This window comes from Paenibacillus sp. PCH8 (assembly GCF_002968835.1).
In the GTDB taxonomy this organism is placed as follows: Bacteria; Bacillota; Bacilli; order Paenibacillales; family Paenibacillaceae; genus Paenibacillus.
On the sequence record NZ_PKQK01000004.1, the window covers coordinates 1 to 115,343 of the forward strand.

Below are 115,343 nucleotides of genomic sequence, written 5' to 3' on the forward strand. Positions count from 1 at the left end.
CTTTATTCTTACTAACATTCCAAAATATGTGATTAAAATTAAATTACTCAACGTTACAATTTAAGAATTATATATTATATTGATAGAAAAGATACATATTGTCTAGAAAACACAGATTTGTATGCTTCTTTTTTAATTTATGGATGAATTGTCTAAAATACTAGCAAGCGGGTGGGGAAATGCCTAACTATGATTTTCATAATTGCCTATCTCCAAGAGAGTTCGAGGAGTTGGTGCGAGATATTCTTGAGATTAAGGAGGAAGTTGACTTTGAAATTTCCGGTAGAGGGAAAGATGGGGGCGTCGACCTGCGTTATTGGGAAGAAGATACCAAAATTATCGTCCAAGTTAAATGTTATCAAAATAATTACAATCAATTGTTCAATATTTTAAAAAACCAAGAAAAACAGAAGGCAAAGGCTTTAGCACCATCTCGTTATATTCTTGTAACTTCTGTTCAACTCGAATTAAATCAGCGTCAAAAGATACTTGATCTGTTTGAAGGTATGATTGCAAGACATGCTGACATTATAGATAGGGTTGATTTGAACAACTTGCTAGGAAATGAGAAGTACCATAGCGTTGAACGTGCTCATTACAAATTATGGATTAGTAGCACGAATATCATTACATCACTTCTTGATGAAGTTGTTCACCGGGATATCATCGCGGAGTCAAAGGGAGAATTAAAGGAAATAGAGAGAACGGTAAAGGTGTTTGTTCAAAACCCTAGTTTTGGTCGTGCTATAGATATTTTAGAAAAATTTAGGTATGTGTTAATTTCTGGAGAGCCAGGTATCGGTAAGACTACGTTGGGACGTTGTTTGGCTGCTTATTTTTTACAGCGAAAAGGCTATAATGAGTTCGTTTATGCAGATACAGTAAGCACGGCACTGAGAATGTATAAAGAACAGGAGAAGCAGGTTTTCTTTTTTGATGATTTTTGGGGAGATACCTTTAAAGATGAAAAAATTCCTCATAATGAGGAAAAACATTTGTTAAAGTTTATTCATCGAATTTCAAATTCACATAATAAAATTTTGATCTTAACTTCCCGAGAATACGTACTTCAGCAAGGGCAAACCCAATATCAAAATGAACAACTAAAAAGAACCTTTGATATGGGGAAATGCATTCTTCAATTGGAAGATTACTCAAATTTGACTAAGGCGAAAATTTTGTTTAATCACATTTACTTTTCCCGCCTTGAATGGGAATATGTTCAGGTTATAGCTAATGGATACGAGAGAATCGTAGATCATCCTAATTATAATCCAAGGATTATTGAAACTTTTCTTGATCAAGGTTCAATTTTGTTTGAGGATGTTTCTCCCTCGGAATATTATAAAGAATTTCTAAAATACTTGAGAGAGCCTCTAGATTTCTGGAAGAGTATCTTTATGAAGCAAACTTTAGGTTGTCAACTAACAGCCCTTATTTTGTTTTTATCATCTCAACCTATACGATTAACCGATTTAGAGTTTTCATACTATTCTTGCTTAGAATCAAGTAGGAAAAGTAATCTAACCATTCAAGAATTCGATTTTCACAGCGTTATTGCTCAATTAGAAAAAACGATGATCACGACCTATTATGAGGAGGAAACGTCAACAATACTAGTAAAATTCCAGAATCCGTCCATTAAAGACTTTTTACATGATTATTTAACTAAAAATATACATTATTATGGTAAGACTCTAATAGAGGGGAGTCCGTTCATCAATCAAATATTCTTCATGTTTAAGGTCACAAATGTAGTGCGTGGAATCAATGATCTCACAGAAGAAGATTATTTTGATAAGAATAGGATACGTTTACCCGAAAATCTAGAGAAGATATTAATCAATAGAATAATTACTGATTTTGATACTTTAAAATACTCTTACGCAAAAAGTAATGTTATTGAAAATCAAATTTCTGTACTTGTAAAACCTAATGACTGTATTGTAAGTAAACTGACAGATATTATTTTCAGTATATCTATAAACGAAAATCCTATAATGGACGAATTTATAATAAATAAAATTCAGTATTTATGTTCCAAACTTCATGAAGAAAAATATCCTTTATCTTACGATGATATGGTTTCTTTTCCTTACTTAATTAAGTTGGCAAAGCCACTAAAGATTAAATTAGATGGAAACGATTTGATAAATGACTATTATGAACGTTCCAGATTCGCAGAACACCTACTAGTACTCAATGAATTCGAAGACATATATCAAGAAGAGTATAATAATTTCAAGAAAAAAAATCATAAAACAATAAAGAGAAATATTAAAGAGTTATTACTAGATGATATTGATTTCTTTGTTTCAAACCTGGAATACGATCGGATAGATTTTCTAATTGATTATATTTATCCTAAGATTCTAGTAACATATAAACTCCGTTACAGTAAGGCATTCCTTAAGGAATTAAAAGAAACCCCTGGCTTCTTTGACGAGGAGAATGACGAGTTCAATAAGAAACGATCTGAGATGCTTGAAAGTAATAAAATTATAATTAAAAATATCGAAGAGGAACAGCAACGATTTGATGAATTGATCAAGAAAGAAATAGGCTCTCTTATAGGAGAGACAGAGGAAATGAATGATGAAGATGCCATAAAAGAATTTATCCGAAAAAACACTCAAACGCAAATAGAAGCACAAGAGGTATTAGAAATATTTCAGAATGAAGATCCTTGGTATATATATCCTTTTTTTAGTAATTGGAATAGACTAGCCCTTTTGCTTTCTTATTATCATCTTGAGAAGCATTTACCGTTAACGAGTGCTTCATTTTATGAAAAGTTATTAATCCTTTTAATTCATCAAAATAGTAATACTACTGTAACTAAAAATATTAATTCCATCGTAGAGATGTTCTCTGAATTTGCGTTCGATATGATGAGAAAAGGACAGAACATATTTTCTGAACAAACTCTAAAAAATCATCCAGCCTTTAAGGATAGATTGGAAACAAGAGAGATCGATTTATCTGCTATACTGTCTTTTCCTCTTATTGTTCAAAGAGGAAAGTGGTATGAATTTCAAACACTGGCGTTCCAAGTTTACCTGTCTCTCAATAACTTTCTTACTTCCAAAAAAAATGACGAGATAGATTCTTATAACGAATTTCTTAATTTACAGGGTCCTTTTGTTGATAATGAACATGATATTTGGCTATTGTGCTCTGAGTTAGATTTACAAAATTTTAATCTCCCCTTTTTGATACCGATCCTAAAAGAATATTCAGGGGAATTGGAAAAAATCAGTAATAAGATAGTGGCCGCTAACACTTTTAGATTTTTAGAACTTACCTTTTCTTTCAAAATACCTAATGAAACTTTTCTTCCTAAATATAATGGATCTACCTGTAATGGAATTCAAATGTCAGCACTAGAGTTTGTTGGACATGACTTGATAGAATTAGATTCTTTCCTGCACTATGAAAATGACGTGGGAAATAAGGAGCAACATTCAAATTTAATTAGATTGAGTCAATTCATTTTACAGCAGAATTCACAGGGATATGAAGAAAATGAGTATTTACTTGATTTTTCAGAACATGCTAATAACCCAGACCTGCTAGAGATTCTCGAAGATTTGGGAGTGTGTAATTTTTTAATGAGTTCGTACCAGCAGATACTGAAAAAGATAAAGAAGACAGAGGAAGCAGAATATAAGTTTCGTCTTGATACTTATCTAGATGACACTAAAATTCGCAGATTTGTTTCAGTTGATTGATTTAGGAGGACGTATGAAATTCCCCAATTCTACAGGTTTATCGCTTGCTATCTTAGATGGTTTTTCTCAAGGTGATGAGTTTGTGGTTCGATGCATTGATAACTATAATTATCCGTTCCATGATTTTATGTTGAAAGCCCAGACAAATGAGTGGCCCCCTACTGATGCTGTTAGTCATACGAAAAACCCAAGGCTCTTTGTAATATCTGGTCATCGAGACAAGGTGTTTCGAGTAGAGAGATCTTGGAAAAAGAGGATTAAAAATGTTTTTATGCAGCTTTTGCAAAGAAAACAGATGATGGAAAGAATAAATGATAAAGAGTTGAAGGAGACAGAACGATACTGTTTGGAGTCACTGTACTGTCTTTATTTATCAGAATTAGTGACCGATGAAAATATTTATTATCCAGAGGCTAAGATATTTCATAATGAGGGCGATGATTTAGTAATATTAGTTTTCTATATGAGTACTAGTCCAAGTGACCATCAGTTTGAAAAGGTTAAAGATACCGTTAATTTCTGGATTGACCGAGAGAGACCGTTTTTAAAAGGTTATCAGTGTCTTATCCGCTCTTTCATTTTGCGAAATATGGTTGGTCGAAAGGTATTGGCTTCTTTTCCTGATAGCTATGGAAATTGGGGATTACTATTGGAGGGGGGCATGTTTTTACCGTTGAAAGAGGATTTAGAACTTGGACTGAGTAAATTAAAAAGTGAGCATATAGGTGAATGGACAGCAGGAGAAGTTGAAGAAATATTACTTAATCCTATTTATTCCTTTGGATTTTATTATGAACATTCAGATTTAGTATGTGAGTGGTTTTATGTTTTTTTATACGTTTTGGCCACGTTGGAAGAAGATAAGTTAAAAAGGATTGATTTTGAATTGTTGTACCGGAACTTTTATGATTATATAGCAGAAAACATTTGTCCTTATATTCAAATTGAACAAAGAATAATTACAATAAGCGATTATGTAAAAGTACTTAGAATAACACTGGAAAACGTAAGATCGTATTTAAAAGGTAAGGAAGAAAAAGGGGTATCAAAAAATATTTTATTAATGATGCGTAATAGATATGCTTATTTACCTGAACTCCATCAGTTTATAATTAAGAATTCAAGCCTCACTTTGAAGGATATATTTAATTCTGGCTATTCAAATAAAAAAGACTGGAGATATGCTTTAGATCGGTTAGAAGGAGCGTCTAGCTCTTTCGAGAAAGGAACTAGTTTTGAGAATTTGGCACAATCTTTTATTCACATGATACCTGGTTTTAAAATTACGGATGTTAGAGCAAAAAAAGGTAGAGCGGAGGTAGACATTTATTGTTGTAACATTTCATATGATTCTTGTTTATGGAGGCTTGGGGCTTTAGTTTTGATTGAATGCAAGAATAGATTAAATAAGACGGCAGTATCAGATATTCGTAACCTGGTTCCTACTATGGAGGCTAAAGGAATTCATGGAGCAATAATTTTTAGTAGCACAGGATTCACATCGATTGCTTTGAAAGAAATTAAATATCAACTTTCAGGCGGGAAAATGATTATTCCTATCACATTAGAAGAAATACAGCTAATAGATAAGAGTAAAGGAGCTTATGACCTTATAAATGAGAAAATAAAACAATTTGATCGATTAACTGGGGAAAATTCTGACCATCTGTATTTTTAGAAAAATATTAGAGGCAACAATGTGAAATGTTGACCTCACCTTATTTTCGGAATTACGAAAACCGCAATTTTTTTATGAGAAAATATTAAAGCGTGAAAAAAATGAAACAAGAACTGAAATAATAAATAATTAATTAGTTAAATTTTTATGATTAAATAAATTCACCTAACAACGAATAATTATCAATAGTTTCGTGCAAGTAACTACCCCACTTCAAAGTGCGTACTTCCTGAATGGATAGTCAGGGTCTACAATGAATGAGTAGCTATAACAAACACTGCATGCATCTGAACAGAAGAATTGGTGCAGGCTAAATATCTGATTATTATTTTTACAGGAACGACTCATACTTGAACAACAAAGGAGAAATAAATGATGAAATTGCAATTAGCACTCGACTTGGTAAACATCCCTGAAGGTATCGCACTGGTTAAAGAGGTTGAACAATATATTGATATCGTTGAGATTGGTACACCCATCGTTATTAATGAAGGGTTGCACGCGGTTAAAGCGATGAAAGAAGCATTCCCTAATCTGCAAGTTCTTGCAGATCTTAAAATCATGGATGCTGGTGGTTACGAGATCATGAAAGCAGCCGAGGCGGGTGCGGATCTGATCACAGTGCTTGGGGCAACCAATGACAGTACGATCAAAGGTGCAGTAGCAGAAGCGAAGAAACAAAACAAACAAGTTCTTGTGGACATGATCAACGTGTCTAACCTTGAACAACGTGCTCGTGAAGTTGATTTGCTTGGCGTAGATTACATCTGTGTACACACGGGTTATGACCTGCAAGCCGAAGGACAAAGCCCGTTCGAAGATCTGCAAACGATCAAAGCCGCTGTGAAAAATGCTAAAACAGCTGTCGCTGGTGGAATCAAGCTGGAAACATTGCCAGAAGTGATCAAAGCACAACCGGATCTGGTTATTGTAGGCGGCGGTATCACAGGACAAGCAGACAAAGCCGCAGTAGCAGCTGAAATGCAGCGTCTCGTTAAACAAGGGTAAGCGGATGAGCAAAACACAATATGCAGCGGACATCTTGAAGGAGCTGGAACGCACGTTAAGCCAGATCGATGATGCAGAGATGCAAGCGATGGCTGAACAACTTCTGGCTGCAGAACAGATTTTTGTGGCTGGGGCAGGCCGGTCAGGTCTTATGGGAAAGGCTTTTGCCATGAGACTGATGCAGATGGGGCTTCGTGTATATGTGGTGGGTGAGACCGTTACACCCGGGATCAGCTCGAAGGACTTCCTGTTATTGTGCTCAGGCTCAGGAGAGACAGGCAGTCTGGTAGCGATGGCTCAGAAGGCTAGTCAGGCAGGTGCACCTGTCGGTCTGATTACGATTAAGCCAGAGTCCACAATTGGGCAACTAGCGACTACGGTCGTTCGGTTATCGGCATCAGCCAAAGAGGACACAGCGAATGCGGGAGCGGACGTTACGATTCAGCCGATGGGTTCACTGTTTGAACAGGGATTGTTAATCGGCATGGATGCTCTCATCCTTACGATGATGGAAATGAAGGGTATGACCGGAGCGGATATGTTTGGCCGCCACGCCAACCTGGAATAGTCTATCACGAACCGCGTCAGCAAGCTGAAAGAATGAACAGATACAGGACCGGAATCCTTCGAATGTGAAGGGCTCCGGTTTTTGTGTGGTGTACAGGTTCATTATTTATTGTGGAATGCTTGGTCATTGTCCTCTACCTTTGCATCTTGCCCAGGCTGTAGTAGAATTAATAGAAAGCTGTATCGAATGAATGTACTTATTACATCATGCATGGAGCGGAAAGCTTACCTCGTGTGAAGTGTCCCCGTGATATGCGTAATATATGCGATATAAGATGGAAGATGAGGGGGCTCGGAGCCATGGCAGCCGAAGTCAAGGAACGGATTAATCTGAAAGAAATCAATTGTGAGAAGGAACTGACCCTTGCGGTGATCGGGGGCAAATGGAAACTGATTATATTGTGGCATTTGGGTCTCGAAGGCACCAAACGTTTCAGTGAGTTGAAACGCCTAATCCCTCATATTACCCAGAAGATGCTGACTAACCAGCTACGTGAACTGGAGGAAGATAAGCTGGTTGAACGCAAGGTATATGCTGAAGTCCCTCCTCGCGTGGAATATACGTTGACGGATCACGGCCAGAGCCTGATGCCTGTCCTGCACGCAATGTATAACTGGGGCAAAAATTACGGTGAAAACGTAATCTGGAAAGAAAGCTAAATAAGTAAGATCTACAATGAACCGCCGGATAAATGGATTCTTCCATTACCGGCGGTTTTTAAGTTACTTTCAAACCATGGTCACATGAGCAAAAGTTTATACGAAACGTAGAAGGCTATTCTGTCATCGGAGTGATACGGATAAACTAATTTGTCAGCTCGACCATAAATCTATACCATAAGTCTAATTATTCGCAGATGCTATGTATAGATAAGCGTAATATGATACGATGAGAGATATTGGAAAATGCAAGGAGGATGACAACGAAAGATGGAAAAAATACGTACACGCGCTGAGGTAAACCCGGAAACAACCTGGAATCTGAGAGATTTATTTGCAACCGATGTGGAGTGGGAGCAGGAGCTTCAATCACTTCCAGAGGCTGCGGCTTATATCGAGACGTTCAAAGGACATTTGGGTGAAGGCGCTGAGCAGTTACTGGCTTGTCTGGATGCTCGTGAAGCGTTGCAGGAGCGTATCAGCAAAGCGGCTTCTTACGCCCGGCTGAAGCAGTCTGAGGACAGCACCAATCCGGTGAATGTAGAGAATTCAGCCAAAGCAGGAGATATCCTATCGAATCTGTCGTCGTCCTTGTCTTTTGTCCATTCGGAGATCGTTGAACTTCCGAATGGAACTGTAGAGCGTTATATTCAAGAGCTTCCGGGACTGGAACCGTATGCGCGGAGTTTGGAGCGGTTGCTTCGAGAAAAGGCACATCGGCTTACGCCCGAGACCGAGAAGGTGCTCGCTTCACTCGGAGAGGTACTGGATTCGCCATACCGAATCTATCTGCGCGGTAAACTGGCAGACATGACGTTTGACGATGCTCTCGATGGAGAGGACAATACTCGTCCACTGTCCTGGTCCTTTTATGAGAACAATTATGAGATGTCGTCCGATACGAAGCTACGGCGCTCTGCTTATGCTGCGTTTAGCTCCACATTGAATGATTACAAAAATACATTCGCAGAGGGTTACGCGACCGAAGTGAAGAAACAGGTCGTTCTGTTCAGGCTTCGCGGGTACGACGATGTCACAGATATGCTGCTCAGTCCACAGCAGGTGAGCAAAGAGATGTACAACAATGTCCTGGATATTATCCAGCAGGAACTTGCACCTCATATGCGCAGACTTGCGGCCCTGAAGAAACGTGAACTGGGTCTGGATAAGCTGATGTTCTGTGACCTGAAAGCTCCGCTTGATCCTGAATTTAGCCCAACCATTACATATGATGAGGCGTGCATACTCATTCGTGAAGCACTTGATGTGCTTGGACCAGAGTATGGCGAGATTGTGGAGCGCGCATTCAGTGAGCGCTGGGTGGATTATGCGGATAATGCAGGCAAATCCACGGGGGCATTCTGTTCCTCCATCTATGGTTCACACTCCTATATTCTGATCTCATGGGCGAATAACATGCGCGGAGCGTTTACGCTTGCTCATGAAGTGGGACATGCAGGCCATTTCATGCTTGCAGGTCGTTACCAGCGGCTCACGAATACACGGCCGTCTCTCTACTTCATTGAAGCACCATCAACCATGAATGAAATGCTGCTGGCTGATCATTTGTTAAAGCGTTCCGATAATCCGAGAATGCGTCGTTGGGTCATTTTGCAACTGCTAAATACGTATTATCACAACTTCGTTACCCATCTGCTCGAAGGCGAATTGCAGCGCAGGGTGTATGCACGGGCAACGAACGACGAACCCATTACGGCGAACACGTTAAGTCAGCTCAAAGGAGACATCCTCTCTGAATTCTGGGGACCTGAACTGGTGATTGATGAAGGGGCCAAACTTACCTGGATGAGACAACCTCATTATTATATGGGGCTGTATCCATATACCTATGCAGCAGGTTTGACGGCTTCCACAGCAGCTGCGCAGCAGATTCGCGAAGAAGGGCAGCCTGCGGTGGATCGCTGGCTTGATGCACTCAAGTCGGGTGGAAGTCTCACGCCGCAAGAACTGATGAAGCTGGCAGGGGTGGATATGTCGGGACCGGAGCCGATTCGTTCTGCGGTTGCTTATGTCGGTAGTCTGGTCGACGAACTTGAACGTCTGTATTCCTGATCCGGTTCATATAGTATACGGACAAGGTAGAACGGGTTGTCTGCATGCACCGCCCTCCTTGAGTGGGGCGGTGCATCTTATTTTGCAAGGGGAAAGGAACGATGATGAATGGCGTTAACGAGTATGTCCTCAACGATCGGCCAATTAAGCGTGGACGGCTTCGGCGTATTTGACGACATGAATGGAGTACCGGGATTTGAGGGAGTGCAGGGTGGTTTTTTTTCAGGATTGAATGAGTTTGGTGCCATGGGTGCGTTTGTTTCGATTTTTATTGGTGCCGTATTTCTTATCGTTGCGGGTGTGATTGTATATGCCATTATCTCAGGGGTACGGACATGGTCATCGAATAACGCGGCAGCTTTGTTGACCTTGCATTCAACCGTGGTGGCGAAACGTACGAAAGTCACGGGTGGAAGCGGAGATAGCAGTGCGACGACCCGATATTATGCTACCTTTGAACTAGACAATGGAGAGCGCGTTGAACTAATTGTTGGCGGAAACCATTACGGTATGCTGGTGGAGAATGATCGGGGCATGCTGACGTATCAAGGGACACGCTTCAAGCAATTTGAGAGAGATGTACAGCCCCAGTCGAGTGTGCGCAACGGCCAATTTCATATGTGAAAATGAGTGAAACGGCTCCTCCCACGGGGAGAGAGTCGTTTTTGGTATGGACAAAGAGAGCGGAATCAAAGGGTATTCAAACGCTTACATTGATGATATACTCATAAAATAAAGTTAAACAGTATTAAACAAAAATAAACAAACAATAAATACACTATAAAATACAGAGTTACGGACTGACTCAAGAGATACAGTTTGGAAAATAGCATGGGTTCGAAAGGTTGGTGAAATGTGGTGAGTGTACTGGCTTATGATTTGGGCGCGGGGAGCGGGAGAGCACTGCTGGGACATCTGAATGATCGTGGGATCGAAACGTGTGAGATTCATCGATTCAAGAATGAACCGGTGAACGTTGGCGAGCGGATGCACTGGGATATTCTTCGACTGCATCATGAGGTGTTGCAAGGGCTTACGCTTGTGAACCAACGGGGTGAAAAGCCGGAGAGTTTGGGGATCGATTCCTGGGGTGTTGATTTTGGCCTGCTCGGAAGTCATGGTGAATTGCTGGGTAACCCGTATCATTACCGTGATACCCAGTTTAATGGCATGATGGATCAGGTACGCCAAGAGCTGACCTCTCAGCGGATTTTCGAACGTACAGGAATTCAGTTTCTTGGCTTCAATACGCTGTATCAATTGGCAACACTCCAACGCAGCGGTTCCCCGCTACTTCATGAAGCAGAGCGTTTTCTCATGATTCCGGACTTGCTTCGTTATTTCTTGACGGGAGAAGCAGTGAATGAGTTCACCAATGCAACGACAACGCAATTATACAATCCATTGGCGAGTCAGTGGGACAGTGAGTTGCTGGCGCATATTCGCATTTCGGAGAAACTCTTCGGTGAAGCGGTGATGCCAGGTACGCGTGTTGGACAGTTGCGCAGCAGTATCTGTACCGATCTGGGTCTTTCCCCGGTTCCCGTAATCGCCGTTGCGGAGCATGATACGGGTTCAGCGGTTGTAGCCGTTCCTGCAACGGAACGTTCATTTGCTTACCTGAGCTGTGGAACCTGGTCCCTGATGGGTACCGAGATTGATCATCCGGCCATTACCGCCGAGAGTCTGGCCCTGAACTTTACGAATGAAGGCGGAGCGGGCGGAACATTCCGTCTGCTCAAGAACATCATGGGTCTGTGGATTCTGCAGGAAAGCATGAGAGAATGGGAACGCCAAGGGCAGGGGATGAGTTACGCTGAATTATTAGCGAAGGCAGAACAGGCACCTCCATTTGCGAGTCTGTTTGATCCGGATGATGTGCTGTTCATGCCAGCAGGGGACATGACTACACGTATCCGTCAGTATTGTCGTGATACCGGCCAAGTAGTTCCACAGGATCAGGGAGCTATTGCCCGGGCAATTCTGGAGAGTCTTACATTGAAGTATAGAAGAGTTCTGGAATGGACGGAACAATTGTCAGGGCAGACGTTCAACGGCTTGCATATGGTCGGTGGCGGTATCCAGAATCACCTGTTATGTCAGTGGACTGCGAATTCCATTGGCAGACCAGTATGGGCTGGTCCGGCAGAAGGAAGTGCAATTGGAAATATGGCGGTTCAATGGATGGCAAGCGGAGCCTTCAAGGATATCTGGGAAGCCCGCAAGACCATTCGTGATTCGTTTCCGGTTACTGTATATGAGCCGCAGGACAGGACAATCTGGGAAGAGGCTTACGGCAGATTTTTGCGTGTGACGGGCTCATCCAATTCACAAGCGGGGAGTGAGGTCTGATATGCTGGCAGCCGAGCGGTATGACCGGATTGTGGAGATGGTGAATGTAAAAGGCAGTATGCGTGTATCTGAGCTGAGTGAACGCTGCCGTGTGACGGAGGAAACCATACGGCGGGATCTGGATCGGTTGGAAGAGGCAGGACGACTGCGTCGTTCTCACGGCGGGGCAGTGAGTGTGAAGGAAGATCAGCCGGAGATCCCTTACCGGATCAGGGAGACAACCCATGCGGAAGAGAAGAAACGCATTGCACAAGCGGCTCTGACGATGATTAATCCGGGTGATCGCATTCTGTTGGATGCCAGCACAACGGCAGGCTATATGGCAGCGAATATGCCAGATTTTCCGCTGACGGTGTTGACCAATTCCATTCAGGTAGCCACGGAACTTAGCAGTCGTGACAAGGTTGAGGTCATTTCAACAGGGGGCCAGCTAGCACCTCGCTCGTTGTCTTTTGTTGGGCCGCTCGCAGAGCGTTCTCTGGAGACGTATCATGTGGATAAATTATTCTTGTCCTGCAAGGGTGTGCACCTTGAGGGTGGTGGAATCAGTGAATCCAATGAACTTCAGGCCAGGCTGAAACAGAAGATGGTCAGCATAGCCGATCAGGTTTTTTTGCTCGCCGATGCCAGTAAATTTGGTGTTCGTGCTTTTGCCCGGGTAACCGGATTGCATGCAGTTCATACGATTATTACAGACCAACCACTGGACGATGAACAGGCAGGTCGGTTGAGTGGATATGATATAGGAATCATCACGGTTTAAGCTTTTAGAATTTATTTATATAAATTGAACTAAACATTTACACGAAACGGAGAGGACAGAAATAACTTGAAGAAGCGAAGCTAAAGCTTTCTGAAAGAAAACTGCATCGGAAGCATATACTGCGCCTTTATCCCCGGATTTTACCCTTTAAAAAGTACATTGAAAAATCTGGGGATAACAGCGATCGGAAGGTTATTCTGTCATCGGATTGCCCAGTGTAAATATTCTTTAGTCAATTCATCTACTAAACAGTTAATAGGAGCGTGTAATTATGAAGGTCTCCTTATTTATTACCTGCCTCAGCGACGCCATCTATCCACGAGTGGGAGAGGCCATGGTCAGATTGCTCGCCGCTCACGGCGTTCGGCTGGATTTTCCGCCAGTTCAGACCTGCTGCGGTCAGCCCTCCTACAATAGCGGATATTGGGATGAGACCCGGGTAGCGGCCAAGACCATTCTTGAAGCATTTGATGACAGTGATTTTGTCGTCTGTCCTTCCGGATCGTGTACGTATATGATTCATCATTATCCCGAACTGTTTGCCGACGAACCAATATGGTTGGAGAAGGCGAAACGATTGGAAGCCAAAGCCTATGAATTTACTCAATTCCTCGTTCAGGTACTCGGGATAACCGATCTGGGTGCGCATTTTCCGCATAAAGTAACCTATCACCCCTCCTGCCATGGCAGCCGTCTGCTGGGTGTGAAGGATGAGCCAATGGCTCTGCTCTCGGCGGTAAAAGGACTTGAATTAATTCCGCTGCCGTTCGCTGAGGATTGCTGCGGGTTCGGTGGAACGTTTGCCATCAAAATGTCCGATATTTCAGGAGCAATGGTGACAGAGAAGGTCGATCATGTCAAAGAGACGCAAGCCGAAGTGCTGGTGGGGCTGGACATGGCCTGTCTGATGAATATCGCAGGCAATCTGCGATATCGAAATGAACCGGTGCGTGTCATGCATTTGGCAGAGTTACTGTATGAGGGGGTGCGAACAGGATGAGCCAACCGGGAGTCATGGACAAGACGGTCAGAGAACGTGCTGAACTGGCCTTAAACGATGATTTTCTGCGCAAAGCCGTGAAATTTACGACAGAACGATTGCGTAATGGAAAGAAGTCTGCCTCGGAAGAGCATGGAAACTGGGACGAATGGCGGGAACGTGGGCGGCAGATTCGTCTACATACCATTGCGTATCTTGATTATTATCTGAATGAATTCGTCAATAACGCCCGTGCGAATGGGGTTCATATTCATTTTGCAGATACATCGGTGGAAGCAGCGGCGATTGCGCTGGATATTGTGGCTCACAAGCAAGCTTCTACGGTGGTGAAGTCCAAATCGATGGTGTCGGAGGAAGTACATCTGAATCAGGTGCTGGAGTCGGCGGGCATTGAAGCCATCGAGACCGATCTCGGTGAATACATCATTCAATTGGCAGGTGAAGCCCCATCGCATATCGTCATTCCTGCCATCCATAAGAACCGCTACCAGATTGCAGAGCTGTTATCCAAGGAAGCGGGTGAAGTCCTGGAACCGGACACCACTGTACTTGCTGGATTTGTCCGCAAAAAGCTTCGCGAGAAATTCCTGGAAGCCGATATCGGCATGACGGGCTGCAATTTTGCAATTGCCGAGACAGGTTCGATGGTACTGTTCGAAAATGAAGGTAATGCCCGTATGGTCTCCACGGTTCCCAAAACGCAAATTACATTGATGGGCATGGAGCGGATCATCCCGTCATGGGCCGACTTGGAAGTTATGGCAACCCTTTTGCCACGCTCCGCAACAGGCCAGAAATTAACGATGTATATGTCAGGCATTACAGGGCCTCGTCGTACAGCAGATGCAGACGGACCAGACGAAATGCACATTATTATCGTGGACAATGGTCGATCCCTTCAACTAGGTGATCCCGAGTTCCAGGAGTTGCTGAATTGTATTCGCTGCGGCGCGTGTCTGAATGCTTGCCCGGTATATCGTCATATTGGAGGCCATGCCTATGGTGGAACTTATAGTGGTCCGATTGGCGCGGTACTGACACCTGCACTCAATGGCAATATTGATGAATGGAATGATATTGCCGGCGCATCAAGTCTATGCGGAGCCTGTTATGAAGCGTGTCCGGTCAAAATTCCGCTGCATGATATGCTCGTTTATTTACGCAGACGCAAGGTGGAAGATGGACATGGCGACAAAATGGAAAGCTTGGGCATGAAGGGTTTTGCAGCTGTTGTGGCGAATTCCAAGCGTTTCAGCGCAGCTATACGTTTGGGACAGATCGGCCAGAAAGCGATTGTACGTAACAACGGTATTTCACTCAGACTGGGTCCACTCAAAGGCTGGAACAATTATCGGGTTGCTCCAAGTCTGGCCAAGCAATCCTTTCGTCAGCAATGGAAGAAGCTCAATCAGGAACTGAATCAGGACCATCCGGCTATGGATTCTTCCGTTCGCAGCCGCATGGAGCAGATTGTTCGTAAACGAGAGGAAGGGGAGGGTAAGCGTGGTCACTGAACATGAGCAATGGCTCGCACAGTTGGAGAGAAAGTCCCTGGAGAAGCAGGAGCGGTTCATGGATGACATTGCATCCAAATTGAGAAGGCCAAGGCAGCGCCATGCGCCCACCCAACCCTTCCGGGGAGCACCTGATTTCTGGACAGAACTGGAATGGGATGAAGGGCAGCGTATTCAAGCATTTACCGATAACTTTGTGAGTGTAGGCGCCCACATTGCTCGAGTTCAGAACCTGGAAGAAGCATCTCAATTCATAGTTAACAAATCTCATGAACTGAGTGCGAAATATCTCATACGCCAGAATGAACAGGCATTGGACGATCTTGGTTTGGAAGGGCAACTTCCCGAAGTACAGATCTCGGTCTGGAATAGCGAAGCGAGTGAGAACTGGAAAGCTCGGGCAGCCGAAGCTGATATCGGTGTGGTCATGGCGGATTATGCAACAGCATATACAGGCTCGGTCACCGTACTTTCTTCACGGGAAAAGGGTCGTTCGGTCAGTCTGCTGCCTACGGTACTCATCATTATTATTCCATTAGACCGACTACACACCCGACTGGGTGAGACGCTGGATCGGTTTGACGAAGCGGGAAGAGAGAATCTTCCGGCAGGTATCCACTTTATTTCAGGCCCAAGCCGATCTTCTGATATTGAAAATGATTTAACCATTGGGGTACATGGACCAGGTATTGTATATGGTCTGATTATGGGTTAGCTGCGTGTTTAGAGTGATTGCACAACATAATTCTGAGAACTGTCCGAGAAGCAGCTTTTGGCTGCTAAGGGCAGTTTTTTGTTGATCTTTTATAGGTTAAAGCTATTAAATTAATATTTATTATATATTTAACCTATCAATGATAACAGTGTATAATTCATCTCATCAGAGAATTCATATGTGATTACGAATGAAGAATAAGGAGGCGTTACGATGAGTATATTTTCTTATCAGGTTCCATTCATGGATGGGCACAAGGGTGATTTTTCAGCTTTAAAGGGGAAAGTCCTGCTGATTGTGAACACAGCAAGCCAGTGTAGCTACTCTCGTCAATTCAATGAACTTCAGCAGATGTATGAGAAATATGGTGAACAAGGACTGGAGATTCTGGCGTTCCCTTGCAACCAGTTTAACGAGAAAGAACCTGGCAATAGCACTGAGGTTGCAGAGTATTGCAGAAATCAATTTCAGATATCCTTTCCGATCCTGGAGAAGGTTGAGGTCGTTGGGCAGTCATTGCATCCGTTGTTTCGTTATCTGATTAAAAAAGAGCCATTTCAAGGTTATGATCTGGACACGCAAGAAGGACAGTGGATGGACACCTTTGTTAAGGAAAAGTATCCAGAATTGTACCAAGGAGACGGGATCAAATGGAATTTCACCAAATTCCTGATCGACCGTAGTGGAGACGTCCATGGCCGTTATGAAACGACAGTTGCCCCGTTAGAGATGGAGTCAGCTATTCTCAATCTGTTGAAGAATTCCTAGATATGCTGCAATTACTGTCCTGAAGTCCTATGACTTTGGGACTGTTGAAGATTAGAACTGGAAATGTTATGGTAAAAGAAGATAACGAAGTCATCCCTTTTTTTTAGTCTAAAATGACCAATGTACCATTTCGGTCAGTTGGTTCTGTCAGTGATTTTACGGTTATCTGGATGAAATGAGAAAATGTGCAAAAAATAACACTAAATCTGTTGATCTGTAGAGTAATGTATTCGCGTCATTATTTGTAGTTGTAGAACTCTTAACTTGGAGAGAAGGAGTGAGCGTCATGCCACCAATTTCAGTGCCACAACCGAAAACATTTGGCCCACTGGGCAATTTGCCGCAATTGAACTTTGATGAGCCGGTGCAATCCTTGGTGAAACTTGCTGACGAGTATGGACCGATCTTCCGAATGGAGTACCCTGGACGAAGTGAATTGTATATTTCAGGCCATAAGCTCGTAGCCGAGGTCACAGATGAATCCAAGTTCGACAAACGCGTGTGGGCACCGCTTGCGAAGGTTCGTGCGTTCGCAGGAGATGGGCTGTTCACGAGCTGGACCGAAGAGCCGAATTGGAAAAAAGCCCATAACGTGCTGCTACCAAGTTTCAGTCAGCGTGCCATGCAGGGATACCACAACAAAATGATTGACCTAGCTGTGCAGCTGGTCCAGAAATGGTCACGACTGAACCCGGATGAGACGGTTAACGTTCCGGATGATATGACACGTCTTACGCTCGACACGATTGGACTCTGTGGTTTCAACTATCGGTTTAACAGCTTCTACCGGGAAGAACCACATCCATTCATTACAAGTATGGTTCGTGCGCTGGACGAATCCATGAGTTCATTGCAGCGACTGCGTCTGCAAGACAAACTGATGATCACCAAAAAGAAACAGTTTGAACAGGATATCCGTTCGATGTTCTCCTTGGTGGATCACATTATTGCCGAGCGCAAAGAGAAACCGCAGGAAGGCGCAGATGATCTGTTGTCCCATATGCTCAGTGGCAAGGACCCGGAAACGGGAGAAACACTGGATGATGAGAACATTCGCTATCAGATTATTACCTTCCTGATTGCAGGACATGAGACTACGAGTGGTCTGTTATCCTTCGCCGTCTATTATCTGATGAAGAACCCGGATACGCTCGCTAAAGCCAGAGCCGAAGTGGATCAGATTCTGAAAGATCCGGTTCCAACGTACAATCAGGTTCGCAATCTGAAGTATGTGCGTATGGTTCTGAATGAAGCGCTTCGATTGTGGCCTACAGCTCCTGCCTTTTCCCTGTATGCCAAAGATGACACGGTACTTGCGGGTCAATATCCTTTGCAAAAAGGCGACAGCGTCAGTGTACTTATTCCGAAATTGCATCGGGACCGCGAAGCCTGGGGAGATGATGTGGAGGAATTCCGCCCGGAACGGTTCGAAGATCCGAGCAAAGTGCCGCATGATGCGTACAAGCCTTTTGGAAATGGTCAACGGGCCTGTATTGGTCAGCAATTTGCACTTCAGGAAGCGACTTTGGTGCTGGGCATGGTGCTCAAGCATTTTGACTTCATAGATCATTCCGATTATCAGTTAAAGGTCAAAGAAACTTTGACACTCAAACCGGATAACTTCACCATTCGCGTACGTGCTCGTGGGGGCCAACCGGTCATGGCCGTTCCGGGTGTAGCGCTCGAAGAACCGACTCCAGTCGCCAAAAGAACAGAGCCAGATGCGGCAAATGCCCATCACACACCGATGCTGGTTCTGTACGGTTCCAATCTAGGCACGGCGGAAGGCATTGCGCGTGAAATCGCCGATACCGCCAGATATCAGGGATTCCGTAGTGAGGTTGCTACGCTGGATGATCGTGTAGGCAAACTACCGAAGGATGGTGCCGTTATTATTGTCAGTGCATCTTATAATGGTCAGCCGCCAAGTAATGCCAAGATGTTCGTCGAGTGGATTGAACATGCGGACGCCAATGAATTCAAGGGCGTGCGTTTCGCTGTTCTTGGATGTGGTGACCACAACTGGGCGAGCACCTATCAGCGTATTCCACGTTTAATAGATGAACAATTGTCTTCGAGAGGAGCCGAGCGGTTATCGCCCTTGGGTGAGTCCGATGCAAGCGGTGATTTTGAGAAGCAGGTGGGAGATTGGACGGAGCAATTATGGCCGGATCTTGCACGAACGATGGAACTGAAACTGAACACAAGCTCCAATAGCGAACGCAGCTCTCTATCTGTGCAATTCGTCAGTGGACTCGCAGTGACTCCACTTGCAGACACGTATGATGCACATGTGGCGGACGTATTACAGAACAGGGAGCTTCACGACGCGGGCAGTGAACGAAGCACACGTCACCTGGAGATCAAATTGCCAGAAGGCATAACCTACAGGGAAGGGGATCACCTGGGCATTCTGCCGCAGAATCCACCTGAGCTTGTAGAACGTGCATTGCGTCGATATGGATTCACCGGAACGGAACATCTGGTTCTGGATGCATCCGGTCGAAGTGCCGCACATCTGCCGCTTCATCAACCGGTTAACCTGTATGATCTGCTCAGTCATAGCGTTGAACTTCAAGAGGCGGCAACTCGTGCGCAACTGAGAGAAATGGCAGCATATACGGTATGTCCACCGCATAAAAAAGAGCTAGAAGCATTGCTTGATGAGTCCATGTATATGGAAGAAGTACGAAATAAACGTATCTCGATGTTAGACTATCTGGTGAAATACGAGGCATGTGAACTGCCGTTTGAGCGTTTTCTCGAATTGTTGCCTGCGCTGAAAGCCAGATATTATTCGATCTCCAGTTCACCGCGTGTTCAGCCCGATCGAGCGAGTATTACGGTCAGTGTTGTGCGTGCCCCGGCTTGGAGCGGACAGGGCGAGTACAAAGGCATTGCGTCTAATTATCTGGCTAACCTGAAATCCAGTGATGAAGTTGTCATGTTCATCCGGACTCCTGAGTCGGGGTTCCAATTGCCGGGGGACGCTCAGGTTCCTGTTATTATGGTGGGTCCGGGTACAGGTGTGGCCCCATTCCGAGGTTTTCTGCAAGCAAGGCATGTGTTGAAAGAACAAGGACAGGAGGTTGGCGAAGCCCATCTGTACTTTGGATGCCGGAATCCTGAACATGATTATCTGTACAAAAACGAATTGGAAGCAGCCCAGGAAGAAGGGCTTGTCCAGCTTCATACCGCTTTCTCCCGAGTGCACGGGGAAGAGAAATGTTATGTACAGCATCTGATGAGAGACGATGCTCACCAATTAATTTCTTTGCTGAAACAGGGTGGACATCTGTATATTTGCGGTGATGGTAGCAAGATGGCGCCTGATGTGGAGGCGACACTCAAGCAAGCATACGCTGATATTCAAGGCAAATCTGCACAGGAAGCCGAAGAATGGTTCGATCAACTTCAGCAGGAAGGGCGATACGCCAAGGATGTATGGACAGGTATCTGATGTAAGTATGTGAAGTGAATGGTGATTCAGGTCCGTAACTGGTGGAGCGGTGAGATACAGAAGCAGTTCTGTTCTCACCGCTTTTTGCATATGAGCCGATTCTTGAGCAGATATGGGGTCTATGAGTTATAATTCGGAAGGGAAGCCCATCCGCAGACAGGAGAAATCTGTGAAAGAGTTACCATTGGAACCTGCTTTACGATCGAGTGAACGACCGTTTCGAGCACTTTCTTCTGACGGTTGGCCGATAGATCGACTCGACGCTGGAGAGAGGAAAGAGAATACGGGAGGGGACTCTGCCTTTTCCCTGAAGCTCCAGATAATCCAGTCCCACGCCAACTAATCTGATATTGTTAAATGCGTTCCAGGAAGGGAACGTCGTGCGGATTCCCACTCGGATGCCTCGCCGTGTTCGTGGAATATCGAATACCCGAATGGAATTTAGACTAAGTGGGATGAATAACTGATGGTTTACTTTGATAAACTGCCTTGAATATACACGACGAATACGTCCCGGTTCCAACCCGGAGAGTGGAGTATTCAGTTCTGCAAGATGCCCCTGGAGTTCTTCCAGACGCTGCTGAAGTGTTTTTCCAGTATGGAGATGCTGCCAGCTCATAAGTATTCCTCCGTTCGCCATTTGTACGTAGTATATGAAGGGACGGGGTCGGAAGGTGTACATTTGACAGCCCATGTTCGTTGTGGGCAACGGAGTTTTATTTTATATCGTGGGAGTGATTCAAATGATCGTAGAAATGTACAAAGACCTCATTCGGGATGAGCGAGGCAACTATTATATGGCTGTACAGATGGAGGGCAATGAGCTTACGCTCGTTAATGCATTCGTTGAAGCGGCGTTCACACCTGGACTCATCTACAATGAAGAGTTTCGTGCCAAATATAAAGAGATGGAAGGCGGGTTTGTAGGCAAAATAGCGATGGATCTGCTTCGCCATGATGTGGTCATGGGGATGAAACAAATCGACCGAAAGCTGTTGGAGCTGTCGGAAGTGGAGCAACAGTTCGCGGTGAATTATATTGATACGATTGAATTTTATCGTCACCCGGCGTGGAAACGGAAGGTGTAAAAGGAAGCGAGCGTACTTTTTACAGATGGGGAAGAAAGGTTATTTACAAATTAGCAAGATCTGCCTTATACCGTCAACAGAATATAACCGAATGCAGAAAGCGCAAGTTCAGAGCCAGAATGCCTCTATAACTTGCGCTTTTTTCGTATGGGATTAGCGACAGATGTAGTTTCGGGTGGATGCACCTGGGTGCATCCGAGACTCTCAATCCTATTGCGAACTTGTGATTCTTAGAAACGAACCAGATGGTTGACGTTGACAGGTAAGCCCGTGGCGATGGCACGATTGGCCGCAATACCGGTCAGGATGGATCTTGCGCCGTCCACGTGGTTAGCCGCACGGTTGAACGGATCTTCTACAGGTTCTCCGAACAGATCATTCAGAAGAACCGGGTCACCTCCGCCATGGCCGCCGGCTTTCTCTTCCACATCAACCTCATATGGCGCATCAAACATCGGGAGAACGCGCAATGTTTTGCCGATCAATGCACCTTCCTTGCTTTTGTCACCCAATGAATTGACATAGGATTGTTCCACAATGTTCATTTCGATCCGGCCTTTGGTGCCATTAATGGCAATGCGATAACCTTCCCACGGCTGGTAGGCAACGAGAGAATATGTCAAAATGGCTTTGTTCCGGTACTTCACAAGAACGCCCATCGTATCCTCAATATTGATGCCATCTCCAAATACACTCTGATCCCGCTGATAACCATCTTCCGATTCGGCATCCAGATACATGGACTTGAGATGTGCATCCGAATCCAGGTGCAGAGCAAAAGGGTCTTCCTGAGCCATTGGATTGCCGGTTGCCCGATTATAGAATTGTGTTACACCGCGTTCTTCGGCATTCTCTCTGCCATAAAACATCAGATCTCCGAATGCGAATACGGTATCCGGTTGCGAGCCAATCCAGAAATTCACCAAGTCGAAATGATGGGTGGATTTGTGTACAAGCAGTCCACCGCTATTGCGCTTGTCCCGGTGCCAGCGACGGAAGTAGTCTGCACCGTGGCGGGTATTCAGCAGCCATTCGAAATGAACGGAAGTGACTTTCCCAATGGTATCATTGAGAATAAGTTCCCGTATTTTGGTGTGGTGCGGCGCATAACGGTAGTTAAAGGTGACTCTGACATTCTGCCCGGTCCGCTTGACGGCATCCAGAATCTCCTGGCATTTGTCCTCATCTATGGTCATGGGTTTCTCAGTTATAACGTCGCAGCCAAGCTCCATTGCACGAATGATGTACTTGTGATGGGTCCGATCAACGCTGGTAACGATGACATAGTCAGGCTTCTCATTCTCAATCATCTGATCAAACTGATCCGCAGGATAGGCAGGTACCTCTGGATACTTGTACTTTTCCTTCAAGAGTTGATTTGCATAAGTCATTCGGACTTGATTTATATCGCAAAAGCCCACAAGCTCGGATGTATCCCTGTAATTCTGGGTCAAGGCACCGTAAAAAAATTCAGCACGGCCACCGGTTCCAACTAATACATAACGTTTCTTGTTACTCATGTCTATCGCCTCCTTGAATATAGCTCTAGACTATAACAAGGGAGTACTTCTTTCGCCGCATTTTATGCGTAACCGCTTTCAAATGCCGCATATTTTGCTATAATTTATGGAAAGGAGAGAGACCGCGATATGACAGAGCCTTTTCATGCAGACTATCATGATCCCACGGATTTATTGCATATTGAATATGATCGTCGCATGGGATATTTCTCAATGACGGACGATCACTTGCATGATCATTATGAGTTGTACTACTTGTTGTCTGGCGAGCGTATCTACTTCATCAAGGACCGAACCTATCGGGTCAAGGCAGGTGATCTGGTATTTGTCGATCGGAATACGGTTCACAAGACATTGGAGAGCGGCATGCCCGACCATGAACGTATTGTGCTGTATATGAAACCTGAGCTTTTTGCCCTGATGGCTGTTTCAGCTGATCTGGTTGAAGGGTTGAAGGAGCCTTTCTGCTGGGAGATTCCTATTGTAAGGTTTCCTTCACAGATGACTGAGGTTATGGAGCGGATGGTTAGTGAGATGGTCGATGAGATGCTTCGTCCCCAAGCCGGAAGCGACTTGCTGCTGCGTCACCGGGTTGTTGAATTGTTGGTGTACGCCTATCGTAATCGGCACTTGAGCAGATTATCTTCCGATGATCGTGAGCCGGTTCTTCATCCCAAGACGCAGGTAGTTGTGCGTTACCTCAATGATAATTATCACCAAACACTCACGTTGCCTGAGGTGGCGGGTATGTTTCGCATTAGTCCGCATTATCTAAGTCGATTGTTTAAACAAACGACAGGGTTTACCTTCAGTGATTATCTGAACCTGCTGCGGATCAAGGAAGCACAGCGTCTGCTGCGGGAAAGTGAGGAATCCATTACGGATATCGCCTGGCTCGCGGGATTTAGTAATTTTTCTCATTTTGGTAAGATGTTCAAACGTACCGTTCAAGCGTCACCGAGAGACTATAGGCAGGTGTACAAGGAATCAGGTTCGGTGAAACCAATAAAAAAAGGGGAGACATACGATGATTGAAGCGAGATTGAATGAACTGGGGATCATTCTACCCACAGCCAGTGCGCCAGCAGCGAAATATGCGAATGCCGTTATTGTAAATGGAATGATGTACGTATCCGGGAAAGGGCCCGACACCTCCGAACGTGGTAAACTGGGGGCGGAATTCACAACCGGGCAGGGATATGATTTTGCACGTAACGCTGGACTTGAGGTGCTCGCTGTTGTTCGAGACGTGCTGGGTTCACTGGATCATGTGAAGAGAGTGGTTAAAGTGCAGGGCTTCATCAATGCATCCGCTTCGTTTCAGGAGCATCATAAAGTACTGAATGGATTCTCGGATCTGATGATGGAAGTATTCGGGAATCAGGGGGTACACGCCCGTTCCGTATTCGGTGCAGTATCGGTGAGGGACAATTTACCACTAATCATTGATTCCATATTTCAGGTGGAGGAATAGGTACGCATGACAGAGTTCAATCCAAGAACATCCCTTCATTGGAAGAATCTGAAGCGAATGTGCGAAAGGCACGCCTCCAATAGCTGGAGTGTACTGACATGATGCTCCATTTGCGTGACAGGCATACAGATGAGTTCGTAAGTAGCAGCAGCGGGCTGCATCGAATCGACTAAGGAGGGTTGGTGGAAATTGGAGTGAGTCTGGCGATCAATACTGGATCATCGACGAAATGACTGGGATTCGGGAATCTTGCGGGTGATGTAGCTCCAAGCTGGGTAATATTATTGAGCGACATGTCTGGACGTCGGATTAGATATAACAAGATATTACGAGGTGAAGAATTCATGCTGCACTCATTAGAGGCCATACATTCATACAAGTCAGGTAACACACTGGTGGCTGGGCAGCAATGGCTGCAACTGCTGGCAGCAGCGGAGAAGCCCCATATTAATCTCGAACGCATTCATTCCATCGCCGAACTTGAGGGCACCAATCCGGTGCTGGAATATGCCGAGCGTACACTGCAAGTGCTGGAGCAACTTCAGGTTTCTTTTTGGGTACGAGAAATTCTGGAGGAAGTATTAATGTGGTCAGAGACGGCGAAGGCCGGATCACGGGTACAGCGGCGAGTATGGCAAAAGCAGGGCGTTAATCTGTTTGTGCACAATGTGGGGTCTGCCCAGTTATATGATCTATACGCAGGGGCAGACCACCTGAATAACCATATTGGTAAGAGCAAGGAGACGAATATAAGTCAACCCGGATCTCCGAGCGGTGTACTAAGTAAGGGTACAGATATAAGCGAGCCTACTGCGCCGACTTCACACACACCAAGGCATGAGATTATTCGTACTTTAATTGCTACGCATGGACTTATCGGCCAATACATACGAGGAGAGATTCCATTTGCCGAGAATGCTCCGCTTCACGCCTTGATCGTTAAAGGATGGCTGTCTACAGATGAATTGCACACCATACTGATGGCGTTAAATGAGTGCATTATTACAGGCGTTGATTCAGCGCTATGGAAACAGGTTCAGGCTGAGGTGGAGCGAATTGTAGGCTGGATTATCGCCGGACCAGATCATGAAGATTGGAGCGTGAAAGAACGGTTATCCCGTTTGAGAAGCTCATCGATTCGACAAGGAGAAGCCATGGACGAGGCTTACGCCAAACTTCAAACGGAACTGGATGTGGAACCGATTCTGGCTCCGCTGGCTCATCGGACCTTATGGTATGTGGAGTCAGCCATGCAGGATTTCTCGTTGCAGGAGATGGTGAAAGTGTTCCTGTTGACGCTTAGTAGCGAAAGTATGAATCCAACATCTATGGAGAGTCAATCCGATATAGTCCGTCATATCAGCTTCGAACCTTTGATGAATACGATGTATTACGACTATAAAGGTGTCAAGAAGCTGAATATTTACAAAAAACGAATGATTGAAAAATATCTGGAACAGTATTCGTGGGAACAGTTAATTGGAGGAGAGCAGATCGTGTATCCTCATCTAACCCATCGCATTGAGCATCATGCGGATCTGCCGGATACCCTGTTCGTGACCTTTGAATTCTCCCCGGCGGCGGAGAAACTGATTGCATTCTGTATTGAAGCGGAGAAGTCACCGTTATATGACAAGGCTGTATTACTGTTATTCGATCTGTTCGGGCTACGCCGGGATGCCTATGATCGGTTTCACAATGAAGAGACGTATCTGTCCGATATGAATAGTTCCGGTGATTACAAAAAAGTGCTGCTAGACTACATCGTTGGTAAACGAGTACTGGATATTGGTCCGGGCGGAGGGATTCTGCTGGATCTGATTGAGCAGGAAAAACCGGAAGTGGAGCCAATCGGTATCGATATCTCAGCCAATGTCATTGAAGCGCTGGAACGTAAAAAACAGCGTGAGGGAAAACGCTGGCAAGTGAGGAAGGGGGATGCCCTGCAACTGGAGCAATATGTGCAGTCAGGCACAGTGGATACGGTTATTTTTTCATCGATACTACATGAGTTGTATTCCTATATTGAACTTGACGGTCGAAGATTCAATTCCGACACGGTTGTGGCAGCGCTGAGAAGTTCATTTCAGGTATTGTCCTCTGGAGGACGAATTCTAATACGGGATGGAATTATGAGCGAACCGGAAGGGCAGAAGCGGCGGATTCGTTTCCTGGAACCGGATGGAATGCACTGGCTGGAGCGGTATGCAGCGGATTTTCGGGGTCGTGCAATTGAATATGAGCGTATCTCGGACAACGAGGTCGTGATGCCAATTAACGATGCGATGGAATTTCTCTACACCTATACGTGGGGCGAAGAGGCATACGTACATGAGATTCAGGAACAATTCGGTATATTTACACCGACGGCTTATGAGAATTGCATTCGAGAAGCGCTGGGCGAACAAGCCGAGATTATCACTTTCGAACATTTCCTTCAGGAGGGGTATACAGAAGCACTCGGAGAACGAATTATTTTCATGAACGAAGATGGCGAGATTGCTCCTTTGCCAGACAGCACCTGCCTGATTGTCATTGAGAAGAAGAAAGGGTTGGCGGATGGATGATGAGCGAAGCCAGCACGGTATTGTATTTTGTAAGACACGCGGAGTCTCGATATGTTGAAGGACAGGAACGCGAGCGTGGGCTGACAGAGCAAGGTCATCAAGATGCTGGAACGGTTGCCAGTCTGCTCCAAGGGGAGCAGATTCGACTGTTCTATTCCAGCCCTTACAGGCGAGCGGTGATACGATTCAGATTCTGGCAGATCGCTCAGGTGGAAGCGTGGTAACCGAGGAAGATCTGCGTGAACGCCAGCTGTCGAGTACGGATGTGAAGCATGAGAATTTTCGCGGAGCCAAACAACGGTTGTACCGTGATTCTACGTATGCTTACCCTGGTGGAGAGTCTGGTGAACAGGCTTGCTCAAGAGCAATAGCGGTGATCGAGAGAATTCTGGATACACATGCGGGTCACAAGGTAGTTATTGGAACCCATGGAGATGTGATGACGCTCATTTTACAACACTATGATTCTTCCTACGGTTATGACTTCTGGGAGAATACTACGATGCCGGATATTTATAAGTTAGAGTTTGATGGAAGCACAAGTTGGTCCAGGTCACCCGATTGTGGGAGTAACAGAGTTGTATATGAGACAGGCATTAGCCAGGATGAGGAACTGGAGGGAGATCAATGAACAAAAAGGATGTGGAGAAGCTACTGAGGGATCTTAACGAGGGGCGGATACTGACCCAGCAGACATTCAAAGGGTTAGATGTGGAAGTTTACCTGGATGAGAGGGATACCTCTGAATTTGCTGACCAATAGATGCAAGCCTTTGAACGATGGGTTCAAGCTTCCGCTGTGGCTGAAGAAGAGGTGCTGCGCGCAGGCAGGGAACAGGCGTTCAAACAAACCTTAGCTCTCACTGGTGAACCTGAGTTAGCGGGATATGTGAGTGATGATATGGGTTTAATTGGCGCCGCACTGTTACAGGATGTGATGCAAGATTCCTTTGTGAATCAACTATTGGAGAGTTATCGTATAGGTCGGTTGCCCCTGCGATAAGCGAGGGAGGACGAACATGGTTGTTTTCGTTTGTATAAAAAAATAGCATCAAATGTACATTGTGAGTCGGCTGAAGCATGAGTTACAATTCACCTAGGCAATAAATGAGAATGATAATCATTATATGTAGAACATTCTCACGGTTACTCAACAGATCACATAGGGGTGAAGGGTATCATGGTAGGTTTTATTAAAGGTTTCAAAGGATGGGCGATTACATTACTGCTCATGGGTCTAGTGATTTCAGGATGTAGTACAAATACCGCTAAGAATGCGGAACAGACTCCTGCAACTGAAAGTGCAGCTTCTGGAGAAAATACTACTGAAACCGAGACAGAGCCTGCTACACGGGTTGTACAGGATGAATTTGGAGATGTGACGATTCCGGTTCAACCACAGCGGATTGCTGGAATATATGTAGAAGATTATCTGAAGGCGCTCGATATTACACCTGTAGTGCAGTGGTATCATCCTTTGTGGGGTGTACAGGATTATTTAGAACTGGATGTTCCGCAATTTGATACCACAGGCAGCATTGAAGCTTTGTTGGAATATGATCCGGATCTCATCATTGTAGATGGTGGGGTAGATATGGAGAAATATGAGATGTATTCTAAGGTGGCACCGACGTATCGCTTGCCTGAGAGCGTGTTGCAGGATTCGAATCAAATTTTGAAAACCATTGCCGATGTTGTGGGTAAACCGGAAAAGGGTGAAGAAGTTGCTGCGGCATTCGGAGCCAAGGTTGCAGATGCCAAGGCGAAGTTGCAGAAAGCAGTCGGGGAAGAGACAGTCGCAGTTGTCCGGTTGAATGTTAACGATGATACACTGGCGTTGTTCGGTGTGAAGAATCGATTTACCGGATTTATTTATTCGGAGCTTGGTCTAACACCTCATCCTCTGGTTAGCAAGATGGAAGAATATCAGGAAATCTTGTCTGAGGAGGCCATCCCGCAACTTGATGCGGATCATCTTATTATTTTCCCTTCCAATGGAGAATGGTCTTCCCCAGAGAATAAGGAAGCCTTAAAGGTACTTGATAGCAAATTGTGGAACTCCCTTCCGGCGGTTAAGAACAACCAGGTGTACATCATGGAAAGAGCACATTGGCAATCAGGTGCGATTACAGCGAATTCCATGAAAATTGATGATCTCTTGGAAAAAATGACTCCATAAGTATTATCCCATAAGAAAGTTCTTCAGCCAGGGTTGAAGAGCTTTCTTTTTTCGTATACACTGTTTTAAATGATAATAATTCTCAGTTAAGGAAGATGAACATGTGCCCCACGATAATACAACGGATTCCCAAACCCTGGCTATGCTCGCTTCAGCATATGGAATACGTAGATCATCATAAATCTCATATGGATAAACATTTGCTAAACAGAATGTCGACCGTCCACTATCTATTCGTTGTAACGTCTGGGAAGGGTTCAATGGTTTGCTCAGATCGGGAATCTCATCATTTGGAAAAAGGAATGATTATGTTTGTTCCGGCTGGAACATCCATTAAGATAGAAAGGTCCACTTGCACAGAAAATGAATTGCAGTACTATAAGCTTGATCTGATGGTAGCTGAGTTGAAAGAAGAGACTTCGAACGCTTTGCATACCAAAGACACTGCGGGGCAGCGTGAACTTCACAAATGTACAGATGCTTCGACAGTACGACCTCTTATTCAACTGAATTACAGTCCGTGGAGTTCCTGTCTGGAAGCCTTGGAACAAATGTTGCGTCAACAGATCACTAGCGATTGGATGGAGCAATGGGAGGTACAGCTTCGTTTCCAAGAGTGGTTCCGCGACTTGCTCTGCCAGAGTGATCCCGAAACAAAAGCACCAGATGAGCGTGCACGTCTTCAAAGTTCAATTCGTTATATTGGCGACCACTATGATCAGACGATAACCGTGGATGAGCTCGCGGCAGATATTGGTCTTACCAGAGCCAGCTACACTCGGCAGTTCAAAAGGATTACGGGCAAGCTGCCGCTTGATTATGTAAATGCGGTTCGACTGGAGCGCTCGAAACAACTATTGCAGCTGACGGATGATCGCATCCATGAAATTGCACAGCATGTGGGATTCAGCAGCGAGTATTATTTTGGTCGCCGTTTCAAGCAATACGCTGGTATTTCACCTGGATTGTACCGCCGTCATCACCGGCAAGAGGTTCGTGTCTTTGCTCCTTATCTGGAAGACTTTGTGTTGGCTCTTGGCGTAAAACCCGTATTACAATGTTCGCATCATTCCTGGGGCAGACAGCATTATCTGGGATTGGATGATGTGCCCGAATTCGATGTGAGCCAGCAGGATGCTCAATTTAATGTGGGCAATATACCTGACTTTATTATGCTGGACAAGGGATATGATCGATGGAATCTGGACCGCTTTGAACAGGTAGCACCTACGTTTTACGTAGATCATTTAGGAGAAGATTGGCGCTCCATTTTGAGATCGACCGCCGATGTGTTGGGGAAGGTGAATCGGGTTCAGGATGTAATCGGTGCATATGAGGACAAGGCAATAGAAGCCAAAGAACGATTAGCACGATATATACGTGGTCAAACGGTCGCTTTTTTGCGTATATCGGCATCGGATATTACTCTCTATGGGGATCAGCAGGGCTACGTGGGCCCTGTAATTTATCAGGATCTTGGATTGACTCCGCACTCCCGTGTGCAGCAATGGACAAGACACGAGCGGAGGATCTTCATTGGATTGGAGCAGTTAAGTCAGCTTGATGCGGATCACTTGTTGATTACATTTGACACTGGAAATTCAACCAAACCTGGAGATGAGCGCGAGTTGCTCGAAAGGGACGAATGGAAACGTCTGCCTGCGGTGAAGAGCGACAATGTGTATGAAGTGGATTTTATGAGCTGGATGAACTACGGTGTGATCTCTCATGGGAAGAAGATTGAGGATATATTGCGGTTTATGGCTTGAGGGGAAATATTATAATAATCCATTTTAATGTATGATATAGGAAAAATTGAATTGAAGAAAGGAATAACTTATGCGGAAAAAAATTGGGATATCACTTTTAGTAGTAGCTGTTATTGGAATGATTTCTGTTACAGAAATATCAACGACTACGGTTGCTGAATCGCATGAAATTTCGGGCGAGGATCTTCCTGCAAGCTTAAAATATGATTCTAACCATCCAGATGTAATTTATGTGAAGGATTGTGGGGTCTTCGAGAAAGTGGATTCTAGTTTAATAGATTTCGGTGAAGAAGAAGTTGTGGTCTATGATATACAAAAGGTAACATATAAAACGAATGTAATTGTTGCTTATGATGCAACTTACATCAAAAAAAGTGAATGGGAATAGCTAATTTCATTAGAATTACAATATGGGAGCACAAGGAGAGATTTATTCTTATTGGGCTTTTTCAATATCCAATAAAAAAATAAAATTTCAAGAATTTAGCTTAATTTTATAGATGAGCAAGTTTATGTTTAGACAGTTCTAGTAAATCATTATAAATTAGTTAATACGTGAAATTGATGAGGGGGATTCAAATGAACTTAAAATTTTTCAAGAATATTAGTTTAATTATTGGAGCAATTGTTTTGCTGTTTGTATTAATACCCAACCAAACTGTGAAAGCTGCAGTAGATTACAGTGGTGGATTACTTGATGGGAAGAGACTCTATTACAGTGGAGGATTTACTGGAGGGAATTTAATAGGTACAGAAGCTACTGACAATAATGAGGGTACATTTTTTTCTGTTGATAAGAGTACTCCGGGATCTACAGGAACTTTAGATCATCTCTATTATGATTTCGAATCCCCGCAGACTATTATATCTTATCGTTTGAAAGCAGATAGGAATACAAATATCATAATTGAATTGTTAGATAGTAAAGGACAGTACGTTAGAAATTTTACAGTTAGTACGACCGACGGTTCTTTAGTAACACTGCCTGAGATTGCATCGGGTGTAAGTAAAATTAGCCTAGTTAACACAAACGCCAGTGCACCGTTAAAAGTGTTTGAATTTAATGCATATACTTCTGAACCAGAGCAACCAACCACACCAGAACCAGAAGAACCTACAACTCCAGAACAACCTGAGCAACCATCCACCAACCGTGCCATCTTTGTTGTCACCATGACAACGGGCTTGGAGAAAGAATTCGACCTAAGTATGAAAGAAGTGAATGATTTCATCGACTGGTATGAAGCCAAGCAAGCTGGAAGCGGAAAAGCATCGTATGCGATCGATAAACACGACAACAACAAAGGGCCATTTAAGAGTCGGAAGGATTATATCCTGTTTGATCGGGTGCTGACTTTTGAAGTAAGTGAATACTGAAAAATGTGAAGTTCCTTCAGCTTAGCTGAAGGGGCTTTTTTTGTTCATTACGATAAATGAGCCAATACAACTACTCAAAAGGCTTGTTTCATCTCATTTTAGTGTAGCGTTTACACAAAAACAGAACAATGAGCACAAAATGCGAAAGCGGGTGTCCTTGACGGTACGATTGCGACATACCATTAGAGTGAAGGCTGATCTGTAACGCAGGAATTGAGGTCTTCAAGCATAGCCATGAATGGCGGATGGGAGAGCTGTAATGACAAAACGGGTAATTCTGTTGGAAGAAGGTACGGCAGAGATGAAAGGGCTAATGGGCAGTAAAGGGGCTGATCTTGCAGAGCTTATCCATGCAGGGTGGTCTGTCCCGGCCGGATTTGTAGTCACAACGGAATGCTGTCGCGAGTTCTGTACCCGTCTTGGACATCTTTCCGGTGAAGGAGAGGAAGAGATTGTTAACGCGATCCGGCATCTGGAACAGCAAACTGGGAAGTTCTTCGGACATTCGGAGAATCCGCTACTGCTCGCGGTATGTACAGATCAGGATCGAGCATCAGCAACGGCAACACAATCACTGCTAAATGTGGGTCTGAATGATGTTACTGTGGAAGGACTCGCACGTCAAACCGGTGATCGGTTGTATGCACTCCAATGTTACCTGGATTATTTAAAGGAATATGGTCAGCTGGTATATGGAATTCCGTCTGAATTTTTCACAGAAATATCGAGTCACGTCAAGGGTCTAGATGAAGCGGAACTTGAATTAACCATTACGGAATTTAAATATTTAATGGAAGCGAAGGGGCGTACCCCTTTTCCTCAGGATGTTCAACTTCAATTCAAAGAAGCAGTACGTGCGGTATATCTTTCACAGCGTGTTAAACCATCCAGATCTCAGGACGAGATCGTGCGAAAACCATATTACATTTCTTCGGAGCAAGGTGCTCCTGTTCTTATACAGACGATGATACATGGAACATGCGGAGACTCAAGTGGGATCGGAACAATATATACGCACAACCCACTTACAGGAGAAAGGGGAATCACTGGACAATACGTCCCAACCGGGAACACCAGCCAAGCAGATCACGGTCTGGAGCGTTTACGGAATGACGAACCTGAGCTATATGCACGATTGCTGGAGATAGGTAGTCAGTTGGAGACGCATAAGGGGAAGTGCAGGAAATCACCTTTGTGATTGATTCGGGCGCGTTGTATGTTGTGCAGACCCAGCCCGCCCGATTATCCTCAACAGCCACACTGAAGAGTACTGTGGATTTTGTGCATGAAGGACTCATCACCAAGGAAGACGCACTCCTCCGCATCGAGCCTCAGCATATCACGGAAGTGTTGAAGCATAACACAGATTCTAGCAGAGAAGCGAGAACTGGAAATCTTCCGATACAGATCCAGCCAGTAACTAATGATGAATCTCCAGCTTATAAGAACTCAGGTTCACCTTCTCCACCGGAGCTGCAACTACTGCTCGAATGGGCTGATGAATTGAAAGAGCTGACGGTACTTGCCAATGCTGATCGACCACAGGATGCCCTGACAGCAAGGTTGCTGGGGCTGAGGGAGTCGGTTTGTGCAGGACGGAGAACATGCTGTTGTCACCCGTGCGGTTACCCTTTGTACAAAAAATGATCCTAGCAGATAGTGAATCTGAGCGCAGGCGTGGGTTGGAGCGACTGTTGCCGATGCAGCAGTCTGATTTTGAACAGATCTTCGAAGCGATGGATGGGTATCCGGTAACCATTCGCTTGCTCGATTCACCGTTACATGCACTGTTACCGGATCTGGAAGTGCTGGAGAAAAGGCGCCAGTGGTTACAGGCAGAGGAGCAACAGGAACAAGGAGACGGTCAGATTGAACTGGAGGAACTGGAGCGCGTAATGCGCAGAGTCAGTGAATTGCACGAACACAATCCGACACTTTGGCAACAGGTTTGTCGCCTGAGTACAGTATTCCCGGAAATCATTGATATGCAGCTTGAAGCGATTTTCCGCGCAGCGGTGAAAGGCATCCGGCAAGGCTGGTGGGTACGTCCCGAGATTATGATCCCGCAGATCGGTCATGTGCATGAACTACAGGAGATGAGAGATCTGGTGGATCATGTGGCTGACCAAGTGCTGGGTGAGGAGAAGCGGCATTGTCACTATAGAGTGGGGGCGATGATCGAAGCTCCCAGAGCAGCGCTGACAGCCACTCACATTGCTCGTCAGGCAGACTTTTTCTCGTTTGGCGCGGATGAGCTGACAGAGATGACGTTTGGATATAGTCGCCAAGAAGCCGAGAAGCGATTCCTTCAACGCGATACGGACTCTCGTACGGTAACGAATAACCCATTTCAGGTGCTGGACATTGAGGGAGTCGGACAATTGGTGGAGATGGCGGTTATTCAGGGTCGAATTCGAAAACCTCATCTGAAGACAGGGATCTGTGGAGAGAATGTGGTTGATCTGGAGTCCATTGTGTTCTGCCACCGTATTGGTCTGGATTACGTAAGCTGCCTGCCTGAACAGATCCCTTATGCACGAATTGCGGCTGCACAAGCAGCCATTAAGGGCAGAGAGACGGCACGAACATGCAGAATGCAGATATATCCACAATTGCGTAACGTTCACCCTGTCCTACACGGAACTTCCATGGAATAGCAACCTGAAAACTGTTATACTGAAATATACGTTTTGTAAAATGAACGTAAAATTTCAGGGTAAGGGTTGAAAGCGACCATGTATAATTCCAAAAATGAACGAACTTCATCACGGACCTTATTCGCCGTGTTATTCATTCTGATGTTGCTGAAGTTGTCACTGCTGCGATATTTCTTTTTCCAGGGTCTGTCCGGCATCGGTTTCGTTACAGATGCATTGGGTGCTCTGACTCTGGTATGCCTGCTCGATCTGATCGTGCCCAAAAGCTGGAAGCGAGCAGTGTACGGAGGATTCAATGTTCTGTTTTCTCTGGTTCTGTTCGCGGCTACTCTGTATAACGTTCATTTCAGTTCGGTACCCACCTATACTGCGCTCAGTGAGCTGGGGCAAGTTGCCCAAGTGCGGGGCAGCATCGGACCTCTGGTACGACCAGAGCACTTTTTGTTTTTTGTAGACATCGTATTGGCATTGCCAATATGGTTGATGATGCGCAGACGTGCCGGCGGCCGTAACCGTAGCAGCTACCGTGATAGCGGTTTGAGTTTCGGGAGAAGCCAGCGTAGATATTGGGGCAAGTTCGGCGTTGCGCTCACTGCTGCATTCTGCATCGTGCTGTCTGGCAGTTTCATTGTCAAAGGTGAAACGATTGATAACGAATTAGTACGGGCCGAGAATCTCGGTTTCCTGAACTATCAGGTATCGTCCGCCATTCTGACGAGCAAAGAGAATGAGGCCATTGCGAATGGCAACATTAACGAAACGATTGCCAAGATCAATGAGCTGGTTAGCCAGTACCCATATCAGGATAAAACAAGTGACGGAACAGCTGTGAAAGCTAAATATTTTGGTCAGGCTAAAGGCAGCAATCTGATTGTATTGCAACTGGAATCCTTTCAGAATTTCCCGATTAATGCTTCATTAGACGGTCAGGAGTTAACGCCGGTACTGAATGATCTGGCCAAAGAAAGCTATTATTTCTCTCATTTTTTCCAACAGATCGGCCAGGGAAACACATCAGACGCGGAGTTCATGTCGAACACGTCTATCTATCCAACCGGAGTTGTTCCCATGTCAGCAGGGTATAGTGACCGTGAACTGCCGAGTCTGCCTAAGTTATTGGGGAAAGAGGGATATGAGTCTGAGACGTACCACGTCAATGACGTCACCTTCTGGAACCGGAACAAAATGTATCCGGCTCTCGGATTCACTCGTTACTTCGACAAGCCGAGCTTCGAGAATGACAGATTCAATGACTTTGGACCATCAGATGAAGAGTTATATCGTGTAGGTGTGGACAAAATGACAGCGCATCAGGCTGCGAATCAGCCGTTCTATGCTCAGTTCATTACGGCATCGAGTCACTCGCCGTTTACGGTTCCTGCTGATCGTGCACGAATTACGATTCCTGCGACCATCACGAACAAACTGCTTCACGACTATCTGCAAGCAATCAACTATACGGACTATGCCATTGGTCAACTCATTCATGAATTGAAGGCGGACGGATTGTGGGATAACACCACGTTAGTGCTCTATGGAGACCACTTCGGTCTGCCTGCTGACGAAGAGATTACACAGCAGATTCAGGCCAATCTGGGCGTCCCTTATGACGGCAAAGTAAGTCGTTTCAACATCCCGTTCCTGATTCATACGCCGAAACAGACCCAAGGACAAGTGATTGAGCAGCCTGGCGGTCAACTGGATATGTTGCCAACGATCATGAATCTGATGGGCGTTTCGCTTCAGGATGAGAAGTTCACCGCCTTCGGTCATGATCTGCTCAACATGGACCATAATGCCTTCGGTATTCGGTATTACTTACCGACAGGTTCATTTGTCAACAATGACATTATGTTTATTCCGGGTGCGGGCTTTGATGATGGAACAGCCTATTCGCTGAAGACATATGAGCCGGTAACGGATCTGGAACCGTATCGTTCCGATTATGAACATGTACTCAGCCTGATGAAATTGTCTGACGAGTATGTGAAGTTGTTACCGAAACGTGCGCCATAACTTAACATTTTCCAATACAATAAAGTAAAAACGTCACCGGTTTATAAGAACTGGTGGCGTTTTTTGCATGTTTCTTGCACAAGTGTGGTAATAAAGAGGATAACTAAAGTTTGAAACTGTAATAATTAATGTTACAATGTAGAGAGCAAGAAAGAAGTGAGAAGAAGTGAGCAAGAACGCGTAATATTCGCGGAACTCACATTTAAAGAACACATGAACCTAACAGACGAGAGGATTGAATATATATGAAACTGAGTGTACTCGAACATGGACATATCAATGAAGGCCGAAATGTACAGGATACGTTGCAGGAAACAGTGAAACTCGCGCAACATGCGGATCAATTGGGATATTCCCGCTTTTGGATGTCAGAACATCACGGTAGCGGTGCGTTGTCTTTCTCCAGCCCTGAAGTGATGATTGCACATGTAGCTGCACATACGGAACAGATCCGGGTAGGTTCCGGCGGTGTAATGCTGCCTCATTATAGTGCCTACAAGGTGGCAGAGAATTTCCGTCTGCTGGAAGCTCTTCATCCGGGACGGATTGACCTTGGGATTGGCAGAGCGCCAGGTGGTATGCCGATTGCCAGCAGAGCGCTGAACGAAGGCAAATCATCGAATGTACAATTCTTTCCCCAGCAGATTGCGGATCTGGGCGGATATTTCCACGAGCAATTGCCAGAGGATCATCGGTTCGCATCTCTGGTAGCTGGACCATCGGTGCCAACCGTACCGGAAGTGTGGCTGCTGGGTTCCAGTTCCGAAGGTGCGAGAATTGCTGCGGCACAAGGAACATCGTATGCGTTTGCCCAATTCTTCGGAACACCAGGCGGCGAAGAAGCGATGAAGCATTACCGCAGACATTTCAAGCCGTCTATCCTGAATGACAAACCACATTCAATGATTGCTGTCTCGGCATTCTGTGCGGAGACAGAGGAAGAAGCCGCTGACCTTGCGCGCAGCAACGAACTTTTCTTCCTGCGCCTTGGACGAGGTCTTGAACAAAGTTCTTTCCCGTCTCTGGAGACGGTGAACAACTATCCATTCACAGCGATGGAGATGGAACAGATCCGTCAGCGCCGTTCTTTTTCCATTGTGGGTACACCGGATCAGGTAAAAGACAAAATTACCGCAATGGCTGAGCGTCATGAAGCAGACGAAGTGATTATCGCGTCAGCGGTTCATTCGTTTGAAGCACGTCTGCGCTCATTCAGCCTGATTGCGGAAGCCTTTGGACTCAAGCAGGACTAATGGTGATCGAGCGGGAATAACTACTCTGAACAGACTGGAATCTTGCTCTTGCAAGGTTCCGGTTATACTCTTGCGTGATCAGGGAGAGGAGAGATTCACATCCGTAGATGTGTCATTAGTGATATTCATGGCTGTTACGATGAATTCAATGCACTGCTTCAGCATGTAGATTATAATCCAATACAGGATGAATTGATTTTGCTCGGTGATTATGTGGATCGAGGGCCAAGTAGCAAACAGGTCATTGAACAGATTATGGAGCTTCATCAGAAGCACCATATTATCGTACTTAAAGGCAATCACGATGCTATGATGGTCAAGGCACTCAATCATGATGTGGAGGAATATGACCAACACTGGATTCGTAATGGCGGCTTACAGACGATAGCAAGTTATCTGGATCTAACTTATGATGAGCAGCAGATCGACTGGAATGCTTTTACGGAAGCAAAAAAGTGGATACGTACACACTATGAACACCATCTTCGTTTCCTGGAACAACTTCCGCTGGTGTACGAGATTCCGGGTTATATTTTTGTACATGCCGGGATCAACCCGGATATTGAGGATTGGAGAAGCCAGTCCGAGCGGGACTTTATCTGGATTCGTGAATCATTTTATTCCAGACCAACTAGAGTTACAGAGACAGTTGTATTTGGACATACACCCGTGAAGCATTTGCATGATCAGACAGGCATCTGGTTTGATCCGAACAGAGACAAAATTGGTATTGACGGTGGTTGTGCCTATGGTGCGCAACTGAACTTGCTGGAGATTAACGAGGATGGCAGTTTACAGAGCTTTTATGTAAGGCAAGGGCAGAGCCCGGAAGAACTTTAAATTTAATGTTTTCGTTGCGCATCAGGGTTTCATATGCTAATTTATAAGGTTATACCATGGAATATTTAGGATACATATCATATCGACTTGAAGGGGAATGAACCACGTTTGGCTATCTATAATCTGGATCAACTGCAACATCACATCTTACTCTGTAATGGTGGGACATGCATGCGTAATGAGGGAGAAGAAGTAACTCAGGCGGTGCGAGACGAGATTCTCAAGCAGCAGGCAGGAGGATTCATCCATACGACACGAACCAAATGCAATAGTCAGTGTGACGATGCATGCGTAACGATTGTGTATCCACAGGGTGACTGGTATGGTCAAATGACACCAGATTCAGGCAGAGCGCTTGTTCAGGCCTTGTGTGAAGGGGAGAAACTGGAGAAGCACCTGATTGCCAATGTGGCAAAGACCTCTGTGAATTAGAGCTGCACGATCATGACGAACTGTTCTCTAAGTATCAACCTGAGAATGATTTGCAATTAATTCGCTGTAAAGGGATTGGAATTAAGCCCTATTAGCGCTATAATCAGTAGGGTATGATTAAAATATGACATATATTTTCTATATAAGTTCAACTAAACTTTTTACACGAGAATGGAGAGGACAGAAAAAAGCTGGAGAAGCGGAGCGTTCGCCTAAAAGCTTTCTGAAAGAAAGCTGCATCGGAAGCGTATGCTTATCACCGGATTTTTCCTTTAAAAAGGGAATCAAAAAATCTGGGGATAACAGCGATCGGAAGGTTATTCTGTCATCGGAGTGGCAAGTGTAAACATTCTTTGGTTAAACTTATATAAATCAGAATTGACGGAGGGCTATGAATATGGAAAAAGCGTTAATCTTCGGTCACAAAAATCCCGACACGGATACGATCTGTTCGGCAATCGCCTATGCGGATTTGAAAACAAAATTGGGTCAGGACGTTGAAGCTGTTCGTCTTGGCGAAGTTAATGGAGAAACCCAGTTTGCACTGGATCAATTCAAAACTGCAGCACCACGTTTGATCAAAACAGCTGCAAATGAAGTAAACAAGGTTATTCTGGTTGACCACAACGAACGTCAGCAAAGTGTAAGCGATATTGAGGAAGTGACTGTTGTTGAAGTCATCGACCATCACCGTATTGCTAACTTTGAGACAAGCGGACCTCTGTATTTCCGTGCAGAGCCTGTAGGTTGTACAGCAACCATTTTGAATAAAATGTACAAAGAAAATGGTATCGAAGTGAGTGCGCCGATTGCTGGCCTGATGCTGTCTGCCATTATCTCCGATTCCCTGTTGTTCAAATCCCCGACTTGCACAGAGCAGGACGTAGCCGCTGCGCGTGAACTGGCTGCCATTGCTGGTGTAGATGCAGACAGCTATGGTCTGGACATGCTGAAAGCCGGCGCGGATCTGAGCCAAAAAACAATTGCTGAACTGATCTCCCTGGACGCGAAAGAATTCGTCATGGGTCAATCCAAAGTGGAAATTGCACAGGTTAATGCCGTTGACGTGAATGATGTTCTCGTGAAGCAACCTGAGCTTGAAGCAGCCATTGAAGCGATCATTTCCAGCAAAGGTCTCGACCTGTTCGTATTTGTCGTAACAGACATCTTGAACAACGATTCCGTTGCTTTGGCGTATGGCGCATCCACCAAAGCTGTAGAGAAAGCCTATAATGTGACACTGTCTGATAGCAGAGCATTGCTGAAAGGCGTAGTATCACGCAAAGCGCAAATCGTACCTGTACTTACTGAAGCATTCAATACGCTCTAAAGTGCACGGATCGGCGGATCATTCCGTTGGTTGATTGTACTGGACATATTAGCACCACCATCCTAGCCTGCTCTGATCCGAAATGGGTCAGGACAGGCTTTTGATGTAGAGACAGGAGGATGAACCATGATCAAAAATGAAAAGATCAAAGCGGCCGAAGTGCAGCTTACTGGCCTGAATGGTGAAGATCTGGGCGTCATGCCCACGCGGGAAGCACTTCTACTAGCGAAGCAGCACAAAGTAGATCTGGTGTGTCTGTCCTTGATGACCAGCCCACCACCATGCAAGTTGATCGGAGCTGGAGCAGCGAGAGAGGAAGCGCAGCAGGAGAAGAAAAAGGGGAGCAAGTCTCCCGAGAAACGCAAAGTAAAGGAAATTCGATTGAACCTGCACATGGAAGACCATGACCGGGAGACGAAACAATCTCAGGCAGAGCGCATTCTGAAAAAGGGTGATTCGGTGAAACTTGTCATTCAGGTGCACGGAGCCAAAGAGGGTGTTGCTGGCAAGACCTGGGCAGAAGAATTATGCAAAGCTCTGGGTGAACACGGCAGCAAAACAACGGGTGTACAGGTAAGTGGCAAACAGGTTGTTGTGCAACTTGACCCGATTGCCTAAAGCGTTAGATCAATAGAAATGTAGCCCAATGAGGTGGCATGGTACCTCATTGGGCTTTGTAGTTATTCGGGTCTTCATCCGCGGAATATCTATCCATGTCCATGCACGATGTGTAATGACATCTGGTTTCTGTGTTTTAGCTATGTGAGTATTCTGCATAAATTCCGCGAGCATTTGATATTGAATTATGCTAAATCCTGACGTAAATAGCGGCTGCCACCAAGACGTACATATAACTGTCCTGGTAATACAGGTGTAGATCTGGCAGGAATATGGGCTGGACTGTTCTCGGCGAAACGGGATAAATAGTAGAAGTCCGGATAGATCACCATATCCATTAAATAGGCAGAGACCCGGCTACCTGGAAAACGAAATTGATTCAGGGTACGAATGATATCTTCGCCGCGCGCAATACCAATGCCGTGTCCATAATACCAATTCTCCCGTAGCATAATGGTGTTCTCTCCCTGCCATTCGGGGTTTCTGAAGAGACATCCGGGTTTTTGAAATACAGCACATCGCCTGGAAGGGCAGTTTCTTTACCGTTTTTTTCGGTCAATCGCAGGTCGCTATCATAATGCCAGTCAAAGAGCAACAAGTTCCGAAACAAGTCATTAAAGGCATCTTCACGAATGCTTCCCAGCACTCCGCCATATAACACAATGACTGTAGCTGTTGCACATTCAAAGGCATATAAGTGACCATTCCTCCAGATATCCCGGATGCCGTCGGCAGGGGTGACGTTCGCTTTCAATTCGAACCCACCTTCTACATTACGATTCCAATAAACAGGATTACATCGGGATTTATCAAATGAGGCAAAACTCACTCCGCTTCGATCCAGTCCTTCTGCTGCTTCCACGAGCGAGCCCCTTAAATTCCATTCAAAACGAAGATGATCCATGGACTGGTAAACATACCTCGTTGGACGATTCTGGAGTTGTTGTAGCCAATGCCATTCAAAAGCAGACCATTCCGAGGGTATCAGTTCGATGGGTTGATTTCCGACAATAATCATGATCCATAACCTCCGCTTGTATTCAGATTTTAACATTGTATAATCGGGAGCGCACGGGTATTGTGTAGTATATGAAGCCATGTGCGCGAAATGGTATGCCCATCATGAAAGTCGTATGTAGCGACGATTAACTTGTTGATGAATGCCGGAGATTTTGGGGATTTTCGTTTAATTATCATGGCTTTTGGGGTAGTACTCTATAGATGAAGTTATGTTCAGGTCGAACTGTTCATACGGAATACATTCAGATTCTCATAAAGGAGGATATGTGGTGTCGAACTCAATTACAGAGAGCCGGTCTCTGTTTGAACAATTATACACGCATGCACCAATCGGCATTGCAGTCGCTTCTCATGTGAATGGACGTTGGTTGCAGCTTAATCCGGCATTTTGCGAGATGCTCGCATACAGTGAAGATGAACTGATTGATATTTCGGTTGTAGATATGATCTATGAAGAAGATTTGTTAATGGAGGAATTCCGCAGAAAGTTCTGGGAAATGACCCATGATACACGCCCGATGTATGAGACAGAGGTTCGCTTAAAACGAAAAAACGGTTCACTATTATGGGCAACGATCAGAGCCTGCATTGTAAGAGATGAAACGAATGGTGAACCATTATACTTGTTGGTACAGGCTGCAGACATTACAAAACAAAAGGATGCAGAGGAACGCCTCATTGTGCAGCGTAAGCAATTGGAAGAGAGCAGCCGCATTTCTCGTTTGCTGGCGGAGTCTTCACTTGACCTGATCGCTATACATGATGCCGATCCTCAACGTACATTCAAATATGTGTCAGATGCATGCAGAAGCATGCTGGGCTATGAACCGGATGAAGTTGTAGGTCGGTCGGGCATATTCTGTATTTACTCCGAGGATATACCTATCGTTGAAGCCTACGTGAAAGAGCAGATGCAGGGTCTGGCTCCTGAACGGATCAGTTATCGTCTTCAGCATAAGGATGGATCTACGCTATGGGCAGATACCATTACCCATTATGTATATGACAAGGCAGGTAACTTGACGGAGATGGTCGCGGTAACCCGTGATATCACAGCGAGCAAACAACAAGAGTTAAGTTTGCAAGAGTACAAATCCTTGTTTGACTGTAACCCGCTAGGCGTGGCTTCTCTTGATCTGGAAGGGAATTTGCTGAAGGCTAATGTGGGTCAGGAACAAATGACAGGACACACCAAAGAGGAACTTCTGAGTCGTCCCTTTGATCATCTCATTGATCCTGAGGATTTGGATAAGACCCGGTATCATTTTGAGGAGACGGTGAGAGGTACTGCACAGAGCTATGAGATAGGTTTGATACACAAAGATGGCCAGCGAATTGAGACAAGTGTCATCAATGTTCCCATTATACTAGAAGATAAAGTTGTTGGGGTGTATGGGATCACAAGTGACATTACAGAGGCCAAACGTTACGTCGAAGAAATTGAGAATTTAAGTTATGAAAGAGCACTGATTCTGAATGGCATGTCTGAGGGCGTTATTGGACTAGACTTGGAGGGGAACCTGAATTTTGCCAACCCTGCCGCAGCAGAGATGATGAATATCTGTCCAAGTGAAATGAATGGCAAACCGCTTGAACAGATGATGAGCCAAATGCAAAGCGAAGGCATCCCTTATCCATCCAAAGATACACCCGTTTTGCATGCTGTACGTGAGGGACGAAACCTGCCGCGTACGGAATCCATATTCTGGAGGCAGGATGGGTCCAGTTTCCTGGCTGAGTTCCAGTTGAAGACGATTATGGATCAGGGTAGAACGCGCGGAGCGGTACTTGTTTTTCGGGATATGACATCTGTGAAGGAAATCATACGTGCCAAGGAGACAGCAGAGCATGCTGATCGGGCAAAGTCTGAGTTCCTGGCCATCATGAGTCATGAGCTTCGTACCCCATTGAACGGCATAATGGGCATGGCCCATCTGTTAATGGAAACCGAGCTGGATGATGAACAGAAAGGTTTTGCAGAGATCATGATTGACAGCGGCGAGTCTCTGTTGTACATTTTGAACGAAATTCTGGATTTTAGCAAAATCGAAGCTGGGAAAATGGATCTTGAGCGTTCACCTGTAGATATGAAAGCGATGCTGGGTGGGGTGATCGAGCTATTTGCGCTCAAAGCCTCTGAGAAAAATATTGAACTCTACTGTGAGATGTCGGATCAGATTCCAGAACGTATTCGAGGGGATGAGACACGAATACGGCAGATATTGATTAATCTAGTGGGTAACGCGGTTAAGTTCACAGAACAAGGCAGGATTACAGTGAGCGTAGGCGTTAATTTCTCAGAGGAGCATGGCCCGGACCACCTGATGTTAACGTTTATGGTGAAGGATACGGGCATCGGCATTCCAATAGAGAAGCAACATCAATTGTTTCAATCCTTCTCACAGTTAGATCCGGCTATCAATCGCAAGTTTGGTGGAACAGGTCTGGGGCTTGCCATCAGTAAGAAACTGGTGGAGTTAATGGGCGGAGCCATTGGTGTACAGAGTGAGATTGGTGAGGGTGCAGAGTTTCAATTCACCTTGGTGCTTGAGCGTTGGCGAGAGGAAAGCAATGATCCGATCGAGGTAGTCGTGAATGGAGAATTGCCATTGGAACGAGAAAGTCTTGCCCGTGACATCAGAATCTTGATTGCCGAAGATCAAGCGGTCAATAGTCATCTGCTGGAAGAGATGCTGCGTAAATTTGGCGGGGTATGTGATATTGTTGAGAATGGTGCACAGGCTGTCGAGTCATTGAATAAAGTCCAATATGATCTGGTGTTTATGGATATTCAGATGCCGGTTATGGATGGGATTGAAGCGACCTGCACCATTCGGCAGACTCATCCGGAAATACCAGTCATTGCTGCGATTACAGCCTTTGCAGGGGCAGGTGACCGTGAACAATGCCTGGAATGTGGTATGCAGGACTTCATAAGCAAGCCGTTCCATTCGACGGAGATTAGCCGCGTACTAAATACATGGGTTCCGTATATCCGTTCTCAAAGAATAGCTGACACGGCTCATGGCTGAACCTGACACAAACTACAGACGATAACGGAAAAATAACCTGCGCCTTGAGTTCAAGGTGCAGGTTATTCTGTCATTCAATCCATGAAATGGGTTCCTGACAACAATCAGGACCATCCTCCGATTAATCCGGAGAGGGTTACGCATTCGTCATCTTCTAACTCTGCAATCAGAGTGAATTCTTCGTTGTCTTTGGGATCAACGGAGTATAATTCACGGCGTCCGTCTTCGTGTACAATAATGACTAACTTATTTCCACTTTTAGTATCAAACTGGTACTTAACTCCGATACCAGGTAGTGGGCATTCTCGGATATTCAAACCTGTCACCTCTTTAGCTTAGCTGAATTCAAAATTTAACCGTTCACACAGTACGGATGTATTCTACTATCCATAACACCGTTTGGCAAGTCACAAATAATATCGGTGTTACGGAATTATCGTTTTCCGCGATGTGGTCTTGCATTTTCACGCGGTCTGGTCCGTCTACGGCGAACCAAAAACCAGATGATTAGAGTCAGGATCAGCAGAAATCCAAGGACAGCAATAAGGATGATATTGCGGATATTGGGAACCTGTACAGTCAGATCCAGCTTATTCATCTGCAGTGGTGAAACGTGCCAAATAAGCGTTTTCCCCCCATCTTCTACCTGGTCGGCGTTAGAATCGGCTGCCTTGATAGGTAAAGTCAACTTGAAGTCAAAGTTTACATCCTTCAACAAGAGGCTTTTGAGGAAGCCAGGAACCTTGTTTATCTGATTTTTGATCTCTCCATCTGGCATGGATTCCATCACGTCGGCTTCTGCGGTAATGTGAAGCTTGGAGGTGAAGAAGCCTGGTGTAGTTGACTGATCAACTTTGATGCCTTGAGGTAACTTGGAAGTATTGAATCCGGTCGTATTACTTTTTTCATAATGGGTTGCCGCTGTCAGTTGTGTCTGATCTCCCTGATCGGTAACCTCGGCCTCGAAGTTGTTCCGTCTTAACGTATCTGCGAGCAGAGGCAAGAGATTATCTTGTCCAATCTTGCCAAGGGCGGAGTCTGTTACACGAAGATTCAGATCCAGGTCCGATGATCCATCCATATTCACCGTGACATGGGCTTCTCCATCAGCACAAGCGGATAAAATAGATAACATAAGGATTAACATAGCAGTGAGCAATAGCTGACGTAAGGGGCTGTGAGTCGACATGTCTTTCAACCTTTCTGTGTTAAATCCATCCAATTCTTAGATGTATAGTATACACTGGATAGTTAATGGATGCTAACAGGAGAGCGGCAGGGAGGGATGTAGAGTCATCTGATGCGGAATACTGTCTATAAATCGAACGTACCTTTGATTAAAATTAAAGATTTCGTATTTTTGTCAATGTTCGGTCAATTCAAACGGGGGTTCAACGTGTAAACTAGAAGTAGTATGTTGAATATACGGAAGCAGGGGGGTTACATTCATGACATATATCATTATTATGGCTGTTATTATGGTCGTGGGCATGGTCGGAATGGGCTGGTTCTATCAGATTATGGACAAAGATCAAAGCCAGTAATAATTACATTGTAAAACAGAAGACAAGCCTATAAGCTGGCTTCGCTAAGGCGAGGCGGGCTTATTTGTGTTGGAGGAGCATCTTTCGATGCTCGACCTTACATTGTCGTGTAATCTATATAACCAGTGAAGTTGCAAAATTTGACCGATGGACAAATATTTTTCGTATAAATGGGATTTTTAGGCTGCTCTTTTGTATAATAGGGGGTAGCTTCTCGGGTTAGTCCCGAAATTTGCCAAACAGGAAAGGGTGTACATAAATGAAATTTAGTGAGTATACGTATACACGTCCCGATCTGGAACATATCAAGACATCTTTCCATGATCTGCTGAGCGGTTTCGAGGCATCGGTTACGGTTGATGAGCAGAGTGGATATATGGATAAGATTAATGCGCTACGCAGTGATTTTGAGACGCAGGCACAATTGGTCTACATCCGTCATTCCATCGATACCAACGATGAGTTCTACAAGGCAGAAAATGAATTTCTGGATGAGAACGCGCCGATTGTTCAGGAATACATCACGGATTATTACCGCGCACTGGTTAACTCCAAATTCCGCACCGAGTTGGAACAGAAATGGGGTTCACAGCTGTTCCAACTTGCGGATAACTCACTGAAAACATTCAGTCCAGAAATTATTGAAGACCTGCAGAAGGAGAATAAACTCTCCACGGAATACAACCAGTTAATCGCTTCAGCCAAAATTCCGTTTGAAGGTGAAGAGCGCACGCTGCCACAGCTTCATCCATTTGAGCTGTCCACGGATCGCTCCATGCGAGAGCGTGCTTCGGAAGCGAGATACACCTTCATGGCTGAACATGAGGCTGAATTCGACCGCATTTACGATGAACTCGTTCAGGTGCGTACACAGATTGCGAAGAAGCTGGGATACCCAAGCTATGTGGAACTTGCTTATGATCTAATGAACCGCACGGACTACAATGCAGAGATGGTATCCAAATTCCGCGCACAAGTTCGGGATTACATTGTACCTGTTGCGACGAAGCTCAGAGAACGTCAACGCAGCCGGATTGATGTGGATACGCTGTATTTTTATGATCAGGGATTCAGCTTCAAGACAGGTAATCCAACACCCAAAGGTGACGCAGACTGGATTATTAATAATGGTAAAAAAATGTACGCTGAATTATCACCAGAGACGGATGCATTTTTCCAGATGTTGACCGACAACGAGCTTATGGATCTGGTTAGCAAAAAAGGCAAACAGGGCGGCGGATATTGCACGTTCCTGAACGATTATAAAGTGCCGTTTATCTTCTCCAACTTCAATGGTACATCTGGCGACATTGACGTATTAACGCATGAGGCAGGACATGCTTTCCAGGTATATGAGAGCCGTGATTTTGCAGTGCCTGAATATAACTGGCCGACGTATGAATCAGCGGAGATTCATTCCATGAGCATGGAGTTCTTCACATGGCCGTGGATGGAGCTGTTCTTCAAGGAAGATACAGACAAGTATAAGTTTGATCACCTGTCCTCTGGACTATTGTTTATTCCGTACGGGGTAGCTGTGGATGAATTCCAGCACTTTGTGTATGCGAATCCGAATGCGACACCAGCAGAGCGCAAGCAGGCATGGCGCAACATTGAGAAGATCTATCTGCCACACATTAATTACAAGGATAACGCCTATCTGGAGCAGGGTGGATTCTGGCATAAACAGAGTCATATTTTCTCATCGCCATTCTATTACATCGATTATACTTTGGCACAAATCTGCGCATTCCAGTTCTGGAAACGCAGCAATGAAGACATGAAGTCCGCCTGGGCCGACTATCTGACATTGTGCAAAGCAGGTGGAAGCCTGTCCTTCACGGGATTGGTTGAACTGGCCGGATTGAATTCTCCGTTCGAGGATGGTTGTGTCTCCTCCGTGATTGGCGAGATTGAAGCATGGCTTGATGGCGTGGACGATAAGGCGCTGTAATTATAAGTCATGACACGTTACAGATGGGCGGTAGTTGTGGCTCTCTGTCAATAAAGTAAACCTTATGATACGGTTGTTAGAACACAACTAATGTACATGATGAAGTGGTAAAGAGCGAAACGAAGTGTCAAATGGAATTTCAAACATCAAGGCGGCTTGGAGACCTTAGGGTATTCGGGCTGTCTTTTTGCAATATGGAAAACGAACATTATCGTAATGAATTTCAAGGCAAGTGTAACATCTATCCGAGTTATTGTGATTTATTTCACTATATCTGAAAACGGATTCAGTTACAATGTAGATAGTAAATCAGGGGTTACAGGAGGCTGGTTCAAATGGCAACACATGCATATTATGTTCCGCCCGTGAACTTGATGGGTAGAGGATGTTTACAGGAATCAGGGCAGTTGATTAAAGAGATGGGTATCCGCAAAGCGCTTGTCGTAAGTGACCGTCAATTGATTGCTTCGGGTGTAGCCGAGCCAGTACTGTCTACATTAAGGAAAGCCGGGTTAGACTATATTGTATATGATGAGGTTAAGCCTAATCCAACATGTCAGAATGTACATGATGGACTTCAAGTATTCCAGAATTATGGCTGTGACGCCATTATATCGATAGGTGGAGGTTCACCGCAGGATGCCGCCAAAGGCATTGGCATTGTAGCCGCTAATGGTGGAGATATCCGTCAATATGAAGGATTGCATCAATCGAAACATAAGTCCGTGCCACTTGTAGCTTTTAACACAACGGCTGGCACATCAAGTGAGGTGACAATTAACTACGTGATTACAGATGAGGAACGTAAAGTGAAGATGGTGATGGTGGACCGAAACAGTCTGGTTTCCCTGTCGGTTAATGATCCAGAGTTGATGCTGAGCAAGCCTGCAAGTCTTACAGCAGCTACAGGAATGGATGCGTTAACCCACGCCGTTGAAGCAATGGTTACACCCGGCGGATTTACCGTGACCAGTGCAACGGCTGCTGCGGCGGTTAAATTGATCTTTGAATATTTGCCAAGAGCGGTGAAGGACGGCACGGATATGGAAGCACGTGAATATATGACGTATGCGTGTTTCCTTGGCGGGATTGCTTTTAATAATGCAGGTCTCGGTTATGTGCATGCGATGGCACATCAACTGGGCGGAGTCTACGATCTGCCACATGGCGTGTGCAATGCCATGTTGTTGCCTTATGTAGAGGAGATGAATGCGAAGCATGTGCCGGGCAAATTCCGTCATATTGCCAAAGCGATTGGAATGGATGTGAAAGAGCGAAGTGACGAGGAATGCTCGGATTACGTCATTGAAGCTATTCGGCAGCTGGCGAAGGAAGTAGGGATTCCCGAGAAGCTGTCTGAACTCGGCGTACAGGACCCTGATGTTGAATTGCTGGCTGACAATGCGATGAAAGATGCCTGTGCACCAGGTAATCCGTACCAACCATCCAAGGATGAAGTGATGGAGCTGTTCCGCAAAATTATATAGACAGGTACACTCAGATTCGAGAAACAAGAAGAAGATGCCTCTGAAAGTCGCTAATGAAGCGACTTTTTTTTCATTTGTTAGTACAAACTTTTTTCATTAAAGGAGTTACCGAAGAACTGGACCTTTGTACACCCATGCCGTGTGCAATCTGGTTTCCACTCAGGAGGAGACAGCTGTGGGATTGTCAATCCCGATACGATTCACATGGTGGATTACGGTCAGGATCTGTATGCACCGCAGACCAATCTGGATGCTGAAGCATCTTGCTAAACATTTTGCTAAACATCTTGCTAAACATCTTCTGAACAATGCGGCAGGCCAAATAATTTATATTTGTTAGTATGTACTCTTTCGATTCGATACAATTCTATTTAATCCCCTAAAAATGGATGGATTTATTCCCGTTTCCTGATTCATAAGACCCTTATTGTTGATTTTATAGGCTCAAAGGTCTAGATGTGTCATAGTTTTACCATAACTTTTCCAAAAGGATTTTTACTCTTATTTAGCGAATACCCATTATAAGTGGCAGTGACTTGAGAGAGGATATAATCCAACCTAAATTTCAAGTCGAGGTCCCTGAAAGATTCCCCAGTCCGTTTCGTGTTTAATGGTAAATAGGAGTTGTTTATTCCATTGTTCACGAGCTACACTTTAAGCTCTGCATCCACCATTCACCTCTGTAAGGCAATCTAGGCCATTCTACACATGTATCATCATCATTATTATGGGTATCACACGAATGACGTTTAGTAGCAATCTCATTGATTTCCTTAATCTGTTTACACATCTGTGCAGTATGCTCCTAATCATAACAACGGTGTCCACACAACAAAATATCGATTATGGGCTCTGAAATGAATTAGAACGAATGCACGTGAAGGAGGCTGTAATGATGGCGAAAAAAGAAGTTGTAGCGATGCTGCTTGCCGGAGGGCAAGGTAAAAGGTTAAAAGGATTGACCAAATCACTGGCTAAACCAGCTGTATATTTTGGAGGCACGTACCGAATCATTGATTTTCCACTGAGTAACTGCTCCAATTCGGGAATTGATACGGTGGGTGTATTGACCCAGTATGAACCGCTTGTCCTTCATTCTTATATAGGCATTGGCAGTGACTGGGATCTGGACCGGAAAAATGGAGGGGTATATGTACTACCTCCTCATGAACGTGAAGACGGAAGTAACTGGTACCGGGGAACAGCGGATGCGATCTTCCGCAACCTGAACTTTATTGAACAATTCGATCCCGAGCATGTGCTCATTCTGTCAGGGGATCATATCTATAAGATGGATTACGAGAAAATGCTCCAGTACCACAAAGATAAAGATGCGGATTGCACGATTTCGGTCATTGATGTGTCCTTGGAAGAAGCCAGCCGGTTTGGGGTTCTGAACACGCATGATGACTACAGCATCTATGAATTTGAAGAAAAACCTCCTGAGCCCAAGAGCACGCTTGCTTCCATGGGTATCTATCTCTTCAAGTGGGACGTACTGAAACGATTCCTGATCCAGGACGAACAACAAGCATCCACTTCCTATGATTTTGGTAAAGATATTATTCCCTTGCTGCTTGAAAATGAAAAATCCTTATATGCTTATCCGTTCGAAGGGTACTGGAAAGACGTGGGTACCATTAATAGTCTTTGGGAATCCAATATGGACCTGCTGGACGAAGAGGCACCTTTGAACTTGAATGATCCGGACTGGCGTATTTTCACACGCAATCCGAATCAGCCCGCACAATACATCTCACCTTCGGCCAAGGTGCGGAATTGCATTATTAGTGAGGGCAGTATGGTACATGGCGAGGTCAATCACTCGGTCCTGTTTTACGGAACTGAAGTCGGAGAGAACAGCGCTGTAATAGATTCGGTTGTTATGCCAAGGGTGAAGATTGGGCAGAATGTGCGCATTCACCGGGCCATTATCTCAGAAGGATTGGTTATCCCTGATGGAACACAGATCTCGCCTGCACCGGGAGATGAGAGTGATATATTGCTCGTAGATCAGGAAGAATTGGAACGTCAGGTTCGCCAGGGAATAACGAGCAAGATCTAATCTAAGCCCAAAGGACGGTGCATGCGATGAAAACATTGATCGGAGTTATTAACCTTGACCATGAGCTTGAGGAATTGAAGGAATTGACGTACTTTCGCTGCGGAGCCGCGGTGCCTTATGCCGGGCGTTACCGTCTGATTGATTTTGTACTATCCAATATGATGAATGCGGGAATCGAGAGTATTGGCGTATTTGTCCGCCGTAAGTACCGCTCGCTGATGGATCATTTGGGAGACGGCAAGCCGTGGGATTTGGATCGCAAACATGGAGGCATGTTTATTTTGCCACCGGACTGGAACGACCCAACGGATACCTCACAGGGTGATTTGCAGCATTTTCATAACAATCTGGACTTCTTCCGCAGAGGGGCAGGACAATACGTCGTACATGCGGGCAGCCGCCACGTGACCAAAGCGGACCTTCAGGATGTCTACAGGTACCATATAAGCAAAGGGGCGGACGTTACGCTGGTCTGCAAAAAAGTGGATCAGCTGCAGCCTGAACATGATGCTTGTGTCAAAGTGGATCATGACGAAGACGGTAATGTGGTGGACATTCACCAAAGCGCCAACCACTCGAATATATATACAGAAATTTTTATCATGGAAAAGGAATTGTTCCTGCGCCAGGTACAGCGCTGCATTGATCATGGCGAGAGCCATTTCTTCCGGGATGTGATTCAGAAGAATCCGGATGGATTGAAGATCGCTGCGTATGCATATGATGGCTATCACGCAGTGATCAATTCAATTGACAGTTATTATCGCAACAGCATGAATTTGCTGAATACAGGGCAGTACGAACAACTGTTCAAGGAAGATCCCATCCAGACCAAGATTAAATATGAAGCCCCTGCCAAATACCTGGATACCGCTGATGTCAAACATTCACTGCTCGCGAATGGCTGCATTGTGGGTGGAGAGGTGGAAGATAGTATTCTGTTCCGTGGTGTACAGGTGGCGAAGGGTGCCAAGATCAAAGGCTCCATCATCATGCAGAAATGCTACATTGGTGAAGGAACAGTACTTGAGAATGTCATTCTCGATAAAGACGTGAGGTTGACCGGAGGACAGACGCTGATCGGCGACCCGTCGAATCCATATATTTTAGCAAAAAGTACTATTATCTAATACCCGCTCGTAACCGATATCTTCTATAAATATATAAAATAAAAAATCCTGTAGGATGGATTTGAGGTTCGTACATTTTCGACGCATAAATTGTATCTTCGAAAGTTCTCACCAGCATGCAAACGTAGTGAAGGGAACGAAATCGATTCTGAAGAAGCGTATATTGTCTCCAAATTTCAACCTTTTACTATATAAATTCAACTTAAACATTTACACAAAACGGAGAGGACAGAAAGAACCTGAAGAAGCGGAGCGTTCGCCTTTATCCCCAGATTTTCCCTTTTTAAAAAAGGAATCAAAAAAATCTGGGGATAACAGCGATCGGAAGGTTATTCTGTCATCGGAGTGGCCAGTGTGAATATTATTTAGTTCAATATATATAGGTAATCAAGAAAATTTGGAGACAACAGCGATCATAAGAACGATTCGTAACCTAACGGCCACTTTGCAGCAAACGTAGTACTGACGTGTATGAACCGCCATCAACCTACAGGATTTCACCGGGAGGAACCTACTTTTGTTTGACAATAAAGAAACGTTCAAGAGCATCTTTCAGCGGAATCTGGTCGGCAAATTGGGTAAACCAATTGAAGAAGCAACACAGGAAGATGTCTATCACGTACTCGGAAGCATGATTCGCGAATATGTCGGTCAGGACTGGGCAGCGTCGAATCAGGGATTCAAGCAGCGTCAGGATAAACAGGTCTATTACTTCTCGCTGGAATTCCTGATTGGACGACTGCTCGGTAACAATCTGCTCAATGTGAATGAATTGGAGTTAGTCCGGGACAGTCTGGCTGAGCTGGGCTTCTCGTTGGAAGAGGTTGAGGAACAGGAGGCGGATGCCGGACTCGGTAACGGAGGTCTGGGACGACTCGCTGCCTGTTTCCTGGATTCACTGGCATCCCTCGGGTATGCGGGACATGGATGTGGCATTCGGTACAAATACGGTTTGTTTGAACAGAAAATCATTCATGGCAACCAGGTGGAATTACCTGACAATTGGTTGGATAAAGGCAATGAATGGGAAGTACGCCGTCCGGACAAAAAGGTGGAAGTTCAGTTCTGGGGCCGGGTGGAAGCTCATGAACAGGATGGGCATTATCAATTTGTTACCAAGGATGCCGAATCGGTCGTAGCCGTTCCTTATGACGTGCCTGTCATCGGATATGGTCAACCTCATGTGAACACATTGCGGTTATGGAGTGCCGAACCGAAGCGGGAGACTTCACTTGACACCCCTTCGAATTACTACGGCTATCTGGATTACAGTCGTTCGGTTGAATCGATCTCGGAATTTTTGTATCCGGATGATTCTCAGTATGAAGGTAAGCTACTGCGATTGAAGCAGCAATACTTCATGTGTTCAGCAGGCGTACAGAGTGCCTTGCGCACGTTCAACAAGCTGGAGCTTTCGTATGATCAATTGCCGGAGAAAGTAGCTTTTCACATTAATGACACGCATCCAACGCTGGTTATTCCGGAACTGATGCGTATCCTGATGGATGATAAAGGTTATGGTTGGGACGAAGCATGGGAAATCACGACCCGTACCGTATCGTATACCAACCACACAACGCTCAGTGAGGCGCTTGAGAAATGGCCTGTAGCCATGATCAGTAAGTTGTTGCCGCGGATCTATATGATTATTGAAGAGATCAACAAACGCTTCTGTGGCATGCTGCTGGATCTGTATCCGGGAGATCAGGAACGTACTGAACATCTGGCGATCATTGCGAACGACCAGGTACGTATGGCACATTTGGCGATTGTGGGCAGTCATAGTGTGAATGGTGTTGCTGCATTGCATACCGAGATTCTGAAAGAGCGCGAGATGGCTCCGTTCTATGCACTGTATCCAGAGCGGTTCAATAACAAGACGAATGGCATTACCCACCGCCGCTGGTTGATGCATGCCAATCCGAAACTGTCGAATCTAATTACGGATACGATCGGTAACAAATGGATCACGGAGCCGGGCAAGCTGGATCAGCTGGCAGGTTTCGCAGATAATACATCATTCCAGGAGCAATTCCGTTCGATTAAGCGGAATAACAAGGAGCGCCTTGCAGCCTATATTCTGGATCATACCGGAACAGCAGTGAACCCGGATTCCATCTTTGATGTACAAGTGAAGAGGTTACATGGGTACAAAAGGCAACTGCTGAACATTCTGCATGTCATGCATTTGTATAACCGACTTAAGAATGATGCTTCGTTTGATATGGTGCCGCGCACATTTATCTTCGGAGCTAAGGCTGCACCAAGTTATTATTTTGCGAAGAAAATCATCAAACTGATTAACACCGTTGCAGATACGGTGAATCGGGATGCTGCTGTGAATGGCCGCTTGCAGGTGTTTTTCTTGGAGAACTATTCGGTCTCGCTTGCAGAGAAGATCATTCCGGCTGCGGACGTTAGTGAGCAGATCTCAACCGCCGGTAAGGAAGCTTCGGGAACAGGTAACATGAAGTTCATGATGAATGGCGCTTTAACGATCGGCACAATGGATGGGGCAAACGTCGAGATGGCTGAGCAGGTTGGAGAAGAGAACATGTTCATCTATGGTCTGCGTGCAGACGAAGTAATGGAGTATTATCGTTCCGGTAGCTATCGTCCGAATGAGATCGTGCAGCATGATGAACGCATCCGTGAGGTGGTAGAGCAACTGGTGCATCCGGGTGCATTCTGCTACCGTGACGGGGAGTTCTGGGATATCTATGACTCGCTGCTTGCCCATGGTGATGAATACTTCGTATTGCGTGATTTTGCTGCTTATGCAGACGCTCATGCTGCCATTGACAAGGCTTATCGGGATATTCCGGGCTGGACCCGGAAAGCCGTATTGAACACGGCTCATTCCGGCATATTCTCCAGTGATCGCACCATTACTGAGTATGCTACGGACATATGGAGCATTCATCCGGTGTCTGGGAACTGGAAAGGTTAAGAATAGTTTGGTGTCAACTCAATTCTAAATGAAATCAATTCAAGGCCCCTTGTTCACAAGAGCCATCTCTGCGGGTTAATCCATTAGAGCAGAGAGTGTCTCCTTGTTGAACAAGGGGCTTCTGGCATACCGTAAATTATAGTGACATTCGGAAACGAGGAGAAGTAGAATTCTTGCATCCTAGATAACAAGTTAGCACAGAGAATCAAAAAATGATGATGGATCTCAGTCATACTACATAAGAAATCATTTGAACTTTCGAAAGAGATAGGAGACCAGCCTGTTTTGGTATGACACCCGCGAAGTTGCGCAAGCTGGATGCGGATCAGTTGTCTCTTTTGAACATGCAACGGAGCAATGATTTTAATGATTATCGAACCCGGATTGGAGACACATTTCAGTTGAACACACCCCGCCTGATCACACGGGAACCCTACTGGATTATCGGCTATGAATACAAGACGAACCTGAATGATGATCAGCATTATGCGGAGATCCCAGGATTCTATCAGGAGTTTGGCATGGAGCAAAAATTTATGAAGATTCCAGAGCGGGTACGTCCCGATATGGCTTATGGTGTCGCCTGTCACTTTGAAGAGGAGGGGGCATTCTCATTTATTGTGGGTGAAGAGAGCAATGAAAGATCGCCGGTATTGGAACAAGGGTTTACCTCAATTGAGATTCCGGGAGGGACCTGACTTTGAAGTGACGGATGTCTGGAAATCGACCCCTGAACAACTGGACATGAAGATCTAAATCCCGTTAAAATAGACCTTACCGCGCTGCGGAAATCAAGGTCAGAGGGATGAATGGAATGAGCGAACAGTCGTGGCTGCACTCCAGATGGATGCTCATCATCGTTATCTGCATGGCAGCCCTATACACACTAATCATGTGCAATCTGCTTTTTGTCAGTGGACGAGCGCCTGGTCCGAATTATCAGTATAATCTCGCGCCCTTCGAGACGATTCGACCCCTTCTATTGGAACGGGAGCGGTACAATACGGATACCTGGGTCAAGAACTTGTTTGGTAATATCGTATTGTTCATTCCGCTTGGAATCTGGATGCCGTGGTTGTTCCGCAAGTGTCGTAGGTTCCTGAGTTTTACATCGATTGTGGTCATGGTTTTGCTGGCTGTAGAGGTCACACAATTGATTGCGCGTGTGGGCTCGTTCGATGTGGACGACATTATTCTGAACACGATCGGTGCCTGGATTGGTTATGCAGGGTATCAACTATTCATTTTCTCATTAAGAAAGACCTGATCATGAACCGTAGATGGCGGTCCATAATCAGGTCTTTTTGCATAATGCGCCTTTCACGTGTTTATAAGCGAATCATTTCGGATAAAACATATTAACGGCTAATATAGTGAACAGAGATGAGAGCGAGGTGGGCGATATCGTTTGGTGGAAAGAGAGTGTGGTATACCAGATCTACCCGAGTAGTTTTAAGGATTCGGACGGGGATGGACAGGGTGACTTGCAGGGAATTTATGAGAAACTCGATTATTTGGTAAACTTGGGTGTGGATGTGATCTGGTTCTGTCCCATCTACGATTCACCAGGGCATGATAACGGATATGATATCCGGGATTATTACGCCATTCTCCGCAAATACGGAACCATGGAGGACTTTGATCGGTTATTGGCAGAGGCACACAAGCGTGGTCTCAAGATCATGATGGATCTGGTGCTGAATCATACGTCGGATGAACATAAGTGGTTTGCCGAGTCGCGTTCATCGAAGATGAATCCGAAGCGGGACTATTATATTTGGCGTTCAGGCAAGAATGGTCAGGTGCCGAATAATTGGGAGTCCTACTTTGGAGGTTCGGTATGGAAGCATGACCCGGAGACGAATGAGTATTATTTGCATCTGTATTCGGAACAGCAACCGGATCTCAACTGGAACAATGCACAGATGGCAGAAGAGATGTATGAGATGGTGCATTGGTGGCTGGAAAAAGGGGTAGACGGATTCCGTTTCGATGCAGTAGCGCATATCGCCAAGGCGGAAGGTCTGCCAAGTGCCCACAATCCGAATAATCTGCCGGTGGTTCCTGCGTATCAGCTTTTTTCCAACCTAGAGCAGGTACACTCCATCCTGAAGAAACTGAATAACATGATTCTGAAACCTTACGGACCCATGACGGTTGGTGAAACTTCAGGACTCGGACCTGAACAGGCACTGGCCTATGTGGGGACGGATCGTGACGAGCTGAACATGGTTTTCCAGTTTGAGCATATGTTCGTCGATGCCAAATCTTCCGGTATTGGAAAGTGGAACTATAGGGAGTGGAAGCTCCCTGAGCTCAAAGAAATTATGAGTCGCTGGCAAACGGTTCTGCACGGAAGAGGATGGAACGCCAACTACATGGGCAATCATGATCAGCCACGTCCGGTTTCCCGTTTTGGCGATGACGGTAAATATCGGGTTCGTTCTGCCCAGATGTTAGCTACATGGATGCTTACACTCGAAGGAACACCCTACATCTATCAAGGAGAAGAAATTGGCATGACCAATGTCGCTTTCCCGGACATCGAGCAATATCGGGACATTGAGACGAAGAATTATTACAATCATTATATTGGTCAAGGTAAAGCAAAGCATGAAGTCATGCAGGCAATCTGGCTGAAGAGTCGAGATAATGCACGCACACCCATGCAGTGGGATGATACGGAACACGCAGGATTTACCCAGGGTCAACCGTGGATTCAGGTGAATGATAATTATCCCGAGATTAATGTAGCTGATGCCGAAAGTGATCCGCAGTCCATTCTGCATTATTATCGTAAGCTGATAGCTCTTCGCAAACAACATCAAGTGCTCATCTATGGAGCATATGAATTGTTATTGCCGGATGATCCGAATATCTATGCGTATACTCGAACGCTGGATGATGAAGAGATGCTGGTCATTCTGAATTTCCGTGGAAATGAACCCGAGATGCAATGGCCCGAAGGCTGGAACCCCGAGCAAGCCAAACTAATCATTGGCAATGTAAGCAGACGTTATTCTACCGATGAGGGTGCTATTCTGCTTCAGCCGTATGAAGCCAGGGTATATCGCAAGCAACGATGAGTCTGAACAAACATAGCGTGATTTTGCTTTGGTGAAGAACTATTATTTATAATAAACAGGCTCCAAAATAAGGCATAGGTCAGGAGGATACCAAGTTGTTGAATATTACGTACCATGGACACTCCAGTGTACAGTTGAGCACAGAAGACAAGTCTCTGATCATTGATCCTTTCCTGCGTGGCAATGAACTTGCTGTCACCAAACCGGAAGACATCAAGACCGATGTCGTGTTGCTGACACATGCGCATATGGATCACATTCTGGATGCTGAGCCGATTGCCAAGGCGAATGATGCCAAAGTCGTGGCTATTGTGGAACTGGCTACATATATGTCCTGGAAAGGTCTGAATACGCTCGGTATGAACATGGGCGGAACGGTAGATCTTGATTTTGCTCAAGCCAAAATGATTCAGGCATTCCATACATCCGGGATTGTGCTGGAAGAAGAACAACGGATTATGTATGCAGGGGTGCCAGCAGGATATATCATCACGATGGGTGGCAAAACCATTTTGCATGCCGGAGACACCAGTCTCTTCGGGGATATGAAAATGATCGGTGATCGTCATGATATCGATGTAGCGTTCCTGCCGATCGGGGGACATTTCACGATGGGACCTGAAGATGCACTGCAAGCCGCGGAATGGTTTAATGCAAAACTGACCATTCCGGTACACTATAATACATTCCCGGTCATTCGTCAGAATGCGGAACACTTCGTGCAGCAACTAGCTGCAAAAGGTCTGGAAGGCCGAGTACTGGCCCCAGGACAATCGATTACCTTGTGATGGACAAGTAACCCCGGTTCAACCATAAATTGATTTATTAATAAAGACGAATATCACGTCAAGATAATTGACGTGATATTCGTCCTTTTTCGGTTTCGGGTGCGAATTTCCACGGGAAACCATCGGTTATATCGTTTTACAAATACAGATATCATGGAGTTCACGAACTCAAGTTCCAAAATAAATGTTACAGAGGAAACATTTATGGGGAATGTGTAGAAGAGGTAAAGAATAACATAGTATAGTTTCAACTTGTATATACATGTTTATTTATATAATATAGATATGAAGTTAGCGAGAGCATGACATGAGAGCATTACAATGTATTGGAGGCGTTAACATGAGTTCGAAGAACACAACTCCGTCATCGTGGTGGAAGACATCAACGGTGTATCAGGTATATCCTAAGAGCTTCAACGATACAACCGGATCGGGTACCGGAGATATTCGTGGTTTAACCGAGAAGTTGGATTATTTGCAGTATCTGGGAATCGATATTGTGTGGTTGCAGCCAGTGTACGTATCTCCGCAACATGATAACGGGTACGACGTAGCGGACTATTATCGGATTAATCCGGATTACGGGACGATGGAAGATTTTGACGAACTGCTGAAAGGTCTCAAGGCTCGGGATATGAAACTGATGATTGATATCGTGGTGAATCACTCCTCGACAGATCATGCGTGGTTCCAGCAATCCCGTTCGTCGAAGGATAATCCATACCGGGATTATTATATTTGGAAAGATCCTGCACCGGATGGTGGTGTGCCAAACAACTGGCAATCCAAGTTCGGTGGACCTGCCTGGCAGTATGATGAACAGACGGGACAATATTTCCTTACGTTATTCGATAAAACGCAGGCGGATCTGAATTGGGAGAATGAGCAAGTACGCAAAGCTGTGCGGGACATGATCAAGTTCTGGGCGGAAAAAGGTGTAGACGGTTTCCGGTTAGACGTTATCAACCTGATCTCCAAGGATCAGCACTTCCCTGATGATGACGGTAGCGTGTCACCTGGCGATGGCCGTAAGTACTACACGGATGGACCACGTGTACACGAATATATTACTGAAATGTATGAAGAGGTGTTTGGACCTCACAATATGGTAACGGTCGGGGAGATGTCGTCTACGACGCTGGAACATTGCATTCGGTATTCGAATCCGGATTTCCGGGAATTTTCAATGACATTCAACTTTCATCACTTGAAAGTGGATTATCCGAATGGACAGAAGTGGGAACTGATGCCATATGATTTTGAAGCGATGAAGCAACTCTTCAGCGAGTGGCAGACAGGTATGCAAGCCGGTGGAGGGTGGAACGCACTGTTCCTTAATAACCATGATCAGCCGCGGGCGTTGTCCCGTTTCGCCGATGACGGTGATTATCGAGCCGAGAGTGCCAAGATGCTTGCAACGACCATCCATGGGATGCAAGGCACACCATATGTCTACCAGGGTGAAGAGATCGGCATGCCGAATCCGGTCTGGAATGATGTCAGTGAATTCCGCGATATCGAATCAACGAATATGTACCGCTTGCTTCAGGAAGAACGAGGAAAATCCGCTGAAGAAGCATTCCGAATCGTGAAGGAGCGTTCCCGGGACAACTCCCGGACACCGATGCAGTGGGATGGTAGTGAGAATGCCGGATTCACGACCGGAACCCCTTGGATTAAAGTGGATGAAAGATATCCTTCCATTCATGTGGAGCAGCAGCTGGCTGATCCGGGTTCGATCTACTATCACTACCGCAAACTGATTGCCCTGCGCAAACAACTTACTGTGCTGACTGACGGTCTGTATGAACGTTTGGACGATGCACATCAGGATGTGTTTGCATACGCGCGTACCAATGGAAGCGAAACCTTGATTGTTGTATCAAATTTCAGTAAGCGGGATGTTTCGTTCTCGCTGCCGGAAGCGGTATGGAACGATCATATTGAAGGGAAATCACCAGAATTACTGATTGGAAACACGGAGGCAGCGCCTGCTCTGGCGCAGGAAATCTCCCTTAGCCCGTATGCATCCTATATGTGGCTTGTGCCCCAAGAGGATTAATCATATTTTATAAATAGGAAGTGACAATATGGCCATTGATAAAAAGCAGGTTGAGGAGATCGTCCAGGCCGTCGGCGGCAAGGAGAATATTGAGGCGGCAACGCACTGTGTTACACGACTTCGGTTTGCTCTGTACGATGAGAGTAAAGTGGATGCCGAGAGTCTGGATCAGAATGATCTGGTGAAAGGACAATTCTCCTCTCAAGGACAATTTCAGGTGGTTATTGGACCGGGTCTGGTGGATAAAGTCTATGATGAGATGATTCAGATCACAGGGGGCGATCGTTCCTCCAAAGATGATGTGAAGGCGGTTGCGGGTAAAAAACAAAATCCAATTCAACGTGCAATTAAGACACTCTCGGATATTTTCATTCCGATTCTGCCAGCGATTATCACAGCAGGTCTCTTGCTCGGAATTAACAATATTTTGACAGGGCCAGGCATCTTCTTTGATGGAAAATCACTGGTGGATGTCTATCCGGCCTGGAAGGATCTCGCTTCCATTATTAATACGATCGCGAGTACAGCCTTTACGTTCCTGCCGGCTCTAATTGGTTGGGCTGCTGTTAAACGATTCGGTGGCAGTCCGCTACTCGGGATTGTACTCGGTCTCATTCTGGTACATCCCGATCTGTTGAGTGCTTATGGTTACGCAGATGCAGTGAATAATGGAACTGTACCAACGTGGAACCTGTTCGGCTGGGAGATTGAGAAGATCGGTTATCAAGGGCAGGTTCTGCCGGTATTGGTATCTGCCTACCTGCTTGCGAAGATGGAGATTTTCCTGAATAGAAGGGTACATGATTCGATTAAATTGCTGGTGGTTGCACCCGTTACGTTGCTGGTTACCGGCTTCTTGGCATTCACGATCATTGGTCCGGTTACCTTCGGTATCGCGAATGCAATTACTTCTGGCTTGATCTATGTCTACGATTCATACGCGGCCCTGGGTGGCCTGATCTACGGTGGTCTGTATGCTTTGCTGGTTATCACCGGTATGCACCACACTTTCCTTGCGGTAGACGTGCAGCTAATTGGTAGTCAGGGTGGTACATTCCTGTGGCCGATGCTGGCATTGTCCAATATCGCACAGGGTTCAGCGGCACTTGCCATGATGCTTGTCCTGCGTGAGAAGAAAATGAGAGGACTTGCAGCAACGTCATCGGTTTCGGCCTTCTTAGGGGTTACCGAGCCGGCCATCTTCGGAGTGAATATCCGTTACCGATATCCATTTATCTTCGGTATGATCGGTTCCGCTATCGGTGGTGTGCTGCTGACGATGAATAATGTTCAGGCCACCTCGATCGGTGTAGGCGGTATTCCTGGATTCCTGTCGATTTTCCCTAACAAATGGGGTGTCTTCTTCATCGGCATGGCAATTGTATTGGTTGTACCGTTTGTACTGACTGTCATTTTTGGCAGAGCGAAACTGAGAAAAGAAGATCGTAGTGAAAGCGATGGTCCTGCTGCTGAGTCCAAAGCTATGACTTCGAATTCTGCTTCGGGAGTTGCGTCTTCGACTACAGCATCCAATCCAGATGCAGATACACACAAGCGCTCACGCAGTGAGGCACAGGTTGGAGACGAACCTGTGAATACGCTGGAAGTCATGGCGCCGTTGACAGGTAAGGCCGTTTCACTTGAGCAAGTACCCGATCCGGCTTTTGCCGAGAAACAAATGGGCGAAGGTGTAGCGATTGAACCTTCAGGTAACGTTGTTGTTGCCCCGTTTGATGCACAGGTAGCTCACGTAATCAAAAGCAAACATGCGGTGATTCTGGAACACGCAAGTGGTTTGCAGGTGTTGATCCATGTGGGGATTAATACGGTTTCACTCAAAGGTGAAGGGTTCAACATGCATGTCGAAGCTGGCGAGCGTGTCAAAGCCGGGCAAAAGCTCCTGGAATTCGATCGTAAGGTGATTGAAGATGCGGGGTATCCGCTGATTACGCCAATTATTATTCCAGACGGACAGGATATGGTTGATCGGGTGGAAGTCACGACAGGTGATGTTACATCCAATCAGAATGGTGTGCTGAAGGTTCATCTGAAGGGTTAATTGCATACAACAACAAGAAGGGGCTGCGTGATATGCAGCTCCTTTTTTGTTAGCGTGCCCAGAGGTACGCATTATCTAGTTGGTGAAAGTCCAATCAAAGGAGGGGCCAAGCCACCTTTGTAGCCAGGATGTTTGCACATGGCGAGATCTGTGTGTAAAAGCGCATCGACAAAAGTATCGGTCAGAGACCGGGCGAGCGACAACCCAGGTCGCAACATCAAGTGAATCCTGCCGCGTCGTTAAAAGGGCCCTGCGAAGGAGAAAAGAGGGAGCCGAGTCTTGTGACAATGGACGAAGGCCAAGGAAGTCAATGCATTATCTTTCAATCCATGCCGTTCCCTTTACGCCTGAGGTTTCTTCACTGTTGTCCCAAGTTCTGCATTGTCTAACAGACGCTTTTAGAAGAGCGACCAGTGAAAAGTTTAAACGGGAGATGTCGCCAGGTGTGTATGAAAACTACATGTTTAGAGAGGTGGCATCGACGAGTGCTTTCGTGCAGCGTAATTTGGTTTGCGAAACAGTTGATACCAAAGGGAGAAGATTGAACTACATCCCGGATGTAGGATCGTTAGTATTGGATCGGAAAACGGAGAAGGTAGATGCCGGTTACGTTTCTTCCATGGCGCAGCAATTGGTTAGTAACGCTGCCCTGCAATTTGATATCTTCCGAAATAATTATGGATCTACGACATTACTAACCGTGATTACGAATGCTTTAAAGAGTATGTCACCAACCCCAGTAAGGCCATCTGGAGGTGTGTATTTTGTTCCAGCGCAATTTGACGGGAACCTAGATGCATTGATTCGCTTTATTGTTTCTCTTGAAAAAGGGGAAGCGGAGAAGGTTCCTGTCATGAACACGTTAGGTATGAAAAACATGGTGACTCGGAAATTGATGGATCATCTCCGTTCAACACTGGCTGCTTGTGAGAATGGGGTAGAGAATCAACTCAAGAAGAATGATCTAAAAGCTATTCTTGAAGATGCAAAAATTGTGGTGAGCAACTTTAAAGAATACGAAAGTATTGTTACAGGGAATTTGCAAGAAATAGAGGCTTATGTTGCGCTCATCCGTAAGAGAGTTGCGGATGCCTTAGCAAATATGGCCGATTGATCTTCACATTTTCTTGTTGAAACGGAGCTGACCCTATGTCTTTTTGGGTTCAGCTCTTTTTGATTTCTAAAACCAATATATGGAGTATTTATATATGAAAATTAAAAATATTCAAAATGCGCTGTCACAACAGTATGCAGAACGTGAAGAAGTCATTGAGGGGCATATGGTAGCCATGATTGCTCGTCAACATGCCTTGTTGATTGGGCCACCTGGAACAGGAAAGAGCGCAATAGTGAGTGATTTGACTAAACGTATTACAGGAGCCAATTATTTTCAATGGCTGCTGACACGTTTCAGTACACCAGAGGAGCTATTTGGTCCTGTATCCTTAAAGGAATTGGAACATGGTGTGTACAAACGAAACACGGCTGGGAAATTGCGAACGGCACATACATCCTTTCTCGATGAGATTTTTAAGGCGAATAGTGCTATTTTGAATGCGCTTTTGACACTCATCAATGAAAGGATATTTTACAATGATGGCGCACCAGCACGAGTTCCGCTCATGTCACTCATTGGCAGCTCGAATGAGTATCCTGAGGAGGGTGAAGGACTGGCGGCATTGTTTGACCGATTTCTACTGAGGTTTGAGGTGAACTATATCGGAGAGGATCAGTCTTTTGTATCTATGTTGAAAGGATATTCACCATCTCTTGCGGATATGAATATTGAGGAGCTGGTTCAACTTCAATTTTTTAGTGACACCGTAGTGATTCCTGATAAGGTTTTTGATGCCTTGAGCAAAATCAGGAGAGAACTGATGGATGAAGGGATTCGGCCTTCAGATCGACGGTTTAAGCAGACTCTCTCTGTGATCCGCGCGAAGGCCGTACTTGCTGGCAGAGATAAGGCTATCTTGGAAGACCTCATGATTCTCAAGAACAGTTTGTGGGAGAAACCGGAACAACGCGATAAGGTCATGAAAATCTTGCGGAACTATGCTCAGGATGCGTTGAAGACACGCATTCAAGAAATTGAAGCAGAAACAGCAGATATCATGAAAACTTTGGATCAGTCCAGTAATTCTACGGACGTTGCTGTTGAAAGTACGAAGAAACTGAAATCGCTGGTCAATGAGCTGAAAAAACTTCAAAAAGACAATCCAAACAGACGGGAAGTTGAGAGTGCCATTGCAACTGTTCAAAAATCTTTGAGTGGTATAGCGTCCCAAGTGTTGGGAGTGTAGCAGATGACTGTACCTATGAAATCGGTTTTAAACACAGATGCCTATGACCGTAGACGATTTGGACAATTAATGGAAATGTCAAGCAAGCTGAAGAAGATTGGATAAGAGGGGAAGAACATCTTCCCCTTGATCCAACCCTCGATGAGTGATCTATGGGCGGGTTTGTTTAAAATGAAGCCAGAGCTGCTTGATGAGGTTCATGAAGAGCTCGGGATGAACCATCAGCTCATGGACAGAGTGATGAGAGATCAAGGATATTTGGATTTTGGTGAATTCACTCGTTTGGATGATCTGGCGGCAGCTATTGGTACAACGAATTATAGTGAAACCGTTCTTAGATGGGTGAAAGAGCAGGCCAAGCAAGATCAAGACTTGGCAGAAGCTTTTCAAAAGCTCATTCAAGGAGAACAAGGAGCTTCCCGGCAGGCTACAGACGCTTTATCCGCAGCGCTTAATCAGAACGGATCTCAATTATCGCAAATGCTCGCTCAGGCTGCTGATGAAGCGATAGAGACTAAAGAAAATGTGAAATCCATGTTAGGTGGAATACAGGCTGGAAGTGGTGACAGTGAGCTGAAGAAGGTTCCATTGAAAGAGCAACTAATTCTAGCTGAAAAGTTGAGTCATGATAAGAAGTTGAAAGAAATTGCAAAATGGGCAGGACGATTGAAGGTCATTGCGAATCGTAAACAGCGTTCTAAACATAAGGACGCGATTGATCGGAATGGAATTCGGCAAGGAAGTGACATTAAGCAACTGCTGCCGATGGAGCTAGGCAGTTACTCCAGCCCCATTAGCAAAATGGATTTTTTACGCCGATATGCGGAATGTCAAACTCTTCAGTATGATACGAAGGGAAAAGAACGACTCGGTAAAGGGCCCATTATCCTGTGTCTCGATCAATCTGGTAGTATGAAGAGTCAGGATACGATCTCCAAGGGATTTGCTTTGGCTCTCATGAGTATTGCCCGGAAACAGAGAAGGGATTTTGCGTGGATTCCATTTTCCTCACATGCTTCTGATGCGATCATCTATGAGCGAGGAAAAATTGAAGTGCAAGATATGATTCAGCTTGCTACCGTTTTTCTTGACGGAGGTATGAATTTTGTACAGCTCTTAAAGAAAGCAAGCGAAGTTATTAAGCAGAGTCGATTTAATCAAGCAGATGTTATTTTTGTCACTGATGGGGAAGCCCATGTAAATCATGATTTCTTAAAAGCATGGAGTAATTTGAAAAAAAAAAAAGGATTTTCTGATCGAATTGTTCTAGCCTCATCGTTTGAGGATCAATCAATAAAGCATGCTTTTGATATATGACCAAAGAATAGGACGTGCACATTGCGTCCCTTTTTTCTTAATATAAGGAGGACACAAGTATGAAAAGAGCAAGCATACAGAGAACAACAAGCGTGACGTATTCGATTTACCATTCCAACGCAGAAGAGTGCAGAAATAAATTAACCAGCTTAATTAGTGAGAGGTATTTTGTGCTAGATAGTAAATTGGTTTAAATAGGATTAAATGTTAAATAAATGGTAAGAAAAGAGATGCTAGTTTGAGTTACTACTTGATGAATATGTTTTAAGGTGAAAAGATGAAAATCAACATCCTCACATGAAATTGGATAGATTTATTTAATATGTGCTCATATTTTAAATGGTTTTTTAAATACCAATTAATACTAAAAAAATAAATTTATTTATATATATAGTATTAATGGTTTTTACTCGACATGAAAATACAATAAAATACAATTTACACCTATTTATTAATTGCAATGAATGAACGATAATGATAAAGCTATTTAGCAACAGTGTATGAAAAGGAGTGAGGTTTATCGGTGTAAAGAGAAGAAATTATATTATAGAAAGTAAATAACAATATTATAGTGAGGGGAACAATCAAATAATGAAGATTAATGTAGTAATTAAATTATTAATTTCTTTAAGTTTGATTTTGACAATGAGAGTTACAAGTACCGTTCAAGCAGAAGATATCAAAGTTTCTGAGCACCCAAATTTATCTACAATATCTTTCGAATCACGTACACAGCAAATAACTATATTTTCAACTAACGTTGATAGCTTTGAGACAAGTTTGAATTACAATAGTGATGGTTTCAGCGGAACGCTTAATAAACAAGGTAATCCAACCGTGGTTTCAGGAGAATTGAAACCAGCCCAAACCATTACAGCACCTACACATAGTTGTGGGAGTTCCATTCCGGGTAAATATGTTGCTAATGGTAATTGGGTACCGACAGGTCCAGAGATTTCTTGTCCTTGGGAAAAAACGGCTAAAGTTCAAGATGTGACCATTACGTTGACAAGGACTTATGAAACGAGTTCCAAGATTTGTCCATCACCGAATAAATCAAAGGCGAATTATGCGTGTACTATGTCATGGGTATATTATTATGATGGTTCCATAACTTTACCTGCATCAGACACTCGTAATTATGCCCAAGTATATTCAGGTACAGTAACAAAACCAGTGGAAAAGATAGCAAAATATACTTACACCTATAATTCTTCAGGACAACTTACGGACATTTTGTTTAAATCAGGCAAGAAAATAAGTTATGAATATGATAAAAATGGGAATTTGAAAAAGACAACAGTAGTCAATCCATAGACTATGAGCACATTGTAGCTACTAATTATTGAACGGAGCGAAATTTAGTTGAAACATTCTAAAATGAAGAAGTTTATGAATATCATTCTTATCTTTTCAGTAGTGTTAGGTCTTTTCGGAAACTGGATACCAGCGACTACATATGCAGAAGAGCAAAACGAACAAGAAGGTTCTACAGGCCAAAACCCTTCTCCGTTGGAGTCTCTTTCTCTGATTGCAGATCAATTTGACACAACAGAAGGCTTTATCCAAGGTTACCTCGATGAGGGTTATACGTTGAATGAAGTGATTTCAGCTCTTTATAAAGCTAGAGATGAACAGATTGGATTCGACGAAGCCTTGCAAGCTGTAAGCCCACAGGAAGTTAATGAATCCGCTACGGTCACCAGTGACGTTTATTCGGACCCTGTTGTAGAGGAAGAAGCACCAATCACAGGTGTGGAAGCTGACCAATCCAGTATTATGCAGCGGTATGAAACGTTCGTGGTGGAAGAGGAACTGATTTCCCCGCCAGATACAGACCTTGAGAAAGAAAACGAACCGAAAGAAGAGGAAGACAAAAGCGCTGAGGATGAGGAAAAAGAACAGGTTGATCCAGATGATCAATCGGAAGGTGAAAAAGAGTCTGAAGGAACTGAAGAAACAGCACCACCGACAGAAACTACAACTGATGATGAAAACGCACCTCAAACGAATCAGGATGTAGGGCAAGAACCGACAGCACCTTCTTCAAGCGAAAACACTTCTACCCTTGAAGGAAAGCCGGCTGCTGAGACCAAGGAAACACCATCATCACAAGGAAGTGCAGTAAGCACATCTCCTACGTCGATGGAATCGAAGTCAGAACCGAAGAATATCTCGGAAAAAGTATCAAAATCTGTGCCTGAAAAGGGACAGGTTAAGGAGAATAATGATGCTTCAATTACGAATAAAAAGCAATCCGAGTCATCATCACAATCGAAGCAAAAATCAAAATCAGATGTAAAACCACTTGCAGGACAAACGAGTGTCCCAGATCCAGGGAAACATATCGCTGAAAAAGCACCAGTCTATAATAAAAAGTCGTTTAACGAGGCTCCTTATACCGTAGGTGAAAACGGAGAAACCATTTCAACGATGAGTGGTGGCCTTATGTTGGAGCATGTCGATGCGTCTTTGCCTGGACGTGCAGGGATGTCCTTTTCATTGGAAAGGCAATATAACTCGAATTCAGCCCAGTTTTATGATCCGGCCGTGGGAACGAATACATATGAGTATCCGGTCTACAATTATTTTCTCACCTACCAGGCAGTGAAGAAAAAAATCATTACCAAATATCACGTTAAATATAAACTTAACAAGTGGGTTCAGGAAGACTACAATGGCGATGGTCTCAAAGATAATGACACGATTGTAGTGGAAACGCCGACTATCCTGCAAGGCACATATACGACCGAAGCCGATGCTCGGAAAGCGGCAAGTACACAAATCGCATTTTGGAATCCATCGGAAAGCCGTACCGAGCAACAAACCCGTAGTGGAAGTCTGAGTAGTCTACCTTCAAGTATAAGTTACAATCAAGGTGGGTTTAGCGGAACATTAAACAAATCAGGTAGTCTTCAGGTCATTTCTGGACAATATCAGCCTGCACGTACAATTACTGCACCAACGCAGACTTGCACTAACTCAATTCCAGGAAAATATGACTCCAAAGGTGTCTGGACTCAGACAGGGTCAGGAAGCCCATGTCCAGATACGAAAACAGCGACCGTTGAGGGCAAAACGATTACGCTTACCCGTTCTTCAGTGACGGCTACGAAAGCTTGTCCATCACCAGATAAATCGGTAGCGAACTATGTGTGTACCAAAACATGGGAAGCACGTTATAACGGGTCCGTATCCATTCCAGAATCAGACACCCGAGTATATTCCCAATCCTATATCGGAAGTGTCGTTAAGCCTGGGCAATATTCTCAACAACGTTATGATTCTTGGATTGCAGGTAAGGCTCCATACCAGTATCGTTATGCTTATTCCGTCCGAGAGCAGCCTTGGGTAGAGCAGGAAGTAACAGAAGGACCGGCTGAAACCATCACTTTATACACGGATGGTACACCCGATTGGTCAGCAGTTAACGATTTGAAAAACAACGTAAATAGCAATGCTGGAAAAGGGATATCTACTTCAATGGATAGTAGTTACAACTATTATTTGGCTTCTAGTCCATCTGCTGAGATACGAGCTTATCAAGTGGGGAGTAACTTTGATGTCACATACTATAACAAAACGGTTCCTGCCGCTGCGGACAAACGAGCACCACTAGGCAAAGGATGGTCTTGGAAACTACCATACATTGAAACTGAAAATAGCAAATCGTATATGGTCATGGCAGATGGCGGCCGCTACGAAATTGTGGGTAATACGCTTAAAGGGTATGACTGGGAAGGTATTACCGTGAAACCGGATACCTCAGTAATTTTAAATGGAGAAACCTCATCTCTCGTTATGACATCTTCAGACGGATTAACCAAGCAATATTTTTCTGCGGATGGACGTCTACTCCAGATCTCCGATGGACAGAAAAATGATATTCAATTTTTCTATGAAAACAATTCGCTGTATAACAGCAAATTGTTAACCCAAGTGAAGGATGCTATAGGTAATACCATTCGTATCAGCTATACATCTTCAGCTGTAACGATTGTGCAGGGAAACCGCTCAGTCACGTATAACAAACAGACGAAAAATGGCATAGAGTTGCTCGATTCTGTCATTGATCCGTTAGGACGAAAAACGACGTATTCCTACAAACTGGCTGACGCCAAGTTTAACTTGCCTGGATTTAGCCCTGAACGTGCGGCAATCAATCCGTATGCCTTGCTGACATCCGTGCAGCATAACACCGGTGCCAAAACGTTCTATGATTATGAGAACGGATCGGTGAAGCGGTACATTGGGGAAGATTCCTTCAATGATGCCTACCGCGTATTGTCGCGTAAAGATCAGATTACGTATGAAAATGGGTCAACAGAGGATTACAACCGTCAGACGTTCAGCTACACTTCAGATATAGGAGCAACCTTTTCGCAGGACACAACTTTTGCTGTCTCTGTGAGTAATGGATTAACCAACACACAATACAACTACCGTAAAGATTTTATTAACAATGACACACCAGCCCAGTTCTATCTGGACGGAAGCATTGTTAGTGCAGAGGGTAAAACACAAACAACAACGAACACCTATGGTAAAACCGTCAAAGGACGTGGTTATGCTGCACCAACACCAACGGTAACCACAGTAACGGATAACCAAGCTAAGGAAGTCTTTACAACCACCCTACAGCTGGATGACTACGGTAATATCACTTCGGTAACGGATGCAACAGGACGCACTACCACCAGTAAGTATGATGATACAAGACACTGGTTAACGAGCGTAACCGATATGGTGGATGCGACCAACAAGAAATATACGGCACTTGCACGGGATAATGTCGGTAATATTAAGCAAATCGTTAATCGTAAAGACAATGCCAGTGGTGAGCTGTTGACACAGGCTGACTACACTTACGATGCATACGGTAACCTGTTAACTCAGCGTATCTCGGATGGCAAACAGGAACGAAATGCGACACTCGAATATGATGGTACTTATCAAAATGCATATCCTACTCGTCTAATTATGATGGTGACGGATGTGGACGGTCAAACAACACCAGTAAGCACATCATCTGAATATGATATGTCTACAGGTGACTTGATCTCCTCTACAGATGCAGAGCAGCGTACAACCAAGTATCGCGTAGATGCGATGGGTCGTACCATTGAAGTAACACAAACGGATGGAACTACTCTCCGAGCGGATTACGATGACATCAACAATACCATTAAAGTGACGGATGAGCTTGGTCAGCAACGGTTACAGAAATGGAATTCACTGGGTCAGGCAATCGAAAACGGTTATTTCTCAGGTAACAGCTATGTGGTGTCTCAACGTACTGGGTATGACCCGTATGGTCGGGCTGCTTGGACAGACGATGCACTGGGTAACCGTACTCGTAATACGTATGATAATTGGAGCCGTGTGGTGATGACTACCGGAGCCGATGGTACGTCTACATCTATGAAATACGATGATGTGGCTCGCACAGCCACAAGTACCGATGCCGAAGGCTACATTCAGATTGCGACCTACGATAAATGGGGCAAAGGCATCAAAGCAGAAGAGAAAACACAGTTGGAGCAAATAATTCGAACACTAGGAAAAAATAAATATGATAACATCAGTGGCAAAGTTTTGGAGCAAAGCGATGGTAATGGAAACGTTAAAACGTTTAACTATGATGTCATGGGCCAGCTTCGTCAAGTTACCAGTGCCAATGGAGAACAGACACAGTACAACTACGATCTGGTTGGGAATCTGATCAAGACGATTGACCCGACAGGCAACATCAAAGAGAATACGTATGATGAGCTCAATCGCCGCATTAAAACGAAAGACAAGTCAGGTAATATCACGAGAAGTTATTATACACCTGGCGGCAACCTGACGAAACATGTGGATCGCAATGGCAATACGTTCACATATGAGTATGACCTGCGTGGTAACCTGATTAGTAAAGTGAGCACTGATGAAACAATCAGCTATGCCCTAGATGCCGTAGGCAAACGTACAAGTATGATGGATCGCACGGGTACAACAAGTTATCAATACGATTCGGCAACGGAGCAATTGACACGGATCTCTTATCCAGACGGACTTATAACTGAGTTCACCTACGATCTGAATGGTAACCGTACTGAAATGAAGGGGCCATTTGGCAATACCGTGTATTACATGTACGATGCAATGAACCGAATGACATCGGTGGGTACAGTGAAGAATTCACCGGATGCTCAGTACACGTATTATATGAATGGATTGTTCAAATCGTCCCAGTCTCTTAATGGTGTAAATAACCTCAGGACGTATAATGGTCTGGATCTGGTGAGTTTTGAGCAAGTACGTGATCAAACTACATTGGGTTTGTATAATTACAGTTATGATAACAACAAAAACATAACGAAGCGTGTGCAACAAGGCGTTCAGGATGATTTTACCTATGACCAACTGGATCGAATTGTAACAGCAAGTGGCAATAACGAGCAGTACACCTATGATAAACAAGGCAACCGTCTGACGATGCAGTCTGATAAGGAAGATAATTCTGTTGAAAGTGAGTATCAGTACGATACCAGCAATCGTTTGACTCAAGTTATCACAGACACAGCCAAAGTAGACTATCAGTACAATGGTGACAATCTGCTCGTTGAACGTACTGAAAATGGAGTGGCCACTCGTTATTATTACGATGATGGAGCTCAGATCATTGCTGAGGCCGAAGTGCATAATGGCACACCGGAACTAAAAGCTAATTATATTCGAGGCACTAAACTTGAAGGTATTGCTTACAAAGATGGGAGCAAGGCATATGTTCAAACCAACGGTCACGGGGATATTACCGAGCTACGGGACTCAAATGGCGCGTTACTGAACAAGTATCAGTATGACGTATGGGGCAATCTGGAATCGAAAGAGGAGAAGGTTTATAACCCGTTCCTTTATTCCGGTGAACTGTGGGATGATACAACGCAGTTGCAGTATTTACGGGCAAGATGGTACGATCCGAACATAGGTAGATTTATTAATGAGGATACATTTGAGGGTAAGCAGAATGATCCATTGAGTTTAAATTTATATACCTATGTTTCTAATAATCCATTGCGTTTTATCGATCCTTCAGGGAATTATTGCCAATCAATCAATGGGAAATATGGACATTCTGGGGGATGTAATGATGTTAAAAATTCATCAAGATATGTCCCAGATAGCATAGTAAATGCAAATATAGGTAAATCTTATAATGAAATAATTAAGATATATAATAAAAAGAAAGAGAAGGCTGTTGCAAGTGCTAAAGAAATACAGATTTTCAATATTGAGCGCAATATGGTTGTTGCTACTCCTAATTCAGGAAGTATTTCTTCTGCATTAAATGCGTTTTTTCAAATGTTGGGGATCGCAGGAGCAGTAACCTTCGAGACAGCTGTTACTGAAACTAAAACCCCACCTAAAAATCAAAAATTTATTTTTAGAAGTGGTTCTAAAACTTTGTATAATCTTACTCCAAGAATTACAGATACAACAGGATTATCATTTTTCACTAAACCTCAAACTAAAAAATTTGCCATGACAACGATAGAAGCTGTTAATGCGACTGGTGTATTGTTTGCAAAGATTGACAATCCGGCGACTGGCCATGTTTCTGTACGAGCAGTTGATCCATACGAACATATATTATGGATGGAGTCTAAACAGGATGCTGACGATAACCCTTATTATCTTACAACAATTCTAAAAAGTATATTAATTGAGAACTAATGATTCCAATAAATTTGAATAAAGGGGAATTATGAATGAGTATAAAAAAGATGTTACCTAAGGACAAAGCTGATTTCGAATCTGTGGAAAAGCTTAGCAGCCTTAGTAACAACGAATTAGAGGAGATATTACCAGAACTGTTCGAGTGGTTACAAGACGGGAATTGGCCGATTTCAGGAGTTGTTGAAAATTTACTTCTGAGGTTCGGAGAAGAATTGATTCCCCATATTAAAAATGTGTTCAAAACAAGAGATCCGCAGTGGGAATACTTTATGTTAAGTGGCTTAATTAGCAGATTACCCTTAATTTATTTAGTAATGTTAAAGGAGGAATTGGAATTAATATTGAAGAATCCTACAAAAAATGAAATACTCGAAGAGTTAGATGAAGTCATAGTGCCATTGCTAAACAAAATAGAACAGCAAGAAAATCAAATGTGAAAATGAACAATTCCCCAAAATCAGTTTGAAGAGATTACTTTAGCAATTCTTGAAAAGTACTAAACTACAAACTGCTTCCGGAACTCATCGGAGGCAGTTTTCTTCTATATGTGCGTCAATAGTGGCAATAAATAAGGGTAGCATGACGTTGTACAAGTTCGAGAAGCGGCTCGTGACCCATTTTAACAGGAATGCAAACTTTTTATGATTAATACTTCATAAAGTGAAGAGAATGTTTAGTTTTAGAAGAACCCCAATCATAATATTTTTATTGGGGTTCTTGTTTTAAGAAGCTGAAGTAAGCAGTCTACAAATAAATTTATTAGATAAGTCGATTAATTAAACAACTGCGAATTTATTAGTGATTAATGGTTCAATGAACTTCCTAAAGGGCCGGGTTAGTTTGGTTCCTTTTTTTGTTGCTCGTATAAAAAGTTAGCTTATAATTCTGCGAAATTCAATTGTTTAAGTATTATTGCAGAAAAAGCATTGACCAGTGGTAGAATAATCCATATGATTACCTATATAGATGATAAAGACATAAAAAATGGGTTTTTATCAATGGAGGTGAAATCATCCTTGGAAGTGAAAACTCAACAATCAATTCGGGCAGAGTTGTTAAATTACATAGAAGAAAATCAAATGCTTGTTTATCATTTTGCTGAAATATCGGGTATAAATTCTGGTACTCTTAGTCGCTTTATCAATGGTTCTCAGCTCATTCCAATTAAAGCTCTTGATAGAATGACATACACGATGGGACTTGAAGAGGGTACTTTTTATGATCTATATGTAGATGAACTGCTACTTGATCCATCAACAGATTGGAGAAGGTTACGGCCGTTTCTAATTAGATGCTCACAGTTAAATGATCTAACCTGTATTGAAAAAATTGTTGATCTTATGTTGGAGAAGTCTTACTATATTTCTTCGCTATTTGATTTTGCTGAGTCTCTGTATGAAGGAGGCAATACCACGGCATCACTTCTTATATATAAAAAAGTATCAGAAGGAGAACGTTATCAGCACGCCGAAAGGTTGGCTGTATGCCAATATAGAATCTTTAAATTATCACTAGGGGACGATCAACAGATCAATTATGAACTTGCTCTTGTATTCGAACCTTTTTCACAAGGTTGGGTGAATTAGAACAACTTGATGCTATAAAAGACCTCGTTAACTTGTATGTTTCTTTGCAGAAATGGGAGAGAGCAAAACAATTAAGCACTGAAATGGGACGAATAGCTAGAATACAATACGATTTAAAACATAAAAGGAAAGTAAATGAAATCAGTGTGAGTGGACCTAAAAAATTATTATTTGGGTATATTTTGTATTCGCATTTGATATTAGGGACAGTAGCTGAAGAGGCTAGTGATTTCAATGAAGCTTTTTATCATTTAGAAAAATATGAGGATCACAGTTGGATCGTTGAAACCGACGCTGCAGCCGAGCAAACAAAGAAACAATTTTTAGTCTGGGCCACCGCGAATAGAATGCTTTATAGAATAATGACAGGGGATATCCAATTAATTGAGAATTATGTAGATTCTCTGGCTAGCAACGATAACGAAATACTTCTGGGTCTATTCAAAGTTGTGAAAGCTGGGCTGAAATACTCCTGTAATATCGACCATATTTTAGAGCGCTATAACGAAATGATTCAAAACCAGGTAATCTCCCAGAAAAAGGTTGGGACATATACTTCTCAAGTAATTAACGACAGATTTGTGATTTTCTTAGCTGATTTAGCTGAATATTATATTAGATCTTCACGTCATAATATTGGTATAATCTTTGTGTTAGATAGTTTGTCAATATCTGCTAAACTAAATAATGATGCTTATCTGGTAAGATGCTTCTGCTTATTTGAGAAATTGAGGCATTCAGCAACAGTGGATCAACTAGATAAGTATAAAGCAATTTTAAAGGAGGTCGAATTAGTTATATGAAGAAGATAATGATCGTTTCTTTGGCTGTGACTTTAGCAATTTTGGTAATTGCTCCATTTAATCAGGTATCAGCTGATAACAACGAAGTTATTCCAAAAAAAGAAATTTCCATAATAAAAACGAGCTCACACGGTGCTGGCGGTTGGTAAAACAGAATAGTAATGTCCAAAACCTCCTTAGATGGAGGTTTTTTTAAATTGTATTTTATGTATATATGCACCAATCTGGAGTTTGAATAGAAAGAGTTAGGATTAGTTATAGAGGTGACTTTGCGATGTCGATTAATCCTATAATTAAAGAAAAAATAGAACAAGAGCGGGATGTCTTGAACAAGTTAGTGAGCATTCACGGTATTGAACATCCGCTGGTTATCAGACAATCTGAACTATTAGATGAATTAATAAATCAACACAATAATGATACAAAAGCATCATCCAGTTAGATCCGTCTGCTTAGTGAATTAGAGTAATGGAGTCCTGGGAATCGCGGAACATAAATCAAGCTTTGGCTCAGATTAAAGGGTAAAAGCCATAAATAAAATTCAGGTGTATTTGTATGAAAGAAAAGACGGATTGTAATATGAAGTGCGACACCTACTGGAAATAAATAAAAAATGGCCCATGGCCGGATTCGTGTAGAATGAATTCACCACAACACCATTCACACAAGGAGAATCCAACCATGAGCTACAGACATCTTAGCAACATCGAACGTAGCAAGCTAGAAGTCCTCCACAGACAAGGTAGAAGCTCAAGAGCCATTGCGAAAGAACTGGGACGGCATCCATCGACGATTTGTCGTGAGTTAGATCGGGTGACTTCATCACATCCTTATCAGGCAGAACAAGCTCAGAATGCTTATGAGGAGCGTCGTAAGGCTTCAGTCTCTCCTGGGAATTGGTCCGATGCCTTGGCTGCTTCACTGGAGGAAAAATTGGAGGCAACGTGGTCTCCGGAACAAATCACCGAACGTTTCCGCATCGAAGGGCGGGATGCAGTCTCTTTCAAAACCATCTATCGCTGGATCTATGCAGGTCGCCTGGTTCGAGGCGTATTACAGGTTCTTCGGCATAAGGGGAAGCGTCAGAAACCCGCAGAAACGCGCGGTAAATTCGCTATTGAAAGGACTATTTCAGATCGCCCAAAAGAAGTCCGTTCCCGTGAAACATTTGGGCACTGGGAGCTGGATACCGTTGTATCGGGTCGTGGGAAAAGTAAAGGCTGTGTAGCGACGTTGATTGAACGCAAGACACGTTTATATACCGCTGTTCTCATGCCTGATCGCACCGCTTTGTCGATGGAGATTGCGCTCGGTGTAGCGATCTCACAGTATCCCACGGGAACCTTCCTAACAGCCACGGCTGACCGAGGCAAGGAGTTTGCATGCTATGCCCATCTGGAAACCACCCATAACCTACACGTTTATTTCGCTGATCCGTATTCATCCTGGCAACGTGGTTCCAACGAGAATGCGAACGGATTACTTCGAGAGTTTTTCCCTAAAGGTACCGATCTCGCGAGGGTTTATGATGATGATCTCGCCCATTCACTCGATCTAATAAATCACAGACCACGAAAATGCTTAGGTTGGAAGACCGCTCACGAATCTTTCGCAGAAGAACTGTCGCACTTCATATTACAATCCGTCAAATAAAAACTTGTCACTACAAAGGTATTTTGAAGATATTGCATTTGTATTAGAGGATTAAAATTAACTTTCTATCTCTAGTATTATTGTTTTAACCGTGGCTGATAGATGAGGAAAATTTTCTCACTCTTATCCGTAGTCTCTCATAGACGTGGAATAAAAAGGAAATTTGTCTGTTTTTGTTGAATTTATAATAGCAATTATATAGGAGGGAGGAGACAATAGATTGCATTATTACCCTATGAATAAGGCGGCTGTGAGAGAACAAAGTAAAAATTATCGCTTCTCATTCGCGGTCATCGTCAATTTGTTTACTCGTAAGGTTGGTAAAGAAGAATACATAGAAATGTGAGGGTCTGACATCAAGTTGATGAAGATAATTATCACAACGGGCAGCCAATGTTGTCTACGGATTGATTGAAACACAACCTGAATTTACAGAGTGTGGACAGGTTCAAATTGCTGGAATTACTTTTGCGAGCGCTTATGAATAGATTTATGTTATTTTTAGCTATATTATTAATTTGTGGATCAAGTAGTACCCATTAAATCTGGTGATGTTGTGCAAGTTCGAGAAGCAGCTCGCGATCCATTCCCAGCAGGAACGCCAACATCTTATGATTACTAATCTGGATTGATAAATTGAAGAGGATGTTTAGTTTAGACAAACCCCAATCGTTATATATTAGATTGGGGTTGTTTTTTTAGGTGGATTGTTTGAAAGAGATCCCTTCAGAAGGTAATGTACTTGGATTTATTCAAAGTCCATTAATCTGCTGCCAGATCTTATGTAATCCCTCAGCAATGGGTCTTATCACTTTATTACTGTGGAGATATCCGTTGTGACAAAGGGGAGTCCATCGGTCGATTATAGTCCCCACATTCACATCACGGTCTTCCTTAACGATTTTATCGTATTCAGGATGTATGCTTTTCAATGGAAATCCAAGGACATCGTCTTTATCATAAAAGTTGATCCATTCCCCAGCTATATTCGGATGCATGGTTGAAAAATCCTTGCTTGGTACTTGGATTGGATGATCAAAGGAAGTATAACGTAGACTCCATAAAGGGAGGGTAGTTCCACAAGTATAGAAAAGCGATAAGGTTTCTCCTCGTTCTAAAGCGGAACTAGGATCAATTATTTTTGTTTTTTCCTTAGCGTTTTGCAGATCGTAAAAGTAATTACTAGCGATCACGCTACCTAAGCTATGTGAAACCACACAGAGAGGAGTATCCGGCCCAACTTCGATACTTATGCGATTCAGTTGCTTGCTTATCGTATGATGCACAGCGTCGTAGTTTTGTTCTCCACCGTCCCTTAAAGGCTGGTATGCAACAGCATCTGCCAAATAATGAATCATGAATTCTCTAAGTTCTTCGTATCGGAGATTATATGGTGCTCCTACTAACTTCCTTTTTAACTCTTCCTCGCGCTCAGCAAAAACAGATGCCCACCACACCGGTCTAATTTCTATACATAACTCAGGATTTTTCATTCCACTAACTGTAGTAAAGGTCTTGTGTAGATTATCACTGAATATTGTTGCGAAATCCTCATGTTGTTTACCTAAGCCGTGTATAACAATGACTGCTATCTTACGTGACATATACATACATCTCCTTGTTTTCAGCATTTTAAACAAAAAAGACCCAATTATATAATTTAAGTTGGCTCTCTTTATATTTACCTTTTGTGATACTTATTATGTACGTACCCAGAGGCACGCATTATCTATTTGGTGAAAGTCCAATCAAAGGAGGGGCCATGCCACCTTTGTAGCCAGGACGCTTGCGCATGGCGAGATCTGTGTGTAAAAGCGCATCGACAAAAGTATCGGTCAGAGACCGGGCGAGCGACAACCCAGACCGCAACATCAAGTGAATCCTGCCGCGCAGTCAATAGGGCCCTGCTAAGAGGAAAAGAGGGAGCCGAGTCTTGTGACAATGGACGAAGGCCGAGGAAGCTGTGCAGAACTTGGGACAACAGTGAAGAACCCTCCGGCGTAAAGGGAATGGCATGGATTGAAAGATAATGCAATGAAACCGATTAACCCGGTGCTATGCGAAGAAGAGATAGCACAGGAGCTGAATTCAAGTATATTGCCAATATGTATGGACTAAAAACGTTATTGTGATCCGCATGCCGACGAATGACAAACATCGAAAAGCCGTACGAGGGAAAACCTCACGTACGGTTTGATGAGGAGGGGCTGGTTTGAATCCAACCCTTTACTCTAGTATGATCGTTATTTTCATGACGATCATGGTAAACTGTATATAAAATGGAAGAATCACATTTTTTAAAATAATGGTGGTTGGAAAGGTTCTTCTGACAAAGCAAGCTGCAGGCATGTTCGAGTCGTGGCGTTCATATGGTGGAGAAAGAGATCCTAGTCAATCGATGAGGAGGAGAGCCATGACACGTATTGCGGTGATGGTCATTCACGGGCTGGGTATGCGGAAGGATGGGTACGCGGACAAGCTGATTGCTTGTTTGCATAAGGAATTGGACAAGGTGATGGTCTTGCCTGGAGCCTCCAAACAGATGCTCGATATCGAACCTGTATATTGGGCGGATGTATTTGAGGAGCGGGAAGAGGCACTCTTTCAACAGCTCGTCAGCTCTCCGGGATTGAACTTTCAGGCGTTGCGCCGATTTGTCATCCATTACCTGGCTGATGCGGTTGCTTATCAACCGGTGGAAAATCAAGGCCATAACTACGATGCCGTACATCGAACGTTGAATCAGGCGATGCATACTCTTGCACAGCGTAATGGACCGGAAGCTCCGCTCTGTGTGGTTGCCCATAGTTTGGGTGCCGTAATCGCCAGTAACTTCTTCTACGATCTGCAATATCCCTCCAGTCGTGTGCCTGAGGTTGTGGATGTTAACTCGGCTCTGGAGCGGGGGATACGCTGACCAATTTTTACTCCTTTGGTACAACCCTGCCCTTATGGAGTTTGCGTTACCATGACTTTAGTTGTCCAATTCAGGTGCCCTCTTCCCATGTGAATCAGTATTATGCTGGGCTGGAAGGGGAGTGGGTGAACTTCTACGATCGGGATGATATTCTGGGTTATCCATTACGCCCCATTGATCCCGCTTATGAGAAAGCGGTCAAAGAAGACATTGAAGTGAACTCTGGCGGCGTGGCTATGAGTTGGAATCCGCTAAGTCATGGGGGTATTTTTCAAATCGAAGTATGAATCGGAGAATTGCTCAGGGGCTGGCTAGAACCTGGACTTGGATAAATCGCTCATAATATAAAAGGTAGTTCAAAAAGTCCGCTTTTGATTACGAAGGATGCCTAATGGCATCATCAGCATCGAATATGGAATTCATCCCATCTTCTTGGTACTGAAAACCGATCTTTTTGAACACGTATTGTAAGTACTATAAGTTTTAATCAGGAGGGAATATGTATGGAATGCAGGACAGGCTGTGCCGTATGTTGTATCGCGATCTCCATATCGTCACCCATACCGGGCATGGCTCATGGCAAGCCGGCAGGTGTACGTTGTGTGCAGCGTCATTATGCTTAAAATTGAATGAAGCCAAATGCTGAAGTTAAGTCTGTACAAATAAAAGAGAGTATCCGCAGGATGTGACATCAAATGGATACTCTCTTTGTCATGGAATCGGGGCGAAATATGATCATTGAAGTGAGGGCTCTGCTTTCTTTTCTTTTAACATATGTACAAGAATCATCTTCAGTACGGAAGAGACGATGAAAAAGATAAACAGGATGCGGAACAATTGATACCCGGATACAACCGAAAGATCGGCATTCACTTCATGTGCCATGATACTCATCTGATCCATCCCGCCAGGGGCCGTACTGAGTAGTGAGGTTGCCGCGGAGAGGGAGAACACATTCATAACAGATAACTCAATCCAAGCGCACCAACAATGAGCAGTACACTACTCATCACCGCTAGCGTGACTGTCTGTGTCTTACGTTGCAACTGTTCCGGCTTGAGCATCAGTCCAACGTGGCTGCCAATCATCAATTGCGATACGTTTAAGAGGGAGGTTGGCAGACTTGGCGTGTGCATCGTTGTACTTAATTGAACGACACACATGACAATCATGGGACCCAGCATAAAGGCCGTCGGAAATCGGAGTTTGCGTGCAACCCATGCACCCGCTACACAGAGCGGAGCATAGACAAGAATCTCCGGGAAAAGGGAACCCCACGTCGCTACGTCAATGAACGGATGATCCAAACCTCTAACTGCGGTACCTCCAACCCATGGACTGAACAGCAAGAACGGAACACAGAAGACAATCATGATCAGCCGAGTCACTTGCAAAAAGGTAACCAGCGTCAGATTGATGGATTTCATCTCTTCTGCAAGGGACACCATCTGGGAGAGTCCTCCTGGAATGCTGCCAACCAGCAGGGAGTGGAAGTCAAAATCAGTTACCTTCGATCCGATGTAGGCCGTGAGGACGCACAATCCGATTAACAGCAAGGTCATGAGCAGCATCATGGGCAGTTGTTGCAGAATGCCATGTAGCGCCTCTTCTGTTAGGGTGAGTCCAATCGAATAACCAACAATCGAAATGCCATAGTCCCGAATGGAGGCAGGCCATGTGAGCGGCCATTTGGCGGCTTGGGAGCCAAGCAGCATGAATATCATTGGCCCGAGCAACCACGGGATTGGTGTATGAATAACTGTGAACAGCAATCCGCCAAGAACAGAGACAGCCAGACTAAGAAAAAACCGAAAGACAACGTGGGGAACCAAGCTTGCGCATCAGTTCCATCCGTTTAGCCTACCGGTTGAATGAGGTGGTATGAGATTCAGGTATGCATTCAGGTTTAATGAAGAATTCATGTTCATGTGTGATCACTCCTGATGATGAGATACGTTGCGTTATCTGCGGAACAACCATACTGCTACTGTTCAACTCATTAAGATCCGGCGAGAGCCGTAGCGGAAGGTTTGGGTTCTCTGAACATTACAAAGTACATCAGTGATGAAATAACGTATAGACAGCCTGTGATACTGAATGTGATCGCGTAACCCCAGTACGTTCCGTATGTAGTGACCAGATAGGATTGAACAGGTCCCATAGTAGCCCAACCAATCATGAACGAGGTCTGCATTAGTGAATTGGCAATGCCGCGGCGTTTGTCCGAGATCCGATCCACCAGTATGGCTGAATGAATGGGATTGGCTGCGTTCATCAATGCTTGTCTGAATAAGAAACTGAGCGAAGCGATGAACAACAGATTGGTGAAGCCTGTTAATAGAAGGAAGGGCAGCGACATGACCTGGAAAATGACAACGGCTCTTACGCTTCCGACCTTTGCCGCCAAGGTAGGACCAATCAGCATGGATACAATCGTCATAATCTGACCAAGTGCAATCAGTAAGCTCATGCCGCTCAGAGAAACCGAGAACCGATTGGTGAAATACAGATTCAGATACGGTACAACCAGTCCAGAACCTAATCCAATTAACAACTGAGTCACTATAAACTGACCAATCAGTCGGGAATCTTTTTTCTTCGTGATCGAATCGTCCGTGCTTGGGGTATTCGTTGAACTTTCTTTTAGATTCGCATTGGGTTGAAGAACGGGTTGCGCCGGAATCGTGGTCTGCGGAGCAGCCTTGCCTTCTGTTACAAATAACAGTGGAATAAATGCAGCTAGTGTTGCTGCACCACCGACAAATAAAACCGTCTGCAATCCGGTCACTTTGGCGAGTCCTGCCGTATGTAACAAATCTGCGAATACACCGCCACCCAGGCTACCAAGAACCTGGGAAGCGAGCACAAGAGATGAATAATAACTGAACATCTTCAGCCGCTGGCTTTTTTTGACGTTTTCCGCCAGATAAGGAATGGCCAGTACTTGGAACACCCCAGCGAAAAGGCCAGAGAATACCGCGAACCAGATCAGTCCTGTAGCCGAATAATCGAAGGAGCGTCCGATCAGAAAGATTCCGCTGAATAACGCCCCGGTAATGAGTAATCGCTTGCGGCTGAACAGATCACCGCATAGACCGATAGGAACAAACATAATGGCTGTTGCGAGTGATTGAATACTTACAATCTGGCCGTTCATTGTATCATTATAGCCCAGACCCTGAATGTATAGATTGTACAAGACAGAGAACATGCCATTTCCGATCTGATACAGAATGCTAGCCAGAAAAAACAGTTGAATATTGCGGGACCAGCCGCGAATTTCATCATTAATATGTTGTAAAACTCTCAAGTGGTTCCCCCCAGTCTGCCTGTGCAGTGATTCCAGTTTAACAGGAAAGGGGAATTTGCGGAAGAATTGACCACTGTTTATTTTGGTTCAGGGGCATCAATCACACGAGCAATGACGAATCCATCGTAACCTTTGCTACCGACCGTTTGCAGTGCTGTAGCTTCAAGCCGAGGGTGATCCGCGATCAACTGCAGGAATGATCGAACGCCTTGAACTCTGGGGTCTGTGCTGTCTGTGCGGATCACTTCACCGTCCCTGACGATATTATCACCAATAATAAGACTCCCCGGCCGAGTCAGTCGCAGGGCCCATCTCAGATAATCGGGATTACTCGGTTTGTCAGCATCGATGAAGATCATATCAAACGGTTCCCTGTATTCTTCCTGAACATCGGGAAGGGTGGTTAGGGCAGGACCAACTCTCAGGTCAACCTTGTGCATCAGTCCTGCTCGTGTGAGATTGGCTCGGGCCAAGTCTGCATGGTGTGATTCCGATTCCAGTGAGACGATGCGTCCGTGTTCAGGCAGCGCTCTTGCCATCCAGATGGTACTGTATCCACCCAATGTGCCGATTTCAAGTACACGGGATGCGCCTTGGATTTGCAGCAGGAGTTGAAGTAACTTTCCTTGATTTGGTGTTACGTCATGAGCAGGGAGTCCAGCTTCGGCATTGCTTTGCAGTGTATGTTCCAGCAGGGAATCTGATGGAATCAGCAGATCGTTCATGTAGTCGTCGACTTGAGTCCAGGTATGCTGTAGTTCGGTTGTATTTATATTTTTCATCTTCACATGTTCCTTTCCTTGTTTCTTGTATTGGATTTCTTATTTCAACTATAAATGGAGTAGATATATAAATAAAATATATATTATGTATGATAATATAACTTTAGATTATGTATTTGACGTGGAAGAGGTGTAAACATGAATCTGCATGGATTACGATTATTTCATGCCATCGTGAGATATGGCGGGGTCACTCGTGCCGCAGAGGAACTAAATATTAGTCAACCTGCGGTATCTTCTCAGGTGAAGAAGTTTGAACGTGAATTGGGAATCCAGCTTTTTGTTTCGGAGGGAAGAAGACTGGTGCTTACGGATGCGGGGATACAGTTAACAGGTTATGCGGAACGTCTGTTCATGCTGGAGCAGGATGTCGAGAATTTTGTGCAGGATTTTCGGGAGGGCAAGAAAGGACTGATCCGTCTTACGGCAACCTACTTGCCTTCAAATTTTCTGTTGCCGGGCTGGATTGCGCGGTTTAAGCAAATGCACGAGGATGTGGAGATTGTTGTTAGCACAACAAACACCCGGATGGCTTTTGACCAATTACTTCGTTATGAGGCAGAGATTGCAGTGTATGGTGGAAGTGGCATTACACATGCAGGTGTCCAATGGGATGAATTGTTTGACGATGAGATGTGGTTTGTTGTGCACCCTGACCATCCTTACGCGGGAAAAGAAATCGAGCTGCATGAAATGATGGCAGAACCGTTCATCATGCGCGAAGAAGGCAGTGCTACACGTGAGCGACTCGTTTCCCTTTGCACAACAAATAACCTGGCCGCTCCCCGCATTGCGCTTCAGTTCAACGGGCTGAACGAAACGATTAGTGCGGTGAAGGCAGGTTATGGGGCCAACTTTATATCTTCTTTGGTTGTGAACGAAGATGTGCAGCAAGGCAGGCTGGCACGTGTGTTTGTTCGAGGTGTACAGCTGAGAAATACGGTTGCCGTATGTACACGAGCGGCGGAGGTATTATCGCCTGCTGCACAGCATCTGGTCAAGCTTATCCGCCAAGAAGCTGCTTTGATGAAATAAATAGCGTGATTGTAACTTAAAATAACTTAAAATACGTGTTCAAAAAGACCTGTTTTCAGTACCCTATAGTGGACTTTTGAACAGCCTCTTGAAAATGAATAGGTTCTTTTTTAACTATTAACTTTTGCTTTGTTGTGAAGTTCCCCATGCATGTAATCGGGCGTATAGGGTTACGCCGCCAATGATCAGGACAGGAATCCAGACTGCGATCATGGGCACACGGTGGAATATCAAGGCGGCTGCAATGACGCCGACCAAATAGGTTACAACAGCACCCGCACGAAGGTAGGAGTCTGTAGATAGAGCTTTCGCCAACGATCGGATATTGGCATGTCGCAGCCTGTTGAGGATGCTTACGGTATCCTCAACCACGGCGGCCAGATTATTGGTGAGCACGGTTGTCGAGATACCCGCGATTCCAATTCGGCGTGCAGCAGTCGTTTGCATCCCCATGGCAACAGCTAGCACGACAATTAATAGATAGGACAGTTGTTCTGAGAACGGACTAATCATGACGATCGCGAACAGCAGAAGTAATATGCTTTCAACAGTGAATACGGCTGTAACTCGGGAAGACCATCCATTTTTGGTCTGTACATGTCCAATCATATGTGCGGCAATGGCATTGCCGGCAATAAATCCGATAAGGGCAAGTAGTGCCCGCAGTACGACAAATTCCTGAGCACGGGCAATAGCAATTCCCAGCAGTACAATATTTCCCGTCATATTGGCTGTGAGCACATGCCCCAGTCCCAGATATCCGATCACATCGATCATTCCGGCAGACATGCAGAGAAGGAGCATGGCGTATTTTTGGAGGGTGCTTTGATTCATATGATCTGTCCTTTCAAAAAAACGTAACCCCTCCAGTATACAGCGGTAACGCATGATCCTTCAAAGTGAAATTCGTGATTCAGGGCGAAGGTGCTGCCAGCCAATCAAACATATTGTTCACCGCTGCCTGATGGATCTTCTCGTGAAAATGATGATCCTGCCCGCCGTAGGCATGAAACGTAACGTTCGCGCCTTGTCGCTTCAGCCAGTGATACATCCGTGTTCCATGACTGTAATTCACCTGCGTATCCGATGTGCCATGCATGATTAGGACAGGACAGCAGAGTTTGTGTGCATTCGACAGGGGGGAACGGGCAAGATAAGCTTCCGGGACTGCGCGTGGGGAACCACCCAGCACCCGTTTCAAGGTACGTCTCAGGTCGGTTCGTTCATGATAAGTGCGCTCCACATCGGAGACACCGCTCCAAAGAACTAATTTATGTACTTTGTCCGGTCCCTCATTATAGGCAGTTGCGGTATGTACAGCATTAATGGCTCCACGGGAGAACCCCATTAACGATATGCGAGTCGGGTCGACAAAGGGTAAACGCTGTATCAACCGGTAAGCGGCATGCACATCTTCGGCATCTTTCCCGCCATACTCGTCACGACCTTCACCTCCTTCGTTGCCACGATAGGATGGGGCGAACACGATATAACCTTTATGTACAAATTGCTCAAGCCAAACGGTATTTACCCCGCCATAGCTGCCAAGTCCGCCGCGACAATAGAGCAGAACTGGCCACTGTTCCGGTATGTTATCCGTAACATGCATTGTTGCAGAAGGGTAGTGGCTGGCGAGTGGTTGCAAATGTAGAGATGTATGTATGGAAGCGAATTCCGGAAAGGCAGAGGAGACAGAGCCGGGATGAGAAGTTTCATATGTCGTGATATCAGTTAATGAACAACCTTGTGGCAGGTATAAATAAGCTTTAACCCGAAGTGTATCGGATGAATACGTCACTTGATAGAGCAGGAAAATCCACCTCTTTCATCGGTAATGGCGTGTCAGATGATCGTGATGCTTCTATATGATGTGCGTAAAAAAAATCCCCATACCTTTCTGGCCGATTCGGCAGCCTGAGTGTAAGAAATTCGTTTATTGACTCCATATGATTTATAATGGTTCAGGAGACATAGGAGTTAACCTTTGTCTTCGCAATTATAAAACTAACTTTAGTGTGCAGAAAGAAAGGAAGAAAAATATGATGAACGCTCCACATCCGATCGATCAATTCAAGAAATTCAAATATGAAATTACGAGATTTATGATGATTTATAAATTTGCTCTGGATCAGATGGAGACCAAGATTGAAGTACTCAAGGAAGAATTCCAGTCTCTGCATGATTACAGTCCAATTGAACATACAAAGTCCAGACTGAAGTCACCTGAGAGTATTATGAACAAGATGTTCCGCAAAAATCATGAGTTAACGTTTGAGAGCATCAAACAAAATATTAAGGATATCGCCGGGGTACGTATTACTTGTTCCTTTATCTCAGACATCTATCGAATTAAGGATATGCTGTGCAACCAGAGTGATCTGCGAGTACTGGAAGTCAAAGACTACATCGAGAATCCGAAGCCCAACGGCTATCAAAGTCTTCACCTCCTGGTGGAAGTGCCGGTATACATGTCTAATGGGGAGGAACGAGCTTGTGTGGAGATTCAGATCCGTACGATCGCGATGGATTTCTGGGCAAGCCTGGAGCATAAGATCTTCTATAAATACAATAAAGATGTACCTGAGCACCTGACTAGGGAACTGAAAAGTGCGGCAGACTCTGCAAATGCGCTGGATCAGCAGATGGAGCGACTTCACCGTGAGATTCAGGAGATCAAGGACGCCGACAATGAGCGGGACGAAGAAGAAATGCGCCGTATTATTATTAACAATCAACAGTTCACACTGCCAACCAACCTGCTCAAGCTACTGGGTGGCGGGAGTAACATTCGATGAAAAGTACACCAGCTTCATTGAATTCCAGCTCCACATCCCGTGTACGGATGGCATTAATTCTGGGGACGCTGTCGGCCTTTGGGCCGTTGTCCCTGGATATGTATTTACCAGCATTACCCTTGCTGGCAGAAGAGTTCGGCTCGTCTACTTCGTATGCCCAGCTCAGTCTGACAGCGTGTATGATCGGACTTGCCGTTGGACAGCTGCTTGCGGGACCTTTAAGCGATGTACGGGGTCGTCGAACACCGCTCATTGCAGGGCTTGTGCTCTACACTATCGCTTCTATACTTTGTCTCGTCAGCCCTTCGATGGGCTCATTTGTTGTGTTGCGATTCATTCAGGGCGTGGCTGGAGCAGCAGGGATTGTCATCTCGCGTGCAATCGTCAGGGACGTATACTCGGGTCCGGAACTCACGCGATTCTTCTCCTTGTTAATGCTGGTAAACGGCGTAGCCCCGATTGCTGCACCGATCATTGGTGGACAATTGTTGCTTTATACATCATGGCGTGGCGTGTTTATTTTGCTCAGCCTCATAGGTATACTGACGTTGTTTGCAGTTATTTATGGTCTCGGGGAGACACTGCCTTCGAACCGCAGATCAAACGGGGGACTGAAGCAGACCCTGATTACGTTTCGCCAAATCGCAGGGGACCGCCAGTTTATGGGTTATGCGTTAACCCAGGGTTTCGTAGCAGCTGGTATGTTTGCGTACATAGCAGGTTCGCCATTTGTGCTTCAGAAGATATACGGGGTTTCCCCGCAAATGTTCAGTCTCTGCTTCGCCATTAATGGACTTGGCATTATTCTGGCCAGCCAGATCGCCGGGAGACTGGCAGGAAAAGTGTCTGAAACCCGCTTGTTAATCGCCGGACTGTTAACCGCAGCGCTCGGAGGAACATCACTGCTCATCACCATTTTGGCTGGAGGTAATCTGATCTCCGTGTTGATCCCGTTATTTCTGGTGGTATCCAGTGTGGGGTTGGTAAATACGGCGTCCTTCGCTCTGGCAATGGCCGATCAGGCCAATTCAGCAGGCAGCGCATCTGCGCTTATTGGTGTGATGACATTCCTGCTCGGAGGGATTGTGGCGCCGCTCGTGGGACTTGGAGGAGAAGGCACAGCTGTGCCAATGGGAATCGTGATCGCTTGTGCTGATCTCGGTGCCTTGGTGATTTACTTCCTTCTGGTCGGTAGAGGCGTGAGACGTCAGAATGCTTAGGCACAGAGTTGAACGTATATCCTGTAGGATTACTTTTGTGCAGTTTGGGTGTTAAAGAGTATAGTGACCTTGGTTAAAATAACGATAAAAACGCCCCAATGGAAGGCAAACCCCTTCCCTTGGGGCGTTTGCTGTAAGTAAGGACGATTTAGCAGAGAGCAAACAAAATCTGTGTATTCAGGAGAATTCCTGGTGTAAGGAATGGATAGAAGTACCCCACCACAAAACCAAACAGATTAATGGCAGGCCACATCAGATATACGTCATTGTATGTGAATACCAGGGACCATCGGTTGTAGCAAAAGTTGGGCAGTGCACGTTCTTCGTTATCCCGGGGCGCCGCCGCACCTGTTTGTGCAAATTGTACCGCTTGAGTTAGACTTTGCGGCTGTTGCTGGAGGAAGAGCGGAAGGAGACCCGGGCTGCTTTTGATCAGGTTATATAAGAAAAGCATTTCCGCCGGGGGTTGACCCACCGGACGTGGATAGGCACTAAGAAGGGTGGGCAGATTGCCTTGCGCCAGTTGCGCAGGTACGCCCGGAGCTGAACTCGGAATGCCTCCGGGGATATATGGGGATGGACCTGTTCCTCCGCCGGGAATAAAGGGAGGATAGGAGCCTTGGCCGCCAGGCATCCCAGGGAACATCGGGCCACCGGGTGTTCCGCCACCTCCAGGGAACAGAGGCGGCAATTGAAATGAACGGTCTTCTCCATAGCTGATATAAGGGTTATATACGTAACTCATATACAGAACATCCTTCCTGTCATCGTATTCTGCATTCAGCATATGGCGGCATCCGCCTATAGGTGAATTTCTTTAAGAAGATTTTATATGATCTATTTAGTTGAACTAATCATTTACACAAAACAGCGATTGGAAGATTGTTCTATCATCGTAGTGTCAGTGTAAATAATCTTTAGTTCAACTTTATAGCGCAGAGCATAATCGAATTGACAATTAGAATGATAACAATTATCATTGTCAATGGAATTGAACAAATATATATACCAATATTATATGTATCAATAACAGTATTAATATTTTTGAACGTTGATAGCTGTCGCAATAACGCCAATTAAGATGTCCATATTGAAAGGGGTTAATAAAGTGCTGAATAGAAATAGAAAGATGATCATGCTTCTGATTACGGTGATGGTCATGTCCATCTGGTTGGCCGCGTGTGGAACAAAGCCTGCAGAGAATGAAGCAGGAGAAAACGATACAACAACGGAGACCGAGACACAGACCGAAGCACCGACTGAACGCACATTGACAGATGCAATGGGACACGAAGTGAAAATCCCTGCAAATCCAGAGCGGATCATCGCTTCGTATCTGGAAGACAATCTGGTAACCCTAGGCGTGAAGCCGGTTGCCCAATGGTCGGTAGCCAATGGAATTCAGGAATATCTACAAAAAGATCTAAATGGCATTCCAACAATTGCCTTTGATCTTCCTTTCGAAGCGGTAACAAGCTTTAACCCGGATCTGATTATTATCGGTTCCGAAAGTGTGGTTGAAGGTGAGAAATACGCACAGTACAGTAAGATTGCACCTACTTACGTGCTCGGCGATGAGATCAATAGCGACTGGCGCAAAACGCTACTGAAAATCGGTGAAATTCTGAATAAAAGTGATGAAGCACAACAAGCACTGGATGATTACGAAGTTAAAGCCAGCGAAATCAAGGAAAAGATCAACACCGTTACAGGTGGTACGAAATCGGCAGCCGCCATTTGGTTGGTTAGCGGCAAGTTCTTTATCGTTAGTGACAATGTATCGAGTGGAGAAGTGATGTACAAAGAACTTGGACTTGTAGAGCCTGAAGTTGTGAAAGAAATCTCTGCTAATGCGACAGGTAACTGGTCCTCCATCTCAATGGAGAAATTGGCGGAAATGGATGTAGACTACTTATTCTTTGTGAATAGTGATGAAGGTACGGGGTCAGAAGCACTGAAAGATCCAGTATGGCAAAGCATCCCGGCTGTGAAAAATGGTAATTTGTTTGAATTTACCCGTTCCAGCAGCTGGCTGTATAGTGGAGTTCAAGCGAACCTTCAAATTATGGAAGACATTCAGAACAGCATCGTTAAATAAGAAATAGCCAATACAAAATGGTGTGTTCAAACTCCTTGGTATGATGGGTACCAGGGAGTTTTTTTGTTAGTTCAGCATTTTACGATATATAATAAAGAAAAAAGAAGCATTGTCATGTCATGAAGGAGGAATGTCACTTACTTCATGATCAGGAAGGGGATAGTTACATATGTATACATTGGATCCACGTAAAATAACGGGAAGAGACAACTATAAACTCATGAGTGGTTCGGTAGTGCCACGTCCGATTGCTTTTGTGACGACACGTTCAGACGAGAATGGTGTTATTAATGCTGCGCCATTCAGTTTCTTTAATGTGGTCAGCTCTGATCCACCGTTGTTGTCCATCTCTATTGCACGCAAGGATGGCATGATGAAAGATACCGCCCGCAATGTGCTTGCCCGTAAAGAACTGGTCGTACACATATGTGATGAAGCGATCATTGCAGAGGTGAATGAGACAGCGGCCATACTTGAACCGCACGAAAGTGAGCTAGAGCGGACAAAACTCACTACAGTGCCGAGTACGATCGTTTCCGTTCCGGGAATACAGGAAGCACTTATTCGAATGGAGTGTGAACTGTATCAGCACATTCCCGTGTCTAACGATGATGGCAAACCAGTGAGTGACCTGCTGCTGGTACGTATTGTACAGTACCATTTCAGCGAAGCGGTCTATAATCCGGACAAGGGCTATATCCTTATGGATCATTTGAAACCAGTCAGCCGACTGGCGGGTAATGATTACGCCAAGCTTGGGGAGAGATTCACAATCATTCGGCCTGAATAGTACGGAAAGATTGTATATCTGATATAGGGTGGGGCTAGCATTACCAATAAGGCGGATAGCACATGCGTAACTTGCATATGCTGTCCGCCTTTACTTGTGATATGAACATAAACGGGCCAGTGGGTGAATAGACTTGTACTATATCCTGCACATGTCATATGAACCTATTTTATATATACGGAGGTTGATCCGATGAATGAGCTTGAGGGAACTACAGGTGCAAGTATTATGGGAATGGGAACGGCATGGCCAGAGCACCGTATCGAGCAAAAAGATGTGTCTACTCGTCTCGCGCAAGCGCTGGAACATGAGCCCGATGCCAGAAGGTGGGCCAAACGGATTTTTAATCAGTGCGGTGTGGAGACTCGCTATACGTGTGAACCGAATCTGCTGGAGCCTGTGGATTCTTGCCGTTACTTGCCCTTCACTGCGGCAGAGGACGTTCCGACAACAGCCGAGCGCATGGGTAAATACAAAGCGGCTGCTGTTCCGCTCGGGCTGAAAGCAGCCGGACAGGCCCTTCAGGATGCGGACGTATCTCCGGCGGAGTTAACGCATCTTATTACGGTGAGTTGCACAGGGCAATTCCTGCCCGGACTGGATGTTCGGCTGATACAGCAACTTGAATTGTCACCGGATATCAACCGAATTCCACTGGTATTTCAAGGGTGTGCAGCCGGTTTGAAGGCCATACAACTGGCGAATTCCATCGTAACGACAGATCAGAAGGCCACTGTTCTGATCGTGTGTGTAGAACTGTGTACCCTTCACTTCCAACCGTCCGCCAAGCGTGATGATCTGTATGCTGCTTCTTTCTTCGGAGATGGAGCCTCTGCTTGCGTGGTTGGCCCGTCTGGAACGGGGCGCAATGAATGTTTTCGACTCGGCCGTGGGCATTCGGTACTACTCCCGGACTGTGCAGAAGAGATGATCTGGGAAGTGGGCAATACAGGCTTCGATCTCTATCTGTCGCCACAGATTCCGAAGTTGCTCGGTTTGCATCTCGGACCAGAAGTAGCACGGTTGCTGGAGGGGAGCGGTTTACCAGAAATATGGGCGATCCATCCAGGAGGCAGAGGAATCGTGGATGCCGTTCAGAAGTTGTACCAGTTGACAGACGAGCAGGCCTCCTACAGCCGTAATGTCCTGCGGGATTATGGTAACCTGTCGTCCGTTACAATTCTTTTTGTACTTCAATCCATCCGTGAGAATTATAGTCAGAAGGAAGATCACTCCAGTGGGATTGCGCTGGCCTTTGGTCCGGGACTGACCGCAGAATTACTTCCTTTTACATATATCCCTGCCCCCGTTGCGAACCAAAAATCAGTGAGTCATGGCATCCAATAATTGCGCACCCGCATTAAACCGAATGACCAATCTGATCGCAGAGGAGCTTGGATATGGGTTATCGCAGCCTTGCTGTCTTCATCAGCCGATATCCGCGGTTCATCATTCTCTGCTGGGTATTTGTCATCGGGATGTCAGCTGTCTGGGCATGGAAGTTGCCTGGCATGGTGCAAGATCACGGGTTGACATTGGTTCACGGGGATGCGCAAGCGGTTGAACATATTCTGGAGGACGAATTCGATTCTCCTGCTGATCCGGTTGTTATCGTTTTTGAGAAAAAGGAAACTGCCTCACCAACAGTGTTTCGCCAATGGATCAGGGATCGTCTGAACCAGGTTGAATTGTTGCCTGCGGTAACTTCTATCACTTCTCCTCTGGATACCAAAGCGGAGCTGTTGCATGACCATACGGCTTACGCTTGGGTGAACATGGGTGTGCCGTCTTATCAGATGGGTCCTCCCTTGAAGCAGCTGCGCACCGTGCTGACAACAGATGAAGGTCCAGGTACGATCAAGCTGACAGGAAAAGCGGTCGTACAGCAGGATGTAAACCGTCTGAGCTTTAAGGATCTGGAACGCGCAGAAGTGGTGGGATTACCAATTGCCTTGGTCATTTTGTGTTTCGCATTCAGAGGTCTGTACGCTGCAATGATTGCTGTGGTGATGGGAATAAGTGCTGTGATTACGGCGATGGGAGTCACGTCGCTCCTGGGCTATTATCTTGAACTGTCCAACTTCATAATCAACGTGATTCCCATGGTGGGCATGGCGCTTAGTATAGATTTTGCCCTGATCATCCTGAGCAGGTACAGGGAAGAACTTCAACAGTCCTATGAAGATGAAGTGGAAGCTAACGTTCTGGAGAGTGTAGTTCTGCAAAGTGAGGTCCTTCAGCGAACGCTACGTACAGCAGGGCGAGCCGTCTTGTTCTCAGCAGCATGCGTGCTCCTTGGACTGCTGGGTTTACTCTGGATCAGACTGCCGATGTTTTTGAGTGTCTCCTTGGGGCCATTATCGTTCTGCTTTTATCGCTTCTGTTAAACGTAACGCTGCTACCAGCTCTGTTGTCCATGTCTGCGGTTCGGGTATTCAGACGGAAGTCAGTTCGTTCATCACCCAGACGTTCGATCTGGCATACATGGTCAGCCATGGTTATGAAACGACCGGCGAGTATGGCGATTGGGGGTACAATGGTATTGTTGCTGTGTGTCTTTCCGGTGAGCCGATTGGAACTGTCCATCCCGGATGCGTCTTCACTGCCATCCCGAATGGAGTCTCGCCAGGCAGCAGAGCAGTTACAGTATGATTTGGGTCAAAAGAATATCTCCACCATCGATATGGTGATTGGGGGCAGCAGGAACAACTGACTGCCGTGCACTGGCAGATGGCTCACAATAAAGTACGTCAACTTCTGCAGGACTCGGATGTATTAAGCATCGTGTCACCATGGGGTCTGTTACAGCCGAACAAAGATGGCTCGCAAAGCCAGTTCCAAGTTCCCGCGTTGTCTAGATCTTCTTCCACGGAAGTCAGTAAGTCTCATCCGATATCAACGGTGCTGCGTTCATATGTCTCAGATTATTCCATTCGTGTGGTTGCTACCGTACGTGGAGAACCGGGTTCGGATGAGGTCGCAGGCTGGCTCGATCGAATGAGGTCTGATGATCAAGCTTTAGCCATGAATGGCATGACCATTCGGTATGGTGGGGAAGCTGCCAAGCAGCATGAAATTATGCAGGAAGTTACGCGTCAGCTTCCCAAAGTTCTGGTGTTTGTCGTGGTATCCAATTATGTGGTGCTGCTGGCAGCATTCCGTTCTCTGCTCATTCCAATCAAGGCGATTCTGATGAATCTGCTCAGTTTAGCCGCTTCATTTGGCATTTTGGTGTGGGTATTTAATGAGGGACATCTGGGGATGGAGCCGTCAGCTATTGCCATTATGATTCCGGTGTTCATTGCGGGACTGGTATTCGGCATATCGATGGACTACGGTGTATTTATGCTGAGCCGTATACGGGAGATCTATATACGAACCGGAGACAGTGATCTGGCAGTACAACAGGGATTGGCGTCTACGGGTACTTTAATTACTTCCGCAGCGGCAATTCTGCTTGCGGTGACTATGCCATTTGCGTTTGCTGAAGTTACAGGGGTGAGGCAGTTGGGAATCGGAATAACGGCAGCAGTATTCATTGATGTGACACTGATTCGTTTGATACTGATACCTGCACTGATGAAATTGATGGGTAGGTGGAACTGGTGGTTGCCAGGACAGATGAAATGAAGACGGAGTAGATGATTGGTGACATGTCTAACATGACTGCAATTGGAAAGGGGTATCCCCAGAGCCTGTGCTCAGGTGAGGGATATCCTTTTTTTGGATCGAAATTGTGGGATTCCATTCAAAACTGGCAAACATGTTCAATTCATGGGCAACAGTTATGTTCTATAATGGACTGGATTAATCGGGTAGTTCGGTCTTTCACCTATGGAATCTTACGAAAAACAGGAGGGACACAGTCTAATGTCGGATATAGAATCCTATCTGCAACAGCAAACTAATCTTCGCGGTCGTTCCGCTTATCATGCAGATCAATCCTTGGAAGAATGGCGCAGTCAATTGCGTATACGCGTAAAAGAACGACTGGGCGGATTTCCAGCAATGGCGGAAGGACTGAATCCTGTATTGTTGGAACGCACGGCATGTGACGGATATATCCGCGAGCGGGTGGAGATCACAACCTATGCAGGACTTCGAATGGCTGTCTATATTTTGATTCCAAGTGATGTAAGCGTTACCGATGCGAAGAGACCCGCCATCGTTGCCTGTCACGGGCACGGGTATGGCAGCCGGGAGATATCTGGAATGGAGCCGGATGGTTCACTTCGAACAGGAGATCCCGGATTACACAAGGATTTCGCCGTTGCCCTTGTGCAGCGGGGATATGTGGTTGCGGCTCCAGAGTTGCTCGGATTTGGTGATCGAAGACTGGAAGAGGACCGCGATGCGCCACCAGGGGTAAGCTCCTGTACGAAGATTGCTGCGCATCTGCTCATGGTGGGGAAGACCCTCGCCGGTCATAGGGTGTATGAAACAACACGTGTATTGGATTATGTATCGACTCGGCCAGAAGTGGATTCGGAGCGAATTGGAAGCATGGGTATCTCGGGCGGTGGGCTGGTGACCGCATTTACAGCCGCGTTGGATGAACGGTTCAGGGCAACTGTGGTAAGCGGTTATGCAAATACATTCCAAGGCAGCATATTGGATCGGAACCATTGTCTGGACAACTATGTGCCAGGTATCCTGCGTGAAGCGGAGTTGCCGGATCTCATCGGCCTGATTGTGCCTAGGCCACTTTTTATTGAAGCTGGAAGTGATGATCAGGTGTTCCCAATCCATGCAGCGAGAGAGGCGTATGCCCGTTTGACACACATATATGAGCAGGCGGGGGCAGAAAAATCGCTGGATGCGGATTTCTTCACAGGTGGACATGAGATTAGCGGAGCGAAAGCATATGACTGGCTTGATCAAGTGCTGTGAAGTTAAAGTTGTGGATCATGCAGATCATGTACCAATCAGATTCTGATTCGAGAGGAGAATTCAGTAATGAAATGGTCAACATCCGTAAAAGTTCTACTATGTCTTGTTCTGTTTGCAAGTACGATCGGCGTAGGTCTGGGAAGCAATGGAGGGCAGGTCGCTGAAGCGGCAACTGATAATTACAGATTTGATTTTGGTTCAGGCCTGGTTGAGAGCGGTTACACAGGCGTGTCCGCAGGAGATACCTATACAGCTGCGAGAGGTTATGGTTTCAACACGCCTGCCCATATGAGAAATGTGTCTGCATCTGGAAGTGGAGTCATGAGTGACGCAGTGCAGTTTCTGACGTTCGGTACGAAGAGTACCAATACGTTCAATGTGGATCTGTCCAATGGTCTTTATGAGGTCAAAGTGGTTCTGGGCAATACAGCCAGAGCCAGCGTCGCTGCGGAAGGAGTATACCAGATCATCAATATGACGGGTAATGGAGCGACCGACCGGTTTCAAATCCCGATAACCGACGGACAATTGAACCTGTTGGTTACCGAAGGCAAGGCTGGCACAGCCTTTACGTTAAGTGCACTGGAAGTCCGTAAGATATCGAATCAGACGGTAACCAACCGCACGATATACATTGGTGGCGATTCAACCGTTTGCAATTACTATCCGCTTGGAAGTAGTGTGCAGGGTGGGTGGGGACAACTATTTCCTTCCTATGTGAACAACAATACATTTCAGGTGAGAAATATGGCGGCAAGTGGTCAATTTGCAAGAGGTTTCCGAGATGATGGTCAGATGGAGGCGATCCTGAAGTATATCAAGCCTGGAGATTATTTTATTTTGCAGTTTGGAATTAATGACACCAATGCCAAGAATAATACAACCGAGGCACAGTTCAAGGAAATCATGCGGGATATGGTCCGCCAAGCGAAGAACAAGGGGGCCACGGTTATCCTTTCCACGCCACAGGGCCGAGCGACAGACTTCAATTCGTCCAATGTACACAATGCTGAGAATCGCTGGTATAATCCGTCAACCCGTACACTCGCTCAGGAAGAGGGGGTTACGCTGGTTGAACTGAACAAGCTGAGTTCTGCTTATTTCACATCGATGGGTCCGGCAGCCACACTTGCGTTGTATATGACAGGGGATAGCCTGCATCCAAACCATCAGGGTGCTGCCCAGCTTGCGCGCATTGTAGCTGCGGATCTGAAAAGGCAGGGATTGAGTGGATTCTAAACATAAGAATGTGATCTGTCAGTTAATCTGTGGCTAATCTACTTCAGCTGTGAAAAAGGAACAATACCCCCGGGGATACCGCGAAACAAGCGGTTAATCCTCGGGGTATTGTTATGAGTATGCCTGGATTAGCTGGATTACTCCATCATATCCTTGGCCTCATGATTCACTTTCTTCCCTTTTAACAACGGTTCCAGCTCATCTTGAACACTTTGCTCCCACAGCGGTACATCTGTACGATAGGCGGCCCGTCCGTTCAGATGTCCGGCGACCGGAGCCGTGATGAATACAAACAGGATACCAAGCAGCAAGCGGGCACTAATATAGTTGTCGAAGTACCAGAAGTAGATAAATGTCGCGCCAAGTACACATAACACGCCTAACGTCATACTTTTGGTTGCGGCATGGGCTCGTAAATACACATCGGGCAGACGAATCAGTCCGAACGCACTGAATGCACTGAGTAATGCACCGAGCAGTACGAGTAGACCGATGGCCGTTTCAGCGGTTCCTTTAACGATCTCCATCATTTTTGAATACCGCCCCCCGTTCAATATAACGTGCAAATGCAACCGTACTTAGAAAAGCCAGAATACCAATCAGCAATATGATGTCCAGGTATGCCTGGGTTTGCAGCATCATCGACAGAACGGCGACGATGGCAATGACATTGATCCCGATGGTATCAAGTGCGGTGATCCGGTCAGCCATCGATGGTCCCCTAAGCACCCTGTACAGGCAACCGAGGATGGCTAAGGAGAGAATAAGCAACGAGATGAATAACAGTGAGGATAACATTAACGCGTCACCTCCATAATTGCTTTTTCAAATGTATTTTGGATATCATCTCTCATTTTCTGTTCATTTTTGATATCGAGTGCATGAATAAAAAGCTTGCGTTGATTGCCTGAGATTTCAAGCGGCAGGGAACCTGGTGTCAAAGAGATGAGCAGACAGAGCAAGGTAACTTCCCAATCCGAGGACAGTTGCGTCCGATACGTGAAAATCCCTGGCCGAATATCGAGCTTAGGCTTGATGATCTGGCGTATAACCTCAATGCTGGCGCGCACGAGTTCCTTGAATAACAGATTGATCAGTTTCAGAATGGCCCAGACTCGCACAATATAGAAACGCTGGGGAAGAATCTGCGCATCCCCCCGATCAGAAGCAGTCCGAGCAGGTAACCTATGAGAAAACCAACACCATTCCAGGCATTGTTCAGAAACATCCATACAAAAGCAATGATAAGATTGAGTACAATCTGAAAGGCCATAGACATCTACTCCTTCAATACGGCATCAATATAAATATTGGGATGCAATAGAATATCGCCTGCGCGTGAGGTCAACTGGAACATGCCTTCCGCCCCCACACCCATTACGATGATGAATACAAACAGGATTCCGGCAGGAATTAGCAGGCCGTTCACCGCGTAAGGGCGTCTTACCACTCCGGCAGGTGGTTCGCCCCAGAACGCCTGGATGAAGATGCGCAGTACCGAATATAACATCAGTAAGCTGGATAGTACTGCGATGCCGGTAAGACCGTACAAGCCTGCCTGCAAGCCGCCTTCGAAGAGAAGCAACTTACCCGGAAAACCACTGAATGGAGGCAAACCTGCCAAGGCGAGTGCGCTGATGAAGAACATCCAGCCGAGCAACGGATAACGATGGATCAGTCCGCCCATATTGTCGAGTTTGGATGTTCCGGCAACAGCGATTAAGGCTCCGCCCAGCAGGAACAGTAATGTTTTGATCAACATGTCATGAAGCATGTAGAAGAGCAGACCTTCTAGGGCAGGGCGGCTGGCTGAGGCCATGCCGAAAGCAACAAAGCCTACACCTGCGATCACGTTGTAGATGAGAATCTTGTTCACATCGCGGTACGAGATCGCGCCGATTACACCAAGAACCATGGTTGCCCCAGCCATCCATCCGATCAGTGCGTGGAAGAAATCCGGATCATGATAGAAGATCAGTGTGAATGTTCGCACAATGGCGTACAGGCCAACTTTGGTCAACAATCCTGCGAACAGTGCAGTGACGACAGCCGGTGGTGCGGCATAAGAGCCAGATAACCAGAAGAACAGAAACAGTCCGGCCTTGATGCTGAATACGATCAGGAAGAGAACGGCAATTAGCGTAATGACCCCGCTCTGCCCCACTTCTGCAATTCGCACAGACAGGTCTGCCATATTCAGCGTGCCAGTAATAGAGTAGAGGAAGCCGATAGAAGCAACAAATAGTGCTGAAGAGACAATGTTAATGAGCACATATTTGATCGTCTCACGCAGCTGTCTTTCCGTACCTCCCAATACAATCAGTGCATAGGAAGAGATAAGCATCAGTTCAAAGCTGACAAACAAATTGAACAAATCTCCGGTTAAGAATGAACTGTTCACTCCTGCAATCAGGAAATGAAAGAACGGATAGAAGTGATGTTCCTCCCGCTCCTTGTTCACACTGCGGAACGCATACAACAGACAAGCCAGCGCAATAATGGAAGCGGCGACAACAAGCAGTGCCGACACCATGTCAGCGACAAGCACGATGCCATAGGGAGGTGCCCATCCCCCCATATTTAGTGTCAGGACTCCATTTTGAGTGACACGAGTAATCAGTATTGTGGAGACTGCTGCTGTGAACAAAAGTCCGATGACACTAATGACCCGCTGGATGTTGATTTTTCGGAAGAATAGAAGTGCCAGAACACCTGTAATCAGCGGCAATAGAATAGGCAGAACAACAAGATTATTCATATGGACGCCTCCTAACTTCTTCCATGTCATCCGTTCTCAGCTTCAGATAGGAACGATAGGAGAGAACGAAGAAGAAAGCAGTGAGTCCGAAATTAATAACAATGGATGTTAATATCAACGCCTGGGGAAGTGGATCGACGTAGCGTTCCGCCATCTCCCCAAGCAGTGGTGGTGATCCGGTTTTGAGACGCGACATAGTGATCAATAGCAGATGCACACCATGGGTTAGTATGGACATGCCAAGCACGATGCGGAGCAGGCTCCGCGACAAGATTAAAAAGACGGCAACCGCAAACAGAATGCCAACGGCTACACACATCAATATTTCCATATCAACGATCCTCCCCGATCTGTAGAATGATGGTCATGGTGACGCCCAGAACGGCGAGATAAACGCCAAGATCGAACAGCATGGCCGTGGCGAGTTCTGTCTCTCCCAGCAAAGGAAGTTCGAAATATCCGAAGGTTTGGCTGAGGAACGGGACACCGAAGATGAATGAACCTGCGCCCGTAAGTAAGGCAATACCCAAGCCAATCGCCGTTAAGGTGCGGAAATCAATTGGTAACGCTTTGCGTATCGTATCGGTACTGAATGCCAAGGCAATTAATACGAGCGCTGCTGCTGTTACCAGTCCGCCGATGAAGCCTCCGCCAGGATTATGGTGTCCTGCGAAGAACAGGTGTATTGCAAACGTCAAGATGATGAATACAACCACTTTGGTAGTCGTTTGCAGCAATACATCATTACTCTGCAACGGTACAGTGTCCCATGAGGATGTGCTGCGTTCGCGGTTACCATACTTCTTCGTATTGTCCGCTTCATCATCCAGCTCGGGATCTGAATCCTGAGTTTCGTCTTTCTTGCGGAATTTCAATCTGGCTCCGAGATCCTTCGCTTCAAGATTCAGATTAATCATGGAATAGATGGACAATGAAGCAACGCCAAGGACCATAATCTCCAATAATGTATCGAATCCACGAAAATCTACCAACAACACGTTAACGACATTTTTACCTCCGGCAGAATTATAGGCTTCCTGAAGGAAAAAGGTAGAGATGCTCTCCATGGAGGCTGTCCCGCTTGCAGCTAGTGCGACAAAAGTCATCACAATCCCCACTGAAATCGCTACAATCATATTAACAGTGAGATAACTGCGGCTTGATTTGCCACGTTGCAGTTCAGGCAGATGGTAGAAGCAGAGCAGGAACAGGGCAACCGACACCGTCTCGACAATCATCTGCGTTAGCGCCAGATCCGGCGCCCTAAAGAGTACGAACAGTAAGGTTACAAGGTAACCCACTGCTCCGGTCATAATGACTGCGGACAGCCTGTTCTTGGCAAAAGGGATCGAAACCGCAGCAGCAATGAGCGCGAGTAGCAGTATGACTTCATAGAATGAATAGGGCGCATTACCCTGCAGATTCCACGTAATATTTTCTCCTGAACGGAAGAAGGCATAGACCAGTAAAGCGACCGTGAATGAGAAAATGTAAACGAGATAATTACGAACTGACCCATTCATGTAGGCTTCCGTCCATTTGCGTGCATAATGCTGAAGGTTATCCAGCACGACATGGTACATATTGTTAATTGTTAATCCTTGAGGATAATGCTCATAAATATTCCTCCATCGTGGCAACAGCTTGTAGAGAGTGATCCCGAGAATCACAACTCCGATGGTCATAATGAGTTCCGGAGTCCATCCATGCCATAGGGAGAAATGTACATCGAAGCGCTCATTCCCATTTAACAGGGAAGGAAGCACAGCGGCCATTGCCGGTTCGATCAGTGATCCGGCCAGCAGGTTCGGAAAGAGTCCGAACAGGATGACTAGAACACCAAGAACAACGGGCGGAATGATCATACCGGCGGGCGCTTCGTGTAGCTTCTCGGCAGGAATTTCGCTTTGGCTACGACCGAGGAATGTTTTGAACACGATAATAAGCGCATAGATCAGGGTAAACACACTTGCAAGCCAAGCGAGTACCGGCAGTAGAACACTCCAGGACCCAAGTCCAAAGATTCGCAGATGCGTGACTTCGACCATAGCCTGGAAGAACAGCTCCTTGCTGAGGAACCCGTTGAACGGTGGAATACCCGCCATGGCAAGTGATCCGATCAGAGCTACGGTGAATGTGATTGGCATGAATGACGCAAGTCCACCGAGCTTTCGAATGTCACGTGTTCCCGTTTCATGATCCACAATACCTACGACCATGAACAGAGCGGCCTTGAAGGTCGCATGATTAAACAGGTGAAGCAGCGCAGCGGTTGTCGCTACGGTGTACATTGCAGAGGACTCGCCATATCCGAAGTAGAGAGCAGCGGATCCGACCCCGAACAGGGACATGATCAGGCCAAGTTGAGAGATGGTGGAATAGGCGAGAATCGCTTTGAGATCGTTTTTTTTCACCGCCAGGAATGATCCATAACACAAGGTTAGCAGACCAACGCCGGTGACGAGCCAGAACCAGAGCCCTTGTCCACCGAAGATCGGTGTGAATCGGGCCACAACATACAGTCCAGCTTTGACCATCGTGGCTGAATGCAGATACGCACTCACCGGCGTAGGGGCTTCCATGGCATCTGGCAACCAGATATGGAACGGGAATTGGGCTGACTTGGTGAAAGCTCCAATCAGGATCAAGACAAGTGCGGGTAGAAATAGTGCACTTTCCTGTATCGGTCCCAACTCGGCAATGGTTGCACGAATGCTGAATGTTCCCGTCATGAGATACATCATCATGAATCCGGTTAGCATGGCGAATCCGCCAAATACGGTGATCAGGAAGGATTTTTGTGCTCCTGAAGTCGAGGCTTTGCGTTTGTAATGAAATGCGATCAACAGGAATGATGTTATACTGGTCAATTCCCAGAATCCGTATAGCACAATCATATTATCTGACAGTACCACGCCCAGCATGGCTCCCATGAACATCAACAGATACAGGTAGAAGCGATTCAGGGCTTCTTTCATATCCATGTAAAAGATGGAGTAGAGAACAACCAGGACACCGATTCCGGTGATTAGCAGGGTCAGCAACAGACTTAGACCATCCAGATATAAGTTAAATCCAATGTCCAGTGAAGGAATCCAAGGGATATTTCCGGATACGGTATTGCGCTGGGACACATCAGGTATACGGCTCGCAAAATATACAAATAATAGTGCCGGGACAAGGAGAACCGGCCATCCCAAATGAATTTTACGGAAGAAACGATGCAGCATGGCAAGAAGGATGCCAGCGGCAAAAGGTAGAATAACAGCAACATGAAGCAAGCTCAACATAACACCCCCAATGTTTAGTATTTCGACGACTCTCTCTGTGACATACAGGCGCATAATCCTCGAAGGAAATGCTTGCTCTCTATATTCATAACCCAAGTATGTATATACAGAATCGTGTCTATTCTTTGAATGGAAGAAACACAGTGAAGATTTGAGTATAATATTGTATGGGCATGTATAATAAAAAAATAAAAAATTTCCGATAAAGATGAAAACGATTAGGTGACATCCCGTGTATCCTTTACAGCATAATTATGTTGAAAAGCAAGATGGCTTCACCATGTATTGGAGGCAATTATGTCATTTAAACTCAGGACCGTACTCACTGTCATTTTCGCTGTATTATCCTTATTGGTTACCGCTACAATAGGATATGTATATAGCCAGAAATCATTCGATGCCGTAGAAACAGAGGTTGGTCATTCACTCACAGCCACCGCTTCCCAGGCTTCGGACAAGCTTGATCGCTTTATGTCAGCCCGTATGGGTGAACTGGATCTGCTAGGCAGAATGGCTGCATTGGAAGACAGCTTCAAACCTGATAATATCCAGATGCTGCTGGATCAGTTGCAAGATAGCTTTCCCTCATTCTCATGGGTTGGATTCATGGACCCCAACGGAAAAGTGTTAGCTGCGACGGATGGTATCCTGCTCGGGGAAGATTTGTCGGAACGTCCTGTGTATAAGGAGGGTATTAAGGGTAAATTTATTGGAGATGTACATAATGCCGTACTTTTGGCTAAACTGCTTCCGAATCCAACAGGTGAGCCGCTGCAATTTGTCGATATCAGTTTTACGTTGAAGGATAGCCAGGGCCATATCAGGGGTGTACTCGCTGCGCATTTAAGCTGGGCCTGGGCGAAAGAAGTGGAAGAATCCGTGCTGGCGCCACTGGAGCGGGAAGAAAAGGACATTGAATTCTTCATCATTAGCAAAAAGGAACATACAGTATTGCTTGGACCCAAAGAATGGGTCGGTAAACCGTTGAAATTGTCAGGCATCGAGGAGGCACAGCATAACAAGAGCAGTTGGAGCGTTGAGAACTGGCAGGATGGCCATGATTATGTGACAGGTTTCGCATACAGTCAGGGTCACCAGGATTATCCGGGCTTGGGATGGACGGTTATTATTCGTCAAGTCAAATCCACGGCCTTTGCTTCCGTAGTAGACTTGTTGTGGTTTAATGTGTGGACAGGACTTGCTGTTACGATCCTCTTTGCGGGGATCGGGTGGTTAGTCTCGCGTCTGATCTCCGCTCCGCTGGTACGACTTACCCGAGTAGCCAATCGACTGCGGGCAGGTGAAGATCTTGAGATTCCCGAGAACAGGGGAATTAAAGAGATTGAAGGTTTGTCCCGATCGCTTCGGGATATGGTGACCTCTCTTACGAATAAAGACTCGGAGCTGGTCGTAATGCAGAATCTGGCGCATTTCGATCAATTAACAAGTTTGCCGAATCGTACTGCTCTAGAATTGTATCTGGAGGAGTCACTGGAGCCCGAAAGTGAAGATCACACACTGACTTTTCTCTATCTGGATCTCGATGGATTCAAGAGTGTCAATGATACACTTGGACATCAGACGGGAGATGTTCTGTTACAGAAAGTAGCCCAGCGTCTGACTGCTCTTGGTCAGGAGAAGGGCATAACGGTCCGGTTGGGTGGGGATGAATTCCTGATCGTACTTCGTTCTGTCGGACATCATCCGAGGGAGGAAGCCAGCGCCTATGCAGAAGCCACTATCCAAAGTCTGAACAAGCCGTTCATTATTGAATACGAGCGAATTCGGATTGGATGTAGCATCGGAGGAGCTGAATATCCGACCAACAGCGGCAATCCAAGTGAAATTATCCGGATGGCGGACGAAGCTTTGTACGAATCCAAACGTGCAGGTAAGAACAGAATTACATTTTATTCCGATTTGAAGCATGATAATTAGCGTATAATAGCAGTAGCTAAGGAATACGAATCAACGTTGTACGGATATCTGCGCATAGACAAGGAGGGGTGAAATGTCTGGAAAATATGCATCGGTACCTTACGGTTATGAGCCACCTGCGGTCAGCCGGAAAGGCACACTGACTTTCTATGACTCGTTCGAACATGTGACAGATGAACAACTGGAACGCGCCGCTGCTGCGTTGGATACCCGATCGTTCGTACAGCTCGTGCTCTATCCGCTACACGAGGCCACGGTTAAGCGAATGACTCGGGATGCAGTACAGGCTTATTACAAAAGAGAAGACCGCCTGCATGATTGGCGACGGAATCATCCGACCTTACGTATACGTGTGGAGGGACTGGAAGGTAAAAGAAAGAGATATACACCCTTGGATACCGCATTGCGTCATATCACTGCAGAATACCCTGCTCCCTATTTCCTGTATATGACAGTGGAGATGGCGAACCTGTTCGCTTCGTTTGATTCCTTCAAGGATTGGATTAAAGAACTGCGAATCATCATTGATGGGCAGTCCGAAGATCTGCATCCAAGGCTGGAGCAATATCGTCATCGCTGGGAATGGGCGGACTGAATGAAAGCGTAGTTCTATGGGAAAGGTCGTCTTCCTGAGCATATGTATACCAAAAACAAAAAAAAGTTGTGTTGTACAACCCGGAATTCCGGAGTACAGCACAACTTTTTTGAGTTTGCGTTTAGCCCTGAGGGACTACGCCAGATCAATGGACGTTACGGTTTTGTTTTTACCCGTTCGTTTGGCGGCATACAGACAGGCATCGACTTCTTCGAACAGCGTATCTTTGCTCAGATTGGGACTGTAACTTTTGAGTCCAATACTGACCGTGATGGAAGCACCTTCAAGTTCCAGATGGCCCATAAGGGCGATCTTTTCGCGAATCTGCTCCATCAGAACGTAAGCTTGCTCGAAAGACTGCTCAAACATCAAGAAGGCGAACTCTTCGCCTCCGTATCGTGCTGCAATATCACTCGGGCTGATATTCTCCTGTATGATCAAGGATACTTTTTCCAAAATAACGTCTCCAACCCGATGACCAAACGTATCATTTATGGATTTGAAATCATCAATATCCATCAGGGCCAGATGCAGACTCATGCCACTTTTGGCGTACTCAAAGGCTTTTTCATAATAATCTTTGAATGAGCTTTGATTATAGAGATTGGTCAAACCGTCTGTTTTGGACTGTTTGGTCATAATTGCATTTCGCACAATAAGATCTTGCTTGGCTAACATATTAGCTTGGAGCTCGTCCAGTACTTCGACACCGCTGGTCACAATCACCTGTGCTACATACGTACCAAGGATTAGAAAAACTGGAATGGATACGATGTCAAACGTAGATAAGTATGCACGGTAGACCGAATCGAATAGAACGAGAATGTAACCCGCCATCTGCAACAGAAATACAATCCAGACTCTTTTTCTACTGAAGAACAGAACGGAAGCGAAAATGGGCAACAGGCATAGGGCCAATATAATCCGAATGTCATAATTCACATGAATAATCGTCCAGGCAATTACTGTACTGGCTACAGACATGGCAGAGAATGAATAGGAACTGAACCGCCGATCAATCCAGCTTGCAAGCAGTATGCAAAAAATACTTATTGCTGCCGGCCACAACAGAACGTTAATCATGAAATCTGCAGGTGTACGGTCATAATCCAGAAACAGGAAACAACCAATTTGAATGACCACATGTGCTATAACGACAATCCAATAGGCTTGAAGCATTTTTTTAATCCATTTGGAATGCTTAATTTCGTACTCCATGGGTATGTGGCTACTGTGTGAATAGGAACCCTTCATATATCACCGCTGACTGCATCATAATGATACGACAGAATGACTCTCGTATAAGATGATTATAATTCACATTGTTCAAAACGCAAATCATTATATTCAAGGCATGAGAACAAAGCTTACATAATATTGCAACAGGCAGGGAAGAAACTTTCGGAAAGGGACATACAAATTTCGTAAAGAGCATCATAGACTATAAGTAGGCTCCGTTCCAGAGGATTGTTATTCTTGATGAAGGGGAGGTGACTTCCATTCCTCTTGTCGTTCGTTCAACCGTTAACGCTACAGGGGCAATTACGTTTACGGGCAATACACTTGGACTAAGCCGTTCTGATACAGCAGGGGTGCCTGGTACGCAGGATAGCATTGGAGGATTCACAACAACCAATACGGCTTTAACGTACGGGACGTATCCGCCAGGGACGACCAGTCTGTACCAGAGTAATAGTTCCGCTGCGATTCTTGTGCTTCCAGCAGGGACTACAGTTCTATACGCGGAATTAATCTGGGGCGGAAGTTACATCAATGGAACTGTCAATCTAAGCTCTGCGATCAACAATCCGGTAACGTTTATTACTCCGGCGGGTTCATTCAGCGTTACGCCGGATCCGGCGACGTACAATCAATTCGATCTGGGTAACAACGCGGCAGGGTATGTACGTTCAGCCAATGTGACGACACTTATTCAAAATGGGGGGCAGGTACATATATCACGGGGGCAGTCGTAGGAACGATTGTGATTACCAATGATTCCACTACCAATCACGCCGGATGGACACTTGGCGTGATTTACCAGAATCCCAATCTCCCATTTCGAAACATGTCATTGCGTGCAGGAGCCGTACTTGTGCAATCCACTTCACCACCTGTAGTAACCACACTGACAGGATTTGCAACGCCCATTTCCGGCGCGCTCGGAGGCAGAGCACTGTTCAGTGCGCAGGAGGGTGACGCGAATCGGACAGGAGATCAGGCATTATTCGGACCCACCTCGGCAACTTCAGTTGCTTTGTCTGGGCCTAATAATCTGGCCGCGAACTTTTTTGCGTCCCAAATCAACGGGGATTCGGGGCTCTTAACACAACGGGCACGTTTGGAACACGGAATCAGACGAATGGAGCGCCAGGTACAAACATTGTTGGTGGACGTCAAGGCTGGGATATCACCAATGTGGATGTATCTGCAAGGCTGATTAACAACCAGTCCTCCGCAGTATTGACGCTGACGACTTCGGGTGATGCGTATATCGTCAACGCCAATGCTATTCAGGTGGATATCAATGCACCGCGGATCACGGTGGCGAAGGCATTTACGGCAACGGGAGCTGTTGCCGGAGATAGCATCCTGTACACAGCAACGGTCAGCAATACCGGTACAGCAGGCGCAGCCAGTGTGGTGTTATCTGATACATTGCCAGCAGGTTTGACATTTGTGCCAGGCAGTGTAACTGTGGCAGGTGTATCTAGACCCACCCTGGACATAACAGCCGGTGTACCCCTGGGTTCTTTGAATCTGGGGAGTAATATTGTGATCACTTATCGCGCAGTGATTGCGAATGATACCAGCATTCTGCAACTTGTCAATTCAGCGAATGCGGCGTTTACTTTTCAAAGTGTTGCTGGGGGTCCGGTAATTACAGGTGTCATTCCGTCGAATAATGCTACTCTTCCTGTGTATTCACCTAACCTGTCTATTGTGAAATCTGCGAGTACCACCAATGCCACGGTAGGCGATCAGGTGACATACACGCTTCAGGTGACGAATGGAGGAAACGTTGGAGCGAACGTCACGATCGCCGATAATATTCCAAGTGGCAGCACCTATGTTGCAGGAAGTTTTCGCGTAAATGGAGTTGTCATCGCTGGCGCCAATCCGGTTACAGGCGTTAATCTGGGCAGTCTTGCGGCTGGAAGCGTAACTACAGTAACTTTTCAAGTGCTAGTCACGAATCTGCCTACACCACCTACATTAGTTGACCAGGCTACAGCTTCCTATTCTTTTGTTTCCCCCGACGGCCGAACCATAACAGGTACGATAGCATCTAACACATTGACGATTCCGGTAACCTTACCGAACGTAACTGTCGTCAAAACCGCAACGGTTACCGACGTTGCGGTTGGAGAGACGTTCACGTATTCAGTGGTAACAACGAACGGTGGCATTCAAACGATCAACAATGTAGTCCTGACCGATAGTCTTCCTGCTGGCCTTAATTTTGTGCCTGGAAGTGTGACTGTCAGGGGGGCGAGTGTACCCGCAGCTAATCCGGCTAGTGGTATAAACCTCGGTACATTGAATGCTGGAAGCTCGGCAAGCGTGACATTTCAGGTCAATGTGCAGTCTTTGCCAACCACGGGTTCGTTTGTTAATCGTGCAGTCATATCTTATAGTTCAGGAGCGTTCACAGGCATCTCTAACTCTAACGCTATAACGACACCTGTATATCAACCTGTTGTTGCCATCAGCAAGTCGGCGAGCCAAACTAATGCGACATTGGGCGATCAGATAGCGTATACACTTGTCGTGACGAATAGCGGAAATATTGCAGCACAGGTGACCGTGACTGATACGATTCCGGCAGGGCTCACGTTCATTCCTGATTCAGTAACGGTAAATGGTGCAGCACGCCCAGGGGTCAGTCCGTTAACTGGGATCACGCTGGGGAATCTCCTGCCCGGAGGGAGTGCAACCGTGGTATTTCGCACTTCACTGACGACAATCCCTTCCCCGCCAACATTGGAGAATCAGGGGGCGGCGAGTTATACGTACCAGCTTCCGAGCGGACGCAATCTATCCGGGGGCACGCTATCCAATGTGGTACGCATACCTGCTTCGGCTCCTAACATAACGGTATCCAAAACGGTAAATACAACAGATGCCACGGTAGGTGATGCACTTACCTACACGGTTGTAATCACAAATGCGGGCAGCAGTGCAGTTCAAAATCTCGTGCTTTCCGATACACCGTCTGCGGGCTCTGAATTTGTATCCGGGAGTGTCACGATTAATGGAGCAGCTGCAGGAAGTGCGAGTCCGGTTTCCGGTATTGCTCTGGGAACCTTGAACAGCTCTGCCAGCGTAACCGTAACCTACCAGACAAGGGTGACCGCCATTCCTGGTACGGGATCGGTCAGCAATCGAGCAAGTGCAGCCTTTACATCAGGCAGTTTTCATGGTGTGTCTTCATCTGTCACGGTGAATACTCCGATCTTTCAACCTGTTATTCAAGTCGTGAAATCGGCCAGCACAACGAGCTTGACTGTGGGGGATACTTTTAATTACACGATCCAGATTGCGAATACGGGCAATATCACAGCAACGGTGACTTTAACCGACCCTGTTCCGGCAGGAGCTGTATTCAATACAAACAGCGTCATTATTAATGGCTCTCCTACACCAGGGGTCAGCCCGAACACCGGGATCAGTCTGGGAGCACTAGCTGCGGGCGCAACCGCGACAGTCACCTTCCTTGCCACGGTCACAAGCCTGCCAGATGCAAGACAGCTCATTAATCAGGCTATCGCATCGTATAACTACACCCTTCCAAGCGGTAGAACGATTTCAGGTTTTGTTTCATCTAATACGGTCACCATTCCCGTATCTCTGCCGAATGTTAGCGTTGTAAACAGTGATAATGCAGAGTACGCCGTATCTGGAGATATCATCAGGTACACTTCCGTTATTCGGAATAATGGAACGGTGGCAGTAAACAATGTGGTATTTGCGAACCCGCTTCCTTCGAACACCCCATTTATACCCGGAAGTGTCATGGTGAACGGGAATTCATTACCGCTCGCCAATCCGACCGCCGGCATTCCAATCGGTACATTAGCCCCAGGGGCTGAAGTAACCATAACTTTTGAGGTGAGGATAACTATGCCGATCCCTTCGCAGATTAACAATCAGTCGACGGTCAGTTTTACATCCGGTTCATTTTCGGGGTCATCATCGTCCAATACCACACAGACTCCGGTCATACAGCCACAGATTTCACTTGTCAAAACCGCAAATACCGCTAATGCAACCGTAGGTGATACGGTTGTCTATACGGTAACGGTGAGCAACACGGGCAATCTGGGGGCGAATGTTACGTTAACCGATACCATTCCTGCTGCGACTACTTTTGTATCCAACAGTGTTGTCGTATCGGGTGTGCCACAGCCGGGAGTAACACCAGGAGCAGGTATTCCGGTAGGCATTGTAGCAGCGGGAGCGACGGTTGTTGTCACGTTCGCCGTTGTTGTAGATTCACTTCCATCTCCGCAGCAGCTTAGTAATTTTGCTACATCAACCTATACATTTACACCTCCCGATGGGCGGATGTTGACTGGCTCAGCCACTTCGAATACACTCACGTTCCCGGTCTCGTCACCAAACGTCGCTGTTGTCAAAAGCACAGTTTCCACTGCGGCTACTGTGGGCGATACGGTGACCTATTCCATTCTGGTCACCAATAGCGGAATTGCACC

At 45.4% G+C, this 115,343-nt stretch carries 90 protein-coding genes and 6 pseudogenes (1 of these 96 running past the window's edge); 77 read left to right on the forward strand and 19 right to left on the reverse strand.

Annotated features, from left to right (window positions below; all coding sequences use genetic code 11):
* Window positions 1-179: 179 nt before the first annotated feature.
* The 14 genes from C0Q44_RS21745 to C0Q44_RS21810 all read left to right on the forward strand — a co-directional run bounded on the left by C0Q44_RS21745 (window position 180) and on the right by C0Q44_RS21810 (window position 20,289).
* Window positions 180-3,731 (forward strand): nSTAND3 domain-containing NTPase, encoded by a 3,552-nt coding sequence (locus C0Q44_RS21745; protein WP_105409340.1) that lies wholly within the window; start codon window positions 180-182, stop codon window positions 3,729-3,731.
* A complete protein-coding gene (locus C0Q44_RS21750) occupies window positions 3,694-5,409 on the forward strand; it encodes a restriction endonuclease (protein ID WP_258166489.1) in 1,716 nt (571 codons plus the stop codon). The genes C0Q44_RS21745 and C0Q44_RS21750 overlap by 38 nt, the downstream gene beginning before the upstream one ends.
* Before the next feature lie 375 nt (window positions 5,410-5,784).
* A complete protein-coding gene (gene hxlA, locus C0Q44_RS21755) occupies window positions 5,785-6,417 on the forward strand; it encodes a 3-hexulose-6-phosphate synthase (RefSeq protein ID WP_105409342.1) in 633 nt (210 codons plus the stop codon).
* A gap of 4 nt (window positions 6,418-6,421) precedes the next feature.
* A complete protein-coding gene (gene hxlB / locus C0Q44_RS21760; protein ID WP_105409343.1) occupies window positions 6,422-6,985 on the forward strand; it encodes a 6-phospho-3-hexuloisomerase in 564 nt (187 codons plus the stop codon).
* Between the two features lie 299 nt (window positions 6,986-7,284).
* A complete protein-coding gene (locus C0Q44_RS21765) occupies window positions 7,285-7,644 on the forward strand; it encodes a winged helix-turn-helix transcriptional regulator (protein ID WP_105409344.1) in 360 nt (119 codons plus the stop codon).
* A gap of 270 nt (window positions 7,645-7,914) precedes the next feature.
* Entirely contained in the window at window positions 7,915-9,717 is a 1,803-nt protein-coding gene (gene pepF, locus C0Q44_RS21770) for an oligoendopeptidase F (protein WP_105409345.1), read from the forward strand.
* 123 nt (window positions 9,718-9,840) lie between these two features.
* Window positions 9,841-10,341 (forward strand): DUF2500 domain-containing protein, encoded by a 501-nt coding sequence (locus C0Q44_RS21775; RefSeq protein ID WP_258166490.1) that lies wholly within the window; start codon window positions 9,841-9,843, stop codon window positions 10,339-10,341.
* 234 nt (window positions 10,342-10,575) lie between these two features.
* Window positions 10,576-12,069 carry a rhamnulokinase gene (locus C0Q44_RS21780; RefSeq protein ID WP_105409730.1) on the forward strand — a complete coding sequence of 498 codons (1,494 nt, stop codon included), beginning with the start codon at window positions 10,576-10,578 and terminating at the stop codon, window positions 12,067-12,069.
* 1 nt (window position 12,070) lies between these two features.
* Complete coding sequence (locus tag C0Q44_RS21785) at window positions 12,071-12,832, forward strand: DeoR/GlpR family DNA-binding transcription regulator (RefSeq protein WP_105409346.1); 762 nt, start codon at window positions 12,071-12,073, stop codon at window positions 12,830-12,832.
* 271 nt (window positions 12,833-13,103) lie between these two features.
* Window positions 13,104-13,832, forward strand: a complete 729-nt coding sequence (locus tag C0Q44_RS21790; protein WP_105409347.1) for a (Fe-S)-binding protein — start codon at window positions 13,104-13,106, stop codon at window positions 13,830-13,832.
* Window positions 13,829-15,346 carry a LutB/LldF family L-lactate oxidation iron-sulfur protein gene (locus C0Q44_RS21795; protein ID WP_105409348.1) on the forward strand — a complete coding sequence of 506 codons (1,518 nt, stop codon included), beginning with the start codon at window positions 13,829-13,831 and terminating at the stop codon, window positions 15,344-15,346. The genes C0Q44_RS21790 and C0Q44_RS21795 overlap by 4 nt, the downstream gene beginning before the upstream one ends.
* On the forward strand, window positions 15,336-16,061 hold the full coding sequence (locus C0Q44_RS21800) for a LutC/YkgG family protein (protein WP_105409349.1): 726 nt from the start codon (window positions 15,336-15,338) through the stop codon (window positions 16,059-16,061). Before C0Q44_RS21795 ends, C0Q44_RS21800 begins: the two co-directional genes overlap by 11 nt.
* A 213-nt stretch (window positions 16,062-16,274) precedes the next feature.
* Window positions 16,275-16,829, forward strand: coding sequence for a glutathione peroxidase (locus C0Q44_RS21805; RefSeq protein WP_105409350.1), 555 nt, complete (start codon window positions 16,275-16,277; stop codon window positions 16,827-16,829).
* A gap of 286 nt (window positions 16,830-17,115) precedes the next feature.
* Entirely contained in the window at window positions 17,116-20,289 is a 3,174-nt protein-coding gene (locus C0Q44_RS21810; protein WP_105409351.1) for a bifunctional cytochrome P450/NADPH--P450 reductase, read from the forward strand.
* 196 nt (window positions 20,290-20,485) lie between these two features.
* On the opposite strand, the gene C0Q44_RS21815 is transcribed toward C0Q44_RS21810, so the two are convergent.
* Window positions 20,486-20,908, reverse strand: coding sequence for a hypothetical protein (locus tag C0Q44_RS21815; RefSeq protein WP_105409352.1), 423 nt, complete (start codon window positions 20,906-20,908; stop codon window positions 20,486-20,488).
* A gap of 109 nt (window positions 20,909-21,017) precedes the next feature.
* Between C0Q44_RS21815 and C0Q44_RS21820 the strand changes: the two genes are divergently transcribed.
* A complete protein-coding gene (locus tag C0Q44_RS21820; RefSeq protein WP_181151123.1) occupies window positions 21,018-21,377 on the forward strand; it encodes a hypothetical protein in 360 nt (119 codons plus the stop codon).
* 230 nt (window positions 21,378-21,607) lie between these two features.
* Here C0Q44_RS21820 and C0Q44_RS21825 read toward each other — a convergent pair whose 3' ends face one another.
* Window positions 21,608-22,897, reverse strand: coding sequence for a Gfo/Idh/MocA family oxidoreductase (locus tag C0Q44_RS21825; RefSeq protein ID WP_105409354.1), 1,290 nt, complete (start codon window positions 22,895-22,897; stop codon window positions 21,608-21,610).
* A gap of 129 nt (window positions 22,898-23,026) precedes the next feature.
* Between C0Q44_RS21825 and C0Q44_RS21830 the strand changes: the two genes are divergently transcribed.
* From C0Q44_RS21830 to infC, 19 genes and pseudogenes are all read left to right on the forward strand, one after another.
* Window positions 23,027-23,932 (forward strand): AraC family transcriptional regulator, encoded by a 906-nt coding sequence (locus tag C0Q44_RS21830; protein ID WP_105409355.1) that lies wholly within the window; start codon window positions 23,027-23,029, stop codon window positions 23,930-23,932.
* Window positions 23,925-24,371, forward strand: coding sequence for a RidA family protein (locus C0Q44_RS21835; protein ID WP_105409356.1), 447 nt, complete (start codon window positions 23,925-23,927; stop codon window positions 24,369-24,371). Before C0Q44_RS21830 ends, C0Q44_RS21835 begins: the two co-directional genes overlap by 8 nt.
* A gap of 344 nt (window positions 24,372-24,715) precedes the next feature.
* On the forward strand, window positions 24,716-26,938 hold the full coding sequence (locus C0Q44_RS21840) for a class I SAM-dependent methyltransferase (protein WP_105409357.1): 2,223 nt from the start codon (window positions 24,716-24,718) through the stop codon (window positions 26,936-26,938).
* Window positions 26,938-27,569: pseudogene (locus tag C0Q44_RS21845) on the forward strand (histidine phosphatase family protein). Before C0Q44_RS21840 ends, C0Q44_RS21845 begins: the two are co-directional and overlap by 1 nt.
* A complete protein-coding gene (locus tag C0Q44_RS31180) occupies window positions 27,566-27,700 on the forward strand; it encodes a hypothetical protein (protein ID WP_258166491.1) in 135 nt (44 codons plus the stop codon). The pseudogene C0Q44_RS21845 and the gene C0Q44_RS31180 overlap by 4 nt, the downstream one beginning before the upstream one ends.
* On the forward strand, window positions 27,701-27,940 hold the full coding sequence (locus tag C0Q44_RS21850; protein ID WP_105409358.1) for a hypothetical protein: 240 nt from the start codon (window positions 27,701-27,703) through the stop codon (window positions 27,938-27,940).
* 177 nt (window positions 27,941-28,117) lie between these two features.
* A complete protein-coding gene (locus C0Q44_RS21855) occupies window positions 28,118-29,116 on the forward strand; it encodes an ABC transporter substrate-binding protein (protein WP_105409359.1) in 999 nt (332 codons plus the stop codon).
* Between the two features lie 290 nt (window positions 29,117-29,406).
* Entirely contained in the window at window positions 29,407-30,885 is a 1,479-nt protein-coding gene (locus C0Q44_RS21860) for an AraC family transcriptional regulator (RefSeq protein ID WP_181151124.1), read from the forward strand.
* Window positions 30,886-30,955: 70 nt separating this feature from the next.
* Window positions 30,956-31,273 carry a hypothetical protein gene (locus C0Q44_RS21865; RefSeq protein ID WP_105409361.1) on the forward strand — a complete coding sequence of 106 codons (318 nt, stop codon included), beginning with the start codon at window positions 30,956-30,958 and terminating at the stop codon, window positions 31,271-31,273.
* A 740-nt stretch (window positions 31,274-32,013) separates the two neighbouring features.
* Window positions 32,014-32,262: pseudogene (locus C0Q44_RS32040) on the forward strand (fibronectin type III domain-containing protein); the annotation flags it as partial.
* A 259-nt stretch (window positions 32,263-32,521) separates the two neighbouring features.
* Window positions 32,522-33,460 carry a PEP/pyruvate-binding domain-containing protein gene (locus tag C0Q44_RS21875; RefSeq protein WP_105409362.1) on the forward strand — a complete coding sequence of 313 codons (939 nt, stop codon included), beginning with the start codon at window positions 32,522-32,524 and terminating at the stop codon, window positions 33,458-33,460.
* Window positions 33,439-33,909: a hypothetical protein gene (locus C0Q44_RS21880; RefSeq protein WP_181151125.1), complete on the forward strand. Its 471-nt coding sequence runs from the start codon at window positions 33,439-33,441 to the stop codon at window positions 33,907-33,909. The genes C0Q44_RS21875 and C0Q44_RS21880 overlap by 22 nt, the downstream gene beginning before the upstream one ends.
* The gene (locus tag C0Q44_RS21885; RefSeq protein ID WP_105409364.1) at window positions 33,867-34,919 is read left to right on the forward strand and encodes a putative PEP-binding protein; all 1,053 of its coding nucleotides are present in this window, start codon (window positions 33,867-33,869) and stop codon (window positions 34,917-34,919) included. Before C0Q44_RS21880 ends, C0Q44_RS21885 begins: the two co-directional genes overlap by 43 nt.
* 78 nt (window positions 34,920-34,997) lie before the next feature.
* Complete coding sequence (locus tag C0Q44_RS21890; protein WP_105409365.1) at window positions 34,998-36,935, forward strand: LTA synthase family protein; 1,938 nt, start codon at window positions 34,998-35,000, stop codon at window positions 36,933-36,935.
* 245 nt (window positions 36,936-37,180) lie between these two features.
* Window positions 37,181-38,188 (forward strand): LLM class flavin-dependent oxidoreductase, encoded by a 1,008-nt coding sequence (locus C0Q44_RS21895; RefSeq protein WP_105409366.1) that lies wholly within the window; start codon window positions 37,181-37,183, stop codon window positions 38,186-38,188.
* Between the two features lie 114 nt (window positions 38,189-38,302).
* The gene (locus tag C0Q44_RS21900) at window positions 38,303-39,028 is read left to right on the forward strand and encodes a metallophosphoesterase family protein (RefSeq protein WP_308737464.1); all 726 of its coding nucleotides are present in this window, start codon (window positions 38,303-38,305) and stop codon (window positions 39,026-39,028) included.
* A gap of 108 nt (window positions 39,029-39,136) precedes the next feature.
* Window positions 39,137-39,460 (forward strand): (2Fe-2S) ferredoxin domain-containing protein, encoded by a 324-nt coding sequence (locus C0Q44_RS21905; protein ID WP_105409368.1) that lies wholly within the window; start codon window positions 39,137-39,139, stop codon window positions 39,458-39,460.
* Window positions 39,461-39,857: 397 nt separating this feature from the next.
* Window positions 39,858-40,790: a manganese-dependent inorganic pyrophosphatase gene (locus tag C0Q44_RS21910; RefSeq protein ID WP_105409369.1), complete on the forward strand. Its 933-nt coding sequence runs from the start codon at window positions 39,858-39,860 to the stop codon at window positions 40,788-40,790.
* A gap of 126 nt (window positions 40,791-40,916) precedes the next feature.
* Window positions 40,917-41,408 carry a translation initiation factor IF-3 gene (gene infC / locus C0Q44_RS21915; RefSeq protein WP_105409370.1) on the forward strand — a complete coding sequence of 164 codons (492 nt, stop codon included), beginning with the start codon at window positions 40,917-40,919 and terminating at the stop codon, window positions 41,406-41,408.
* A gap of 185 nt (window positions 41,409-41,593) precedes the next feature.
* Here the strand turns inward: infC and C0Q44_RS21920 are convergent.
* Window positions 41,594-42,507, reverse strand: a pseudogene (locus C0Q44_RS21920) (protein-glutamine gamma-glutamyltransferase).
* A 190-nt stretch (window positions 42,508-42,697) separates the two neighbouring features.
* Between C0Q44_RS21920 and C0Q44_RS21925 the strand changes: the two are divergent.
* The gene (locus tag C0Q44_RS21925; protein WP_181151127.1) at window positions 42,698-45,460 is read left to right on the forward strand and encodes a PAS domain S-box protein; all 2,763 of its coding nucleotides are present in this window, start codon (window positions 42,698-42,700) and stop codon (window positions 45,458-45,460) included.
* Window positions 45,461-45,564: 104 nt separating this feature from the next.
* Here the strand turns inward: C0Q44_RS21925 and C0Q44_RS32045 are convergent, their stop codons facing one another.
* Both C0Q44_RS32045 and C0Q44_RS21935 read right to left on the reverse strand, forming a co-directional pair.
* On the reverse strand, window positions 45,565-45,786 hold the full coding sequence (locus C0Q44_RS32045; protein ID WP_483874455.1) for a cation:proton antiporter regulatory subunit: 222 nt from the start codon (window positions 45,784-45,786) through the stop codon (window positions 45,565-45,567).
* A gap of 107 nt (window positions 45,787-45,893) precedes the next feature.
* Complete coding sequence (locus C0Q44_RS21935) at window positions 45,894-46,649, reverse strand: hypothetical protein (protein ID WP_146113496.1); 756 nt, start codon at window positions 46,647-46,649, stop codon at window positions 45,894-45,896.
* A gap of 614 nt (window positions 46,650-47,263) precedes the next feature.
* On the opposite strand from C0Q44_RS21935, the gene C0Q44_RS21940 reads away from it, so the two are divergent.
* The 23 genes from C0Q44_RS21940 to C0Q44_RS22040 all read left to right on the forward strand — a co-directional run bounded on the left by C0Q44_RS21940 (window position 47,264) and on the right by C0Q44_RS22040 (window position 79,969).
* On the forward strand, window positions 47,264-48,958 hold the full coding sequence (locus C0Q44_RS21940; protein ID WP_105409374.1) for a M3 family oligoendopeptidase: 1,695 nt from the start codon (window positions 47,264-47,266) through the stop codon (window positions 48,956-48,958).
* A 335-nt stretch (window positions 48,959-49,293) separates the two neighbouring features.
* Window positions 49,294-50,445, forward strand: coding sequence for an iron-containing alcohol dehydrogenase (locus tag C0Q44_RS21945; protein ID WP_105409375.1), 1,152 nt, complete (start codon window positions 49,294-49,296; stop codon window positions 50,443-50,445).
* Between the two features lie 141 nt (window positions 50,446-50,586).
* Window positions 50,587-50,715 (forward strand): hypothetical protein, encoded by a 129-nt coding sequence (locus tag C0Q44_RS31195; protein WP_258166495.1) that lies wholly within the window; start codon window positions 50,587-50,589, stop codon window positions 50,713-50,715.
* Between the two features lie 625 nt (window positions 50,716-51,340).
* The gene (locus tag C0Q44_RS21950) at window positions 51,341-52,510 is read left to right on the forward strand and encodes a glucose-1-phosphate adenylyltransferase (protein WP_105409376.1); all 1,170 of its coding nucleotides are present in this window, start codon (window positions 51,341-51,343) and stop codon (window positions 52,508-52,510) included.
* 26 nt (window positions 52,511-52,536) lie between these two features.
* The gene (gene glgD / locus C0Q44_RS21955; protein ID WP_105409377.1) at window positions 52,537-53,640 is read left to right on the forward strand and encodes a glucose-1-phosphate adenylyltransferase subunit GlgD; all 1,104 of its coding nucleotides are present in this window, start codon (window positions 52,537-52,539) and stop codon (window positions 53,638-53,640) included.
* 517 nt (window positions 53,641-54,157) lie between these two features.
* Complete coding sequence (locus C0Q44_RS21960) at window positions 54,158-56,590, forward strand: glycogen/starch/alpha-glucan phosphorylase (protein WP_105409378.1); 2,433 nt, start codon at window positions 54,158-54,160, stop codon at window positions 56,588-56,590.
* Window positions 56,591-56,880: 290 nt separating this feature from the next.
* A complete protein-coding gene (locus C0Q44_RS21965; RefSeq protein WP_105409379.1) occupies window positions 56,881-57,288 on the forward strand; it encodes a GyrI-like domain-containing protein in 408 nt (135 codons plus the stop codon).
* Between the two features lie 116 nt (window positions 57,289-57,404).
* Window positions 57,405-57,857, forward strand: coding sequence for a VanZ family protein (locus C0Q44_RS21970; protein WP_258166497.1), 453 nt, complete (start codon window positions 57,405-57,407; stop codon window positions 57,855-57,857).
* A 106-nt stretch (window positions 57,858-57,963) separates the two neighbouring features.
* Window positions 57,964-59,676 (forward strand): glycoside hydrolase family 13 protein, encoded by a 1,713-nt coding sequence (locus C0Q44_RS21975; RefSeq protein WP_374955136.1) that lies wholly within the window; start codon window positions 57,964-57,966, stop codon window positions 59,674-59,676.
* A gap of 95 nt (window positions 59,677-59,771) precedes the next feature.
* Entirely contained in the window at window positions 59,772-60,464 is a 693-nt protein-coding gene (locus C0Q44_RS21980) for a metal-dependent hydrolase (protein WP_105409382.1), read from the forward strand.
* A 340-nt stretch (window positions 60,465-60,804) separates the two neighbouring features.
* Window positions 60,805-62,526, forward strand: coding sequence for an alpha,alpha-phosphotrehalase (gene treC, locus C0Q44_RS21985; RefSeq protein WP_105409383.1), 1,722 nt, complete (start codon window positions 60,805-60,807; stop codon window positions 62,524-62,526).
* A gap of 28 nt (window positions 62,527-62,554) precedes the next feature.
* Window positions 62,555-64,585, forward strand: coding sequence for a PTS system trehalose-specific EIIBC component (treP, locus tag C0Q44_RS21990; RefSeq protein ID WP_105409384.1), 2,031 nt, complete (start codon window positions 62,555-62,557; stop codon window positions 64,583-64,585).
* 310 nt (window positions 64,586-64,895) lie between these two features.
* Window positions 64,896-65,699: a DUF6744 family protein gene (locus C0Q44_RS21995; RefSeq protein WP_146113497.1), complete on the forward strand. Its 804-nt coding sequence runs from the start codon at window positions 64,896-64,898 to the stop codon at window positions 65,697-65,699.
* Between the two features lie 94 nt (window positions 65,700-65,793).
* Entirely contained in the window at window positions 65,794-66,888 is a 1,095-nt protein-coding gene (locus C0Q44_RS22000; RefSeq protein WP_105409386.1) for an AAA family ATPase, read from the forward strand.
* Between the two features lie 258 nt (window positions 66,889-67,146).
* Window positions 67,147-68,205: a vWA domain-containing protein gene (locus tag C0Q44_RS30355; protein ID WP_181151129.1), complete on the forward strand. Its 1,059-nt coding sequence runs from the start codon at window positions 67,147-67,149 to the stop codon at window positions 68,203-68,205.
* A gap of 591 nt (window positions 68,206-68,796) precedes the next feature.
* Complete coding sequence (locus tag C0Q44_RS22010) at window positions 68,797-69,522, forward strand: RHS repeat domain-containing protein (protein WP_105409387.1); 726 nt, start codon at window positions 68,797-68,799, stop codon at window positions 69,520-69,522.
* A 48-nt stretch (window positions 69,523-69,570) separates the two neighbouring features.
* Window positions 69,571-75,924, forward strand: a complete 6,354-nt coding sequence (locus C0Q44_RS22015; RefSeq protein WP_105409388.1) for an RHS repeat-associated core domain-containing protein — start codon at window positions 69,571-69,573, stop codon at window positions 75,922-75,924.
* Window positions 75,925-75,959: 35 nt separating this feature from the next.
* On the forward strand, window positions 75,960-76,364 hold the full coding sequence (locus C0Q44_RS22020) for a DUF5071 domain-containing protein (RefSeq protein ID WP_105409389.1): 405 nt from the start codon (window positions 75,960-75,962) through the stop codon (window positions 76,362-76,364).
* A gap of 513 nt (window positions 76,365-76,877) precedes the next feature.
* Window positions 76,878-77,513 carry a hypothetical protein gene (locus C0Q44_RS22025; RefSeq protein ID WP_105409390.1) on the forward strand — a complete coding sequence of 212 codons (636 nt, stop codon included), beginning with the start codon at window positions 76,878-76,880 and terminating at the stop codon, window positions 77,511-77,513.
* Window positions 77,501-78,316: a hypothetical protein gene (locus tag C0Q44_RS22030; RefSeq protein WP_146113498.1), complete on the forward strand. Its 816-nt coding sequence runs from the start codon at window positions 77,501-77,503 to the stop codon at window positions 78,314-78,316. Before C0Q44_RS22025 ends, C0Q44_RS22030 begins: the two co-directional genes overlap by 13 nt.
* A complete protein-coding gene (locus C0Q44_RS30360; protein ID WP_181151130.1) occupies window positions 78,313-78,465 on the forward strand; it encodes a hypothetical protein in 153 nt (50 codons plus the stop codon). The genes C0Q44_RS22030 and C0Q44_RS30360 overlap by 4 nt, the downstream gene beginning before the upstream one ends.
* 125 nt (window positions 78,466-78,590) lie before the next feature.
* Window positions 78,591-78,758: an aspartyl-phosphate phosphatase Spo0E family protein gene (locus C0Q44_RS22035; protein WP_105409392.1), complete on the forward strand. Its 168-nt coding sequence runs from the start codon at window positions 78,591-78,593 to the stop codon at window positions 78,756-78,758.
* 239 nt (window positions 78,759-78,997) lie between these two features.
* Complete coding sequence (locus C0Q44_RS22040) at window positions 78,998-79,969, forward strand: IS30 family transposase (RefSeq protein WP_105409393.1); 972 nt, start codon at window positions 78,998-79,000, stop codon at window positions 79,967-79,969.
* A 752-nt stretch (window positions 79,970-80,721) separates the two neighbouring features.
* On the opposite strand, the gene C0Q44_RS22045 is transcribed toward C0Q44_RS22040, so the two are convergent.
* On the reverse strand, window positions 80,722-81,573 hold the full coding sequence (locus tag C0Q44_RS22045; protein ID WP_105409394.1) for a chemotaxis protein: 852 nt from the start codon (window positions 81,571-81,573) through the stop codon (window positions 80,722-80,724).
* An 809-nt stretch (window positions 81,574-82,382) separates the two neighbouring features.
* Between C0Q44_RS22045 and C0Q44_RS31575 the strand changes: the two genes are divergently transcribed.
* From C0Q44_RS31575 to C0Q44_RS29895, 3 genes and pseudogenes are all read left to right on the forward strand, one after another.
* Window positions 82,383-82,886, forward strand: a complete 504-nt coding sequence (locus tag C0Q44_RS31575; RefSeq protein WP_308737454.1) for a hypothetical protein — start codon at window positions 82,383-82,385, stop codon at window positions 82,884-82,886.
* An 89-nt stretch (window positions 82,887-82,975) separates the two neighbouring features.
* Complete coding sequence (locus tag C0Q44_RS31580) at window positions 82,976-83,173, forward strand: hypothetical protein (RefSeq protein ID WP_308737455.1); 198 nt, start codon at window positions 82,976-82,978, stop codon at window positions 83,171-83,173.
* Window positions 83,174-83,389: 216 nt separating this feature from the next.
* Window positions 83,390-83,494: pseudogene (locus C0Q44_RS29895) on the forward strand (YkgJ family cysteine cluster protein); the annotation flags it as partial.
* A gap of 127 nt (window positions 83,495-83,621) precedes the next feature.
* On the opposite strand, the pseudogene C0Q44_RS22055 reads toward C0Q44_RS29895, so the two are convergent.
* From C0Q44_RS22055 to C0Q44_RS22065, 3 genes and pseudogenes are all read right to left on the reverse strand, one after another.
* Window positions 83,622-84,718, reverse strand: a pseudogene (locus C0Q44_RS22055) (AbrB family transcriptional regulator).
* Between the two features lie 167 nt (window positions 84,719-84,885).
* A complete protein-coding gene (locus C0Q44_RS22060) occupies window positions 84,886-86,196 on the reverse strand; it encodes an MFS transporter (protein WP_105409395.1) in 1,311 nt (436 codons plus the stop codon).
* A gap of 77 nt (window positions 86,197-86,273) precedes the next feature.
* Window positions 86,274-86,978 (reverse strand): O-methyltransferase, encoded by a 705-nt coding sequence (locus C0Q44_RS22065; RefSeq protein ID WP_105409731.1) that lies wholly within the window; start codon window positions 86,976-86,978, stop codon window positions 86,274-86,276.
* Window positions 86,979-87,116: 138 nt separating this feature from the next.
* Between C0Q44_RS22065 and C0Q44_RS22070 the strand changes: the two genes are divergently transcribed.
* The gene (locus tag C0Q44_RS22070; RefSeq protein WP_105409396.1) at window positions 87,117-88,013 is read left to right on the forward strand and encodes a LysR family transcriptional regulator; all 897 of its coding nucleotides are present in this window, start codon (window positions 87,117-87,119) and stop codon (window positions 88,011-88,013) included.
* A gap of 117 nt (window positions 88,014-88,130) precedes the next feature.
* On the opposite strand, the gene C0Q44_RS22075 is transcribed toward C0Q44_RS22070, so the two are convergent.
* Both C0Q44_RS22075 and C0Q44_RS22080 read right to left on the reverse strand, forming a co-directional pair.
* Window positions 88,131-88,847: a YoaK family protein gene (locus C0Q44_RS22075; protein ID WP_181151131.1), complete on the reverse strand. Its 717-nt coding sequence runs from the start codon at window positions 88,845-88,847 to the stop codon at window positions 88,131-88,133.
* Window positions 88,848-88,926: 79 nt separating this feature from the next.
* The gene (locus C0Q44_RS22080) at window positions 88,927-89,811 is read right to left on the reverse strand and encodes an alpha/beta hydrolase family protein (protein ID WP_105409398.1); all 885 of its coding nucleotides are present in this window, start codon (window positions 89,809-89,811) and stop codon (window positions 88,927-88,929) included.
* A 244-nt stretch (window positions 89,812-90,055) separates the two neighbouring features.
* Between C0Q44_RS22080 and C0Q44_RS22085 the strand changes: the two genes are divergently transcribed.
* Together C0Q44_RS22085 and C0Q44_RS22090 are read left to right on the forward strand one after the other, a co-directional pair.
* A complete protein-coding gene (locus tag C0Q44_RS22085) occupies window positions 90,056-90,808 on the forward strand; it encodes a GTP pyrophosphokinase (RefSeq protein WP_105409732.1) in 753 nt (250 codons plus the stop codon).
* On the forward strand, window positions 90,805-92,028 hold the full coding sequence (locus C0Q44_RS22090; protein WP_105409399.1) for a multidrug effflux MFS transporter: 1,224 nt from the start codon (window positions 90,805-90,807) through the stop codon (window positions 92,026-92,028). Before C0Q44_RS22085 ends, C0Q44_RS22090 begins: the two co-directional genes overlap by 4 nt.
* A 148-nt stretch (window positions 92,029-92,176) precedes the next feature.
* Here the strand turns inward: C0Q44_RS22090 and C0Q44_RS22095 are convergent, their stop codons facing one another.
* Window positions 92,177-92,773, reverse strand: a complete 597-nt coding sequence (locus C0Q44_RS22095; RefSeq protein ID WP_146113499.1) for a hypothetical protein — start codon at window positions 92,771-92,773, stop codon at window positions 92,177-92,179.
* 363 nt (window positions 92,774-93,136) lie between these two features.
* On the opposite strand from C0Q44_RS22095, the gene C0Q44_RS22100 reads away from it, so the two are divergent.
* The 8 genes from C0Q44_RS22100 to C0Q44_RS22130 all read left to right on the forward strand — a co-directional run bounded on the left by C0Q44_RS22100 (window position 93,137) and on the right by C0Q44_RS22130 (window position 101,045).
* Window positions 93,137-94,126 (forward strand): iron-hydroxamate ABC transporter substrate-binding protein, encoded by a 990-nt coding sequence (locus C0Q44_RS22100; protein WP_258166500.1) that lies wholly within the window; start codon window positions 93,137-93,139, stop codon window positions 94,124-94,126.
* 169 nt (window positions 94,127-94,295) lie between these two features.
* Complete coding sequence (locus C0Q44_RS22105; RefSeq protein WP_105409401.1) at window positions 94,296-94,916, forward strand: flavin reductase family protein; 621 nt, start codon at window positions 94,296-94,298, stop codon at window positions 94,914-94,916.
* Window positions 94,917-95,108: 192 nt separating this feature from the next.
* Window positions 95,109-96,263, forward strand: coding sequence for a type III polyketide synthase (locus tag C0Q44_RS22110; RefSeq protein ID WP_105409402.1), 1,155 nt, complete (start codon window positions 95,109-95,111; stop codon window positions 96,261-96,263).
* A gap of 53 nt (window positions 96,264-96,316) precedes the next feature.
* Window positions 96,317-97,303: an MMPL family transporter gene (locus tag C0Q44_RS22115; RefSeq protein ID WP_105409403.1), complete on the forward strand. Its 987-nt coding sequence runs from the start codon at window positions 96,317-96,319 to the stop codon at window positions 97,301-97,303.
* 107 nt (window positions 97,304-97,410) lie between these two features.
* The gene (locus tag C0Q44_RS29900; protein WP_181151133.1) at window positions 97,411-97,629 is read left to right on the forward strand and encodes a hypothetical protein; all 219 of its coding nucleotides are present in this window, start codon (window positions 97,411-97,413) and stop codon (window positions 97,627-97,629) included.
* Between the two features lie 17 nt (window positions 97,630-97,646).
* The gene (locus C0Q44_RS22120; RefSeq protein ID WP_105409404.1) at window positions 97,647-98,546 is read left to right on the forward strand and encodes an MMPL family transporter; all 900 of its coding nucleotides are present in this window, start codon (window positions 97,647-97,649) and stop codon (window positions 98,544-98,546) included.
* Between the two features lie 240 nt (window positions 98,547-98,786).
* Window positions 98,787-99,806 (forward strand): dienelactone hydrolase family protein, encoded by a 1,020-nt coding sequence (locus C0Q44_RS22125; RefSeq protein ID WP_105409405.1) that lies wholly within the window; start codon window positions 98,787-98,789, stop codon window positions 99,804-99,806.
* Window positions 99,807-99,872: 66 nt separating this feature from the next.
* Window positions 99,873-101,045: a rhamnogalacturonan acetylesterase gene (locus tag C0Q44_RS22130; protein ID WP_105409406.1), complete on the forward strand. Its 1,173-nt coding sequence runs from the start codon at window positions 99,873-99,875 to the stop codon at window positions 101,043-101,045.
* 137 nt (window positions 101,046-101,182) lie between these two features.
* Here the strand turns inward: C0Q44_RS22130 and mnhG are convergent, their stop codons facing one another.
* The 6 genes and pseudogenes from mnhG to C0Q44_RS22160 all read right to left on the reverse strand — a co-directional run bounded on the left by mnhG (window position 101,183) and on the right by C0Q44_RS22160 (window position 107,090).
* Window positions 101,183-101,575 carry a monovalent cation/H(+) antiporter subunit G gene (gene mnhG, locus C0Q44_RS22135; RefSeq protein WP_105409407.1) on the reverse strand — a complete coding sequence of 131 codons (393 nt, stop codon included), beginning with the start codon at window positions 101,573-101,575 and terminating at the stop codon, window positions 101,183-101,185.
* The gene (locus C0Q44_RS22140; RefSeq protein WP_017688855.1) at window positions 101,559-101,843 is read right to left on the reverse strand and encodes a Na(+)/H(+) antiporter subunit F1; all 285 of its coding nucleotides are present in this window, start codon (window positions 101,841-101,843) and stop codon (window positions 101,559-101,561) included. The genes mnhG and C0Q44_RS22140 overlap by 17 nt, the downstream gene beginning before the upstream one ends.
* Window positions 101,843-102,318, reverse strand: a pseudogene (locus tag C0Q44_RS22145) (Na+/H+ antiporter subunit E). Before C0Q44_RS22145 ends, C0Q44_RS22140 begins: the two are co-directional and overlap by 1 nt.
* Window positions 102,319-102,324: 6 nt before the next feature.
* The gene (locus C0Q44_RS22150; protein ID WP_105409408.1) at window positions 102,325-103,803 is read right to left on the reverse strand and encodes a Na+/H+ antiporter subunit D; all 1,479 of its coding nucleotides are present in this window, start codon (window positions 103,801-103,803) and stop codon (window positions 102,325-102,327) included.
* Window positions 103,796-104,134 (reverse strand): Na(+)/H(+) antiporter subunit C, encoded by a 339-nt coding sequence (locus tag C0Q44_RS22155; protein ID WP_105409409.1) that lies wholly within the window; start codon window positions 104,132-104,134, stop codon window positions 103,796-103,798. The genes C0Q44_RS22150 and C0Q44_RS22155 overlap by 8 nt, the downstream gene beginning before the upstream one ends.
* A gap of 1 nt (window position 104,135) precedes the next feature.
* Entirely contained in the window at window positions 104,136-107,090 is a 2,955-nt protein-coding gene (locus C0Q44_RS22160; protein WP_105409734.1) for a Na+/H+ antiporter subunit A, read from the reverse strand.
* A 300-nt stretch (window positions 107,091-107,390) separates the two neighbouring features.
* Here C0Q44_RS22160 and C0Q44_RS22165 point away from each other — a divergent pair, with 300 nt between their 5' ends.
* Both C0Q44_RS22165 and C0Q44_RS22170 read left to right on the forward strand, forming a co-directional pair.
* On the forward strand, window positions 107,391-109,031 hold the full coding sequence (locus C0Q44_RS22165; protein WP_105409410.1) for a diguanylate cyclase domain-containing protein: 1,641 nt from the start codon (window positions 107,391-107,393) through the stop codon (window positions 109,029-109,031).
* A 73-nt stretch (window positions 109,032-109,104) separates the two neighbouring features.
* Entirely contained in the window at window positions 109,105-109,626 is a 522-nt protein-coding gene (locus tag C0Q44_RS22170) for a hypothetical protein (RefSeq protein ID WP_105409411.1), read from the forward strand.
* A 135-nt stretch (window positions 109,627-109,761) separates the two neighbouring features.
* Here C0Q44_RS22170 and C0Q44_RS22175 read toward each other — a convergent pair whose 3' ends face one another.
* Window positions 109,762-110,844: a GGDEF domain-containing protein gene (locus tag C0Q44_RS22175; protein WP_258166501.1), complete on the reverse strand. Its 1,083-nt coding sequence runs from the start codon at window positions 110,842-110,844 to the stop codon at window positions 109,762-109,764.
* A 272-nt stretch (window positions 110,845-111,116) separates the two neighbouring features.
* Between C0Q44_RS22175 and C0Q44_RS31205 the strand changes: the two genes are divergently transcribed.
* The 3 genes in view from C0Q44_RS31205 to C0Q44_RS22180 are tightly spaced (at most 8 nt apart) and all read left to right on the forward strand, a layout consistent with a single transcriptional unit that may run on beyond the window.
* Entirely contained in the window at window positions 111,117-111,602 is a 486-nt protein-coding gene (locus C0Q44_RS31205) for a hypothetical protein (protein ID WP_258166502.1), read from the forward strand.
* Window positions 111,603-111,610: 8 nt separating this feature from the next.
* Entirely contained in the window at window positions 111,611-112,066 is a 456-nt protein-coding gene (locus C0Q44_RS31210) for a hypothetical protein (protein ID WP_258166503.1), read from the forward strand.
* Window positions 112,045-115,343, forward strand: partial view of a DUF7507 domain-containing protein gene (locus C0Q44_RS22180; RefSeq protein WP_258166504.1) — the 5' portion only. Its footprint extends 2,485 nt past the window's final position; the window shows 3,299 of its 5,784 coding nt (coding positions 1-3,299); it begins with the start codon at window positions 112,045-112,047; its stop codon lies off the right edge, out of view. Before C0Q44_RS31210 ends, C0Q44_RS22180 begins: the two co-directional genes overlap by 22 nt.

What these genes read in the sequence shown, in the direction of transcription:
- C0Q44_RS21745 (WP_105409340.1), top strand. Translation starts at nt 180, where the DNA reads ATGCCTAACTATGATTTTCATAATTGCCTATCTCCAAGAGAGTTCGAG.
- C0Q44_RS21750 (WP_258166489.1), top strand. Translation starts at nt 3,694, where the DNA reads ATGACACTAAAATTCGCAGATTTGTTTCAGTTGATTGATTTAGGAGGA.
- hxlA (WP_105409342.1), top strand. Translation starts at nt 5,785, where the DNA reads ATGAAATTGCAATTAGCACTCGACTTGGTAAACATCCCTGAAGGTATC.
- hxlB (WP_105409343.1), top strand. Translation starts at nt 6,422, where the DNA reads ATGAGCAAAACACAATATGCAGCGGACATCTTGAAGGAGCTGGAACGC.
- C0Q44_RS21765 (WP_105409344.1), top strand. Translation starts at nt 7,285, where the DNA reads ATGGCAGCCGAAGTCAAGGAACGGATTAATCTGAAAGAAATCAATTGT.
- pepF (WP_105409345.1), top strand. Translation starts at nt 7,915, where the DNA reads ATGGAAAAAATACGTACACGCGCTGAGGTAAACCCGGAAACAACCTGG.
- C0Q44_RS21775 (WP_258166490.1), top strand. Translation starts at nt 9,841, where the DNA reads ATGTCCTCAACGATCGGCCAATTAAGCGTGGACGGCTTCGGCGTATTT.
- C0Q44_RS21785 (WP_105409346.1), top strand. Translation starts at nt 12,071, where the DNA reads ATGCTGGCAGCCGAGCGGTATGACCGGATTGTGGAGATGGTGAATGTA.
- C0Q44_RS21790 (WP_105409347.1), top strand. Translation starts at nt 13,104, where the DNA reads ATGAAGGTCTCCTTATTTATTACCTGCCTCAGCGACGCCATCTATCCA.
- C0Q44_RS21795 (WP_105409348.1), top strand. Translation starts at nt 13,829, where the DNA reads ATGAGCCAACCGGGAGTCATGGACAAGACGGTCAGAGAACGTGCTGAA.
- C0Q44_RS21805 (WP_105409350.1), top strand. Translation starts at nt 16,275, where the DNA reads ATGAGTATATTTTCTTATCAGGTTCCATTCATGGATGGGCACAAGGGT.
- C0Q44_RS21810 (WP_105409351.1), top strand. Translation starts at nt 17,116, where the DNA reads ATGCCACCAATTTCAGTGCCACAACCGAAAACATTTGGCCCACTGGGC.
- C0Q44_RS21815 (WP_105409352.1), bottom strand. Translation starts at nt 20,908, where the DNA reads ATGAGCTGGCAGCATCTCCATACTGGAAAAACACTTCAGCAGCGTCTG.
- C0Q44_RS21825 (WP_105409354.1), bottom strand. Translation starts at nt 22,897, where the DNA reads ATGAGTAACAAGAAACGTTATGTATTAGTTGGAACCGGTGGCCGTGCT.
- C0Q44_RS21830 (WP_105409355.1), top strand. Translation starts at nt 23,027, where the DNA reads ATGACAGAGCCTTTTCATGCAGACTATCATGATCCCACGGATTTATTG.
- C0Q44_RS21835 (WP_105409356.1), top strand. Translation starts at nt 23,925, where the DNA reads ATGATTGAAGCGAGATTGAATGAACTGGGGATCATTCTACCCACAGCC.
- C0Q44_RS21840 (WP_105409357.1), top strand. Translation starts at nt 24,716, where the DNA reads ATGCTGCACTCATTAGAGGCCATACATTCATACAAGTCAGGTAACACA.
- C0Q44_RS31180 (WP_258166491.1), top strand. Translation starts at nt 27,566, where the DNA reads ATGAACAAAAAGGATGTGGAGAAGCTACTGAGGGATCTTAACGAGGGG.
- C0Q44_RS21850 (WP_105409358.1), top strand. Translation starts at nt 27,701, where the DNA reads ATGCAAGCCTTTGAACGATGGGTTCAAGCTTCCGCTGTGGCTGAAGAA.
- C0Q44_RS21855 (WP_105409359.1), top strand. Translation starts at nt 28,118, where the DNA reads ATGGTAGGTTTTATTAAAGGTTTCAAAGGATGGGCGATTACATTACTG.
- C0Q44_RS21865 (WP_105409361.1), top strand. Translation starts at nt 30,956, where the DNA reads ATGCGGAAAAAAATTGGGATATCACTTTTAGTAGTAGCTGTTATTGGA.
- C0Q44_RS21875 (WP_105409362.1), top strand. Translation starts at nt 32,522, where the DNA reads ATGACAAAACGGGTAATTCTGTTGGAAGAAGGTACGGCAGAGATGAAA.
- C0Q44_RS21885 (WP_105409364.1), top strand. Translation starts at nt 33,867, where the DNA reads ATGCTGTTGTCACCCGTGCGGTTACCCTTTGTACAAAAAATGATCCTA.
- C0Q44_RS21890 (WP_105409365.1), top strand. Translation starts at nt 34,998, where the DNA reads ATGTATAATTCCAAAAATGAACGAACTTCATCACGGACCTTATTCGCC.
- C0Q44_RS21895 (WP_105409366.1), top strand. Translation starts at nt 37,181, where the DNA reads ATGAAACTGAGTGTACTCGAACATGGACATATCAATGAAGGCCGAAAT.
- C0Q44_RS21910 (WP_105409369.1), top strand. Translation starts at nt 39,858, where the DNA reads ATGGAAAAAGCGTTAATCTTCGGTCACAAAAATCCCGACACGGATACG.
- infC (WP_105409370.1), top strand. Translation starts at nt 40,917, where the DNA reads ATGATCAAAAATGAAAAGATCAAAGCGGCCGAAGTGCAGCTTACTGGC.
- C0Q44_RS21935 (WP_146113496.1), bottom strand. Translation starts at nt 46,649, where the DNA reads ATGTCGACTCACAGCCCCTTACGTCAGCTATTGCTCACTGCTATGTTA.
- C0Q44_RS21940 (WP_105409374.1), top strand. Translation starts at nt 47,264, where the DNA reads ATGAAATTTAGTGAGTATACGTATACACGTCCCGATCTGGAACATATC.
- C0Q44_RS21945 (WP_105409375.1), top strand. Translation starts at nt 49,294, where the DNA reads ATGGCAACACATGCATATTATGTTCCGCCCGTGAACTTGATGGGTAGA.
- C0Q44_RS21950 (WP_105409376.1), top strand. Translation starts at nt 51,341, where the DNA reads ATGGCGAAAAAAGAAGTTGTAGCGATGCTGCTTGCCGGAGGGCAAGGT.
- glgD (WP_105409377.1), top strand. Translation starts at nt 52,537, where the DNA reads ATGAAAACATTGATCGGAGTTATTAACCTTGACCATGAGCTTGAGGAA.
- C0Q44_RS21965 (WP_105409379.1), top strand. Translation starts at nt 56,881, where the DNA reads ATGACACCCGCGAAGTTGCGCAAGCTGGATGCGGATCAGTTGTCTCTT.
- C0Q44_RS21970 (WP_258166497.1), top strand. Translation starts at nt 57,405, where the DNA reads ATGAGCGAACAGTCGTGGCTGCACTCCAGATGGATGCTCATCATCGTT.
- treC (WP_105409383.1), top strand. Translation starts at nt 60,805, where the DNA reads ATGAGTTCGAAGAACACAACTCCGTCATCGTGGTGGAAGACATCAACG.
- treP (WP_105409384.1), top strand. Translation starts at nt 62,555, where the DNA reads ATGGCCATTGATAAAAAGCAGGTTGAGGAGATCGTCCAGGCCGTCGGC.
- C0Q44_RS21995 (WP_146113497.1), top strand. Translation starts at nt 64,896, where the DNA reads ATGCATTATCTTTCAATCCATGCCGTTCCCTTTACGCCTGAGGTTTCT.
- C0Q44_RS22000 (WP_105409386.1), top strand. Translation starts at nt 65,794, where the DNA reads ATGAAAATTAAAAATATTCAAAATGCGCTGTCACAACAGTATGCAGAA.
- C0Q44_RS22010 (WP_105409387.1), top strand. Translation starts at nt 68,797, where the DNA reads ATGAAGATTAATGTAGTAATTAAATTATTAATTTCTTTAAGTTTGATT.
- C0Q44_RS22020 (WP_105409389.1), top strand. Translation starts at nt 75,960, where the DNA reads ATGAGTATAAAAAAGATGTTACCTAAGGACAAAGCTGATTTCGAATCT.
- C0Q44_RS22025 (WP_105409390.1), top strand. Translation starts at nt 76,878, where the DNA reads ATGATTACCTATATAGATGATAAAGACATAAAAAATGGGTTTTTATCA.
- C0Q44_RS30360 (WP_181151130.1), top strand. Translation starts at nt 78,313, where the DNA reads ATGAAGAAGATAATGATCGTTTCTTTGGCTGTGACTTTAGCAATTTTG.
- C0Q44_RS22035 (WP_105409392.1), top strand. Translation starts at nt 78,591, where the DNA reads ATGTCGATTAATCCTATAATTAAAGAAAAAATAGAACAAGAGCGGGAT.
- C0Q44_RS22040 (WP_105409393.1), top strand. Translation starts at nt 78,998, where the DNA reads ATGAGCTACAGACATCTTAGCAACATCGAACGTAGCAAGCTAGAAGTC.
- C0Q44_RS22045 (WP_105409394.1), bottom strand. Translation starts at nt 81,573, where the DNA reads ATGTCACGTAAGATAGCAGTCATTGTTATACACGGCTTAGGTAAACAA.
- C0Q44_RS31575 (WP_308737454.1), top strand. Translation starts at nt 82,383, where the DNA reads ATGACACGTATTGCGGTGATGGTCATTCACGGGCTGGGTATGCGGAAG.
- C0Q44_RS22065 (WP_105409731.1), bottom strand. Translation starts at nt 86,978, where the DNA reads ATGAAAAATATAAATACAACCGAACTACAGCATACCTGGACTCAAGTC.
- C0Q44_RS22070 (WP_105409396.1), top strand. Translation starts at nt 87,117, where the DNA reads ATGAATCTGCATGGATTACGATTATTTCATGCCATCGTGAGATATGGC.
- C0Q44_RS22075 (WP_181151131.1), bottom strand. Translation starts at nt 88,847, where the DNA reads ATGAATCAAAGCACCCTCCAAAAATACGCCATGCTCCTTCTCTGCATG.
- C0Q44_RS22085 (WP_105409732.1), top strand. Translation starts at nt 90,056, where the DNA reads ATGAACGCTCCACATCCGATCGATCAATTCAAGAAATTCAAATATGAA.
- C0Q44_RS22090 (WP_105409399.1), top strand. Translation starts at nt 90,805, where the DNA reads ATGAAAAGTACACCAGCTTCATTGAATTCCAGCTCCACATCCCGTGTA.
- C0Q44_RS22095 (WP_146113499.1), bottom strand. Translation starts at nt 92,773, where the DNA reads ATGAGTTACGTATATAACCCTTATATCAGCTATGGAGAAGACCGTTCA.
- C0Q44_RS22105 (WP_105409401.1), top strand. Translation starts at nt 94,296, where the DNA reads ATGTATACATTGGATCCACGTAAAATAACGGGAAGAGACAACTATAAA.
- C0Q44_RS22110 (WP_105409402.1), top strand. Translation starts at nt 95,109, where the DNA reads ATGAATGAGCTTGAGGGAACTACAGGTGCAAGTATTATGGGAATGGGA.
- C0Q44_RS22115 (WP_105409403.1), top strand. Translation starts at nt 96,317, where the DNA reads ATGGGTTATCGCAGCCTTGCTGTCTTCATCAGCCGATATCCGCGGTTC.
- C0Q44_RS29900 (WP_181151133.1), top strand. Translation starts at nt 97,411, where the DNA reads ATGGTTATGAAACGACCGGCGAGTATGGCGATTGGGGGTACAATGGTA.
- C0Q44_RS22120 (WP_105409404.1), top strand. Translation starts at nt 97,647, where the DNA reads ATGGCTCACAATAAAGTACGTCAACTTCTGCAGGACTCGGATGTATTA.
- C0Q44_RS22125 (WP_105409405.1), top strand. Translation starts at nt 98,787, where the DNA reads ATGTCGGATATAGAATCCTATCTGCAACAGCAAACTAATCTTCGCGGT.
- C0Q44_RS22130 (WP_105409406.1), top strand. Translation starts at nt 99,873, where the DNA reads ATGAAATGGTCAACATCCGTAAAAGTTCTACTATGTCTTGTTCTGTTT.
- mnhG (WP_105409407.1), bottom strand. Translation starts at nt 101,575, where the DNA reads ATGATGGAGATCGTTAAAGGAACCGCTGAAACGGCCATCGGTCTACTC.
- C0Q44_RS22140 (WP_017688855.1), bottom strand. Translation starts at nt 101,843, where the DNA reads ATGTTATCCTCACTGTTATTCATCTCGTTGCTTATTCTCTCCTTAGCC.
- C0Q44_RS22150 (WP_105409408.1), bottom strand. Translation starts at nt 103,803, where the DNA reads ATGAATAATCTTGTTGTTCTGCCTATTCTATTGCCGCTGATTACAGGT.
- C0Q44_RS22155 (WP_105409409.1), bottom strand. Translation starts at nt 104,134, where the DNA reads ATGGAAATATTGATGTGTGTAGCCGTTGGCATTCTGTTTGCGGTTGCC.
- C0Q44_RS22165 (WP_105409410.1), top strand. Translation starts at nt 107,391, where the DNA reads ATGTCATTTAAACTCAGGACCGTACTCACTGTCATTTTCGCTGTATTA.
- C0Q44_RS22170 (WP_105409411.1), top strand. Translation starts at nt 109,105, where the DNA reads ATGTCTGGAAAATATGCATCGGTACCTTACGGTTATGAGCCACCTGCG.
- C0Q44_RS22175 (WP_258166501.1), bottom strand. Translation starts at nt 110,844, where the DNA reads ATGGAGTACGAAATTAAGCATTCCAAATGGATTAAAAAAATGCTTCAA.